Source organism: Pigmentiphaga sp. MLSB6-MA01, from assembly GCF_058793475.1.
The window spans coordinates 113,719-206,567 of record NZ_JBXAFV010000013.1; the positions used below are offsets into that span (position 1 = coordinate 113,719).

The window sequence follows — 92,849 nt, forward strand, 5'->3', positions numbered from 1 at the left end:
GTGCGGTTGCCATGGAGCACGCCCGGCGCGCCGCCGGCCAGCGAGGCCGCGTGGCGGCCCGTCTCCATGCCTTCCCCCGCCGCCTCCACCCCCACCAGCGCAACATCGTCGTAAGGGAGATAGGGATGGAAGATGCCCATGGCATTCGACCCACCGCCCACCGCCGCGATCACGACGTCGGGCTGGCGTCCGGTGGCCTTGGGCATCTGCACCAGGCACTCGTTGCCGATGACGGTCTGGAAGTCGCGCACCATCATCGGATACGGGTGCGGACCGGCCACGGTGCCGATGATGTAGAAGGTGTCCTCGACGTTCGTCACCCAATCGCGCATGGCTTCGTTCAGCGCGTCCTTGAGCGTGCGCGAACCCGAATCCACCGGCACGACCGTCGCGCCCAGCAGCTTCATCCGATAGACGTTGGCGGCCTGCCGCTTGACGTCTTCGCTGCCCATGTAGACCACGCACTCCATCCCGTAGCGGGCCGCCACCGTGGCGGTGGCCACGCCGTGCTGGCCGGCGCCGGTCTCGGCGATCACGCGGCGCTTGCCCATGCGGCGGGCCAGCAGCGCCTGCCCGATGCAGTTGTTCACCTTGTGCGCGCCGGTGTGGTTCAAATCTTCCCGCTTGAACCAGATCTGCGCGCCGCCCAGTTCCTCGGACCAGCGCCTGGCGTGGTAGACGGGGCTGGGACGGCCCACGAAGTGTTCGAGTTCGTAGTTGAACTCGGCGACGAAATCGGGATCGTGCTGGTAGCGCGCGTAGGTCTGGCGCAGTTCGTCCAGGGCGTGCATGAGCGTCTCGGCGACGAACACGCCGCCATACGGGCCGAAATGGCCCCTCGCATCGGGGAAATCGTAGGTTTTCACTGGGATGGTCCCGGCTATGAAGCCCGGCCCGCGCGCCTGGCGCGCGCCGGAGAGATTGGGGGATGCGGCGTCAGTTGCCGTCGGCCCGCCGTACCTGCGCCACGAACCGGGCGATCTTGTCGGCGGATTTGATGCCTGGCGACTCTTCCACGCCGCTGCTTACGTCGACAGCGAACGGGCGCACGGACTCAATGGCTGCCGCCACATTTCCGGCATGCAACCCACCAGATAAAACGACCGGACGCGCGCTTTCGCTGCTGACCAGAGACCAATCGAACACTCTCCCGCTGCCGCCGTAGCCGTCGGAATGGCTGTCGAACAGCCAACCCGCGGCGGAACCGAACTGTAGGCACGATTTTAGCAAAGCCTGCGACGTTTCCATCCCGGGCCCGCCCACCCTGAACGCGCGCAGGTAGCGGTGGCCATGGCGCTCGCACTGCGCCGGCGTCTCATCGCCATGGAACTGGAGCAGATCGGGCCGGACGACCTCCAGCACCTCCTGGACCTGCGCCTCGGAAGCGTTGACGAACAAGGCGACCACGTCGACGAAAGGCGGAACGAGGCGCCGCAGCTCGGCGGCGCGCGCCGGCGCCAGCGCGCGCCGGCTGGGGGGATAGAAGACCAGGCCGATGGCGTCGGCGCCCGCCTCGACGGCGGCGGCGACGTCTTCCTCGCGGGTCAGGCCGCAGATCTTGATACGGGTACGGGACATCCCGCCATCATACCGCCCCCGCGCTTGCCCCCTGTTTCCCCCCTTTTCCCCAACACGCTAGGTACAACCCCTAAATTGATGATTCATGCACAACTATTCATGATCGCACAACAAAAACAAGAACTATCATGCATAAAAATTCGTCTGCCTGCGGTTCCACCCTAAGAAAAACGGCAGCCCGGCTGCCCACCGAGGAGATCATCATGGCACGCCTGAAGCAGCATTCATCCCCCCTCCCTCGTCCGCTTGCCAGCCTGCCGCCGCGCGCCTGGGCCGCGGGCCTGCTGGCCGCGCTGAGCGCCTGTGGCGGCAGCGACGATCCACCCGCCCCGCCCCCGCCGTCGGCCACGCTCAGTTGCGATGACAGCATGAAGACGGCTTTCAAACCGGACGCGAACACCCAGGTCGTCCTCGCCCGGGCCTTCAAGCAGGGCGACGCGCTGGCCCTGGCGGGTACGCCGGCCTCGCCCGCGCCCGCCAAGGCCACCCAGGACATGTGCCTGGTCAAAATCGTGGTCGGCCCGGGCAATCCAGGCACGGCGGATGCGCCGTCCACCTCGCCCGGCATCGGCATCGAGGTCTGGCTGCCCACGCCCGCCAACTGGAACCAGCGCATCCGCAACCTGGGCGGTGGCGGCTGGGCCGGCGGCAACCAGGCCTCGGCCACCCAGATCGGCAACGCAAGCGCCGCCGCCACCGCGGCGCTGGGCTATGCGGTCGGCAGCACCGACACCGGCCATGCCATCGCGGGCAACGGGTCGTTCGCGATGAAGGAAGACGGCACGATCAACAGCGCGCTGTGGGGGGATTTCGCCGAACGCAGCCTGCATGAACTCGCGGTCAAGACCAAGGCGCTGGTCGAGGCCTACTACGGCAAGCCGCAGCAATACGCGTACTGGGAAGGCTGCTCCACCGGCGGACGCCAGGGCTACAAGATCGCCCAGGAACATCCCGACGACTACGATGGCTATCTGAACGGCGCCCCCGCCTTCAACTGGACCCGCTTCATCACCAACGAGCTGTATCCGCAGGTGGCGATGCAGCGCGACCTGGGCGGCCCGATCGCCGCCGACAAGCTGCGCCGCGTCAGCGCCGCCGCGGTCAGCGCCTGCGACACCGTGGGCGGCCAGCACCTGGGCTTCATTCCCGACACCAGCCAGTGCCGCTACGACCCGACGCGCGACGCGGCCGCTCTGTGCGCGGGCGTCGCGGGCAACGGCGTGGTCGGCGCCAGCACCGACGCCGCCTGCGTCTCGCTGGCCGAGGCCCGGACCATCAACAAGATCTGGTACGGCCAGACCGCCGACGGCAGCGCCCCCGATCCGCAGGTGGACAATGCCAGCGCCACCACGCTGGCCAGCAAGCAGCTCTGGTGGGGTCTGAGGCGCGGCACGGATCTCAGCGGGCTGGCCGGCTCCTCCGGCACGCCCCCGGTCGCCCGCCCGTTCGCCATCGCCACTGACATGGTCGCCCTGGAGTTGCAGAATCCAACCTACGCGACCCCGTCCTTCACCAACGCGACCGGCAATGGCGCGGACAAGTGGAAGGACATGGGCTACGCCGACCTGGCCAACGCCCATGACCGCGGCATCGCGCTGCAGGCGGCCTTCGGCCACATCAACACCGACAACCCCGACCTGACCCGGCTGCGCGACGGCGGCGGCAAGGTCATCAGCTATCACGGGCTGGCCGACCAGTTGATCACGCCCGCCGGTTCGCTGAACTACCTGGCCCGCGTGGCCGACAAGATGGGCGGCATGGGCGCGGTCCAGGCCTTCAACCGGCTGTACCTGGTCCCGGGCATGGGCCACTGCGCCGGCGTGGGCACCGTCAGCGGCAGCGCGGGGCCGGCCGCCACCGCCAATACCGTGCCGCTGCCCGCGGCCAACCAGTTCTTCGACGCCCTGGTCGCCTGGGTCGAGAAAGGCACGCAGCCGGGCCCGTTGATGTTGAAGTCGGCCGACGCCAGTGTCAGCATGCCGATTTGCGTCCATCCGCAAAAGGCCACCTACCAGGGCAGCGGCTCCATCACCGATGGCGCGAACTACAGTTGCCGCTAGGAAGCCGGCCAGGCGGCCGACGGATCAGCGCGCCAGCCGGATCTCGTCGGTCGCGTCGGTGGACGGCAGGCCGTAGTCGCCCGGATAGCCCACGGCGGTCAGGTAGAGGCCGTCGGGCGAGAAGGTGGGCGCGGCCTTGGTCCGGTTGCGCTCGGCCAGCAACGCGGGCATCCAGTCGGCGGGCTGCCTGCCCTGCCCCACGTACACCAGCGCCCCCACGATATTGCGCACCATGTGATGCAGGAAGGCATTGGCGCGCAGGGTGAAGACCACCAGCCGGCCGCGCCGTTCGATGCCCAGTTCGTGCATCGTGCGCACGGGCGACGCTGCCTGGCACTGGGACGACCGGAAACTGCTGAAGTCGTGCTCGCCCAGCAGATGGGCCGCCCCCGCCCGCATCGCCTCCAGGTCCAGGGGCCGGAAGCTCCAGCCCGCGCGGCCCGTCCACAGCGGCGAGCGCACGGGATCGTCCAGCAGCAGATAGACGTAGGAACGCGAACGCGCGGAGAAACGGGCGTGAAAGCCGGCGGGCACCTCGCGCGCCCAGCGCACCGCGATGCTGGGCGGCAGATGCGCGTTCACGCCACGCACCCAGGCCTGTTCGGGACGCAGCGCCTCGGTATCCAGGTGCACGATCTGCTGGGCGGCATGAACGCCGGTATCGGTGCGGCCTGCGCAGATGGTGGCCACCGGCTGGCCGACGAAGGCAGCCAGGGCCGACTCCAGCCTGTCCTGCACGGTTCGCCGGTGCGGTTGGGTCTGCCATCCCAGCCAGGGGGCGCCGTCGTAGCTCACCCCCAGGGCGATGCGCGGCATGCCGGACGGTCCTACCAGGACGCGAGCAGCGCCCGCGCCCGTTCGCGCTGGTCCGCGTCCCCATCGCGCAGGACTTCTTCCAGCAATTCGCGCGCGCCGTTGCGATCGCCCATGTCGGCACAGGCCTTGGCGAGGTCCAGCTTGGCGTCCGGATCGACCGGCGCGTCCAGATTCGTATCCAGGTCGATGCCGGCCACGACGGAGGGCTTCGCCTTGTCCTGGGCGGGCGCGGCGGCGTCCAGGTTCAAGTCCAGCCCGAAGGCCGCCGCGGCAGCCGGTGGAACGGCCGCGGGGCGGCCGGCATCCCCTGGTTCGTCGTCGTCCGGATAATCATCGGGCTCACCGTCAGCGCGGGGCGGCGGGGTATCGGGCAGGGGGAACGGCGGAATATCGTCCCAGTCCCGCAGGTGGTTGACCGGGCCGCCCTCGGCCGGCGCCAGCGCGTCGGCCTCTTCGTCGGCATTTCCGGCCTCGATACGCGCGGCCTCGCGCGCCTCTTCCTCTTCCGCGCGGGCAGAGCGGCGGCGCAGCACGAAGGCGCCGAGCAACGCCGCCAGCACGGCGACGACAGCGCCCAGCACTGCCACGCTGTGGTCGCGAACCTTATCGGCCACCGAGGCGGCCAGGGAAGGCCGTCCCTCGGCATTGCCAGCGGACGGAGTTTCGGCGGCGCCCGCGGCTGCGGCCGGCGCGGCGGAGGAAGCCGCGGGCGGCTCGGCCGCCGTGGCCGGTGGCTCCGCCGGAGCGGCCGGGTCCGGCCTGGACGCCGCCGTGGCCGGCTGGCCACCCGCGGCGTCGGCCGCGCGATCGCGGGCCTGTTGCTCCATCTTCGCCAGGGTTTCGTTCTGCGCTTCGAGCAGGCCGCGCATGGCCTCGACATTGCCCTGCAACGCCTCCACCCGCTCCTGCGCTTCGCGCATGGCCTTGGCGGTGGCGTCGCGCTCTTCTTCCAGGCGGTCGCGCGTGGTCTGCTCCCCCCCGGCGGCCGTTTCCCGGCCGCCGCTGGAGAGCTTGAGGGCATCTTCCCCCCGTGCGCCGGACTCCGCCTGCGGTGCGGGCGAGGCCGCGATATCGCCCTTCGCCTCGGCGCCGCCTGCGCCCGTTCCCGCAGGCCCCGGTTTCGCGCCGCCCGCCACGCGCTGGCGATAGGCTTCGAAGGCTTCAGCCTGGCTGGCAAACAAGGCCGCCGCCTGCGCCGCGTCGATCGCGCCGACTTCTTCCGCGCCGGGCACGGACAGCGACGCACCGGCGCGCAGCCGGTTCATATTGCCGTCGACAAACGCCTGGGGATTCGCGCGCAGCAGCGCCGCCAGGGTCTGGTGGATCGAGGCGCCCTCGGGCTTGAGCCGGCCCGCGATGCCAAACAGGGTGTCGCCAGGCTTGACCTCCAGGGCGGCGGGCATGGGCCGCGTCTCGGCCGCCTGCGCCTTGGGCGCCGGCACATCCAGGATGAACGTGTATTGGCGGATGAAGCGGCCCATGTTCCAGGTCAGCTCCACCAGCAGGTCCAGTACATGGACGTCCAGCGGCGCCGCCGACGCGATACTGACCACCTTGCGCCCATCCGGACGGTCTTCGATGCGCAGCGCCAGGTTGGCCAGCGCCTCACTGTATTCCAGCTGGGTTTGACGGTAGACGTCGCGCGGCGCGATGGCCGCCTTCAGTGTGCCGGCTTCCTGGGGCGTCGCGGCATTGACGGCGATCTCGGCGCGCAGGGGTTCGCCGGATGCAGACAAGACTCTCAACGTTCCCAGGTCCGCGGCCTGCGCCGCCGATACGGCCCCAGCCGCCAACCCCAGCGCCAGCAGCCCCACCGATGGACCGCCCGCGCGCGGACGCTTGTGTATCAAGGCCGGACGGCCTGCCTCTCGATCGGAAAGTCCGTTCATCCTAATCCCATGCGCAAAAGCCCCCGCGAATAGCCCGGCGGTTGGTGACCCCGGCAGGTCGGCGCCCGCCGGGCCTCCTTGTAGCATCAGAGACTTACCGTCGCAAGCTCAGGTACGTTCTGATGCAAGCCCGAGGATCAGAGTTCGCCCAGGGCGATGCGCAGCATGCGGCGCAGCGGCTCGGCCGCGCCCCACAGCAACTGGTCGCCCACGGTAAAGGCGCTCAGGTACTCCGGGCCCATCGCCAGCTTGCGCATGCGGCCGACCGGAATGTCCAGGGTACCCGTGACGGCCACGGGCGTGAGCGACTGCATCGACGCCTCGCGCGTGTTCGGAACGACCTTGGCCCATTGGTTGTTCTCGCGCAGCATGCCCTCGATCTCGTCCAGGGGCACGTTCTTCTTGAGCTTGATGGTCAGCGCCTGGCTGTGGCAGCGCATCGCGCCGATGCGCACGCACAAGCCATCGATGGGGATGGGCGACGAGCCGAAGCCCTCGCCACGGCCCAGGATCTTGTTGGTCTCGGCGCCGCCCTTCCATTCCTCGCGCGAGGTGCCGTTGCCCAGGTCCTTGTCGATCCACGGGATCAGGTTGCCCGCCAGCGGCACGCCGAAGTGTTCCTGCGGCAGCGTGCCGTCCTGCTGCCTCGCCAGCACCGTGCGGTCGATTTCCAGGATGGCCGAAGCCGGATCCGCCAGGAGGCCGGACACCGTGGCGTTGAGCAGGCCGAACTGGGTCAGCAGCTCGCGCATGTGCTGCGCGCCGCCGCCCGAGGCGGCCTGGTAGGTCATGCTGGTCATCCAGTCGATCAGGTCGTGCTCGAACAGGCCGCCCAGGCCCATCAACATGCAGCTGACGGTGCAGTTGCCGCCGATGTAGTTCTTGACGCCCTTCTTCAGCGCCTCGTCGATCACGCTGCGGTTGACCGGGTCGAGCACGATGATGGCATCGTCCTTCATCCGCAGCGTGCTGGCGGCGTCGATCCAGATGCCATCCCAGCCGGCGGCGCGCAGCTTGGGATACACCTCGGTGGTGTAGTCGCCGCCCTGCGCCGTGACGATGATGGGCAGCTTCTTGAGCGCCTCGATGTCGAACGCGCTCTGCAACGGGCCCGCGCCCTGCGCCCACGAGGGCGCCGCGCCGCCGGCGTTGCTGGTGGAGAAAAACACCGGCTCGATCAGCGAGAAATCGTTTTCGTCGCGCATGCGCTGCATGAGCACGGAACCGACCATGCCGCGCCAGCCGACCAGACCAACTGCTTTCATTTACACACCCCTAACAAGTAGTCCAGATTGAAACTGTTTGCCGGGCGCATCACACCCGGGGGGCGCGACACGCAGGCTGGTTACAGAGCTTTGATCACGGCACTGCCCATCTCGGCAGTGCCGACCTTAGTCGTGCCGTCTTCGTAGATGTCGGCCGTGCGCAAGCCCTGCTCCAGCACTTTCTTGACGGCTGCCTCGATCCGGTCGGCCTGGGCCGCCTTGTCGAGCGAATAGCGCAGCATCATCGCCGCCGAGAGGATGGTCGCCAGCGGATTGGCGATGTCCTTGCCCGCGATGTCGGGTGCCGAGCCATGGCTGGGCTCGTACAGGCCCTTGCCGGTCTCGTTCAACGAGGCGGACGGCAGCATGCCGATGGAGCCCGTCAGCATCGATGCCTGGTCGGAAAGAATGTCGCCGAACATGTTGCCGGTCACGATCACGTCGAATTGCTTGGGCGCGCGCACCAGTTGCATGGCGGCGTTGTCCACGTACATGTGGCTGAGTTCCACATCAGGATACTCCTTGCCGACCTCGGTGACGATGTCCTTCCAGAACTGGAAGGTCTCGAGCACGTTGGATTTGTCGACGCTGCACAACTTTCCGCGGCGCTTGCGGGCGGTCTGGAAGGCCACGTGCGCGATGCGGCGGATTTCCGGCTCGGCGTAGCGCATCGTGTCGAAGCCCTCGCGCTGGCCCGCGAACGCGCCATCGGGCGCCGTGCGCACGCCGCGCGGCTGGCCGAAATAGATGTCGCCGGTCAATTCGCGGATGATCAGGATGTCCAGCCCCGACACCACCTCGGGCTTGAGCGACGAGGCATTGGCCAGTTCGGGATACAGGATGGCCGGGCGCAGGTTGGCGAACAGGCCCAGGTTCTTGCGCAGCCCCAGGATGGCCTGCTCGGGACGCAGCGCGCGCTCGAGCTTGTCGTATTTCCAGTCGCCCACCGAGCCGAACAGCACCGCATCGGCCTTCCTGGCCAGGTCCAGCGTGGCCGGCGGCAGCGGATGGCCCGCCGCCTCGTACGCAGCGCCGCCCACCGGCTGGGTGTCGAGCGTGAACGACTCGCCCAGCGCGGTCAGCACGCGCACGGCTTGTTCGACGATTTCGGGACCGATGCCGTCTCCCGGCAGCACTGCGATATGTTGTGTCATTCTGGCTCTTGATTCAGGGTCGGGGCCGGCCCGTGGAGGCCGGCGGAATTACGGTGTCAGCGGCTGGCCTGGCTGCCGCGCAGCGCAGGAACATCCAGCCAGGGTTGGGTCGCGAGCCGCTTCTGTTCGAAGGCCTTGATCTTGTCCGCATGGCGCAGCGTCAGGCCGATCTCGTCCAGGCCGTTCAGCATGCAGTACTTGCGGAAGCTGTCGACGCTGAACGACAGCTCGCGGCCGGACGGCGTCGCCACGACCTGGCGGTCCAGGTCGATGGTCAGGCGGTAGCCTTCCTTGCCCTCCACTTCCTGGAACAGGCTGTCCACGTCGGCTTCCGACAGCACGATGGGCAGCACGCCGTTCTTGAAGCAGTTGTTGAAGAAGATGTCGGCGAACGACGGCGCGATCACCGCGCGGAAACCGTACTGGTCCAGCGCCCACGGCGCGTGCTCGCGGCTCGATCCGCAGCCGAAGTTCTTACGCGACAGCAGGATGGAGGCACCCTGGTAGCGCGGCTGGTTCAGCACGAAGTCCGGGTTCAGCGGCCGCTTGCTGTTGTCCATGCCGGGCTGGCCTTCGTCCAGGTAGCGCCAGGCGTCGAACAGGTTGGGGCCGAAGCCGCTGCGATGGATGGACTTCAGGAACTGCTTGGGGATGATCTGGTCCGTATCGACGTTCTCGCGGTCCAGCGGCGCCACCAGGCCTTCATGAGTGGTGAATGCTTGCATGATGCTCTACCTCAGTTGACCTTGCGGACGTCGACGAAATGACCGGCCACGGCGGCGGCCGCCGCCATCGCGGGACTCACCAGGTGGGTGCGGCCGCCCGCGCCCTGCCTGCCCTCGAAATTGCGGTTCGAGGTCGAGGCGCAACGCTCGCCCGGTTCCAGGCGATCGTCGTTCATGGCCAGGCACATCGAGCAGCCGGGATCGCGCCACTCGAAGCCGGCCTCGATGAAGACCTTGTCCAGGCCTTCCTGCTCGGCCTGCGTCTTGACCAGGCCCGAACCGGGTACGGCCAGCGCCAGCTTGACGTTGGACGCCACGCGCTTGCCGCGCAGCACCGCCGCGGCGGCACGGAAATCCTCGATGCGCGAGTTGGTGCAGGAACCGATGAAGACCTTGTCGATCTTGATGTCGGTGATCGGCATGTTGGCCGTCAGGCCCATGTACTCCAGCGCGCGCGCCACGCCCGAACGGCGGGTCTCGTCCGTCTCGCTGGCCGGATCCGGCACGTTGGCGCCCACCGGCAGCACCATCTCGGGCGAGGTGCCCCAGGTGACCTGCGGCTGGATCTCGGCCGCGTCGATCTCGACCACGCGGTCGAAATGCGCGCCCTCGTCCGAATGCAGCGTGTTCCAGTACGCCACCGCCTGGTCCCAGGCCTCGCCCTTGGGCCCGTAGGGACGATCACGGAAATACTCGATGGTCTTCTCGTCCACCGCCACCAGCCCGACGCGCGCGCCGGCCTCGATAGCCATGTTGCAGATGGTCATGCGGCCTTCGACCGACAGGTCGCGGATCGTGCTGCCGGCGAACTCGATGGCATGACCCGTGCCGCCCGCCGTGCCGATCTTGCCGATCACGTGCAGGACCAGGTCCTTGGCGGTGCAGCCGGCGGGCAGCTTGCCCTCGACCCGCACCTGCATGTTCTTGTTCTTCTTGACCAGCAGCGTCTGCGTGGCCAGCGCGTGCTCGACCTCGGACGTGCCGATGCCGAAGGCCATGGCGGCCACGGCGCCGTGCGTGCTGGTGTGCGAATCGCCGCAGACCACCGTCATGCCCGGCAACGTCGCGCCCTGCTCGGGCCCGATCACATGCACGATACCCTGGCGGCGGTCGCCCATGTCGAACTCGACGATGCCGTAGTCCTGGCAATTGGCGTCCAGCGTATCCACCTGCAGCCGCGAGATCGGATCGGCGATGCCCTGGTCGCGGTTGTGCGTGGGAACGTTATGGTCGGCCACCGCCAGGTTGGCGCTGATGCGCCAGACCGGGCGACCGGCCAGCTTCAGCCCCTCGAACGCCTGCGGGCTGGTCACTTCGTGGACCAGGTGGCGATCGATGTAGATCAGACAGGTACCGTCTTCTTCCTGATGGACGACGTGGGCGTCCCACAGCTTGTCGTAAAGGGTCTGAGACATGAGATTCCGGCCAAAAAGTGAACGGGCTCATGAACAGCCGCACGGCTCGGCGCCTCTCGGCGTCGCTCAGGCGCGAGGACCAGCCTCGACGGACCCGCTCAGGGATAGGGAACTCTTGATTGTATATTAAGCCCCCCCTACGCGCTTGCGCGCGCCCCCAGGGGCGATGCGGGAGGACCGGCAGAGCCGGATCCTCCGCATCCTGGGTAGCCACAAGGGGCTGGCGGGGGGCGGGGTTCCTGGTACTTGCCACAGCAGCCCATGCCAGCGCCGCCGCCTCCCGCCACGGCCGGATCAAGAACCCTACTTCCGCGCCAGATACAACGGCAGCACCTTCTCGGAGGCCTGTTTCAGGTCCGCGATGCGGGATTCGGCCGACGGGTGGGTGGACAGGATCTCCGGCGGCGCGGAACCGCCGACCTGCCCCATCTTCGTCCACAACGTCACCGCCGCCCGCGGGTCATACCCCGCCCGGGCCGCCAGTTCCACCCCCATCCGGTCCGCTTCCGTCTCATGCAACCGGCTGTTCGGCAGCCCGAACATCACATTGGCCAGCGCCCCGCCCAGGTCCGAACTCGCCTGCGATCCCGTAATCGCCGCCAGCACGCTCAGGCCCATGCTCGTCGCCATCTGCTCGGACGCCCGCTCGCGCGCGTGTTCGCGCAGCGCATGCGCGATCTCGTGGCCCAACACCGCCGCCAGCTCGTCGTCCGTCGGCTTCACCGTATTGATCAACCCGGTATAGACCGCGATCTTGCCGCCCGGCATGCACCAGGCGTTCACTTCCTTGTCGTCGATGACGTTGACTTCCCACTTCCACTTCGTCGCATCGGGCCGGAACACCCCCACCTGCGCGATCAACCGCTGGGAAATCGTCCGCACCCGGGCGAGCTGGGCGGCATTCGTGTTGAGCTGCCCCTTGCCGCGCGCCCCCGACAGCGTCTGCTGGTAGAGCTGGACGGCCTGCTGGTCGAGCTGCTGCTCGGACACCAGGCTGGACATGCGCTGCGTGCGGTCGATGCCTATCGTGCCGCCCTGGGTGGTATTGACTGACTCGCAGCCGGCCGCGGCCACCAGCGCCAGGGCCGCCGCGGCCATCGCGGCGCGGCGGAAGATAGGAGAACGCTTGGTCTTTTTCATGCTGCCCCCGAGACAAGAACGCCAAGGCGGCAATTTTGCCCCAAAACCCCTGTTACTTTCCTTATCCGCGCGCCAGGCCCAGGCGCGGCGTCTCGACCGACACGTCGGCGCATTGCGCGCGATGGCGCAGTGCGTGGTCGGCCAGCACCAGGGCCAGCAGCGCTTCGGCGATGGGCGTGGCGCGGATGCCCACGCAAGGGTCGTGGCGCCCGTGAGTCTCGACCACGGTCGGCGCGCCCTGCTTGTCGATGGACCGGCGAGGACTGCGGATGCTGGACGTGGGCTTGATGCCGAGCGACACCGTGATCGGCTGCCCGGTGGCGATACCGCCCAGGATGCCGCCGGCATTGTTCGACAGGAAGCCTTCCGGCGTCAGTTCGTCGCCATGTTCGGTGCCGCGCTGCTCCACGCTGTGGAAACCAGCCCCGATCTCCACCGCCTTCACCGCGTTCAGGCCCATCATGGCGTAAGCGATATCGGCGTCCAGGCGGCCGTACACCGGCTCGCCCAGGCCCACCGGCACGTTCTCGGCCACGACCTCGATGCGCGCGCCCACCGAATCGCCGTCGCGGCGCAACTGGTCCATGTAGGCTTCGAGCTCGGCCACGCGACTGTTGCCGGCGGCGTAGAAGGGGTTGGTATGGACGGCGTCCCAGTCTTCGAACGGGATCTCGATATCGCCCAGCTGGCTCATGTAGCCGCGCACGCGCACGCCATAGCGCTCGGCCAGCCACTTCTTGGCCACGGCGCCGGCGGCCACCGTGGGCGCCGTCAGCCGGGCCGACGAACGGCCGCCGCCACGCGGGTCGCGGATGCCGAACTTGTGCCAGTAGGTGTAGTCGGCGTGGCCGGGGCGGAAGGTCTCCGCGATGTTGCTGTAATCCTTGCTGCGCGCGTCCTGGTTGCGGATCAAGAGCGCGATCGGCGTGCCCGTGGTCTTGCCCTCGTAGACGCCTGAAAGAATTTCGACCTGGTCGGGCTCTTGCCGCTGGGTGACATGGCGCGACGTGCCGGGACGCCGGCGGTCGAGTTCGACCTGGATATCGGCCTCGGTCAACGCCATTCCGGGGGGGCAGCCGTCGATCACACAGCCGACGGCCGGTCCGTGGGACTCACCGAAATTGGTGACGCAGAAGAGTTCTCCGAGGGTGCTGCCTGGCATGGAATCTGGGCTCCGGTAGGGATGAGCCATTGTACCCCCCTACGCGCCGACGCCCCCCAGGGGGCGATGCGGGCGGACCGGCGGAGCCGGATCCACCGCATCCTGGGTCTGTACCTGTTTCTTGGGGTGTGGCGGCGGTGCTTCGCTGGCCGCCAGCGGTAGCAACGGTGAATCAATCCAAGAGACCGGTACTAGACCCAGGAAACCGCGGATCTGGCTTTGCCAGTCCGCCGGTTTCGCCCCCTGGGGGGCGCGCGTCAGCGCGTAGGGGGGGGACTCTACCTACAGCGTCCCTTCGGCTTCGCGCTGCTCGCCCGGCCAGTCGCGGATGTAGGCCTTGAGCATGCGGTTCTCGAAGCCTTGGGCCTCGAGCACGGCCTTGGCCACGTCGTAGAACGAAATCACCCCCAGCAGCATGCGGCCGTCCATGACGGGGATGTAGCGGGCGTGCTTGTCGAGCATGAGCCGCCGCACCTCATTGACCTCCGTGTTGGGCGATACCGTGACCGGCGCGTCGTCCATGATCGACCGGATGGTGGTCGTGCCCAGGGAACCGCCGTTGGCCTGCAGGTGCCGGATGATTTCGCGGAAGGTGAGCATGCCCACCAGTTCGCCGAATTCCATGATGACCAGCGAGCCGATGTCTTGCAGGGCCATCGTATCGACGACCTGCCCGACGGGGGCATCGGGGCTGGCGGTATAAAGCGCGTCGCCCTTGACGCGCAGGATTTCACTGACTTTGATCATGACGGCCTCCTCGGCCACGCACGCCGGTTCTGTTTATGGGGTCGGAACTGGGATATATCGGCTCGTACATGGCCATGTAGCTATCCTAGCGCGCTTGGAAAAGCGCTTCAACTCGCCGCCGCCACCGCGCCCGCATCCAGCGCCACCAGGATGTTTCGAGCTGTTCGTTCGATGTGCTCGGCCAGGATTTCCGCGGCCAGGTCTTCCTTGCGGTCCAGTGTCGCGTCCACCAGCGAACTGTGTTCCCGGGCAACGTCGCGATCGAAGGGCTTGTAGGCCAGGAACAGGCGCCGGTAGCGCGCGCTGAAATGCTGGAGCGAATCGCACACCATCAGGGCCAGCGGCATGCGGCACGCCGCGAGCAGCGCCAGGTGGAAGCCGCGGTGATGCGCCTCCCATTCGTCGACGCCCCCGCCGTCCTTCTGTTCCGGACGCTCGTAGCGCGTGAGCCGGTGGTGGGTCAGGACGATGCCGTCCTCCCAATTGCGGTCGCCGTGGCGGATGGACTCGCGCAGGGCCATGGGCTCGAGCGTGGACTGCAGTTTCGCGATCTCGAGCAGGTTCTCGCGCGACACCGGCGCGACCTTGAACCCTTTCTTGTCTTCGTTGACCACGAAACCCTCGGTGGCCAGCCTGGCCAGGGCTTCGCGCAACGGGGAAAGGCTGACGCCGAAATCCCCCTTGAGTTCTTCGATGGAAAGCCTGGCGCCTGGGGGACGTCTGCCGGAGACGATGTCGGTGCGCAACCGGGTCGCAATCGTGCTCGCGAAATTCTGCCCCGTGCTCGGAGCCGGCTGTCCAGCCGGCAACGCCGATGCCAGTTTCATCATGCCCCTCGTCTTTTCATCAATCGTAACACGCAGCCCAGATCAACTATCTATTGACAGATAATCGATTATTACTAAAAATACGCCAAAAATCGAAAATAGAAAAATCATCGATTATGGAGAAGGAATTGAAAGCCGACGCCTATCGCGATTTATCGGATGCGCAGCCCCTCCTTTCCCTGGCGGCCCGGGTGGACGTTGCCCACACGGCCGTGCTGATGATCGATATGCAGAACGATTTCTGCGCCCCCGGCGGCTATGTCGAGCGTGTCATCGGCAAGGACATCGCGGCGTGCGGCGCCATCGTGCCCCGGCTCCAGTCCCTGCTCGATTCCGCGCGCGGACATGGCGTTCCCGTCTTCTGGCTGCGCGCCTGCTACCGGCCCGACCTGCTGCCCGCGTCCATGCGCACCAAGCTGGCCGAGCAAGGCATCGTCGACGTCTGCTGCGACCGCGGCACGTGGGGCTACGACTGGTACGGCGTCCAGCCCCTGGCCGGCGAACCGGTGCTGGAGAAAAACAGCTACGACGGCTTCGTCGGCACCCCTCTCGAACACGAACTGCGCACCCGCGGCATCCGCACCCTGGTCTTCGCCGGCGTCCAGACCAACATCTGCGTCGAAGCCACGCTGCGCCACGCGAACGCGCTGGGCTTTCACTGCGTCGTGCCCGAGGATTGCGTGGCGTCGCACACGCAGCCCGCGCACGACGCCACGCTGAACAACGTCCGCTTCCTGCTGGGCGACGTGACCCGGCTGGACACGCTCGCGTCCCATTGGCAGGCCTCGCCCCGGCGGGTCTACCTGGACTACACGCAGGAAGAACTGGATCGCGCCTACGACCAGCGCGCCTGGGCCGACAACCGGGACGCCCTGCTGGCCTGGTACGCGCAGGCCAGCGCCAGCGCCCGCGAGGAATACCCGCATCACCGGCACGTTCCCTATGGCCCCGGCCCCCACGAGACGCTGGATATCTTTCCGGCTCAGCGACCAGGCGCGCCCATCCACGTGCACGTGCATGGCGGCGGCTGGCGCAATCTCAGCAAGGATGACGAGTCCTTCCTGGCGCGCACGCTGGTCCCCGCGGGCGGCGTATTGGTGGTGCTGGATTTTTCGCTGATCCCGGAGGTGCGCCTGCCCGACATGATCGCCCAGACACGCCGTGCGATGGCCTGGATCCGCGCCAAGGCCTCCCGCTTCGGCGGCGACCCCGAGCGCATCCACCTGTCGGGCCACTCGTCGGGCGCCCACATGGCCGCGGTCCTGGCGACCACGGACTGGGAGTCCCTGCACCTGCCCGCCGACCTGATCAAGAGCGCGCTGCTGGTCAGCGGCATGTACGACCTGCATCCGGTCATGCTCAGCGCCCGCAGCGACTACGTGAAGCTCCAGCCGGACGAGATCGAGCGCTACAGCCCGATCCGGCACCTGTCCCGTCTGCGGTGCCCGGCCGTGGTCGCGATCGGCGACCGGGAAAGCCCGGAATTCCAGCGGCAGGCGCGCGACTTCGCCCGCGCCGCGCAGGAACAGGACAGGCAGGTTGACCTGATGCTGCTGCCCGCCACGAATCACTACGAAATCGTGACCCGGTTGAACGACCCCGACTCCGCCCTGTCCCGGGCCGCGCTGCGGCTGATGGGCCTGCGGGATTGAATATTGCATTCAGAAGGAGGACCTTGCCCGCCCACTGACTCAGTAGCCTGCTGCTTTCCCCCTCATCAATTACGTGAAAGGACTGACATGCTTGAAGGATTCAAGATTTATGACGCAGATGCCCACGTTCTAATGACACCGGAAATGTGGGAAACCCTACCCAAACAGTACTGGCTGCGACGCCCGCGGCCGGTCAAGTTCGGGGACGGCCATGAACTCGGCAACTGGGGCACCGGGTGGCTGGTGGACGGCCGCATCGAGCCCCATCCGTTCGGACCCGGCACCCACGCCGCCAACACCCCCGGCATGGTGCTGGAGGAGTACGGCGCCAACCGCGCGCGGGCTGGCGACTTCACCGCCTTCTCCCTGCCCGTCGGCTGTGTCACGATGGGCGACGTTGCCGACCGGCTCACCGCCATGGACAAGCTGGGCATCGACGTCCAGGTCCTGTTTCCCAGCACCATCTACGCGACCATCGCCGCGGACGCCACGCTGGAAGGCGAACTCTTCCGCGCCTACAACCGCTACATCGGCACGCGCTGCCGGGACGCGGCCAAGCGCCTGCGCTGGGTGGGCCTGCTGCCCATGCGGGACGCCGAGCAGGCCCGGCTGGCCATGAAAGAAATGGTCGACATGGGCGCGGCCGCCGCCGTGGTGTTCGGGACCGTGGGCGACCGCATGCTGTCGCACCCGAGCTTCGAGCCGATCTGGAACGAGTTCACGCGCACCGGGCTGCCCCTGTGCGTGCACATGGCCATGAGCTTCCCGCCGCTGGCCCAACTGTGCGAGTCGATCCAGGACGCCAACATGATCGGCAAGGCCATGCCCGCGCAATTGGCCTTCATGGCCATGGCCGGCCACGGCATGCTGGACAAGTATCCCAGCCTGAAGGTCGCGTTCCTGGAGTTCGGCGGCGAATGGATCTTCTATTCGGTCGGGCGCATGAAGCAGTACGCCGAGGTCAACAAGGGCCGGATGGCCGACCCGAGCATGCTGCCCAAGAGCGAAGTGGACGACCTGGTGAAGTCGGGACGCATCTACCTGGGCCCCGAATCCAGCGACGCCATGCTGGCGCACGAGCTCAAGCTGCTGGGCGATGGCCAGCTTCTTTATTCCTCGGATTTTCCCCATGGCGAAGGGCGGGACAACGCCGCGATGGAGATCATCGAGCGCCAGGACCTCACCAAGGAACAGAAGCGCAAGTTCCTCTACGACAACGCGGCCAACTTCTACGGCGAGCCCTGATACACGGGGCGAAAGGCGCGGCGCGCCGCCGGCATCGGGCCGGTGGTGCGCCCACCGGTAAGGAGAAACGTCACTCCAGGAGAGATTCCATGAAGCCGTTCTACCATTGCCTTGCCAGATATTCCCTCGTGCTGCTGCCCCTTGCCGTCCATGGCGCAGCCTGTGCCCAAAGCGGCGCCTACCCTTCCCGGCCCATACGGATCGTCAATCCATACGGGGCCGGAGGACTGGGAGACGTCAGCTTCCGCCTGATCGCGCCGCTGATGGAGAAACAGCTCGGGCAGCCGCTGGTCATCGAGAACAAGCCCGGAGCCTCCGGCAACCTCGGCGCCGCGGACGTGGCGCGCGCGGCCCCCGACGGCTATACGCTGCTGCTGGGAGCGGTGAACAATTTCGCGACCAACCAGTATCTCTATCGGGACATGACCTTCGACCCGCTGACGGCGTTCGATCCCATCGCGCTGATCAGCAACGCGCCGACGATCGTGGTCGTCAATCCCGCCGTGCCGGCCCGCAGCCTGCGCGAGCTGGCCGCGTACGCGAAGGAGCGTCCGGGCAAGGTGAACTTCGGCTCGCCCGGCATGGGAACTCCGCCCCATCTGGCGGCCGAGTTCTTCGCCACGCTGGCCAACGTCTCGATGACCCACGTCCCGTTCAACGGCTCGCCCCCCGTCGTGCTGGCCCTGCTGCGCAACGACGTGAACGTGGCGTTCTACACCGCGGGTCCGATCGCCGGTCCGCTCAAGGCCGGCACCATCCAGCCCATCGCGGTCGCTGCCAACCAGCGGCTCGACATCCTGCCCAACGTGCCCACTACCGCGGAGGCGGGCTTCGGTGCCTTGCAGACCGGCAGTTGGATAGGCCTGGCCGCTCCCAAGGGAACGGACCCGGCCGTGCTGGACAAGCTCAACGCCGCCGCGCGGCAGGCGCTGGCCGATCCGGAAGTGCGCAAGCGCTATGCGGACATGGGCATGCTGACCGGCAACACCAGCCGCGCGCAGTTCTCGTCGCTGATCGACGCCGAGGCAACCCGGTGGAGGAAAGTGATCGCCGACGCGGGGATCGCGAAATGATCCTGGCCGCGCTCCGACCATGCTGACGCTGACGCTTGCCTGCGCCGCCTATGACCGGACACGGCCGCTGATCGACGGGCGGGTTGCCATCGAAGGCGTCGACCTGCGGGCGACGACGCTGCACCCCGAGGCCGCCTTCGCCCGTGCGAAGGCGGCCGAGTTCGACCTGACCGAGCTGTCCCTGAGCGGCCACCTGCGGTCGCTGGACGCGGGCAACCCGGCCTATGCCGCGCTACCGGTCTTCCCGTCGCGCGCCTTCCGGCACAGCGGCATCTACGTGCATGCTGGCAAGGGCATCCGGTCTCCTTCCGACCTGCGTGGCAGGATCATCGGAACGCCGGACTACAAGACCACGGCCAATGTCTGGATCCGGGCGTTCCTGGCCCACGACCACGGTATCCAGCCTCACGAGATGCAGTGGGTGGAAGCCGCCATGGAGGCCGGCGAACCCGGTCCGGCTTCCGCCACCGCCGTACCAGGGGTCCCCCTGCTCGCCCTGCCGGATAAAGACTTGGCCGGCATGCTGGCTCGGGGGGACATCGACGCGGTCATCGGCGCCAAGGTACCTTCCTGCTTCGGAGCCGGGCAGGACACCGTGGCCAGATTGTTCCCGGACCACCAGCGAATCGAGCAGGACTACTACCGGCGCACCGGCTTCTTTCCCATCATGCATGTGCTGGGGCTGCGGCGCGAGCTGCACGAACGCCATCCTTGGCTGGCCCGAGCCGTCTGCCAAGGTTTCGAAGCCGCCCGGCGCGTGGCGCTGCAGGACATCCGGGACGTCTGCCAACTGGCTGCCACCCTGCCCTGGGTCGCGGCGGAGTATCAGCGCACCGTGGACCTGATGGGCGAGGACTACTGGCCGTATGGCCTGGCCGCAAACCAGGATGTGCTGCAGGCCTTCGCCATGTACCATTTCCAGCAGGGACTGTCCCGCCGGCCGCGCGATCCGGCGGCCTGGCTCGTCCCGGCGGGAGACTTTTTTTCGCAACGGGAGTGTTGATCATGGGAATCCGGGACACCGACAAGACCCTGCCCTCGAACCGCATGGTGTTCGAGCTGCGGCGCGACGCGCAAAAGCACCTCGCCTTCAAGCAGGACCTGGAAGGCACCATGGCCGCCTACGGCCTGGACGAGAAGGAAAAGCGCGCCTGGCGCGACATGGACATCGAGGCCCTCGGCGCGATGGGCGTGCACCCCTATTTCCTTCCGCAGATATCGCGCCTGTTCAAGGGCGGCGCGCGCAACCACAACGACAGCGATGCCGCCCGGCTCTATGCCGAGAAGATGGGCATCGCCTCCAAGGACTGAAGCGGAGACCCCCATGGCAAAGATCGTCGCAACCCTGGGCGTGGCGCACGCCCCCGGCGTCACCGGCTGGATAGACAAGGCGCCCAGGCACGAGCAGGACGGCGTGCTGGACGGCTACGCGCAGTTCCAGAAATTGATGGACGAAGTGCGGCCCGACGTGGTCATCGGCGTCGCCAACGACCATCTGCTGAACTTCTCGTTGGACAACATTCCGGACTTCTGCGTGGGCATAGGCGAACAATGGGCCGGGCCGGCGCCGTGGTTCCGCGACTGGCTGAACGTGCCGGACTATACGGTGCGCGGCCATCGCGACCTGGGCCGCGCGCTGGTGCGCGAATCGGCCAGGGCAGGCATCAACCACGCATTCGCCGACAAGCTGCTGTTCGACGACAACTGGTCGGTGCCCCTGAAATTCCTGTTCCCGCGCTATGACGTGCGCTTCATCCCCATCCACATGAACCCCGTCGTGCCGCCGGTGCCGACCGCTGCGCACTGCCATGCGGTGGGCGAGACGATCGCGCGCATCGTCCAGGCCTTCCCGTCCGACGAACGGGTGGTCATCATGGGCACGGGCGGCCTGTCGCACGATCCTGGCGGCAAGGACTATTTCACCGTGCACGAGGAGTTCGACCGCTGGTTCCTCGCCTTGATGGAGGAAGGCAACGCCGAACGGGTCAAGCGCGAACTGACCTTCGAGAAACTGCTGACCGGCGGCGATGGCGGCGCGGCGGAATTGCTGGCCTGGGTGGTGGCCATGGGCGCTGCCGGGGTCTGCGGCAACGCGCGGGCGGAAACGGTGTTCTACGTGCCTTCGGTGCCCATGCGCTGCGGCATGGGCGGCGTGTACTGGCGACTGGAATGACGGCGCGGCCGGCGTGGGCCGCGCCGGGTCACGAGGCGCGCAGGCGGCGCAGCCGCTCCTCCTGAATGCCCTCGGCCGTTTCTTCCTCGGCCTCGGCTTCCTGCTCCCGGTCCGGCTCCAATTCCAGCTCGCGGTCGAGCGCCAGTTCCGCCTCGACGTCCTCGGGCCGCTGTTTCAGGGCCTCCGCGATGGTGACCGAACCGCTTTCCCAGGCGGCGTTCACCGCGTGCAACAACATGGGGTCGTCGGCCAGCGGCGCCCGGTCCAGCAGCAGCCGGTCCACCACGGGCGCCAGGGTGGCCACCGTGGGATCGCACACCATGGCCCAACGCTCGCGGGCGGCGCCGGCATCGCCGATACGGGCGATGTAGCCGATGCTGGACAGGGTGTCGAGCACCACCATCAGTTCGTCGTGATGCAGGTTCAGCCGGCTGCGCAGCGACAGCGTGCTCAGGCCCGGCGGATTGCGGTCGCGCACGGCAGACAGCGCGCGCAGGATGGACAGGGCATCGACGAACGGCCGTCCCGGCCGCCGCACGGTTTCCCAGCGCCCCATGCGGATCAACGGCAGGCTGGCCGCCAGCGTGGCGCCGAACAGCGTCACCAGCCACGACATGTAGATCCACATCAGGAAGATCGGCAGCGTGGCGAACGCGCCGTACAGCACGGTGTAGGTGGGAAAGCGCGTCAGGTAGAACGCGAAGCCGGACTTCATGATTTCCAGCACGATGGCCGCCGCGAAACCGCCCGTCATCGCGTCGCGCGCCTCGACGTGCCGGTTGGGCACCACCATGAACAACGCGCCGAAGGCCAGGCCTGTCAGGATCAGCGGGATGAAGGACAGCAGCACGCCGATGGGCGCGGGGACGTCCCCCACCAGGCCCATGGACTCGCGGGCCAGGAAGGACGTGGCCCACAGGCTGGCGCCGATCAGCACCGGTCCCAGCGTGAGCGTGGCCCAGTAGATCAGCACCCGCTGCGGCAGGGGCCGGCCCTTGCGCACGTGCCAGATCTCGTTCAATGCCTTGTCGATGGTCAGCATCAGCGACACGGCCGTGATCATCAGGAAGATGCCGCCCACCGCGGTCAACCGGCTCGCCTTCTGCGCGAACTGGTTCAGATACTCCATGATGTTGTCCGCCACCGACGGCGGCATCAGGTTGGAGATCAGGAATTCCTCCAGCGCCCCCTGGAATTCGCGGAACAAGGGAAAGGCGGTGAACAGCGCCAGCGCCACCGCCAGCAGCGGCACCATCGACAGCACCGAGGTGAACGTCAGGCTGGAGGCGACCTGGGTGATGCGTTCGTCGGCCGCGCGCTGCAGCGCGAACCGCAGGAGCCGTCCCACGCGCACGGGCCAGGACTCGTTGGCGAGCAGGCTGCGGCGCAGCGCGACCGCCCGCGCCTGGATGGAAGCGGCGCCCGAAGGCGGCGGCGCGGAAGAAGAAGTGTCAGGCTCGGGAGCTTTCTGGACCATGTCGAGGGATAATACGGGCCTATGGATATTCTGATCTTGTACTACAGCCGGCACGGCGCGACACGCCAATTGGCCGAGCACATCGCGCTGGGCGTGGAACGCGTACCCGGCGCGCGGGCGCGGCTGCGCACGGTTCCGCCGGTCTCGGCGGTGTGCGAGGCCACGGCGCCTGCCATTCCCGACAGCGGGCCGCCCTACGTCGAACCGGCGGACCTGGAGGAATGCGCGGGCCTGGCGCTGGGATCCCCCACCCGCTTCGGCAACATGGCCGCGCCCATGAAGCACTTCATCGACCATACCACCCAGCAGTGGCTGGCGGGAAGCCTGGCGGGCAAGCCGGCGGCGGTGTTCACCTCCACCGGGTCCATGCACGGCGGCCAGGAAAGCACGCTGCTCAGCATGATGTTGCCGCTGCTCCATCACGGCATGTTGCTGGTGGGCCTGCCCTTCACCGAACCCGCGCTGATGGCCACGCGCCACGGCGGCACGCCCTACGGCGCCTCGCACGTGGCCGGCGTGGACAACAGCCTGCCCATGCAGCGCGACGAAACCCAGCTGGCCGAGGCCCTCGGCGCCCGCCTGGCCCGCACCGCCCTCGAACTCCACACCGGCCGGCAGGCCCCTGCCCGATGAACGCCCCCTCCGTCGATCTCAATCCGCGGCTGCGCCTGGTCGCCTCGGTCTCGCTGCTGGCCCTGATCGTGCTGTGCGTCGCCTGGGAAACCGTGCTGGCGCCGCTGCGGCCCGGCTCCATGCTGGCGCTCAAGGCGCTGCCGCTGCTGCTGCCGCTGCGCGGCGTGCTGCGCGGCAACCTGTACACCTACCAATGGGCCTCGATGCTGATCCTGCTCTATTTCATGGAAGGCGTGGTGCGCGGGACCACCGATCCGGCGCCGTCCCTATACGTGGCCTGGGCCGAGATCGCGCTGACCACGGTCTTCTTCTGGTGCGCCATCCTGTACGTGCGGCCAGCCAAGCGCGCCGCGCAAGCCGCGCGCAAGGCCGCCAAGGCGGCGGGCAGGCAGGCGGGCTGACCGCCTCGGCCAAGGAGAAACGGACATGGACCTGCCGACCGAACTCGCGAACCTGCTGGGGGCCGGCCAGGTGCTGACCGGCCAGGATGCCGCGCCCTACCTGACCGACTGGCGCGGCCGCTACACCGGCGCGGCGCTGGCCGTGGTCCGTCCCGGCACCACCGAGGAGGTCGCGCGCGTCGTGCGCCTGTGCCGCCGGCACGGTGTCCCCATCGTGCCGCAAGGCGGCAACACGGGCCTCGCGGGCGGCGCCACGCCCGACGCCAGCGGCCGCGCGGTGGTCGTATCGACGCAGCGACTGGACCGGCTGCGCGCCCTCGACACCGACGACGATACGATCACCGTCGAGGCTGGCTGCGTGCTCCAGTCCGTACAGGGCTGGGCGCGCGAGGCCGGCCGGCTCTATCCGCTCAGCCTGGCCTCGGAAGGCAGTTGCACCGTGGGCGGCAACCTCGCCACCAATGCCGGCGGCACCCAGGTCCTGCGCTACGGCAACGCGCGCGAACTGGCGCTGGGGCTGGAGGTCGTCACCGCCGAAGGCGAGATCTGGGACGGTTTGCGCGGCCTGCGCAAGGACAACACCGGCTACGACCTGCGCGACCTGTACATAGGCAGCGAAGGCACGCTGGGCATCATCACCGCCGCCACGCTGCGGCTCTATCCGCTGCCGGTGGCGCAATACACCGCCCTGGCCGCCCTGCCCTCGCTGGAAACCGCCGTCGCGCTGCTGGGCCTGGCCCGTTCGGGCTTCGGCGCGGCATTGACCGGATTCGAGGTCATGTCGCATGCCAGCCTGGACGTGGTGACCCGCGCCTTCCCCGACCAGAAACTGCCGCTGGGCCCCACGCCCTGGTACGCGCTGCTGGAAGTGTCCGACAGCGAAAGCGCGGCGCACGCCCAGGAACGTTTCCACGAGGTCCTGCAACAGGCGCTGGAACAAGGGCTGGCCGAAGACGCCGCGGTCGCCGCCAGCCTGGCGCAGAGCCGCGCGCTGTGGCACCTGCGCGAAAGCATCTCCGCCGCCCAGTCCTGGGAAGGCAAGAACATCAAGCACGACATCTCGGTCCCGGCCTCGCGCATCCCCGCCTTCGTGGCCGCGACCGACGCCCTGCTGCAGGCCGCCATGCCCGGCGTGCGCCACATCACCTTCGGCCACCTGGGCGACGGCAACCTGCACTACAACGTCAGCCGGCCGCCGGCCATCGCCGAAGCCGATTTCCTGCTGCGCCAGGACGAGGTCTACCGCCTGGTGCACGACAGCGTACACGCGCACGGCGGATCGATCAGCGCGGAACACGGCATCGGCCAGCTCAAGCGCGGCGAACTGGCCCGCTACAAGAGCCCGGTGGCCCTGGATCTCATGCGGCGGATCAAGCAGGCGCTGGACCCCGACGGCTTGATGAACCCGGGCAAGGTCCTGCCCGGCTAGCGTGCGGTCCCGGAGATACGTCCGCCTGACGAAATCCCCGGGACAGCGCACCGGGATCCGGCCACGTTCAGTGCCGCGCCCAGGGCGGCAGCGGCGTGAACTCGTCCCTGAGCCAGGACAGCAGGGCCTGCACCCGGCCCAGGTGGGTCCGGCTGTGGGGCACCAGGGCCCGGATCCAATATTCGGGAATGGCGAAGTCCTCCAGCACCCGGACCAGTTCGCCCCGGCCCAGCGCGCCATCGACGATATAGGCCGACAGGATCGTGATGCCATTGCCCCGCAGCACCGAATTCAGCAACACGTGCCCGTCGTTGGTGCTCAGGCGCGGCGCCACCTCGACCGCGATCGGCCCGTTCGGCCCCTGGAAGGTCCAGACCGGCCCCGTGGGCTGGAAATTCAACAGCGCGTGCCGCGCCAGATCCGTGGGATGCGCGGGATGGCCGCGCGCGGCCAGATAGGACGGCGCCGCCACCGCCATGCGCGGCAACGGGCACAGCCCGGCCTCGAGCACGCCGTCGTACGAGGCCGGCAGCATGCCGACCACGATGTCGAAACCTTCCTGGATCGGGTTCACGGGCCGGTCGATCACCACCACGTCCATGCTGACCTTGGGATGGACCTCCAGGAAACGCCCCAGCGCATCGCCCAGGCAGGTGGCGGTCAGCGACGTCGGCACCTTGATGCGCAGGTGCCCCTCCAGTTCGTGCGCATGGCCCAGCGCGCTGCCGAACGCGTCCTCGACGTCGTGGACGATGCGCCGCGCCGCGGGCAGCAGGCGCCGGCCCTCGTCGGTCAGGGCCAGGCGGCGGGTGCTGCGTTCGAACAGCCGGGCGCGAGCGCGCCATTCGAGCTGGTCGATGCGCTTGGTCACCACGGACGCGGCGATGCCCAGTTGGCGCGCCGCCTTGGAAAAGCTGCCGGCCTGCGCCACGGCGATGAAGGTCCGGAAATTGGCGATCGTGTCCATGACCTCTCTGTTTTCGCGAACAATGTTCGCGCTTTTTTGTGGATTCTATATAAATAGAATGAGGATTAATGTGGCGGCACGTCAAGAACTTTTCCGGAGACCCCGCCATGCCGCTTGCCTTGCGCCCCCTCCACCCCGACGTGGGTGTGGAAATCCTGGGTTGCGACCTCAGCCAACCCCTGGACGACGAACAGTTCCAGTCGCTGCTGGACGCCTATCACCGCCATTCCGTCGTCGTCGTACGCGGGCAATCGCTGGCCGCGCCCGCGCAGGCCGCGCTGCTGCGCCGCTTCGGCACGCCCAAGATCTCGCAGCGCAAGGAGTTCCACGTGCCGGGCACGCCCGAGATCGGCCGCGTGGGCAACACCCGGCATCCCGACGGCACGCCGTCGGCCTTCCTGGACCGCTACGGCAACCTGTGGCACAGCGACACGGCCAGCGACCAGCACGTCGACGGGGTCACGATGCTGTACTGCGTGATGACGCCGCAAGTCGGCGGCGACACCCTGTTCGCCAGCATGGGCAGGGCCTATGAGACGCTGCCGGCGGAGCTGAAGGCCCGCATCGACGGCAGGACCGTGGTCCACAACTTCAACCAGCACAACGACTACCTGCTGGCCCGCAACCCCGGCTCGGCCAGGCCCCTGTCGGAAGCCGACCGCGCCAGGTGGCCCGACCGGGAACACGAACTGGTGCAGAGCCATCCGGTGACCGGCCGGCCGCTGTATTTCATCAGCCCGACCCTGGTCCGGGGCATCAGCGGCTATTCCGGCGAAGCAGCGCAGCGGCTGTCCGCCGAACTGGTCGCCCACGCGACCCGCCCCGAGGCGGTCTACCGCCACAAATGGCAGGTCGGCGACCTGGTCTTCTGGGACAACCGCGCCTCGCTGCACTCGGCCTCGCCCGCGGACTACCAGGGCGGCCAGCGGCTGATGCATCGCGGCTATGCCTACGTCCACTATGCGTGAGGCCGGCCTGCGCGTCGGGCATTTCCAGTCGGTGCCCTGGATTCCGTTCTACGTCGGCAGCGAGGACTGGCCCGTGCGGCGCGTGCCCTGCGTGTCCAGCACGGTCCTGGCCATGGCGGATACCGGCCTGCTGGACGCCACGCCCATGGCCACCGTGGACTGGCTGGCGCGCGGCGACCAGTGGCCGCGCCTGGGCGGGCTGGGCCTAGCCTACCGCCAGCGCGCGGGCAGCGTGCTGCTGTTCTCGCCGCGCCCCATCCATGAACTGGACGGCGCGGACATCGCGATCTGCGACGAGACCGCCACGTCGCTGCGGGTGCTGCATGCCATCCTGGCGGACAAGTACGGGCTGCGCATCGGCCGCTGGCGGCGCGGCCTGCCCGCCGACCCGGCCATGCCCCGGCTGCTGATCCAGGACCAGGCGGTCGAGGAGGCGGCGCGTGGACGTTTCCCGCACGTCCACGACCTGGGGCGGGAATGGTGGGAATGGCAAGGCACCCCGGTGGTCTCGGCGGTGTGGGTCCACCGCCGGGATCTGGCGGACGACGCGCTGGAGCCGCTGCGCGCCGGCCTGGCGGCCTCCTTGTCCCGGTACGCCGGCCAGCCGGACCTGGCCATCGAACAACATTGCGCGCGCCACGGCGTGGCCTCGGCGCCCACGGCGCTGCGGGCGCTGCTCGGCAATTTCGAATTCGAACTGGGCGAGGCCGCCGAAGCGGGCATACGGCGCATGGCCCAGGTCCTGCCCACCGCCGTGGCGCTGCAAACGTGACGTCCCCGCCCGTCCTTCATCCATCCAAAAACAGGAGACATCCATGCCCTGCCTTTCGCTACGTTCCGCGCCGCGCCGGCGCACGCTGTTCGCCTTCGCTGTCCTGTCGGGCGGCCTGCTCGCCACCGGAATGGCCCGCGGCGCCGACACCCCCTGGCCCACCCAGCCGGTCAAGCTCATCGTGGGCTTCCCCGCCGGCACCTCGCCCGACACGGTGGCCCGGCTGATCGCCGAACCGCTGTCACAGAAACTGGGCAAGCCGGTCATCGTCGAGAACAAGCCCGGCGCCGCCGGCAATATCGGCGTCGACCTGGTGGCGCGCGCCACCGACGGCCATACCTTCGGCGTCACCGCCCACGGTCCGCTGACCACCTCGGCCCTGCTCTACCCCAACCTGCCCTACGACGTCGCGAGGGATCTGCAACCGCTGTCCCTGGCCGCGGTCAGCCCGCAGATCCTGGTCGTCGACCCCAGGCTCCCCTATGCCACGCTGGGCGACCTGCTGGCCGATGCGCGCGCCAACGGGAAGGAAATCTCGTACGGGTCGGTGGGCGTGGGCTCGGGCTCGCACCTGACGGGCGAGATGTTCGCGCAAGAAGCCGGCATCCGGATGATGCACGTGCCCTACCAGGGCTTCCCGCAGGTCACCATGGCCGTGATGAGCGGCCAGATCCAGGCGGGTTTCATGGCGCCGTCCGGAGCCATCGAACAGGCCAGGGCCGGCAAGGTACGGGTGCTGGGTGTCACGTCGGCGCAGCCCTCGCCGCTGGCGCCGGGAGTGCCAACCATCGCGCAGGCCGCGGGCCTGCCGGGCTTCAGCGCCGAGCTGTGGATAGGCGCCTACGCGCCGCGCGCCACGCCCGCACCGGTGGCCGCCATGCTGGCGAAGGAGATCAACGCCATCCTGCGGTCAGCCCCGGTTCGGGCCAAGCTGGCGGCGCAAGGCTGGGACGCGACGGGCGGCACGCCCGCCGAGATGGCCGCGCGCATCGACGCCGACACGCGCCGCTGGGGCGATGTCATCAAGCGACTGGGACTCAAGCTGGAATAACGGCGCGACGGCGCCGCCAGGCGCCGCTTACCTCGCGCTCGCTCGCCAGGCGCCGCTCTCCTGCTTGCAGAACCAGAATCCCCAGTTCTCCTTCGCGGTCCCCTGGGCCACGTCGGCAGCCAGGAAACGGCAGGTCTGGCCCTTGCTGGTACGCGTCGTGTTCCGGGGCGCGAACGTGACGCTGACCGGCACCTGGCGCGCCCGCTCGGGCTTGCTGCTCCAGGTGGCGGTCTGGCCGTCGGCCACATCGTTCAGCACGCGCCCCACCTCGGCCGAGAACTGGGGGACCTGGGCCTTGGGAATGCGCACCAGGATGGATTCGTTCAGGAAACTGAGATTGGCGGCATGGGCGGAGCCCAACGAGGCGGCCAGCATCAGCGTGGCGGCGAGGAATTGCTTGCGCATGAAGAATATCTCCGGATCGAAACGTAGCGGCAATGATATCGGTTAAGCCGCATGGCGGGTTATGATTGCGGCATTATGCTTTCAAATCAACGACTTGGCGGCTGGGAACTGTGTGTCGCGCCCATGATCGATTGGACCGACCGCCACTGCCGCTTCTTCCATCGGCTGCTGTCCCCGCATGCCCGCCTTTATACCGAGATGATCGCCACCGGCGCGATCCTCTACGGCGACGCCGCCCGGCACCTCGATTTCGATCGCGCCGAGCATCCGGTCGCGCTGCAACTGGGCGGCAACGAGCCGGATGCCCTCGCGCGCGCGGCCCGGGCCGGCCAGGATCGGGGCTATGACGAAATCAACCTGAACTGCGGCTGTCCGTCGGACCGGGTGCAGAAAGGCGCGTTCGGCGCCTGCCTGATGTCCACGCCCGCGCTTGTGGCTGACTGCGTGAAGGCCATGCGCGACGCGGTCGGCGTCCCGGTCACGGTCAAGCATCGTATCGGCCTGGACTACGACGAATCCTACGGATTCGTGCGCGACTTCGTCGGCACCGTGCACGCGGCGGGATGCGACGTTTTCATCGTCCACGCCCGCAACGCCGTGCTCAAAGGCCTGTCGCCCAAGGAGAACCGCGAGATCCCGCCACTGCGCTACGACGTGGCGCGCCAGCTCAAGCGCGATTTCCCGCAGGCACTCATCGTGCTCAACGGCGGGCTCGCGGACGCGCGCGACGCCCTCGCGCACATCGGCCACGGCGGAGGCGACCTGGACGGCGTCATGCTCGGGCGCGAGGCCTATCACCGGCCCCGCGTGCTGTCGGAGCTTTCCCGCCAATTGTGGCCGGATGCGCCCATCCCCGATGACGAGACCGTGGTCCGGGCCATGATGGACTATGCCGGCGACCAGGTGGCGCGTGGCGTACCGCTGCGCGCGGTGGCCCGTCACATGCTGGGCCTCTTCAACACCCAGGGCGGCGCGCGCCGCTGGCGCCAGATGCTGTCCGACAGCCGCCTGCTGGCCGCCAACGATCCCGCCCTGATCAATACGGCCTGGCAGGTCGTGGCCGGCGCGGCCGAACGCCGCGCCGCCTGACGCCCGAGCCCCGGCCCGACCCCCGCGGGGCCGAACAATCGGGGCTATTCCCCGCTATTCGCGCTTTCGGCCCGGCCGGGCAGCGGCCATACTGCCAGGCGGGTACGGCCAGCGCCCGAGCCCGCCCGCGCGCCCTATGGCGGCGCGGAACGCGAGCCCCGGCGCCGGACCGGGCCACGCGGCGCGCTCGGGGGAAGTCATGGCCCAGATCGTATGTGTGCTGGGAAACAAGGGAGGTACCGGCAAGACCACGTTGTCGCACATGATCTCGCATGGGATGGCGCTGCTGGGCAAGCGCGTGGTGTGCGTGCTGACCGATCTCGAACGCGAGCGCCTTTCCAAGGACAATCGTCTCTACCTGCCCTTCGACGCCCGCGACGCCGGCAATCTGGCCAAGGTCGTCGCCACGCTGAACGGCGTGGGCGACTGGTTCGGCGTCATCGACGGTGGCGGCAACCGCTCGGATACCGACAGCCATCTCGCCAACCTGGCCGATCTGGTCCTGCTCCCGTTCCGCGATTCCCACGAAGACATGCGCACCGTGCAGCGCGACCTTGAATGGATGCCCCGTGCCTGGGGCCTCCCCTCGCAATGGCCGGCGGATCCGCCGGGCCGCCGCATGGCCCGGGCCTCGCTGAATACGCAACTGGGTGCCTTCGGCCAGCGGCTGCTGGACCCCATTCCACACCTGCCGGCAACGAAGCTGCTGTTGCAGGACCGCATTCCCGCCGAGCTTCCCTGGCAACTTACCAATGCATGCGTGGCACTGGCCATGCAGGTGTGCGAACTACTGGACGTCCAGTACGAAAGCGCCAAGGCCTTCGCGGCGCCGCGCCAGGCGCCGGGCAAACCCGCTACATGAGCGGACAGGCCCTGCCCCCCTCGAACGCGCGGCAATCGCCAACGGCCCGCCCGGATCAGCGCGCGCTGCCGAACATGGTCATCAGCGCATCGAAGCTGCTAGCGCCGCGCGTCGAGAAGACGAAGCACTCGCCGTCCCGGTAATCCGCGGCGCGCATGCTTTCTGCCAGGCGCTCGGCGTCCTCGATGGCCTCGTTCCACGTACCGCGTATCAGGGAGCAGTACTTGAGCCGGCTGTCCAGCATGTCCTTGCCGGAGCGGGCCTTCACCTCGACATAGCCCCGGAATTGCCCCTCGGGCAGATCATGCACCCGGGACTTCAGGAAATACTGAACGGCGACATGTTCGACGACCTGGTTCATGGCTGGCCTCCAAGAGTCCGTCTCTCGACCCTAGCCTATTGGAGTGCAGGATTTACGAAGAGGTCCGCGGCGCTAGCAAAAATTTACATTCGCGCCATTCTTGTAGCGGCCGGCGCCACACCGGCGACAAATCCAGGGCTGCGCCGCGCGGCGGCCGGTATGATGGAGGTTTCGTCGTCCGTATTGCTCGCGCACGTCCCATGAGGTCCCGCCATGCCGTTTTCGCCCTGCTGCTTGCGGCGGGCAGTGCCTGCGCGGCGGACCCGGCGGACGGCACGCAGGCAACCGTCGATACGCAATGGGCGGCCAGCTTCGCCGCGTTCGACCAGGCAGACCGCCTGCATGCGCCGGCCCCGGGCGGCATCCTGTTCATAGGCAGTTCGTCCATACGCCTGTGGAACGACCTCGAAACCCGGTTCAAGGATCTTCCCGTCCTCAAGCGCGGCTTCGGCGGTTCGCGCATGATCGACTGCGCCCGCCATCTCAGCCGGCTGGTCGTCCCCTACAAGCCCCGTATCGTCCTCGTCTACGCCGGCGACAACGACCTGGCCGAAGGCCGCACGCCCCGCGAGATCCTGGACAGCTTCACCCTGTTCGTGGAGGGCGTGCGCCATGCCTTGCCCGACACCCGTATCGCCTACATCTCGATCAAACCGAGCCCGGCGCGCTATTCGCTGATCCTCCAGGCCCGCGCCACCAACGCGCTGATCAAGGCCTACACGGAAAGTGTGCCCAACGCCGACTACATCGACGTCTTCACTCCCATGCTGGCGGCCGATGGCATGCCCAGGGCCGAGCTGTTCCGGGACGATGCGCTGCACCTGAGCGACGCCGGCTACGCGCTCTGGACCTCGATCATCTCAAGCCACGTCCGCTAGCCCGGCCGCGTACCGACGCCCAGCGCCGGCCCGGCGGCGGCGCCGCGCCCCGCCGCTCGCCGGACCTGCCCCGGCCCCGGTCCGGAGCCGAACATGCGCACCAGCCGGGCCACGACATACATCGCCGCGACGCTGAGCCCGAACATCAGCGGGTCGAACCACGGCGGCCTGCCCGGGTGGCTTTCTCCCACCACCGCCAGCGCGACCAGGACAATGACCAGATGGGCGCAAAAGACCGGCAGCGATGCGGCGCCCAGCGTCTCCAGCAGCCGCACGCGGGGTAGACGGCGGGTCAGCCAGTCGCCGTAGTGCAGCAGCAACACGACCAACGCCAGGAAATCGAGCAGCCGCAGCGGCCCCACGTGCCATTTGTCGAACCACAGGTTGAGCGGATCGCCCTGGGCGAAAGGCTCCAGCCCCGTCAGGTGGCGCCAGACGAAAAAGAGTATCGCCATGCCCAGCGCGGCCTTGACCAGCCAGGACGGAAACACGATGCGGCGGTCGCGCGGCACCCGTGCGTGATAAGCCCCCAGGCACAGGCCCAGCACCCACAGCAACTGCCAGGCGAATGTCTCGAAGGAGCCGGTCTCGCGGAACGGCACCGGCAGCCCGGTCATCGCCACCAGGCCGTCGTAGAGCACGCGCGACAGGCCGAACTGGGCGGCCGCCCACACGGCAAGGCTGGTCCACATCACCCCTTTCCATCCGCGCAGCAGGACATGGCTCAGGATCCACGGGCTCGCCAGCATGAAGACGATGTAGACCGGCAGGATATCCAGCAGCGGCGGGTTGTAGATCATCAGCAGCCCCGTCCACAGGCCGGTCAGCGGCGCATGCAGATAGAACGACATGAGATTGTTGGCGGCCGGCTGGTGGAACTTCATGCCCAGCGCGGCGATGACCGTGAACAGGAAAAGCAGGCACGCCGCCTGGCAGGCATAGATGACCAGGGCGCGCCGCAGGAACGCGCGGCGCATCGCGGGAATGCCGTCGCGCACGGCGCGCTGGGTGTACACCAGCCCAGCCATGTAGGCCGACAGGAAGACGAAGCCTTCCGCCGCCGAGACGAAACCGAAGGGCTGGCCCGCGGGTACCGCGAACCAGGTGGGCAGATGCGTGGACGTCATCAGCACCAGCATCAGTCCGCGCAAGGCGTCCAGTTCCCAGCGGCGGGACGAGGCGGGCGGCGGAGCGGGAGCAAAGGTGGAAACGGTGGACACGGGCTTGGCGGGCGCAATTCAGGTGGAGTCAGCATGGACAACATGGAATGCGAACAATTCGTGGTTGTTGCAATCCGATACGGTTAGGCCACGATCGTGCGCGGCACGCATCAGTGGCCCTCCGACGCGATCGGGGTCCATGCGGCTTCGCGCCGCCAGCACCGGCTATTCCAGCGACAGCCACTGCCGCCCGTCGCGGGCCAGCAGCACGTCCGCCTGCGCCGGTCCCTGGCTGCCGGCACGATAGGAATGGATCTCGCCGCCCTCTTCCCAGGCGTCCAGGAACGGCATCACCGCCTCCCAGCCCAGCTCGATGTCGGCCGCCCGCTGGAACAGCGTCGCGTCGCCCACCATGCAGTCGTAGATCAGGGTCTCGTAGCCTGAACTGTGCCCGGTCATGAAATGGTCCGCGTAGCGGAAATCCATGCTGACGGGCGCGATACGGATCTTCGAGCCCGGCACCTTGGCCTTCATGTGGAAGAACAGCCCCTCGTCGGGCTGGATCTGCAGTACCAGGGAGTTGGCGGGGGGCTTTTCCTGCGCGCCCTGGCGGAACAGCGCATGGCCGGCATCCTTGAAGGCAATGACGATCTGCGTCTGGCGCCGCGCCAGCGCCTTGCCGGTACGCAAGTAGAACGGCACGCCTCCCCAGCGCCAGTTGTCGATGCCCAGCTTGAGGGCCACATAGGTCTCGGTCCGGCTGTCCGGCGCCACGCCCTCCTCCTCGCGGTAGCCGCGCATGGGATGGCCGCCGACCAGGCCCGCGCGGTATTGGCCGCGCACGCTGTTCTGCAACGCCTCCGCCGGCGTCTGGATGCGGATGGCATCCAGCAGCTTTTCCTTCTCGGTGCGTACCGCATCGGCATCGAAGGAGTTCGGCGGCTCCATCGCCACCATGGCCAGCAGTTGGAACAGGTGGTTGGGCACCATGTCCCGCAGCGCCCCCGTCTGCTCGTAGAACTGCGACCGGCGCTCCACCCCGATCGCCTCGGCCGCCGTGATCTGGACGTGATCGATGTACAGCCGGTTCCAGTTGCTTTCGAGCACGCTGTTGGCGAAGCGGGACACCAGGATGTTCTGCACCGTTTCCTTGCCCAGGAAATGGTCGATGCGGAAGATCTGGTTTTCGTGCACGACCCGCGTCAGTTGCTTGTTCAACTCGCGCGCGGATGGCAGGTCCCGGCCGAACGGCTTCTCGATCACCACGCGCCGCCAGCGGCCATGGCTCTGTTTCAGCAGCCCCGCATCGTGCAGGTGGCGGGCGATGGACTGAAAGAAAGCGGGCGCGGTGGCGAAATAGAAAATGACGCCGCCCGGCTCGGGCGCCAGCAGGCTCGCGAGCTGGGCATAGGTCTGCTCGCCCTCGAAGTCTCCCATCAGGAAGGACGTGCGGCCCATCAGCCAGTCCCAGGCCCGGACATCGAAACTGGCGGCGGCACCGCCCCGCCCGGCGACGACCTGGTCCATGGAAGCCTTCAGTCCGCGCCGGAACTCGTCGTCGTCCAGCTTGCGGTGGCCGACGCCGACGACGCGGAAATCGGCATGCAGCGAATTGAAGCGCGCCAGGTTGTACAACGCCGGCATCAGCAGCCGGCCAGTCATGTCGCCCGTGGCGCCGAAGATGACCAGGGTACAACGCGGGGCGGGCTGCAGCGCCACGGGCGGCGCCTGCCTGTTCATCGGGGAATCCATCGCTTGCCGTCTCCAGGACATGGCTTGATTATGGCGGCGGCGATGCGGCGTCGCAACACGGCGGCGGCGCTCGCTCACATCTGGTCACGCCCTGCTGCGGGCCTCATCGCGCTGCGCGTCCCCGGCCAGGATGCCGCCCTGGATACGCTTGCGTATCAGGTCGATGGTGGCCTGGGCCAGGCGCGTCAGCGGCCGCTGCGACACGGTCGCGATCACCAGTTGGCTGGTCAGCGACGGCGAGACGATGCGGGCCGCGCGCAGATGCGGGCGATGCGCGCGGCCGTAGATGGCATTGCGCGACAACACCGCATACCCCATTCCCCGGTCCACCAGGTCCAGCAGGGACTCGATCGCGTCGACTTCCAGCTCGACCGACAAGGGCACGCCCAGGCGGGCGCACTGCACCTCCAGCAGATTGCGGATGGCGTTGGGCTGCCCCGGCGTGATCAACGGGTAGTTGGCCAGCTCGCGCATCTTGACGCTGGCCGGCATGGGCTTGCCCTTCAACCCCCGGCTGCCGATCAGATACAGGTCCTCGGACCAGACATGCTCGTAGGCCGCCTGCTGCGTGACCGGCGGGTTGTAGAGCAGCGCGAAGTCCAGGCGCCCCAGCAGCAGCCACTCGTACATGGACACGGTCAGGGCCTCCACCACGCCCAGCGAGGCACGTGGGAACTCGGCCCGGAAATCGCTGACCAGATCCACCGTCAACGACTTGCCGACGCTGGGCGGCATGCCCACCACCACCTTGCCGGCTGGAGAACCGCGCAGGTCTTCGATTTCCTGCCTGGCCAGGCGCACCTGGTGCAGGATGCCGCGCCCACGCTCCAGCAGCCGCTTGCCGGCGTCGGTGGGAATGACGCCCCGGCCATTGCGTTCGAGCAGGTGTTCCTTGAGCTCGACCTCGAGCTGGCGCACGTGGCGGCTGACCACGGGTTGCGATAGATTGAGGGTGATCGCGGCCCGGGTGACACTGCCGAACTCGACGACTCGCACGAAGCATTCGAGTTGTTTCAAGTCCATGGAAAGCCCCGATTCATGTTTTTTAAGCATAACAGCTAGTTCCGATTTGCGGCTTCCAATGGGGGTTTCCGGGTCAAAATGCAAGTCTGACGGCATGGTGTCCATGGGCTCCATGCATGACCAGAAGGCGGGCAGGCGACCCGTCGCCACCCCTTCCAACGATTTGAGGACGACAATGATCCGTACCCTGCTCGCGCGCCTGTGCATCGGCGCCACCGCCACCCTGGCCGCCACCGGCGTCCATGCCCAGGATTTCCCCACCAAGCCGCTGCGCCTGATCGTGCCCTTCGGGCCCGGCGGCGTTGCCGACGTCACCGCCCGCATCGTCGCCCAGGGCCTGGCCGAGAAGTTCGGCAAGCCGGTCGTGGTCGAGAACATGCCCAGCGCCGGCGGCATCACCGGCGCCGTCACCGTGACGCGCGCGACGCCCGACGGCCACACGCTCTTCCTGGTCAGCAACCAGCAGGCCGTCAGCCCGTCGCTGTTCAAGTCGCTGCCCTACGATCCGGTCAAGCAGCTCGCGATGGTCTCCATGGTCGGTTCGTTCGACATCGTCATGGCCGTGGACCAGAACAGCCCGCTGCACACCGTCGCCGACGCCATCGCCGCGGCCAAGAAAGACCCGCAGCACTTCAACCTCGGCACCATCGGCGTCGGCAGCACCCAGCATCTGTCGGCCGAGATGTTCCGCTCCATGGCGGGCCTGGACGTGCCCACCATTCCGTTCAAGTCCAGCGGCGAAGTCCTGAGCGCCGTCAAGGGCAAGAGCGTGCAGGTCATGTTCGAGACCGTGCCGGCCGTCATCGGCAACATCAAGGGCGGCAGCCTGCGCGTGCTGGGCGTGGGCTCGGTCAAGCGCGGCCAGCTGTTCCCCGACACCCCCACCATCGCCGAGACCGTGCCGGGCTACACGGCCGTCTCGTGGAACGGCTTCGCCGCGCCCGCCGGCACGCCGGCCGCCATCGTCGACAAGCTGAACGCCGCCGTGCGCGAAGTGGTCAAGGATCCGGCCATCAACAAGAAGCTGGTCGACGTCGGCATGATTCCGCAGACCAACACGCCCAAGGAGTTCCAGGACTTCCTGGTGGCCGAGATCGCGAAGTGGAGCAAGGTGATCGACACCGCCAAGATAGAGAAGCAGTAACCCCCCCTACGCGCTTACGCGCGCCCCCCCAGGGGGGCGGCACTGGCGGACCGGCGGAGCCGGATCCGCTGTGCCCTGGGGTACTACCAGGCTGACGGAGAACGGCGTTTTGTACGCCGTAGTCGATTGGGTCTGGTGGTGGATGATGCGACGTGTTGCTTAACGGTTGGAGAAAAGAATGTTGGGTGTAGTCGTACGAAAGAAGCCGGCGCTGCCCGAGGGCGCGGCCGAGAAGCTGGCCGCGCAGGGCGTGGCCACGGTGCATGAGGCGCAGGGACGCAGCGTCGGCCTGATGCGGCCTTATATGCGTCCCATCTACGCGGGCGCGTCGATCGCCGGGCCGGCGGTGACGGTGCTGGCGCAGCCGGGCGACAACTGGATGCTGCACGTCGCGGTCGAACAGTGCTCGCCGGGCGACATCCTGGTCGTGGCCTGCACCACGGAGAACGCCGACGGCATGTTCGGCGACCTGCTCGCCACTTCGCTCAAGGCGCGCGGCGTGCGCGGCCTGGTGATCGACGCCGGCGTGCGCGACGTGGCCACCCTGACCGCGATGGGCTTTCCCGTCTGGTCCAAGGCCATCAATGCCCGCGGCACCGTCAAGGCGACCATCGGCTCGGTCAACGTGCCCATCGTCTGCGGCGGCGCGCTGGTCAACCCCGGCGATGCCATCGTGGCCGACGACGACGGCGTGGCCATCGTCCCCAATGCCCAGGTCGCCACCGTCGTCCAGAAAGCCGACAAGCGCGTGCAGGAAGAAGAAGGCAAGCGCGCCCGCCTGGCTTCCGGCGACCTCGGCCTGGACATCTACAACATGCGTCCCAGGCTGGCCGAAGCCGGCCTGCGCTACGTCGATTCGCTGGACGAACTGAACGGCTGAGACCGCCCCCGGGGGAGACCCGTCCCCACCGGACCCCGCCGCGGCTTGCCGCGGCAGTCCCCGAACCTGAAGCTGAACCATGAAAACCTGCGCCGCACCCGATCCGAATCCCGTCAAACCACGCGAGGCCCTGCCGGCCGGCGCGTGCGATGCCCACTGCCACGTCTTCGGCCCCGCCGACAAGTTCCCCTACGCGCCCGACCGCAGCTACACCCCGCCGGATGCTCCCTTCGAGCGCCTGCGCCAGCTGCATGACTTCCTGGGCCTGGACCGCGCCGTGATCGTGCAGGCCAGTTGCCACGGCGACGACAACACCGCCATGCTCGACGCCATCGCCCGCAGCGAAGGCCGCTACCTGGGCGTGGCCATCGTCAACGGCTCCGAGACCGACGAGCAACTGGCCGACATGGATGCCGGCGGCGTGCGCGCGGTGCGTTTCAACTTCGTGCAGCATCTGGGCGGCGCCCCCGACCTCGAAGTCTTCGACAAGACCATCGAGCGCCTGGACGGCCTGGGCTGGCACGTCGTGCTGCACCTGGACGCGCAGGACATCCTGACCTACAGCGACCGCATCAACCGCATCAACGTGCCGTTCGTGATCGACCACATGGGCCGCGTACAGGCCGCCAAGGGCCTGGACCAGGAACCCTTCCGCGCGCTGCTGGAACTGATGAAGAATCCGCTGGCCTGGGTCAAGGTCTGCGGCGGCGAACGCGTGTCCGTGGGCAAGCGTCCCTTCGCCGACGCCGCGCCCTTCGCCGCCAGGCTGATCGAAGCCGCGCCGGACCGCGTGCTGTGGGGCACCGACTGGCCGCATCCGAACATCTCGAAGGACATGCCCAACGACGGCGAGCTGGTCGACCTGATGCTGGACTTCTGCCCGGACCCCGCCCTGCGCCGCAAGCTGCTGGTCGAGAACCCCGAGAAGCTGTACCGCTTCAAGCCGCTGGCCTGAACGCCGCGCACTGACTGACGACGCTTTACCCTCGGCCCCGGACGTGCGGACTTCGCGCCCCGGGGCCATTCATTTGGCGCTGCCCGCCGACATCAGCGCCCTTCCGCCGGACGCTCACCAGAGGACGATCTGCGAACAGCGGAACAGCGACAGCCGCCGCCCCTTCGCATCGACAACCGTGGCCGACCACACCTGGCTCGTCCGCCCCAGGTGCTCGGCCACGGCCTCGACGCTCAGGACGCCCTCGGTCGCGGTGCCGAGGAAATTCGATTTCAGTTCCAGCGTGGTGAATCCTTTCGCGCCTTCCGGCAGGTGCGCAAGGGTCGCATAACCCGCGCAGGTATCGGCCAGCATCACCTGCGTGGCGGCGTGCAGGAATCCGTTGGGCGCCATCATCCACGGAGCGATGGTCATTTCCATGGCCATGCGCCCTTCCGCGACCGCCAGCGGCCGCACACCGAAAGTGTCGGGCAGCGTCCCGCGCTGGCGTTCGAAAAGGCTCTCGATGGTGACTGTCGTGCGAAGCATGCGCGTTCCCATATAAGCGTCGGATGAGGGGGACCATTATCCCCGGCGCCGGCACCAGCCGCCGGGCGGTCAATGCACCGGCGCGCCCGCCAGGAACCAGCGCGCCAGCAGCGTGCGCTCCGCCTCGGTCATGCCGGTGGCGTTGTTCAGCGGCATGGTCTTCTGCACGGCGGCCTGCTGATAGACCATCTGCGCGTGCGACTGCAGCAGCTCGGGCGTCTGCAGCTGTATGCCCTTGTTCGCCAGTTGGGCGTTATGGCACATCACGCATCGCTGCGCCACCACCTGCCTGACCTGTTCGACGTCTTGCGCGCCCAGCGGCGCCGCGGGCACGGCGGCCGTGCCCAGGCCGGGCGGCGCGATGGCGACGGCCACCGCCAGCAAAAGCGCGACGCCCGCGGCCGGATACCAGGGATTGGTGATGCCCTTGTGCCGCAGCACGAAGAACTGGCGGATCAGCGCCCCCGCCAGCATGAGGGCGATCAGCACCACCCAGTTGCGGGGAGCGGAATAGACCATGCTGTAGTGATTCGACAGCATGGCGAACAGCACCGGCAGGGTGAAGTAGGTATTGTGCACGCTGCGCTGCTTGCCCAGCTTGCCATGGATGGGATCGACCGGCTCGCCCGCGCGCATGGCCGCGACGACCTGGCGCTGCCCCGGGATGATGACCATGAGCACGTTGGCGCTCATGATGGTGGCGATCATGGCCCCCACGATCAGGAAGGCCGCGCGCCCCGCGAACAGATGACAGGCCAGCCAGGCGGCCGCGGCCACGAACAGCGCCACCGCGATGCCGACCTTGCGGTCCGCGCGCTCGTCGGTGCCGGCGACGCGGCAAATGATGTCGTACACCAGCCAGCCCACCACCAGGAAGCACAGCACCGCCACCACCGCGGCCGCGGGTCCCCAGTCGAACACGTTGCGGTCGATGAGATAGGTCCGGGCGTTGAACAGGTACAGCACCACCAGCAGCGCGAAGCCCGACATCCAGGTGGAATAGCTTTCCCAGTAGAACCAATGCAGGTGCTCGGGCAAGCGCTTGGGGGCGACGAGGTACTTCTGCGGGTTGTAGAAACCGCCCCCGTGCACGGCCCAGAGTTCCCCCGAGACGCCCTTCTCGATCAGCTCGGGATCCTGCGGTTTCGTCAGGCTGTTGTCGAGCCAGACGAAGTAGAACGAAGATCCGATCCAGGCGATGCCGGTGATGATGTGCAGCCAACGCAGCAGCAGATTGGCCCAATCAAGAATGTAGGCTTCCATGCCCTTCCCGCCAGAGACCAATGCTCACCACTGCGGGCGCTGTGAGCAGGACGGGTCGCGCCAGATGCGAAGCGCCGCGGCGACCGTACAATCAACGGGGGCCTGGTGGCCCCCGCTTGTTACGGTTTGCATCTTCCCCCGACGCGCCCGCGCTTGTCAATATCGCCCGCCGGTGCCTCACGGCCCCTGGGAATGGATCTTGCGGCCTTCGCGCGTCAGGCTTGCACAGGAGGTACGCGATCATGTCCGTCTCCCGCCTTGGGCGGTTCGCCGCATGCGCGGCCGCGGCCGGCGCCCTGGCCGCCGGCTGTGCCCCTCCCAACGATCCGCTGGCCTATACCCGCAACGAATTCGCGCGCACCGACACCTACTCGCGCGCCTACCCCAAGACGCCGGAGCGGGTGTGCGAGGCGGGCAAGCGTTCGCTGCTGAGCCAGGGATACACGCTGGCCGATGCCGGCGCGCGTTCGCTCGAGGGGCACAAGCAGTTCCAGAGCGGCGACAACTACAAGGAAATCACCTTCCACCTGGTGTGCGAACCCGATCACACCGGGACCAACCAGTCCATCGCCTTCGTGAACGCGGTCGAATCGACCTTCGCGCTGAAGAAGACCAACAACTCGGCCAGCGTCGGCGTCGGACTCCTGGGGTCGGTGTCCATGCCCTTCACCTCGTCCGACGACTCCATGGTCAAGACCGGCAGCGAGACGATCGCCTCGGGCGACTTCTACAGCCGCTTCTTCGCGCTGCTCGAACAATACATGCCGTCCGCTTCGCCCGCGGCCCAGGGCGACGCCACGCCCCCCTCGCCCAAGGCGCCCGAGGGGCCGACCAAGGCTCCTTAGGGACGCACGCCCATCCGCTAGAATGGTCGCGATGCTCCAGAACGGAGCCCCACGCCCGGAGACGTGTCCATGGATCGCCCTGTCGCCCCGCCCCAACTGGCGGACTCCCGTCTTTTCAGAAACCAGGCCTACCTAGGCGGCGCATGGGTGGATGCCCGGGACGGCGCCACGTTCGCGGTCGACAATCCCGCCGACGGCACGGCGCTGGCCCGCGTCGCCAACCTGGACGCCTCCCAGACCGAGGAAGCCATCGCCGCGGCCCAGGCCGCCTTCGGTCCGTGGCGGGCCCGCACGGCCAAGGACCGGGCCGCCATCCTGCGGCGCTGGTTCGAACTGATACAGGCCCATGCCGACGACCTGGCCGCGCTGATGACGTTGGAGCAAGGCAAGCCGCTGGCCGAAGCCAAGGGCGAAGTGGCCTATGCCGCCTCGTTCGTCGAATGGTTCGCCGAGCAGGGCAAGCGCATCGCCGGCGATACGCTGGCACCCGTGGCCGCGGGCACGCGGATGCTGGTGCTGCGCGAGCCCATAGGCGTATGCGCGGCCATCACGCCGTGGAACTTCCCGCTGGCCATGATCACCCGCAAGGCCGGCCCGGCGCTGGCCGCCGGTTGCACCATGGTGCTCAAGCCCGCCGAACAGACGCCGCTGTCCGCGCTGGCGCTGGCGGAACTGGCGCACCGCGCCGGCCTGCCCGCCGGGGTGCTCAACATCGTCACCGCCGACAGCGAACGGTCCATCGCCGCCGGCAAGGCGCTGTGCGCGAGCCCGGTGGTGCGCAAGCTCACCTTCACCGGCTCCACGCCGGTGGGCCGCATCCTGATGCAGCAGAGCGCCCCCACCATCAAGAAACTGTCGCTGGAGCTGGGCGGCCTGGCTCCCTTCATCGTCTTCGAGGATGCCGACCTCGACGCCGCCGTCGACGGCGCGATCGCGTCCAAATACCGCAACGCCGGCCAGACCTGCGTCTGCACCAACCGCTTCTACGTGCACGAGAGCATCTACGATGCCTTCGTCCGGAAGCTGGCCGAACGCAGCGGCGGCCTGAAGGTGGGCAGCGGTTTCGACGCCGGCGTCGCGCAGGGCCCGCTGATCGACGACGACGCCATCGCCAAGGTCGATCAGCACGTCCAGGATGCCGTGAGCAAGGGCGCCCGGATCCTGGCGGGCGGCAAGCGGCATGCGCTGGGCGGCCGCTTCTACGAACCCACGGTGCTGGCCGACGTCTCCGAGGACATGCTGTGCATGCGCGAGGAGACATTCGGCCCGGTTGCCCCCGTGGTCCGCTTCCGCGACGAGGCCGACGTCATCCGCCTGGCCAACGACACCGAGTTCGGCCTCGCCTCGTACTTCTACAGCCGCGACATCGGCCGCATCTTCCGCGTGGCCGAGGCGCTGGAATACGGCATGGTCGGCGTCAACACCGGCCTGATCTCGAACGAGGTCGCTCCCTTCGGCGGCGTCAAGCAGTCGGGGCTGGGACGCGAAGGCTCCGTCCACGGCATCGACGACTATCTCGAGATGAAGTACGTGTGCCTGGGAGGAATATGAGCCAGGAAGGCGCATCCACGCACGCTGGCGTGAGGCCGGCACGGCCGGAGGACGTCGCCGCCATCCTGGCCTTGATGCGCGGGCTGGCGGAGTACGAAAACCTCACCCATCTGTTCCTGGCCCGGGACGAGGACCTGCGCGACGCGCTGTTCGGCCCGGCTCCGGCCGCCGAATGCCTGGTGGCCGAAGCGGCAGGCGCGGTGGCGGGCTACGCCCTCTTCTTCCACAACTACTCCACCTTCCTCGGCCGCCGGGGCCTGTACCTGGAGGACCTCTACGTACACCCCGGCCAGCGGGGCCGGGGATTGGGCAAGAGCCTGCTGCGCGCCCTGGCCGCCCTGGCGGTGGAGCGCCGCTGCGGCCGTTTCGAGTGGAGCGTACTGGACTGGAACCAGCCCGCCATCGATTTCTACCAGGCCATGGGCGCCGACGTGCTGCCCGACTGGCGCATCGTGCGCGTCACGGGCGATGCCTTGGCACGGCTGGGATCGGCGGCGGAGCAGGCCGGGGCCCGCGGACGCTAGACCCGGAACGCCCCCACGATCCGGTCCAGCCGCTCGGCCATCTCGCGCATTTCCTCGACCGACCGTGCCGTCTCGCCCATGGCGGCCGTGGTTTCCTCGACCATCTGGGCGATGCTCTCCACCTGCTGGGCGATCGAGGTGCTGGCCGCCGATTGCTCCTTGGTCGCGTGCGCCACTTCCCGCACGCGTTCGAGCGAGGTGTCCGCGCTGCTGCTGATCTCGCGCAGCGACACCGCCACCTCGTCGGCCAGGCTGGTACCCTCGGCCACCATGGGCAGGATGTGCTCCATCGTGACGGTGGACTCGGCCGTCTCGCGCTGGACGGCATTGACCATCTCTTCGATCTCGACGGTAGCCGACGACGTGCGCTCGGCCAGCTTGCGGACTTCGTCCGCCACTACGCTGAACCCGCGGCCCTGCTCCCCCGCCCTGGCGGCCTCGATGGCCGCGTTCAGGGCCAGCAGGTTGGTCTGTCCGGCGATTTCCTTGATGGACGCGGCGATGGAGTTGATCTGCACCGCCCTTTCCTCCAGGCCCCGGATCTTGTGCGACGCCTCGCCCACCGCGGTGGCGATGCGCTTCATGCTTTCGGCGGCGCTCATCACACGGGTCTCGCCATTGCGGCATTTCTCGGCCACGCCTTCTGAGTTGTGCTGGGTCTGGCTGGCGGCGTCGGAGATATGGGCCACCGACACCGTCAGTTCCTCGACCGCCGCGGCCATGGAGGACGTCGCGTCGCTCTGCTGGACCGCCGCGCTGGAGACCTGATTCACCGACTCGGCGATGCGATGGGCATCGCGTTTCATGGTGGCCGCTTCCTCGCGGACCCGGGCGATCAGGTTGCGCACCGACTCCGACATCCTGGCGAAACCGTCCAGCAGGCTGCCCGGCTCGGCGGCCGGCAGCCTCTGGCTGAGATCGCCGCCGGCGGCGCGCCGCATGATGTCGAGCACCGCGCGCGGGTCGCCGCCGATCTGGCGAATGACGCCGCGGGCGATGAGGCCGCTGGCCAGCAGCAGGACCACGGCCAGCACGAGCGCCGTCGCGATGCCGGTGACGAGCTGGCGCGAGATGACCGCGTCCAGGTCATCGATGTACACGCCGGTGCCGATCACCCAGTTCCAGGGCTGGAAATGCTTGTAGATGTTCAGCTTGGGCACCGGTTCCGTCTGGCCGGGCCGGGCGAACAGAATGCGCATGGTGCTTTGCCCGCCGCCCTCGCGCATGGCGCTCAGGCGCTCCTGCATGACCAGGCCGGGATCCCGCTTGTCGCCCGAACGGGTGATCGCGTTGGAGCCAGCCAGCGAGGGATTGCCCCCGTTCATCACGATCAGGCCCTGCTCGTCGGTCACGAAGATGTACTCGGCCTTGCCGTTATCCCCTCCATAACGGAAGCCCTGCAGGGCCGCCTTGGCGGCCTCCTGGGCCTGCTGCTGGGTCAACTGCCCCTTCTGTTGTTGTTCGTGGTAGTGGCTGGCGATGCCCCAGGCGCCCTGGGCGACGGCCAGTATCTCCGCTTTCTTGGCATCGAGCAGCAATTGCCGCTCGCTGTAGACGGACCAAGCCTGGACCGCCAGCAGCAGCAGCACCGCCAGGGCCACCAGGGCCGTCAGCCTGCCCTTCAGCGACGACCGGGCCGTCAAGGCCACCGGGACAGGACGTGTCTCGCCGCCGGAGAAACCACTCGTATCTTGCATTACCGCGCTCATTCGATCCCCTTGCACGCCCCCCGCCGGGGCATGGCGCACCGGCGCTGCGACGAAAGCTCACTCACGCCATTAACGGCATCCCAGGCGGGATCTGTATGGTGGAACGCGGGACCGGCCAGCCGGCAAGCATGAAAAAAGGGGGGCTTTCGCCCCCCTTTTCACCCTGCGTGCCATCGCCCTCAGGCGGCGTCGCGGCTGGCTCGCTTGCGGTCGTGCTCTTTCAGGTGCAGCTTGCGCAGCCGGATGTTCTTGGGCGTGATCTCGACCAGCTCGTCATCGGCGATGAACTCCACCGCGTACTCCAGCGTGAGCTGGATGGGCGGGACCAGTCGCACGGCTTCGTCCGTACCCGAGGCGCGGACGTTGGTGAGCTGCTTGCCCTTGATCGGGTTGACCACCAGATCGTTGTCGCGGCTGTGGATGCCGATGATCATGCCCTCGTACAGCGCCTCGCCGGGCGAGACGAACATGCGGCCGCGGTCCTGCAGCTTCCACAGGGCGTAGGCCACGGCATCGCCATCTTCCTGGCTGATCAGCACGCCGTTGTGCCGCTCGCCCAGGGTGCCGTCGCGCACCGGGGCGTATTCATCGAACACGTGGCTGATCAACCCGACACCGCGTGTCAGCGTCATGAACTCGCCCTGGAAACCGATCAGGCCCCGAGCCGGGATACGGTACTCCAGGCGCGTACGGCCCTTGCCGTCCGACGCCATGTCCAGCAGCTCGCCCTTGCGGCGCCCCAGCTCCTCCATCACGGAACCCTGGTGGCCGTCCTCGACATCCACCGTCAACAACTCGAACGGTTCGCACCTGGCGCCGTCGATCTCCTTGAAGACCACGCGCGGGCGCGATACCGCCAGCTCATAGCCCTCCCGGCGCATATTCTCGAGCAGGATGGTCAGGTGCAGTTCGCCGCGTCCCGACACCTCGAAAATCGTGTCGTCGCCCGTCTCGCGCACACGCAGCGCCACATTGGACTTGAGCTCGCGGTCCAGGCGGTCGCGCAGTTGGCGGCTGGTCACGAACTTGCCTTCGCGACCGGCCAGCGGCGAGGTATTCACGCAGAAATTCATGGTCAGGGTCGGTTCATCGACCTTGATCATGGGCAGGGCTTCGGGCGCATCCGGCGCGCACACCGTGCAGCCGATACCCAGTTCATCGATACCGTTGATCAGGACGATATCGCCGGCCTGCGCTTCGGGAACGACCTCGCGCTCCAGGCCGCGGAACTTCAGGACCTGGTTGACGCGCCCCTTGATGGGGTTGCTCTCGGGGCCGAACTTGATCACCACGTCCTGCAACGGACGCACCCGGCCGCGGGTGATGCGGCCCACGCCGATCTTGCCCACGTAGCTGGAATAGTCCAGCGACACGATCTGCAGTTGCAAGGGACCGTCGGCATCGTCGTTGCGCACCGGCACCTTGTCCAGGATCACGTCGAACAGCGGCTTCATGTCGCCGCTGCGCACCTCTTCGGTCAGGCCCGCGTAGCCGTTCAGGCCCGAGGCGTAGACGACCGGGAAGTCGAGCTGTTCCTCGCTCGCGCCGAGCTTGTCGAACAGATCGAAGGTCTGGTTGATCACCCAGTCGGGGCGGGCGCCCGGACGGTCGATCTTGTTGATCACCACGATGGGCTTCAGGCCCTGGGCCAGCGCCTTGCGGGTCACGAAGCGGGTCTGGGGCATCGGGCCCTCGACCGCGTCGACCAGCAGCAGCACGCCGTCCACCATGGACAGCACCCGTTCGACTTCGCCGCCGAAGTCGGCGTGCCCCGGGGTGTCCACGATGTTGATGTGCGTGCCCTCGTACTCGACCGCGCAGTTCTTGGCCAGGATCGTGATGCCACGTTCCTTTTCAATGTCGTTCGAGTCCATGACCCGCTCGGCCACCTGCTCGTTGTCGCGGAAGGTGCCGGCCTGCCGCAGCAGCTGGTCCACCAGGGTCGTCTTGCCATGGTCCACGTGCGCGATGATCGCCACGTTGCGCAATGCGCGTGTCATGTCGTTTCCTTGAATGAAATCAATCTGTCGGGCTGCAGCCAGCCGTCCTCGCAGCGAGCCGTTCCCAGAAATCCACCGTCCGGCCCGGCAACCCGGACCTTGCCTGCACCTGTCTCGGCGGCCACCGTGCCGGTTGTATCGCCGGCGGCCATTCTTTCCTTGCGTCCCTGCATGAAGCGCTGGGCCGCCGCGGCGTCCAGCCGCACGACCGGCAGGTCGGCCAGCAGCGATTCCATCGGCAACAGCGCGCCGACCGGATCGGCCTGCGTCTCCAGCCGTTCCAGCGTCCACGCCTGGGCAAGATCGAACCCCGCGGTGCTCGTGCGCCGCAGCGCCGTCAGGTGCGCGCCGCAACCCAGCGCCCGGCCGACGTCCTGCGCCAGCGTGCGGACGTAGGTGCCTTTGCTGCACGCGACGTCTATCGTTGCCGACCGCCCGGACAGCGACAGCAACCGCAGTCCGTGGATCGTGACCTGCCTCGGCTCCCGCTCCAGTTCGATGCCCTCGCGCGCATACTCGTACAAGGGCTTGCCATCGCGCTTGAGCGCCGAATGCATGGGCGGCACCTGCGAAATCCTGCCGACGAAGCGTGACAGCACGTCGAGCATCCGCGCCTCGTCCACGGCCACCGCGGGATCCTGGCCGGGAAACCCCACCGGGATGCCCGTGCGATCGCCGCTGTCCGTTTCCTCGCCCAGCGACAGCGTCGCGGTGTAACTCTTGTCGGCGTCGAACATCCCGCCGGAGAACTTGGTCGCCTCGCCGAAGCACAACACCATCAAACCGGTCGCGAAAGGATCCAGCGTCCCGGTATGCCCCGCCTTGCGCGCATCCAGGATGCGGCGCGCGCGCTGCAAGGCATGGTTGCTGGACAAGCCCTCGGGTTTGTCCAGCAACAACACACCATCCAGCGCACGCCCGCGTCGGGAAGCCATCGCAATCGTCGGAAAAAAGGACGCGGCGCGGCTTACGCGCGGTCGTCGTCAGGGGCGGACGGCTCTGCCGGCGCGATGCTCTCGCGCGCGTCCTGGCCAGCCTGGCCGGATTCGGCCAGTTCGTCGGCCAGGACGCCCGGTGTGTTGGCCTGGGCGATCAGCCGGTTCATTTCCATGCCACGCGACATCTGGCGGTCGTGGAAGAAATGCAGCGTGGGAACGGTATGGATATGCAGGCGCTTGAACAACAGCGAATGCAGCCAGCCCGCTTTTTCGTTCAGCGCGGTTTCCGCCGCGGACGGCTCCGCGCCCATGACGGTGAAATACACCTTGGCATGGGCGTAGTCGGGCGTCAGGTCCACGCCCGTGAGCGTGACCAGCCCCGCGCGGGCCACATCGACCTCGCGCTGGATCATTTCGGCCAGATCCTTCTGGATCTGGTCGGCGAGCCGCAAGGTGCGGCCGCCGGGTAGCTTCTTCTGCCTGTGACGACTCATCTGCCCGCACGTACCCCTTTACAGGGTACGCGCCACTTCCTTCACCTCGAACACCTCGAGCTGGTCGCCGATCTCGATGTCGTTGTTGTTGCGCAGCGTGATGCCGCAATCGAAGCCGGACTTGACCTCGCGCACGTCGTCCTTGAAGCGGCGCAGCGAATCGACCTCGCCCGTCCACTGGACCACGTTGTTGCGCAGCAGGCGGACCTGCGAATTGCGGCGGACCACGCCATCGAGCACCATGCAACCCGCGATGTTGCCGATGCGGGACACGTTGTAGACCTCGCGGATCTCGACCAGGCCGATGACCTCTTCGCGCTTTTCGGGCGCCAGCATGCCCGACATGGCCGATTTCACGTCATCCACGGCGTCGTAGATGATGTTGTAGTAGCGCACGTCGATGCCGTTGTTCTCGGCCAGCTTCTTGGCGCTGGCATCGGCCCGCACGTTGAAGCCGATGACGACCGCCTTCGAGGCGATGGCCAGGTTGATGTCGCTTTCCGACACGCCGCCGACCGCCGCGTGCACGACCTGCACGCGCACTTCGTCGGTGGACAGCTTGGTCAAGGCCTGGACCAGTGCTTCCTGCGAACCCTGGACGTCGGTCTTGACGATGAGCGCCAGCGTCTGCACGCCTTCGCCCATGTTGTCGAACAGCGACTCCAGCTTCGCGGCCTGCTGGCGGGCCAGCTTGACGTCGCGGAACTTGCCCTGGCGGAACAGGGCGATCTCACGCGCCTTGCGCTCGTCGCTCAGCACCATCAGTTCGTCGCCCGCGGCCGGGACCTCGGTCAGGCCCTGGATCTCGACCGGAATCGACGGACCGGCCTCGGCGATCGGCTTGCCCACTTCGTCCAGCATCGCGCGCACCCGGCCAAAGCTCGCGCCGGCAAGCACGGCGTCGCCGCGCTTGAGCGTACCGCTCTGGACCAGGATGGTCGCGACCGGGCCGCGGCCCTTGTCCAGCTTGGCTTCGATGACCAGGCCCTTGGCCGGCGCATCGACCGGCGCCTTCAACTCCAGGACTTCGGCCTGCAGCAGCACCTGTTCGAGCAGTTCATCGATGCCGGCGCCGGTCTTGGCCGACACGGGCACGAAGGGCGAATCGCCGCCGTACTCTTCCGGCACGACTTCCTCGGCCACCAGTTCCTGCTTGACGCGGTCGGGATTGCTCTCGGGCTTGTCGATCTTGTTGATCGCCACCACGATGGGCACGCCTGCCGCCTTGGCATGGTGGATCGCTTCCTTGGTCTGGGGCATGACGCCGTCATCGGCCGCCACCACCAGGATCACGATATCCGTGGCCTGGGCGCCACGCGCCCGCATGGCCGTGAACGCTTCGTGGCCCGGGGTATCCAGGAAGGTCACCACGCCGCGCTCGGTTTCCACGTGGTAGGCACCGATATGCTGCGTGATCCCGCCCGCTTCGCCCGAGGCGACCTTGGCGCGGCGGATGTAGTCCAGCAGCGAGGTCTTGCCGTGGTCGACGTGGCCCATGACGGTCACGACCGGCGCACGCGGCATTTCCACGGCGTCGGTGGTCGGCGCCTGGTCGAGGAAGGCCTCGGGATCGTCCAGCTTGGCCGCGATCGCGGTATGGCCGAGTTCCTCGACCACGATCATCGCCGTTTCCTGGTCCAGCACCTGGTTGATGGTGACCATCTGGCCCATCTTCATGAGGACCTTGATGGCCTCGGCCGCCTTGACCGCCATCTTGTGGGCCAGATCCGCGACCGAAATGGTCTCGGGCACGTGCACTTCGCGCACGATGTTCTCGACCACCTGCTGCGCCTTCTGGTCCTGATGCCGGTTCCGGCCACCACGGCCACCGCCGCGCCAGCCATCGCGGCTTGCGCCGGCGGTCGCATCGCCGCGGGTCTTCAGGCCCTTCTTGCGCGAGGCGTCGTCGGACCAGGTCGAAGCGACTGCCCCGGCCTTCAGGACCTTCTTGCCCGGCGCGGCCTTGTTGTCGTCCTTCTTGGCTGCCGGCGCGGCGGCAGCCTTGTTGTCCTGCCCGGCGGCCTTGGCGGCCGGTTTGTGCAACGTGCCGGCGATCGGCGCCGTCGGGGCGGCAGCCGGCGCGGGCGCCGGTTGCGGGGCATGGAGGACCTTGTTGCGCGGACGGCTCAGCATCTCGCGCAGCGCGGCGGCCTCGGCCTCGGCGGCGCGGCGCGCCTTGTCGCGCGCCTCCGCGGCCTTGGCATCGGCCTTGCGCATTTCATCCGCCTTCTTGCGGGCTTCTTCGGCCTTGACTCGCGCCGTCTCGGCGCTCGACGCAGCCTGGTTCGCTACGACATCGCTCACTGCAGCCCCTCCCTCGGGCACGGCAGGGTGGGTAGATTGGGCAGCGGCCGCCTCGACGGCGGCACGCTTGGCTTTCTCGGCTTCAGCCGCGGCTTCCTCGGCCTCCCTGGCCGCGCGTTCGGCGGCCAGACGGGCTTGTTCTTCGGCCTCACGCAGGCGCGCCTCGGCCTCGCGGCGTTCGCGTTCCTCGGCTTCGGCGCGCTCGCGCGCCTGCGCCTCCTGCTGCTCGCGTTCGAGACGTTCGGCTTCCTGGGCCTCGGTTTCCACCTGGCCGACGCGCACGTCGTCCTCGGGGCGAGCCTGGCCGGCTTCCAGCTCGGCGCCGTCGCCGGCATCGCGCTTGATGAAGACGCGCTTCTTGCGCACCTCGACCTGGATCGTGCGGGCCTTGCCGGTGGCGTCGGCCTGCTTGATCTCGGAGGTCTGCTTGCGGGTGACCGTGATCTTCTTGCGGTCCTCGGAGGCACCATGGGCACGGCGCAACGATTCGAGCAGTTGTGCCTTGTCGCTTTCGGTGACGGTATCGTCGACCGACTTGATGCTTACTCCCGCGGCGCGCAGCTGCTCCAGCAGTACGTTGGCGGGCAATTTCAGCTCGGTTGCGAACTGGGCGACAGTGTTACTCGACATTCGTTTCTCTTCCCCTGTGTGGCTGATCGACGGTATGGGCAAACTCAAGCCTGCTCGAACCAGTGCGCGCGCGCACGGACGATGAGCTGCTTGGCCTGTTCTTCATCGATGCCGGTCAACTCGATCAGTTCGTCGACGGACAGGTCTGCCAGGTCGTCGCGCGTGAGCACCTGACCCTCAGCCAGCTTGGCGGCCAGCTCGGGCGTCACGCCTTCCAGACTCATCAGATCCTGCGCCGTCTCGACCCGCTCTTCCTGCGCAATGGCCTCGGTCAGCAAGGCGTTGCGGGCACGATTGCGCAGCTCGTTGATCGTGTCCTCGTCGAAGGCTTCGATCTCCAGCAGTTCCTGGATCGGCACGTAGGCGATTTCTTCCAGGCCCGTGAAGCCTTCCTCGATCAGGATGTCGGCCACTTCCTGGTCGACGTCCAGCTTGGTCATGAAGGTTTCCCGCAGGGAACTGTGCTCCTGCTCCTGCTTGGCCTGGCTTTCGTCCGGCGTCATGATGTTGATCTGCCAGCCGGTCAGCTCGGACGCCAGGCGCACGTTCTGGCCGCTGCGGCCGATGGCGATCGCCAGGTTGTCCTCGTCGACCACCACATCCATGGCATGGCGGTCTTCGTCGACCACGATGGACTGGACGTTGGCCGGCGCCAGCGCACCGATCACGAACTGCGCGGGATCCTCGGACCATAGCACGATATCGACCTGCTCGCCGCCCAGCTCGTTGCGCACCGCCTGCACGCGCGAGCCGCGCATGCCGACGCAGGTGCCGATCGGGTCGATGCGGCGGTCGTGGGCGATCACGGCGATCTTGGCGCGCACGCCCGGATCCCGGGCCGCGCCCTTGAGTTCGAGCAGGCCCTGCTCGATCTCGGGTACTTCGTTCTCGAACAGCTGGGCGATGAACAGCGGCGTGGCGCGCGACAGGATGATCTGCTGGCCGCGGGCCTGGCGATCGATACCCTTCAGGTAGGCGCGCACGCGGTCGCCCACGCGCAGGTTTTCCTTCGGGATCATTTCCGAACGCGGCAGGCGTGCCTCGACCTTGCCGATCTCGATGATGGCGTCGCCCTTGTCCATGCGCTTGATCGTGCCGGACACGATGGATTCGCCACGCTCCAGGAAATCGCTCAGCAACTGTTCGCGCTCGGCGTCGCGGATCTTCTGCAGGATGACCTGCTTGGCGGCCTGGGCGCCGATACGGCCGAACTCGATCGGCTCGAGCGGCTCCTCGACATAGTCGTCCAGTTCGATATTGGGCACGACCTCGCGCGCTTCCGACAGCAGCGTCTGCTGGTCGGGCATCTGCAGGCCGGCCTCGTCGGGCACGACCAGCCAACGGCGGAACGCCTCGTGGTCGCCCGTCTCGCGGTCGATCGCGACACGAATGTCGACATCCTCTTTGTAGAGCTTCTTCATGGCGGAGGCCAGCGCGCTTTCGAGAGCACCGAACACCACGTCGCGCGTGACGTTCTTCTCGCGCGCCAGCGCGTCCACCAACAACAGAATCTCGCGGCTCATCGCTTTTTGCCCCTGAAATTCAGAACCGGATCCAGCTTTGCCCGCTCGACCTCGTCAAGCGTGAACCGCAATACCTGGATATCCCCTTCCTTTGCTTCGAATTCGATGCCGAACGTCTCGGGTTCGGCGCCCTTGTCGACCCCATCCGCCTGTGCGGCCGGATCGGCTTCCGGAACGACCAGCGTGCCGGAGAAAACCTTGCGTCCTTCGAACGGCAGGCGCAGCTTGATCTGTGCGCGCTCGCCAGCGAACCGGGTGAAGTCCCTGGCGGTCCGCAGCGGCCTGTCGGTACCCGGAGACCCGACTTCCAGGCGCGAATAGTCGATGTTCTCGACTTCGTAGACACGCGACAACTGCCGGGAAACCGCTTCGCAGTCCTCGATGCGCACACCGCCTTCGCGATCTATCGTGACACGCAGCAGCCCCTGCCCGGCGCGTTCCACGTCGACCAGTTCAACCCCCAGGCCCGCCAGGGATTGTTCGGTAAGCTGAAAAAGATCTGCCATGCCTCGTTATGCGCCCTCGTTCGTGAACGGCATGCCTGGCATGCCGCCGTGTATCGGCCGTGGCCCATCGCCCGGCCTCGGGCCAGGATCCGACGAACACAAACCGGAAAACCAAAAAAAAATGGGCTGCACGGCCCAGCCCATTTTGCGACATCGCTCCGACCGCGCGCTTACGCGCCGCAAGATCCGAACGACCGCCTGTTCTGTTGTCGGAGGACTCGACCGGGAAACCAGCCTTTGGGCACGGATGCCGAAAGCCGCCTTTCAACCGGAAAACCCTCCCGCCATACACACCGGCCACTCCGCGCGTCCATCTGAACGCCGGAAACGGCCCCATCGCGCAAGGTGGATGAAACCGGTTCGAAAAGTGCCCTGTTCGCGCACTGAACCCTAAACGCGGTGCCTAGCCTGTAGATGTTAAGCCAAATCGGCCTTCTTTTCAAGCCAGCGCTCACCGCGCCTCGCGGACCGGTTTATCCGCGACCCCGGCGGGCCCGTCCGTTCGCCCCTCCCAGGAACCCCAGGTGGGACTCATGGGCCGAGGCGCCGCGGGGCTGGCGATCCTCGCCGGTACCGCGACCAGGCCCCTTGCCCGCCTTGGCGCCATTGCCGCCCTTGGCCGGCCGGCCCCGCTGGGCACGGCCACCAGCAGCCGCCCCCGCCTCGGCCTTGCGGCCCTCGGGCCGGCCACCAGCCGGACGGCCCTGACCCGGGCCCTGGCCTTGCCCCGGGCTTTTCTTGCCGCGCTTTCGCTCGGGAGCGCCGGCACGCTCGGCGGCCCTGTGCGGATGCCCGTTGGGCAAACCTCCCGCGAAGCTCTGGCCCGTACCATACGGATCGGAGGGAAAACTCTGCCCCACCCCCGGCGCGGCGGACTTGCCACCCTGGATACGGCCCTTGCGGCCGACTCGGGCGCCATGCATGCCGTTCTGCTCCAGCGTGCCGAAACCCGGCGGCAGCGCGGCCTCGTGCGAGGCGGGCTGCGTGCTGCGCCGTCCCCGGCGCCCATCTTCTTCGTCATCCGCGCGCACCAGGCCCAATTGGACCTGCAACGCGGTCACCAGCGCGGAATCGAGTTCCTCCCAGCGCCCGCGGCGCAGGTTGCGCGGCAGGGAAATGTCGCCGAAGCGGGTGCGCAACAGCCGGCTCACCACCACGCCCTGCGATTCGAACATGCGCCGCACTTCGCGGTTGCGGCCTTCCTGCAACGTGACGCGATACCAGCGATTGCTGCCATCCCCCCCCAGGTAGTCCAGGGTGCCGAAAGCAGCCATGCCGTCATCCAGCTGGACGCCCTCGACCAGCACCCTGCGCTGGTCCTCGGTCATCTCGCCCAGCACGCGCACCGCGTATTCGCGCTCCTGCCCGTAGCGGGGATGCATCAGGCGGTTGGCAAGATCGCCGGACGTCGTGAAGATCAGCAGGCCCTCGGTGTTCAGATCCAGGCGGCCGATGGATAGCCATTTACCGTTCTTGATCTTGGGCAACCGCGAAAACACCGTGGCGCGCCCCTCCGGGTCATCCTGGGTGACGATCTCGCCCGCCGGCTTGTGATACAGCACGACCCGCGGCGGACGCGAGGTATGCCGGCGCTGGACCAGCTTCCCGTTCACGCGCACCTGGTCATTGGCCGCCACGCGTTGGCCGATGTGGGCCGGCTCGCCGTTGACCGATACGCGGCCGGCGACGATGAGTTCTTCCATTTCCCGACGCGACCCGATGCCGGCGTCGGCCAGCACCTTGTGCAGCTTGGGCATCACGGCCTCGCTGGACAGGTACTTGCCCAGGCGGCGCTTGAGATCGGGAGCCTTGTCGAGGTAAGACAGCGCCTGGTCGGCCTCTTTCTCGGCCGCGCGCAGTTCCTCGGGACTCAGTTCAGGCAGATCCAGCCCGGCGCTTTCGGCATCGGCCTGGACGCCCACCTCGCGGCGCTTCTGGCCCGCGCGCCGCTGCTGCGGCGGCTTTGCAGTCTTGGCACCCCGGGCGCCCTTGGCGTCCTTGGCATCCTGGGGATTCTTCGCTTCACGCGGCTTGCGGCGCTGCGGCCTGGCTTCGTCGGGGAACAGGGACGCCTGCCCGCCTTCGGCGGCGGGCGCCTCGGCCGGGGCGCCTGCCTCCGGCGCTGCTTCATCTGCCGGACGGCGACGACGGAAAGGCGTACGCAAATTCCGCCGGCCCCGGGCCTTTTCCTGCGCGGGCGCACCTGCCTCCAACGGAGCGGACGCCTCCACGCTCTCGGCGGGGGGCATATCGTGCGTAGTTTCGTTCATGTATGGTCTTGGTTGCTTGTCTTCGTAACCGAGGACTCATCGTCCTCGACGCTCGGCGCCGGCTCGGCGTCGGGCACTTGCATATCGGTTTCCAGGCGGCCTTCGGGCTCGTAGGCAACCGCCTCGGCGGCCTGGGTTTCGGCCGGGACTTCATCCACCCCGGCGCCATGGAGGCCACCTTCCCCGGCGGCCACGCCTCCGGCGACGGCCGCTTCTTCAACGACGGCCATTTCTTCTGCGGTGGCCACTTCTTCTGCGATGGCCACTTCTTCCACAACGGCCACGCCCTCGATGCCGCCGAGCTCGGCAGCGGCCTCAAGGACATCGGCGGCCGCCTCGTCATTGGCCGCCTCGCCCTCGTCCGGGATATCCTGTCCGCCCCCTTCCACCGCCAGGGACAGATCCCCGGACCCGTCCAGCCCGCTCAACGCGGCCACGGACTCGGCGGACTCCAGCGGCGGCAATTCGTCCAGCGCCTTCAGCCCCAGGTCATCCAGAAAATGACGCGTCGTGCCGAACAGCGCCGGGCGACCGGGCGCGTCGCGATGGCCGATCACCTCGATCCAGCCGCGGTCCTCGAGGGTCTTGACGACCTGCGAGGACACCGTCACTCCACGGATTTCCTCGATGTCGCCGCGCGTGACGGGCTGCCTGTAGGCCACGATGGCCAGCGTTTCCATGACGGCGCGCGAATACTTCGGCGGCCGCTCGGGGTTGAGCCGCTCCAGGTAGGGCCGCATGGCGGACCGGCTCTGGAAGCGCCAACCGCTGGCCAGCGCGACGAGTTCGATACCGCGCTCGGCCCATGACTGGTGAATGTCCTGCAACAGGCCGCGTATCGTATCGTTGCCGACTTCGTCGGCGAACAGCTTGCGCAGTTCCGACAATTGCAACGGTTCCTGCGCGCACAAGAGCGCAGTCTCCAGCACGAGCCTTGCCTCGCTGGTGTTCATGAGCGTGTGATCAAACGGGCGTAATCCGTATGGTTCCCAATACGGGTTCTGATTCTTAGAGCATGCGGCCTGGACGACCGGCTCGACCTTCCGGGCGAGCTGGCGGAGTTCTACGTTATGCTGAACCGGCCTGTGATGATGCGGGAGCGTTTTGGGTGCCGGGTTCGTGACCACCGGCAAGACCGGGCCGCGCCTTGTCGGCGCGGGCGCAAGCCCCTGCAGCGGTTCTTAGTGTAGCGTCTGCACGCGCTTGTCACAAGCCTCCCGGACAAACCTCCCCCTCGCCATCAATCAGGGCACCTCTTTCATTGCCTCCATGCCTGCCTCCCGACTCTGGAACTCCGCCTACTTTCTTCTCGTCACCACCGTGCTGCTCTGGTCGGGCAATTTCATCGTGGGGCGCGCGGCCGGCGGCACCGTCCCGCCCATCGCGCTCGCCTTCTGGCGCTGGGCCGGCGGCACGCTGATCCTGCTGCTGCTGGCGCGCCGGCATTGGCGAGCCGACCTGCCGGTCATCCGGCGGCACGTGCCGATACTGCTCCTGCTGTCGCTGCTGGGCATCGCCGGCTTCAACACGCTGATCTACATCGGACTGAGGCAGACGACCGCGGTCAACGCCCTGCTGATGCAGTCCGCCATCCCGATGGTGACGCTGCTGTTCTCGTTCCTGCTGCTGGGCCAGCGCGCGTCGCTGCCGCAGATCGCCGGCGTGGCGATATCCCTGGCGGGCATCGCCGCCATCGCCACCCGCGGCCGCCCGCAAGACCTCCTCGCACTCGCGCTCAATCCCGGGGACGCGTGGATCGTCGCCGCGGTCGCGGTCTGGGGCATGTACACCACCCTCCTGACCCGGCGCCCCGCCATCCATCCGCTCAGTCTCCTGACCGCCACGTTCCTGATGGGCACGTTGATGCTGCTGCCGCTTTACCTGTACGACTACGCACAAGGCACGCGCATCGAGGCCGGCCTGCCGGCCGTGCTGGCCATCGCCTACGTGATCCTGCTGCCCGGCATCGTCGCCAACTTCTTCTACAACCGCGGCGTGGAACTGATCGGCGCGGGCCCCGCGAGCCTCTTCATCCACCTGATGCCGGTGTTCGGCACGCTGCTCGCGGTCGCCTTCCTGGACGAGCGGATCCACCTCTTCCACCTGGCCGGCATCGGCCTGATCGCGACCGGCATCGCGCTGGCGACCACCGCTCGACGGCGCGCCGCGGCACGGCCATCGCCATGACAGGGAAGCGCCGGCGCCTGGCCGGCGCGCGGCTATGCGCGGAAGTCGCCGGTCCCGAGCTGGACGATTCCACTGGTGGGCGTGCCAGCCGTTTCCGCCGCCGCGGTCAGGATCTCGTGCCGGCCCCGGTGGAACGCGGCCAGCAAGGCATCGGCGGACATGTCCAGAGCGCCGAAATGCTCGCACAGCACATCGGCTGAAATTTCGAACTCCTGGGATTTGCGGCCCTCGAACCGGGCGGTGAAACGAACGGCGCCGTCCAGCACGGCGGGCCGGACTTCCCTGGCAAGCTCCGTGGTCATAAGCCTGTCTCCGATAGTCTGAACCAGCGGCCGTCCCTGGCGACGGCCGCTTCGCGCATCGCGATCCCTGACTCTAGGCCCAATGGCCGCCTGCGTCCACTCCACGCTGGAAACACGATGCGTAAGCCTCACCCTTGCCCGGCTTGCGCCGGCGCAACGTTTCATTGCATGTACCGCGCGCGCCCGGCACAATCGCGGCTTTGCCGCATCGGCATCTCGCGCTTGTCAAGGAAATCCGCATGGCCATGCTGGGTCTGAGGGGTAAATCGCTGCTGGCCCTGCTGTTCGCCTGCGCCGTGGCACTGGTGCCGGCGGCGCTGCTGGCCTGGCAGGGCATCAACGCCGTCAGGGAATATTTCGGCGTCGCCTACGCCCGCAATCACACCCTGCTGAGCGAACAGAAACTGCTGGCCCCCGTCATGCGCGAACTGGCGCTGGCCCAGCGCATGGCCAGTTCGACGCTGACCCTGGACTGGATGCGCGACCCGACGGATCCCGAAAAACGCCGCCGCTTCTTCCGGGAAGCCCAAGGCTACCAGCGCGACTTCCGCGACCATTCCTATTTCGTCATCGACGGCACGCCTTCGTACTATTACAACGACGACAGGGGCCCCACGGTCGAAACACCGCGCTACACACTGAAACGTTCGGACCCCAAGGACGCCTGGTTCTTCTCCACCATGCAGGACAGCGCGCCCTATGACCTGCAGATCGACGTCAACCCCGTCCTGGGCTTGACCAAGTTCTGGTTCAACGTACAGGTGCGCGACGGCGGGGAGCGCCTGGGCATGATAGGCACGGGCCTGGACCTGACCACCTTCCTCAAGGGCTTCATGGAAGGCCTGGAGCCCGGCGTCACCTCCATCATCTTCGACCGCCAGGGCAACATCCAGGTCCACCCCGACCCCACGCGCATCGCCTACAAATCCATGACTCCCGAGGAAACCGCCCAGCGCACGGTCCAGGGACTCGTGCCCCGGGACGCCGAGCGCGCCCAGCTGCGGCAGGCCATGGCCGACGCCCTGGCCAGGCCCGGCGATGCCATCCCACTGTTCGCCACGCTCAATGGCGCGAAATCGGCCGTCGCGCTGGTCTACCTGCCCGAACTGCGGTGGTACGTCATGACGTCGGTGGACCTGGGCATCACACGCATCGTCAACTACCAGTGGCTGGTGCCGGCCCTGCTGGCGCTGGCCGCCGTCCTGTTCCTGCTGCTCCTGGGCTTCGGCTACGCGGTCGACCGGCTGATGCTGGCTCCCCTGCGGCGGCTGCAGCATACGGCCCAGGCGATATCGGCCGGCCGCTACGACGTCACCCTGCCCGTGGGCGGCAGCGACGAGATCGGCGAACTGAGCCGGGCCTTCGGCGTCATGGCCGAAAAAGTCCGCTCGCACACCGCGGAACTGGAGCAGCGGGTACGCGAGCGCACCCAGGCACTGGAAGAAGCCAACCAGCGCATGGCCGCCACCCACAAGACCATCGACGATTCCATCGACTACGCCAGCCTGATCCAGCGGGCGATCCTGCCCGACCGCCAGTTGGTGCAATCTCTCGGGCGGCACCATTTTGTGTTGTGGAAACCACGCGACGTGGTGGGCGGCGACTTCTACGTATTCCGGGCCGACGGCGACAACTGCCTGCTGGGCGTGGTCGATTGCGCCGGCCACGGCGTCGCGGGCGCGCTCATGACCATGCTGGCCCGCGCCGCCATCGACCACGCCATCGCCGAGGCCGGGCCGGGCGATCCGGCCGCCATCCTGACCCGCACGGACGCGGCCATGCGGGCCATGCTGAGCGACGCCGAACTGCCGCGCGCGCTGGCGACCAACATGGACGCGGCCCTGGTCTACGTCGACCGGCAAGCTGGACAGTTGCGCTTCGCCGGCGCGAAAATGACACTCTATGCCAGCAGCGGCACCGCCGTCGAGGAATACAAGGGCGCCCGCCGCGCCTTGGGTGAAAAGCGCGTCGGCGAATACGCCAATGTCACGCTACCCCTGGCCGACCGCACGTTCTACCTCGTCACCGATGGCCTGCTGGACCAATCCGGGGGAGAGCATGGCTTCAGCTTCGGGAATCGCCGCCTGGTCGACCTGCTGCAATCGGTGGCCGGGCTGCCGCTGGACCAGCAGGCCCGCGCCGTCACCCAGGCGTTGGTAGACTACCAGGGCCGCCAACCGCAGCGCGACGATATCACCGTCATGTCATTCAAATTCGAACAGGCCAACCTTAACGCGGAGTCATGATGGATTCGACCGACCTTTTCGCCATGCGCGAAAGCTTCACCCGCGACCGCATCATGCTGTGTTTCAACGGCCCCATTTCGCGCAGCCTGATCGAGGAAATCGGCAATGCGCTGCGCAACTACCTGCAGGCGGAGCAGGTGCAACCCTCGGCGGCCATGGATGTATTCGGCGCATACATCGAAATGACGCAGAATATCCGGCACTATGCCAGCGCCCAGGGCTATGCCGAGCACGAAGCCACGGCCACGGTCATCGTCGCCAACAAGGAAGATGGCCGCCATGTCGTGTCGGCCGGGAATGTGGTCGAAATCGCCGACGGCCACTCGCTGCTCGAACGGATCAACATCCTGGCCCACCAGGACAAGGCCCAGCTCAAGGCCGGCTACAAGGAACAATTGCGCAAGCCGCGCGAGGCGGGCGTCAGCAGCGGCTCGGGCCTGGGCCTGATCGACATCGCCCGCAAGGCCAGCGAGCCGCTCCGCGCCTCGCTGCGGGAAATCGACGCCGGCCGGGCGTTCTTCAGCCTGAGCGCCGTCATCTAGCAAACGAGTACCAGCATCATGAGCAACCTCTCCATTACAGGCAGCCAGTCCACCCCCGCCATTTCCGGCGACTGGAACGCCGGCATCCTGACCATGACCGGCGACTCCTACCCGGAAAACTCCTTCGACCTCTTCAACCAGGTCATCGACTGGGTCGAGCACTTCCTGGCCGACGGCAAACGCCCGTTGTCGCTGGAACTGCACCTGCTCTACCTGAACACCAGCAGCGTCCGCGCGATCATGGACGTGTTCGACCTGCTGGACGACGCCCATGCCGAGGGCCACCCGGTCTCGGTCAACTGGCATTACGATAGGCGAAACGAACGCGTGGCCGAACTGGCGGAGGAATTCAAGGAAGACTGCAGCTTTCCTTTCGCCATCGTCGCCCACGACTGAGCTGCACGACCATGAAACGCGACATCGAGGACCTCGGCCGGCGCATCGAGCAGTTGCTGGCCCAACCGGAGTATCGGGACCACCCGCTGCGCGAGGCCCTGGACGAAGTCTGGCGCGCCCTCCTCGACCAGACGACCCGCCTGGACCGGGTCACCCATATCTCCGACGGCTATCAGTCCCTGTCCAAGGAGCGCGAGAACGACCTGGACGAACGTTTCCAGAAGCAATTGCGCAAGCTGGAGAAGCTGGCCCGCATCTCGGACCACTACCAGCGCATGATGCAGGACCTGAACGTCGCGCTGAGCGATGCCTCCAACCGCGATGTGCTGACCGGCCTGGCCAACCGCCGGCACCTGATGCACCGGCTGAAGGAAGAAAGCGAGCGCGCCTCGCGCTCGGGCCTGCCGTATACGATCGCCATGCTGGACATCGACCATTTCAAGCGCATCAACGACACGCTGGGGCATGCCGCCGGCGACCGCGCCCTGATCGAAGTCGGCCGCATCCTGCAGAGCTCCCTGCGCGAATACGACCTGTGCGGACGCTGGGGCGGGGAAGAGTTCATGCTGATCATGCCCGGAACGACCCTGGTGTCGGCCCATGCCCTCGCACAGCGGGTGTGCAAGAGCATCCGCGAACAGGCCGGCGAGCCGCAAGCCGGCCAATCCATCAGCGCCAGCGTGGGCATCAGCGCCTACCGCCACGGCGAACACTACTCCGATGCCGTCGAACGCGCGGACGCAGCCCTGCTCGAGGCCAAGCGCCGGGGCCGCGACTGCATCATGCTGTCCGAGGCCTGAAGCCCCGCGCGACCGCCTGCGGGCACCGGAATACGACCACGAGGCGCGAGCCTCTATAATCGTGCCGCGGCCCGCCTGGACGGCGCCGCGAAGCCGGACACCACGATCCGGCAGAGCTGGAGGAGGCTCAGTTTCAACGGGCCATCGATGCACATCCAGCCTTTCCTCCTGTTTCCCGCTCTTCGCCACCCCGCCTCGCGCAGTTTCGCGCTGAGACTGGCGGCCGCCTCGATACTGGCGATGGCGACGGCGACCGCCTTCTCCATCGCCAACCCCTGGTGGGCGGCCATGGCCGTCTGGATGATAGGCCAGCCCACGCGCGGGCTGCTGCTCGAGCGCAGCCTGATGCAGTTGCTCGGCACCCTGGCCGGCGGCCTGGCGGCCGTCGGGCTGACCGCGCTGACGGGCGACGCCCCGGCCCTGTTGCTCACCGCGCTGTGCGTATGGATGGGCCTGTGCTGCGGCGCCAGCAACCTGCTGCGACACCAGCGCGCCTACGGCGCGGCCCTGTGCGGACTGACCACCGCCGTCATCGTCGTGTTGACAGCCGGCACGCCGCTCGACACCGCCGCCTTCGCGGCGGCGCGCGTGCTCGACAACATGATAGGCATCGCCGCATCGCTGCTCGTCATCGCGCTATGGAACCCGCCCTCTCCGGCGACCGCCCTGCTGGAGAAGACCCGCAGCCTGCTCTGCGCGACGGTGGGCCATGCCGCCCGCCTGCTCGGGCCGGGCCAAATACCGGATACCGCGCCAGGCGCTCGCAGGCTCGTGGCCGCGCTGGCCGAACTGGAAGCCACCGCCGAGGACGCCACGGCCGGATCCCTGTCCCAGCGCCGCCGGCTCAAGCCCATGCGCGGCCTGTTGGCGGGACTGCTCGACCTGATCGCCATCATGCCGGCGCTGCGCCAACACGCTCGGGCACTGGCCCCGAGCCACGCGGAAGACCTGGAGCAATTGCGGGCCAGCCTGGACGACCTGGCCGAGACCATCCAGGCGGGGCGCGGATCCTCGCTGGCCATCGTGCGTACCGCGACCCGCCGCCTGCGCGGCGCCGATCCGCTGTTCGATACCTGCCTGGACGAATTCGAACAGGCGCTGGCGACCATTGCCGCGAGCTACCGGAACATGGCGGCGACCCTGCCGGAACCCGCCCCGTCGCCCACCATCATCCATCCTGATATCGCCGGTATGCGCGTCGCCGCCTGGCGCGGCGTGGCCATCTCGGCGCTTGCGGCGGGGGCGTGGCTGGCATCCGGCTGGGAGCCCCTGCGCTACCTGATGCTGGGCGCGTGCATCTTCACCGCCCTCTTCGCCTCGGTCGACGAACCGGTGCCGCTCATGCGGCGCGTACTGGCCGGCGCGACCGCGGCCGCGGTCGCGGCCTTTGCGTGGCGCGTAGGCGTCGCTCCCGTCGTGCCCCATCCCTGGCTGTCACTGGCCCTGGCCTCGCCCCTCATCCTGGCCGCGGCCACGGCGCAGGCGCATCGCGGCACGGCCTTCATCGGCCTGGCCTTCAACATGCTGTTCGCGGTGCTGGCGCAGCCGGTCAATACCGAGCCGGCCGAACCCATGGCGCTGCTCACGGTCGAGCTCATGTTGCTGGCAGGCATCGCATGCAGCTACGCCGCCTACCGGTGGCTGATCCCGATGACCACCCTGCGCCGCCGCCGGCACCTCCATCACGCCATACGCGCCGAGATCGCCACCCTCGCGCAACGGGCCGACACGCCAGCGCGCGCGGCACGCCACCTCGCCCGCCTGCGCTTCCTGATCCTGGCACTGATCGCACGCTCCGGCACGGAAACCGCCACCGCCGACGGCGCGTTGGCGGCCCTGTCCCTGGGACACGCGCTCGCGCGCATGGGTCATCTGCTCGACCGGCGGCCCGATGCGCCGGAAGCACCGTGGATAGGACAGGCCCTGCACGCGATCAGCAAACCGCTGGCCGTGCCGCACGACGCCGGCGCAACGCTGCAGAACTACGCCAACCGGGCCCGCAAGGGGAACACCTCCGCCGCGGTGCCCGCCGCCCGCTGGCTGGAGGAAGCGGCGGAACACCTGACCGAGCACACGGCCTTCTTCCGCTCGCAGCCTGCGAGGGCATGGGCGCAGCGAGTCGAGGATCGCCCTTCCTCCCACGCACGGGACGGCAGGAAGCGCGTCTGAACGCACCTGCCCACGGTCCAGTTTGCATTGGGAAGATGACAGGGATATAATCTTTTTCTCAGACGCGGGGTGGAGCAGTCTGGCAGCTCGTCGGGCTCATAACCCGAAGGTCACAGGTTCAAATCCTGTCCCCGCAACCAGACAAATCAAGGGCTTATCGAACATCGATAAGCCCTTGTGCATTTGGCGCCAGCCAAGCGCAGCCAATCCGCGCGGCGTCCGCCGCAAGCCCTCCCCCTCGCGCACGCATCGTCCACACTCGGCGGAACGCCGACGCCCCGGAAGGGGCCGGTCACGCCTGCGCACGCTGCCCATCCACGGGCAGCGCGGCCCCGGCCATACTCAGCCTGCGTTCTCTACTGATACATTCGCGCAATCCGGTCTGTCCACGTTCTTTCCCTGACCAAGATGCCATTCTGTCGCAAGACCTTGGTGAAGGTGACGTGAAAATACGAAGCATCCGATTCGATCAGCGCCTTGGTGGAGAGATCTATTTCATTGCTCGCGATCTTGAACACGTTTCTGCGCTCGCCCTGGTAGCTGGCGTCGGCGGGCGTGGCGTCCTTGACGTCCCAACGGTACGATTCGCTGGAATAGTATTTGTTGCCTCGAATGGTCCAGGCAATGTCGCTGGAAGTCGAGAAGCTCGAAGTACCGGTCGTTTCGTCACGCTCACTGCTGAAAACCGGGCCGTTCTTTTCCAGCTCTTCGCCGAACGGCGCAACGTCGCTGGGCTCCGGCTCGGGTAGCACGCAGGTTTGATCCGCGCCGCTTGCCACCGGCACGGTCGGCAATTCGACCCATGTGTCATGGCCCAGCAAAAGGCTCGTGGTGCCGGGCGTGGGACTGGGCCAGATCATGGGAAATTGGGCGTTGGCGACCGCCAGACGGATACGATGCCCCGGGTTGAAGCGCCACGTCGTGAAGTGGATCGAGGTAGCCAGCGTGGTCGGTTCACCCGGTATCAGCGCCTCGGGCGCAAGCCGCGAGAACCGCTGCGATGGATTGATGGCCGCGCCACTGACCAGTGACACCTTGCCATCCGGGGCAACGTCTTCCAGGCGCACCGTCCACTGATAAAAAGGCGCATCCGCCGCCACGCGCAAGCGCACCTGCGGCATCCCCATGATGTCCACGGCTTCGGTCAAGGGGGCTGAATCGTAGACCAGGCTGTGGGCGTCGTCCGCCGCCATGTCTCCTGTCTGCTCGCCCCACCAGCCGCCAGCCCCCATCCCGGCCCCCGCGCGATAGAGCAAGCTCTGGATATCCCCCGGCATCGAAGGCGTCTTGGTCAATTGTTGTGCGGTATGCGGATAAAGACGCTGGGAACTGCTGCCATCCACCGGCCATTGCTTGTGACAGCGCCAAAACCCGGGGACGTTCTTCAGGTCGGTGGCTGGCGGGTGCCCGGTGCGCATGAACGTCGTCCAGCGGGGCTCATTCAGGACGCCATTGTCGATTCCCTTGAGCCAGTAATCCCACCAGCGCAGGGCTTTCTGCCGCCACTCGTAGTTGGGGCCGGGCACGCCGTATTCCGGCCAAGCGTGGTTCCATGGCCCGATCTCGGCGATGACGGGAGCCTTGGAAGTTCTGCTGACGTCCATGACGAAATCACGATAGCCGTCCAGCAAGCCGCCGATCAGATAAGCGGGAACTTCCAGCGGCGCCCTGAATTTTATGGACTCCTTGCGCCAGAAATCGCTGTCCTGTTGCTGACGCAGCCAGGTGAATATCCAGGGCTCCTGGTCGAATCGATCCCGGAAATACGCTTCGTCGATCCGATAGTCCGGACTCCGCGGCATGGCGTTATCGGTATCAATCTGATGCGCATAGGAGTCTATGTGCAATGCACCGTCGATGTAATGGACATCGTTGTAGAAAAGATCGGTCGAACCATGCGCGGCAATGATGGCCTTGAGCGCGGCGGGTTTCCTGTGAGCCGTCATCAGGGAATTGAACGCGCTCCACGAGAGGCCGTACATTCCCACGTTGCCATTGGACCAGCTTTTCCGGGACAGCTTCGCGATCAGTTCCTCGGCGTCGGAAATCTCCGCTTCGGAATATTCGCTGGCGGGGATGCCGCCCTCGCTTCCGCCGGTTCCGCGCACGTCCACCCTTGCAACGACATAACCACGCTTGGCGAAATAGGCACCATATTCATAATCCCCCAGAGCGAAGAAATCGTCCTTGCGATAGGGCAGCATCTCCATGATCACCGGGAAGGTTTCTCCAACCCTCTTGGCCGACGGGCGATAGTACGTCACGGCCAACCGCACGCCATCCCGCATTTCAAGCGTGTCGTTCTCCAGCGAAAATTCATAATCCCTGTTTTCCGCATCTCCGGAGCAGCCAATTGCTCCGCATATCAATAGAAAACAGATTGCCAGTTTTTTCATGGCTTGTGGACTCCCCATCCTCGGACGTGCTTGGCTGTTGGAATTATCAATTTCGATTGTCAATGCAACCACCGCGAACAGCGGCGCATTCAACGGCCTGCATTCTGACAGATTCAGGAGGTTTGTTCAGGTATATCCCGGGCCGGTCAGGACTGAAAATACAGCGCGCCTCGCGGCCATGCAGCCGGATTTTCTCTTCATGGAAAAACCCGGCCCGGTCGTCCCCATTGCCAGCGGATTTTTCCGCGGCAAAATAAAACGGCCCCGACGCGATGCGATCGGGGCCGTTTTATTTTTTACCTTTGTCCAGGGGCTGTCGCCATACGGTCGGAACCATCCCTACGACCTGGCGCTCAATGTCAGCCGAAAAACGCGGTCAATACGGCGCATCGGCATTGCCGTGCCGATGAAAACAGGCAACGTAAATGCAAATGGCCTCGACGCGTACGCGATCGAGGCCATTTCTGTTTGGTTGCGGGGACAGGATTTGAACCTGTGACCTTCGGGTTATGAGCCCGACGAGCTGCCAGACTGCTCCACCCCGCGTCTGAGAAAAAGATTATACACGTATTGGCGTGCCCATGCCGGGACCGCCTGACTCAATCGACTCACGCCGCCAGCGCCACCTTCTCCCTCCCCTTCAATCCCAGCATTTCGCGCGCCTCGTCCGGCGTCGCGATCCCGAAGCCGAAGGACTCCAGGATCCCGCGTATCTTGCCCACCTGCTGGGCATTGGAGGTGGCCATCTCGCCCGGTCCGATGGACAGCGAGTCCTCCAGCCCCACCCTCACGTTGCCGCCCATCAGCGCGGCCTGGGTGACCAGCGGCATCTGGTGGCGGCCGGCGGCCAGGACGGACCATTGGTAGCCGTCGCCGAACAGTTTGTCGGCGATGCGTTTCATGTGTACGAGGTTCTCGGGATCGGCGCCTATGCCGCCCAGCACGCCCAGCACGAATTGCAGGAAGATCGGCCCTTGCACCAGGCCCCGGTCGACGAAATGCTTGAGGTTGTACAGGTGGCCGACGTCATAGCACTCGAACTCGAAACGGGTGCCATGCGCCCCGCCCAACCGTTCGAAGATGGTCTCTATATCGCCGAAGGTGTTGCGGAAGATGGCGTTGCGGGTCTTCTCCAGGTGCTCGCGTTCCCAGGGGAAGTCGAAGTCCTTCATCTTGTCCAGCACGGGGAACAAGGCGAAGTTCATCGATCCCATGTTGCACGAGGCCATCTCCGCGGAGGCGTCGATGGCGCCGGCCAGGCGCTGTTCGAGCGTCATGGTGTGCGAGCCGCCGGTGGTGATGTTGATGACGGCGTCCGTCTGCGCATGGATGCGTGGCAGGAATTGGCGGTAGACCTCGGGTTCGAACGCCGGCTTGCCGTCGGCCGCGTGACGGGCGTGCAGGTGCAGGATGGCCGCGCCGGCGCGCGCCGCGTCCACCGCCTGTTCGGCGATCTGGTCGGGCGTGATGGGCAGGTGCGGCGACATGCTGGGGGTGTGTACCGACCCGGTGACGGCGCAAGTGATGATGACTTTTCTGGGCACGAAGAGGCTCCTGGACAAGCGTTACGCCGGCTCGGCGATGACGCGGTTTTCGATGTGGCCGATGCCGTCGATTTCGACACGCATCACGTCGCCGATCTTGAGGAAGGAAGGCGGATCCATGGCGGCGCCCACGCCCGAGGGCGTGCCGGTGGCCAGGATGTCGCCGGGCTCCAGCGTCATGACGGTGGACAGATAGGCGATCTGGTCGTAGATGCTGTAGATCATCTCGCCGGTCCGTGCCTCCTGCCGTACCTCGCCGTTGACCCGCATGCGCAGCGTCAGCGCCAACGGATCGGGCACCTCGTCGTCGGTGACGATCCACGGTCCGATGGGGCCGGTGGTGTTGAACGATTTGCCCAGGGTCATGGTGGCCGAACGCCGCTGCCAATCGCGCACCGACACGTCGTTGCAGACGAGGTAGCCGGCGATGACGTCCCTGGCCCGCTCGGCGGGCACGTGGCGGCAGCGGGTGCCGATCACCACGCCCAGCTCGGCCTCGTAGTCGAGCTTGTCGGAGACCCGCGGCATGTGCACGGGGTCATAGGGGCCATTGACGCAACTGACTTGTTTGTTGAACCAGACCTGGCTGTCGGGCACGTCGACGCCGGCGCGCCTGGCCTCGATCACGTGCTTGCCGTAGTTCATGCCGATGGCGAGATACTTGCCGGGATCGGGCACGGGCGCCTCCAGCCTGACGTCGGCCAGCGGGTAGCCCGGCGCCTGTCCGGGGTCGATATCGCGCGCCCGCCGCAGCAGCGCGCGGCCGCCGGCAAGCAGGCCCCGCATGGTACCGGGCAGCGCCGGATCGGCGGCGGCCAGATCGACCACCCGCGTACCCTCGACCTTGCCGATGGAAGTCCTGCCGCGGTGGGAGAAAGTGACGAGTTTCATGGGTTCCTTGTGGATACGTGCGAAGAAGAGGGTCCGGCCAAGGCCTGCGCCAGCGCGTCGGGCGGCAGGTGGCCCCAGTCGCTGATGCGGTCGTATTCGCGCACGTCGCTCCAATCCTCGCCCACGGTGCGGCCGGTGGCGCCGATCTCGACGCGCCAGCCATCGGGCCCCAGGCTATAGAAGCTGACCATGCCGTCGTTGGCGTGCTGGCCGAGCGTATTGGCCAGTTGCGCGCCGGCGCGCAGGGCGCGGTCGTAGGCCAGCCCCACGCTGCGCACGTGCGCCACCTCGAAATTGATGTGATGCAGGCGCTGCGGGACCTCGGGCCGGGGCAGATAGGCAATGGCCAGCGAGTGATGGCGCGGGTTGCAATGAAAGAAAGAGACGTGCATCTCGATATCGCCCATGGGCAGCCGCAGCCAGTCCGACAGGACCAGGCCCAGTCCGTCGATGGCGAAGCGGCGGGCAGCGTCGTATTCGTCGACGCTGCCCACGGCGAAGACGAAGTGGCCGAACCCCTGCCCCGTCGTGACGAAGCCTTCCGGAAAGTGCGGACTGGCGAAAGGCGTGGCGGCATCCTCCAGCCCCGCCACCAGTTCCAGCGGGATGCCCCAAGGGGTCTCGACCACGGTCAGATCCCGCACGCGCCGGGCCGCGCGCTCGGCCGCCGTGCCGGTCCGCATGGGCCAGCCCTGGGCCGACAGCCGTCCCAGCACGCGGTCGTACACCTGCGCACCGGCCGCTTCGAAGCCCATGCAGGCGGCATCGTTGCGCGCGCCCTCGCGCACCCATACCCGCTGGGCCTTGCCGTCGACACGCCAGGTGGCGGCCCCGTCGGCGGCGGCCTCGCCGGGCATCAGGCCCACGACCTCGGTCAGATAGCTTCCCAGCGCGGCCGGCGCCGTGCTGTCCAGGCCGATATAGGCCGCTTCCAGTCCTGTCCTCACTCCGGCCTCCTATTGCTGCACGGGCTGGGCATTCACGTCGCGCAGCACTTTTTCCCAGCGCGTGCGTTCGTCCCGCCAGTAGCTGCCGAATTCGTCCACCGACATGGGCTTGGGATAGACACCCAGGGTGTCGAGCTTGTCGACCACGTCGCGCTCGGCCAGCACGGTGGCCAGGTCCCGGTTGATGCGCTCGATCGCCGGCTTGCCCGTGCCTTGCGGCGCGACGACCGCGAACCAGCCGTTGATGACCAGCGAAGGATAGGTCTCGGATGCCGCGGGCAGGTCGGGACGATTGGGCACGCGTCCGTCGGAGAACATCACGACGGGCTTGAGCCGGCCGCCCTTGATCATGGGCTCGATGGGCGGAACGCCGTCGATCAGCATCTGCGCATCGCCACCGACCACGGCCGATATGCTCTGGGAACTGCTGGCGAAAGGCACGGCGCGCAGGGGTACGCCGGCTGCGCGCGACAGCATGTCCGCCGCCAGGTTGGGCACCGAATACAAGAAGGTGGTCGACACCACGAACTTGTCCGGCTGGCGGCGGGCCAGGGCCAGCACGTCGGCCAGCGTGTTGGCGGGCGAAGAAGCGCTGACCGCCGCCATCATCGGGCTGATGCCCACCAGGGCCACCGGCTGGAAGTCGCGGACGATGTCGACCTGCGAACTCTTGTACATGTAGGGCGTGAGTGTCAGCACCGAGGCGGGGGTGAACACGAACATGTGATCATCGCGCTCGGCCGATTTCACCGCGGCCAGTCCGACCAGGCCCCCGGCGCCGGGCTTGTTCTCGACGATGACCGGCTGGCCCCAGATCCTGGACAGCTTGTCGCCAAGCAGCCGGGCCATGATGTCGGGCGCCGTCCCGGCCGCCCCGGGCAGGACCAGCCGCACCGGGCGGGTCGGCCACGCGGCCGCGGTCTGGGCGGCCCCGATCAGGCATGCCGCCACGATCAAATGCAATATGCGCGTCATCTGTGTATGTCTCCTGTTGGTCATTGCTCTTTTTGGCAGGTACAGCCAAAGTCCATTCCCAGCAAGCGCGAGGCATTGCCGAAATAAAGCTTTCCTGCGTCCGCTTCGTCCAGTTCCAGGTCCTCGACCGAACGAATTCCTTCGCGAATGAACATGGGGCCGCCTTCCGGATCGAAGGGGCAGTCGCTCGCGAAAACAACGTGATCCGCGCCAAAGAAGTCGAGGCCGCAGCGCAGCGCGGCGCTCGATCCGCCAAGCACGGTATCGCCGTAGAAGGATTTGAAATAAGTCATGGGGGGTTTTGACAGCGTCCGCAGGACATCCGCCACCTTGGGATCTTCGCTGCGGGAGCCCAATTGAGCCCAGAGCGTTTCCGCGCGGCCCGCAAAATACGGAAGCATTCCGCCGCAGTGATGCGTGATGACGCGCAATTCGGGCAGCCGCTCGAGAAGCCCGGAAAAAACCATGCGCGCCATGGCGATGCTGGTCTCCACGGGGTACCCCAGGACCTGCCAGATTTCGTACTTCGACGTCGCCTCGCCCGGGTAGTCGGGGGTTGAGGCGCTGCTCGTCGGATGCATCCAGACAGGCATGCGATGTCCACGCGCGATCCGCTCAAAGATCGGGAACACCTGCGGATCGTCAAGCGGAATACCGTTGGCGCTGCTGAGCACCTGTATGCCGCGCGCGCCCAGTTTCTCGATGGCGTAATCCATCTCGACAAGCGCCGCCGAAGGATTGTTCATGGGCAACGAAGCGACGAATGCGGGAAACTTGTCGGGCCATTTCCGGCAGATCTCCGCCATTCCTTCGTTGGCGATTCGCGCGAAGGCTGGCGAATCACCTGGATCCCCGATCATTTCCGGCGAAGGCACCGAAAGAGTGATGATCTGCCGTACTTCCGGCCAGCTGTCGAGCATCCGCGCCCGGGCCTCCATGTCCCAGAGCATGCGCAGGGAGCTCACACGCTTGACCGATCCCGGGCTTTTCGAATGCTTTTTCACTAGCTCGAGATAGGCGGGCGGCATGACATGGTTGTAGATGTCGATCTTCAATTGCGTCATCAACAGTCTCCATTTCTCATTTTTTTCGTACCTAATCTTGTTCGATCCCGGCGGCGCTGGCCAATGCCTTCCAACGCGCGAGCATGTTCCCGATGAGCCCCTGGAGCTCCTCGGGAGGGCCAGTGCGCACCCGCAGCCCTTGCCGCTCCAGTTCAGCCACGACATCCGGGCTGGTCATCACTTCGGCGAAGTCTCGATTGAGCCTGCTCACCAGATCCTTCGGGGTTCCGGCCGGCGCCAGGACGGCATACCAGCCGGAGGCTTCTCCCACCCCTGGATACCCCTGCTCCTTGAAGGTCGGCACCGCGGGGAATTGCTCGCTGCGGCTATCGCCCGTCACTGCCAGCACCTTGAGCTTCCCGGCCTGCGCCTGGGTGCGGATCGACGGAATGCCCGCGATCATGGCCTGGACCTGCCCGCCGACCAGGTCAGTGATCGCCCCGGCGATTCCCTTGTAGGGCACATGGACAATGGACAGGCCCCCGGCGTTCTTGAGGAGCTCCATCGACATGTGATGCGGTGTACCGTTGCCCGGTGTCCCGTAGTTGAGTTCTCCCGGGCGCTGTTTGACGTATGCGACGAAGGACCGCAGGTCGCTCACTGGAAGCGAAGGATGCACCACCAGCGCGGAATTGACTTCGGCCAGTTTTCCGATCGGCACGAAGTCGCGTATCGGGTCGTAGGGAAGGTTCTTGTACAGCGCAGGGGTAATGGTGAACGTGTTGATGGCCATCAACAGCGTATGCCCATCGGGCGCCGAACGGGCGACATGCTGCGTTCCGATATTGCCGCTTGCCCCGGGCCGGTTGTCGACGACGACCGGCTGGCCCCAACGCGCCGAGAGCTTGGGCGCGATGACGCGGGAAATGGTGTCGCTACCGCTGCCGGCAGTGAATGGAACGACCAGCGTCACGAGCTTGGCGGGAAAGGGCTTTTCCGGATCCGCGCCGTGCGCCACTCGGTAAACCGCGAAAAGGGCACCCAACAGCACAAGACTGGCGGCCATCCCGTTGCGTCGTCCTAGGTTCATGAATCCGTCTCCGGTTTTACTCGTTGGGAAACAAGCCGGCTCAACCTCAGGCATGGACCGCCGCGCGCCCCGCCGCGAGCTCCAGCGCCGCGGCGCCTTCCCGCGGATCGCCGCCTCGCCACGCGACGTACTGGTCCGGCCGGATCAGCGCCAGGTCGGCGCCATACAGCTCGCGCAAGCCTTCGATCGGGGGCGCGATAACCGTCAGCGGAATGCCCGTGCCGGCCGCCTGCGCGGCCAGTTCCCGGGCCGCGTCCCGCGCGGCTGGACGGGTCGCGAGCAGCGTCAATCCGCGAAAGGCGAACTGGTCGAACAACGAGGCCCCCTGCCCGCGGCCCGGCGCGAGCCAGGCATGCGGCGCGCGGCAACCCGGGCGCGCGGTCTGCACATAGCGCGTCGAATCCCAGGGCTCGTCCGCGCCCTCCGGCTCGTGCGCCAGCACCGGAGACCGCTCGTAGCGGCTGCCCAGCACCACGCCCAGCGAATCGAACTCCTGGCGCTTGGACACGAGGATGGCCCGCTCGGCTTCCCGCCGCACGGCGTCCCCCGCCGGCCCGTCGTCCTCCAGGCCCGCGCGCCACAAGCTGCCGGAGCTGTGCGACAGGTTGTGCACGGCCTCGTCCACCACCCGGCGATGCACCTGGCGGCGCTCCGCCTCGTAGCTGTCCAGCAGCGCCTGGCCGCCCCAGCCGTCCAGCGCCGCCGCCAGCTTCCAGCCCAGGTCCACGGCGTCGCCGATGCCCATGTTCATGCCGTGGCCGCCGAAAGGCGGGTGCAGGTGGCAGGCGTCGCCAGCCAGGAACACCCTGCCGTCGCGGTAGCGCGTGGCGATCAGGCGATGCGCGGTCCATTCGTCGCGATGGCGGATGTCGATCGGGATGTCCAGGCCCAGCGCGGCGCGCATCAGGCCTTCGATGGCCGGCTCTGCGCCGTCGCGGCGGGCGTAGCCGAAGGTCCACATGTCGTTGCCGTCCAGCGGCGCGACGACCGCCGGCGCCTCCGGATTGACCAGCCAGTACATGACGGCCGGCCCCAGCCCATGCATGTCGGCCAGGCCCGGCGCATGGAAGATGATGTTGCGGTGATGCGAGAGCGGCGACAGGCCCTCCATCCGGATGTCCAGCCGGGCGCGCACGGTGCTGCGGGCGCCGTCCGCGCCGGCCATGTAGGCGGCCCGCACGCGCAGCGGTCCATCGGGCCCCGCCAGCACCGCTTCGATGCCCCGGTCCGACTGCGAGAAATCCTCCAGCCGTGTCGAGAAACGCAGTTGCACGCCCGGCAGGCTCTCGGCATGGTCGCGCAGCACCTCTTCCACCTTGTACTGGGGCACCCACTGCGCGTGCTCGGGAAAGCGGTCGTCGCGCTCCGGCGAGCAATAGAACGCATTGGTGAACCGCGCCAGTTCCCGGCCCGCCAGCCGTGTCGCGAACACGACGTTGGACGGATAGTCGACGCCGAAGGGCGCGACCCGCGCCAGCTTGCCGGCCACGCCCCAGCGCCGCATCAGTTCGCGCGAACGCACGTTGGTCGTCTTGGCGCGGGGCGCGAGTCCCACCCGGTCGTGCTGCTCCACCACCAGGCAGCGCCGGCCCTGCATGCCCAGTTCGATGGCCAGCGCGAGCCCCACGGGACCCGCTCCGACCACCAGCACATCGGTTTCCAGCAGCGTCTCGCCCACCATCCCGTCTCCTTGCCTGTTTTCTTGAATTGACAGCAGCTTAGGCATTCGGCGAAGCTCTGGAAAGATCATTACCTTGATATATGTTATGAATAATCCAGATAACCAAGACCCCCAGATCGCGGACCTGCGGGCCGTGCTGGCGCTGATCGAAGACGGTACCGTCACCCGCGCCGCCCGGCGGCTCGGCCTGACCCAGTCGGCGCTGAGCTACCATCTCGACCGCATGCGAAAACGCTTTGCCGACCCGCTGTTCGTGCGCGTGGGCAACCGGATGGCGCCCACGCCCTTCGCCCAGGGGCTGGCCGAACCGGCCGCGCGGGTGCTGCGCATCGTGGAAACCGAAATCGCGGGGCTGGCCCGCTTCGATCCCGCCCTGACGGACCGGGAATTCCGCATCGGCGTCAACGAGATCGGCGCCATCGTGCTGGTGCCCAAACTGATGAAGCGCCTGGCCGAGGTCGCCCCGCACGCCCGCCTCGCGCCCACGCAGGTGTCGGCCGATACCATGGCCGCGGCGCTGGAATCGGGGGAACTGGACATCGTCGCCGGGCACGTCCCGCGCCCGCACGACGCCCTGCTGCGTCAGCATCTCTACCGCCGCGCCTACGTCTGCGTGGCCCGCCGGGACCATCCGCGCATCGGCGACACCATGACCCTGCGCGAATTCGGCCGCACGCCCCAGGTGCAATCCTCGTCCGTGCCCATCACCTTCGCGTGGATCAACGATCAACTGCGCAAGCATGGCGGGCACAGCCTGGTGCGCCTCACCACCGAACACGTGGCGGCGATCCCCTTCATCGTGGCCGCGAGCGACCTGATCGCCATCATTCCCGACGAGGTCTACCACCTGTTCCGGCCCATCGCGTCCATCAAGAAGGTCCGCCTGCCGCTCCGGATCCCGGCCATCGACGTACACCAGTACTGGCACTCGCGCGTGGCCGGGGATCCCGCGAACCGGTTCTTCCGCTCGCTGGTCTATGCGGTGGGCTGCGAACGCCAGCCCGCCTCGCCCGGCGACCTCTCGTATACTTGACGCACCTCCCGGATCTCCGCAATCGCCGGGGCGCAGCGCCGCCTCCGCCCCCTGGACACGCCATGACCGCTTCCGAACGCGCCCTCACGTACTTCCCGGCTCCGCGCTCCCAGCGCTACTGCTCCCAATGCGGCAACCTGCTGGCCCGCCGCATTCCCGACGACGACAACCGCGAACGCGATCTCTGCGACCACTGCGGCGCGATCCACTACCAGAATCCCCGCATGGTGCTGGGGACCATTCCCGTGTGGGAAAAGCAGGTGCTGCTGTGCCGCCGGGCGATCGAGCCGCGCCACGGCTACTGGACCCTGCCCGCCGGCTTCATGGAGCTGGGCGAGACCACGTCCCAGGGCGCGGCCCGCGAGACCCAGGAAGAAGCCGGCGCCCGCATCGAAATGGGGCCGCTGTTCGCCGTGCTGGACATACCCCACGTGGACCAGGTCCACATCTTCTATCTGGCCCGCCTGACCGACCCCGAGTTCGAACCGGGCCCCGAAAGCCTGGAAGCGCGGCTGTTCGACGAGGACGAGATCCCGTGGGACGATCTGGCCTTCCGCTCGGTCTCGACCGCGCTGAAGCTGTTCTTCTCCGACCGCGCGCGCGGCGTCTTCCAGATCCACAGCGACACCTTGCTGCGCGGCCCCGAGCCGGTTCCCGCGGTCTCCCCGCCCGCCCCTTGAGCCCGCCGCGCCCGCGCATGCCGGCCCTGCTGGAGCCGGACACCCCTTTCCCGCCGCTCGACCATGCGCTGGAGGATCCCCCGGGCCTGCTGGCCGTGGGCGCCGACCTGTCCATCGAACGGCTGCGCGCCGCCTACGCGCATGGGGTCTTTCCGTGGTACCTGCCGGGCGAACCCATCCTGTGGTGGAGTCCGGACCCACGCATGGTGCTGTTCACCGACCGCTTCTCGCCGTCGCGCTCGCTGCGCAAGAAACTGCGGCAGGTCGAACGCGATCCCGCCGTCGAGATCAGGGTGGATACGGCCTTCGACGATGTCATGCGCGCCTGCGCGGCGCCTCGCAGCGACGAGCACCCCGCCACCTGGATCACGCCGCCCATGCAGCGGGCCTACCGGTCGTGGCACCGGCACGGCCAGGTCCACTCGGTAGAGACCTGGATCGACGGCGAACTGGCCGGCGGACTGTACGGCGTCGGCCTGGGCCGGATGTTCTATGGGGAATCCATGTTCACCCGGGTCGCCGACGGATCCAAGATCGCGCTGGCCTACCTGGTGCGCTTCCTGCGCCGCCACGGCGTGACGATGATCGACTGCCAACAGGACACGCGCCACCTGGCCTCGCTGGGGGGCGCCACGATTGCCCGCGCGGAATTCGAGCGCCTGATTGTAAAATCCACCCGGATGCCCGAGCTTCCGTGGCGATCGGGCAGGCTGCGCCACGACGGCGAGATCGTCGACCTGGACGCACCCCACGCTGCGGCCGATACCGGCTGAACCGCGCATGACGCACCTTCGAGAACTTCCCTTCGCCGCGCTGCAGTTCTATGCGACCGCCCCCTACCCGTGCAGCTACCTGGGGGATAGGCTGGCGCGTTCGCAGGTGGCCACGCCCAGCCACCTGATCAACGCCGACGTCTATTCCGAACTGGTGCGCATGGGCTTTCGCCGCAGCGGCGTATTCACTTACCGGCCGCATTGCGATGGCTGCCGCGCCTGTGTGCCGGTGCGGGTGCCGGTGGACCGCTTCCTGCCCAACCGCACCCAGGCCCGCACCTGGAAGCGCCATGCCGACCTGCAGGTCTTCGTGGCCGAGCTGGCTTATTCCGCCGAACACTACGCGCTCTACCAGCGCTATCAATCGACCCGCCACCGCGGCGGCGGCATGGACCAGGACAGCCGCGAGCAATATGCCCAATTCCTGCTCCAGAGCCGCGTCAATACCCGCCTGGTCGAGTTCCGCGACCGCCAGGGCTGCCTGCGCATGGTGTCCATCATGGACGTGCTGTCCGACGGCCTGTCGTCGGTCTACACCTTCTTCGATCCCGACCTGAAGGGCAGCCTGGGCACCTGGAACATTCTCTGGCAGCTGGAGCAATGCCGGCTGCTGGAACTGCCCCATCTCTACCTGGGGTACTGGATAGAACAAAGCCCGAAGATGACCTACAAGGTGAACTTCCGGCCGCTGGAAATGCTGGTCAACGGCGAATGGCGCGAATACACCGACCCGCCCGCCACCCAGCCCGCCGCGCCGGCCGTCATCGACACCAGCCGCCTGCATGCCTCCACCCGCCCCGGCCATCCCGACGATGCGCCGCCCTCCACCTCCTGATCCCCACCCGCCTGATGTCCGCGTTTTTTCAAGCCTATCCGCTGCTGCGTCCAGCCCTGTTCGCCCTGGAACCCGAAACCGCCCATGCCCTGACCCTGTCCACGCTGCAACGCGTACACGACCTGGGATGGACACGCCCCGCCCGCGTCCCGGACCGCCCCGTGACCCTCATGGGCCTGACGCTGCCCAATGCGGTGGGACTGGCCGCCGGACTCGACAAGAACGGCGCGCACATCGACGCGCTGGGCAGCCTGGGTTTCGGCTTCATGGAAATCGGCACGGTCACGCCCCGGCCGCAGCCAGGCAATCCGCTCCCCCGGCTGTTCCGCCTGCCCCGCGCCCAAGCGCTGATCAACCGCATGGGTTTCAACAACGACGGGCTGGACGTGTTCCTGGCCAATGTCCAGCGCAGCGGCTATCGCGCCCGTGGCGGCATCCTGGGGCTGAACATCGGCAAAAACGCCGATACGCCCATCGACAAGGCAGCCGACGACTATATGGCCGGACTGGCGGCGGTCTATCCGCACGCCGACTACGTCACCATCAACATTTCGTCGCCCAACACCCAGAACCTGCGCAGCCTGCAGGGCGCCGACGAGTTGTCCGGCCTGCTGCGCCAGCTCGACCAGGCGCGCGATGCCCTGGCGGCCGAACACGGACGCCGCGTGCCGCTGGCGGTCAAGATCGCCCCGGACCTGGACGAAAGCCAGGTCGATGCCATCGCCGACCTGCTGCCGCGCCACCGCATAGACGGCGTCATCGCCACCAACACCACGCTGTCGCGCGACGCCGTCCAGGGCCTGCCCCATGCGGGTGAGGCGGGCGGCCTGTCCGGCGCGCCGGTGCGGGAAATGTCGCTGCGGGTTGTCGAACGCCTGCGGCGCCAGGCCGGCGACGCGCTCGCCATCATCGGCGTGGGCGGCATCCTGGAAGGCCGCCATGCGGCCGAGAAGATCGCGGCGGGCGCGGACGCGGTCCAGCTCTATACCGGGCTCATCTATCGCGGCCCCGCGCTGGTCGGTGACTGCCTGTCGGCCGTCTCCCGGGCCCGGCGCTAGCGCCAGGCATCCCCGTCCGCCGGATAACTATGACAATGGGGAATGCTGCATTGCGGAAATTCATTGCATTGGCGTTATACTGATCCTATAAGAAATGGCCTGCTGCAACGCAGAAAGGCCACCCATCTGCGGTGTAATAAAGCTTATAGCATTTCACCATATGGGATAAACTAGCTTCATCGCGTAGAGACTCACCACGACAATGCCCAGAGTCACGACCCCCGACGCGGCCATGATCGCCCCGTCCGCCGCCCCCGTGCCGCAGATCGCCATCCAGGTGCTCGAGCGCACCATGCACCTGCTCGACGCCCTCGCGCAGCATCCCGATCCCGTCAGCCTGAAAGAACTGGCCCAGGCCACGCGCTTGCACCCCTCCACCGCCCACCGCATCCTGAATGATCTCGTCGCCGGCCGCTACGTCGACCGCGTCGACAGCGGCATGTACAGCCTGGGCATGCGGTTGCTGGAGCTGGGCCATCTGGTCAAGGGCCGCCTCAACGTCCGCGACGCCGCCATCACGCCCATGCGCATGCTGCATCGCCTGACCGGCCAGACCGTCAACCTCTCGGTGCGTCAGGGCGACGAGATCGTCTACATCGATCGCGCCTACAGCGAACGTTCGGGCATGCAGGTGGTGCGCGCCATCGGCGGACGCGCGCCGCTGCACCTGACCTCCACCGGCAAGCTCTTCCTGTCGGCCGACGATGCCCGCCTGATCCGCGCCTACGCGCTGCGCACCGGCCTGCAGGGCCATACCGCAAACAGCCTGACCGATCTGGCCAAGCTCGAACGCGAGCTGGAGCAGGTGCGCGCGAAAGGCTATGCCCGCGACAACGAGGAGCTGGAAATGGGAGTGCGCTGCATCGCGGCGGGCGTCCATGACGACACGGGCAAGCTGATCGCCGGCCTGTCTATCTCGGCACCGGCGGACCGGATGCAGGACGGCTGGATAGACGCGCTGGTGGATACCGCGGGCCAGATCTCCGACGCGCTGGGCTACGAGCCGTCGCACGCCATGTCGGCGGCGTGACGAATCCGGCGCGCAAGCAGGCTACAACGCGCCGATCTCGCGCTGGACCCACTGGCGGATGCGCTGGGCATCGGCCGTACGCGTGAGCGAGCCGACCGAATCCAGCAGCACGATGGCCATGTCGCGGCCACCTATGTTGGCCAGCATCACCAGGCAGCGTCCGGCTTCATTGATGAAGCCGGTCTTGGACACGATGATGTTCCAGTCGGAACGCGCCACCAGCCGATTCGTGTTGCGAAAGGTCTGCTGCCTGCCGGCAACGTCGACCGCATACTCGGTATCCGTCGTGTACTGGCGGATCAGCGGGCGCTGGGAACCTTCACGCATCAGGCGTACGAGATCGCGGGCGCTGGAGACATTCTCGCTCGACAGGCCGGTAGGCTCGACGTAGTGCGTATCCTGCATGCCCAAGGCCACCGCCTTTGCGTTCATGGCCTGCACGAACGCCGGCAGGCCGCCGGGATAGTTGCGGCCCAGCGCATTGGCGGCGCGGTTTTCGGACGACATCAGCGCCAGGTGCAGCATATCGGCGCGCGACAGGCGCGTACCCACCGACAGCCGTGAATGCGTGAACTTGTGCGTGTCGATGTCGTCGGTCGTGACCTCGATCATCTCGTCCAGCGGCTGGCCGGCGTCGACCACCACCAGCGCGGTCATCAACTTGGTGATGGAGGCGATGGGCGCCACGGCGCCTTCGTTCTTGGCGAACAGGACATCGGAGGAATTCAGGTCCTGCACGAAAGCCACGCTGGACCGCAGCGACAGATTGCCATCGGCATCCTCGAGCGCCGCGGAGGGAGCGTAGGAAGCGTGCCGGATGCCGGCGGCGGCGACCGCCTTCCTCGGGGCCGCCGGCTTGGCGGCGCGTTTCTTGGTGGGGGCGGCCTTGGCCTTGCCGGCGGTGGCTTTCTTCGCCGGCTTGGCCTTGGCGGCCTTCGCGCTCTTGGAGGTCGTGGTGGCCGCGTAGGCGACAGGCGTGGCCGCGGGCAGGACGAGCCCGGCGGTCAGCGCGCATAGCAATGAAACCGACAATATGCTCTTTCTGATGCGCGCCATGCTTCCTCCAGTAACAACTTGGCCCAGGCGCCGCAGCATATCAGATTTCTTGACGGAAATCTCCATTAAATGAACGACTTAGCGCGCATATTTTAAGTCGTTATTTAAATGCCACTGCAAAAATTACAAAAAAGGCAAAAAATGGGGCGGCGCCCCTTTCGGACGACCGCCCCTGGAGCCGTGAACGTCGGCCTCAGTCGGCGTAGACGCCAGCCTTCTTGATGACCGCACCCCATTTGGCGGTTTCGGCCTTCACCAGCGTGTCGAGGGCCGCCGGCGTGGCCTTGTCGTTCAGCACGATGGCACCCAGTTCGTTCATGCGCTGCTTGAACGCGGGATCATCCAGGCCGGCTTTCAGCGAGGCTTCGAGCTTGGCGACGATTTCGGGCGAGGTTCCCTTGGGCGCCCACAGGCCGTGCCAGATGCCCACCGAGAAGTCCTTCAGCCCGGACTCGTCCAGCGTGGGCAGGTCAGGCAGGCTGGGCACGCGGGTCTTGCTCGTGACCGCGTAGGCCTTGACCTTGTTGGCCTTGATCTGTCCGGTGGTATTGGTGGTCTGGTCGCACATGAAGTCCACCTGCTTGCCCAGCAGGTCGTTCATGGCCGGCGCGGTCCCCTTGTAGGGGATGGTCTGGAACTCGGAGCCTATCGTGCTCATGAACATCAGCCCGCACAGGTGCGACGCCGAACCGATGCCGGCATTGGCCATCGACAGCTTGCCGGCATTGGCCTTCACATAGGTCAGGAATTCCTTGATGTTGGCCGCCGGGAAGTTCTCCCGCGCGATCATCGTCATCGGCACGTCCACGGTCAGCCCGATGGGCTGGAAGTCGTGGGCCTGGTCGTAGCTCAGCTTGCGGTAGAGGGCAGGCGCGGTCGAAAAGCCGATGTGCATGAGCAGCACGGTATAGCCGTCGTTCGCCGCCTTCGCCACGCGGGCGGTGCCGATGGTGCCGCCCGCACCGCCGACGTTCTCGACCACCACGGTCTGCCCCAGCGACTTGCGCATGGACTCGGCCAGCGAGCGCGCCACCACGTCGGTGGGGCCGCCGGCGGCAAACGGAACGATCATGGTGACCGGGCGAGTGGGATAGCCCTGCGCCATCGCCTGCGTAGGCGCGAGGACGGCCGCGCTGGCCAGGGCCGTGGCCCCGATTGCCGCGGACACAGCTTTCTTGTGGATAGCCATTCTTGTATCTCCTGCCTCGTTAAATAGTTGCGCCGCGAGCTGACAACTCCCCCGGCGGTGAGAAGAGTGTAAGGGATGGAAACCGCGAAACCGTGACGGTTTCGCCTATCGTTTCCCCTGAGCCCAGGCCACCGCGAACGCCGAGAGCGCCATGCCCCCCACCATGGTCGCGGTCAGCGGCTCGCCGAAGGCCGCCCAGGCCATCAGCGCCGTCACCGCCGGGGTCAGGTACATCAGGCTCGCCACGCGCGTGGCGGCGCCGCGCCGTATCAGCAGGAACAGCAGGCAGATCGCGCCGATCGACAGGGCGAAGACCGACCACGCCCAGGCGCCCGCCAAGGCCCAGGTCCATTGCACCACCATGGTCTCGAACAGCCATGCCGCCGGCAGCACCACGGCCAGCGAGGCGCCGAACTGCAGCAGCAGCCCGGCCCGCAGGTCCACCCCGGGGCAGAAGCGCCGCTGGTAGACCGTGCCCGCGGTGATCGACAGCAGCGCCGCCACGGCGAAGGCCAGGGCCTGCCAGGTCAGGCCCTGCGTACCGATGCGGTTGCCCACCACCAGCGCCACGCCGACGAACCCCAGGACCAACCCCGCCCATTGCCGCCCGGAGGGAGGTTCGCCCATCCACCGCCCTGCCACGGCCGTCAGCAGCGGCTGCAACCCCACCACCAGCGCCGCCAGCCCCGCGGCCATGCCCAGGTGGATGGCGATCCAGACGCCCGCCAGGTATCCGGCCTGCAACAGCACGCCGGCCACCGCCATATGGAGACGCTGCCGCCAGCCCGGCCAGACGATACCGGCGGCGGCGGCGAACGGCGCCAGGACCACCAGCACGCCGGCAAAGCGCATCGAAAGAAAGGTCAAGGGCTCGGCATAGGGCAGGCCATAGCGGGCGACGACGAAACCGGTGCTCCAGATCAGCACGAAGAAAGGAGAAATCAGGCGGGATGGCGACAAAGAGCCCACGACGGCGGCCTTTCGGATCGGGTCAGGCGGAAAGTGTAGCCGCCGGGCCATTTTCCGCACCATGCGAAGGCGCGTGGCTCGCCCCACCCATGGCGCATCGCACCAAATAGATGTGGCGCGCTGCAACACGCCCCCAGTCCGGACGGCAATCGGCGCTTTGCCTCCCCCGGTTTCGGCCGCTGCGCGCCGCTGGCACGAAAACATGACTTCAATCAGTCACTTATTCGTTTCCCCAACATCGTGCATTTTTTTCCAAAGGCATCTTGACTTTCCCCCGTCCATCCTTAAAATACGTTTTGTGCATCGCAACAAATACGCTTACCGCGACACGATGCGTGCACCAGGATCGGGCTTTTTGGGGCGTACTCCCCTGGTTTCCCGGTCGCCTCATGTAGACAGCCCTCAAGGAGCCCCCTATGTTTGCCACCCCCGAACGCGCCCTGGCCACCCAAAAAGCCGCCTTCGACGCCCTGCTCGCCGCGCAGAACACCGCCTTCGCCGGCTTCGAGAAGCTGGTCGACCTGCACCTGAAGGTGACCAAAGCCACGTTCGAAGAAGCCTCGCTGAAGGCCCAGGAAGCCTTCTCCCTGAAGGACGGCCAGGAAGCCCTGGCGTTCGTCTCCGCGCTGGCCCAGCCGAACGCCGAAAAGGCGCTGGCCTACAGCAAGCACGTGTATGACATCGTCTCCGGCGTGCAGAACGAATTCGCCCGCCTGGGAGAAGCGCAGGTCGCCGAACAACAGCGCCAGCTGTCGGACGTCGTCGAACAACTGGCCAAGAACGCCCCGGCCGGCTCGGAAAGCGCCCTGGCCCTGCTGAAGTCCTCGCTGGCCACCGCCACCTCGGCCTACGATTCGGTGAACAAGGCCGCCAAGCAGGCTGCCGAGCTGGCCGAATCCAACCTGACCGCCGCCGCCAACGCGACGTTCAAGGCCGCCGCCGAAACCGGCAAGACCACGCGCGCTCGCAAGACCGCGGCCTGATAGGTCCGTCCCCCTCGCCCGGCATGGCAAGGCCCCGGAGCCGCTACGCGGCAGCCCTCAAAGAGGGCCGGGGCCCGGCGCCGGACCTCGTGGGGAAGCGGCGCTGACGGACCGGCAAAACCGGATCCTGGGTGCCCTGGGGTAAAAAAAGCGGAGAACGATACGTTCTCCGCTTTTTGTTTTCGTCTCCCTTCCCGCGGGTCAGGTCGCGGCGCCAAAGACGCCGCCCAGGCGGCGGGCCTCGTCCCGCAGCATCGCCAGGGCCTGCGCCGCGCTGTCGGGATCGCCCTTGACGCCCAGTTCGATGTGGCGCCGCTTGCCCTCGCCCATGCTGGGCAGGCTGAACACCTTCACGCCCGGCCAGCGCCGCTCGATGGCTTCCATCACGGGCGCGATGCTGGACTCGGCCAGTTCGAACACCATGAACGAGTGTTCCACATGCGGCACGGCGTGATGCAGCCCCGCATAGCGGTGGTCCAGCGTCCATTCGATCATCGGCCACGCCATCACCGGGAAACCCGGTACGAAGGTGTGGTCGCGGATGAAGAATCCCGGAATCTTGTTGTACGGATTGGGCACGATCTCGCTGCCTTCCGGAAACTCGCCCATCTGCAGGCGCCGGATGTTGTCCGGCGCCGTCATGTCGGCGGTGCCCGATCCCTGGGCGGCGGTTTCCGCGCAGCGCTGCGTGATCAGCTCGCGGGCCTCGTCATGCAGCGCCAGCGGCAGGTCCAGCGCGGCCGCGGCCGCCTGGCGCGTGTGGTCGTCGGGCGTCGCGCCGATGCCCCCGCACGAGAACACCACGTCGCCGCTGGCGAAGCTGCGCCGCAGGGCGGCGACCAGGGCGTCGCGGTCGTCGCCCAGGAACTCCGCCCACGACAGGCGCAGGCCGCGCGCGCCCAGCAGCTCCACGATCTTGGAGAAATGCTTGTCCTGGCGACGGCCCGACAGGATTTCGTCGCCGATGATGATGAGGCCGATGCGGCGCTGGGGAACAGGGGTATCGTTCATGACGTGGTTTCGCTGCGCAGACGGCGCAGCGCCTCGAGTGCGAAGTGCGAGAACAAGAGCGCGGAAAAAACCGGCAGGAGGAACCAGGCCGGCGGCAGCAGATTGAGCAGCGAGCAGATCAGCCCCAGCCCCCAGAAGCCGCGATTGTGCCGCGCCATCAGGATGCGCCGTTCTTCCGGCGAGGCGTGCTCGATCATGGCATCGAGCCGCAGCATGCGGGTGAACGCGAAGGCCCACCACGCGATCGGCAACAGGATCGCCAGTGGCGGCAGCAGCCACAGCGGCATGGTGAACAGCCACCCCAGCACGAACAGCGTGGTCACCCACACCGCGTTCCAGACGCTCGCCACCGTGGCATTGCGGCCGCGCCGCTGCAGGCCCGGGTAATCGTTCTCTTCCAGGTTGCGCAGCACCAGCGGCATGATCAGCACTGCCGCCACGACCAGCCCCAGGATGCCCGAGAGCGGCAGCAGGATCAGCGTCGCCACGACGGGAATCAGCCACAGCTTCAGCGACGCGATGCCGATCGCGACCAGCATGCCGTCGATCTGCCCCATGAGCGGCAGCGAGAACAGCGTTCCCTGCAGCCATTCGGTCAGCGGCGTCCAGAACAGCCAGATCAACACCACCGCGCCCACCAGCGCGACCACGAACGGCAGCAGCAGCGCAAGCAGCATGGGCCCGCGGAACTGCGAAACCACCGCGCGCCCAAAGGCCAGACCCACGCCTTGCAGGCCGGCGCTGACGTCACCGCGTTCGACAGGAGAGTAAGTCATCGGAGCTCCGGAAATTCAGCCACGGTTGCAAGTATGACGCATGGCACAGGCATAATGGCTGCCAGATCCCTACTTCCTCGCATCATGGCCGTCTATCTTCCCGACACCGGCGCCAGCGACCTCTCGCGGCGCCTCGACGATCCGCAGACCATACTGGTCGCATGCCTGTGCGCGGCGTGGTGCGGCACCTGCCGAGAATACCTGCCCAAATTCGAAGAACTGTCCGGCCGATTCAAAGACCACGTCTTCCTGTGGCTGGACGTCGAGGAACACACCGACCTCCTCGACGACCAGGACATCGAGGACTTCCCCACCCTCCTGGTCCAGAACGGCACCCAGACGCTGTTCTACGGCCCCATGCTGCCGCACATCGGCCACCTGGAGCGCCTGCTCGACAGCCTCCAGTCCGACAGCCCCCCGCCCAACCTGCCGGGGGCGCCGGAGTTGCGGCGCAGCCTGACCTGACCCCTTCGCCCGGCACACCCCGGACACGGCCGTCTCAAGGATCTTACCGGCTCAACGCCTCCCAACTTTTCTGCAACCGCTTCACCGAAACCGGCATGGGCGTGCGCAACTCCTGCGCGAACAACGCCACCCGCAGCTCCTCCAGCATCCACCGGAACTCGTCCAGCCTCCCGTCCGCGACTCCCTTGCGCGCCGCCCGAGCCCGCTGATACGGCACCAGCAACTGATTCAGATCCGCCAGCAACCTCGCATCACGCGCCGGATCCGCGCGCAGCTTGTCGATCCGCGCCTGGACCGCCTTGAAGTAGCGCGGGAAATGCGATAACTGCGAGAACGGCGTCTCGCGCACGAACCACTTCCCCATCAGCCCGCGCATCTGCTGCTCCATATCGGCATGGGCCGCCGCATGCGGCTTGGCCTGCGGCAGCTTGCGCTGCGCGGCGGCCCATTCCGTCAGCACGGCCGACACCAGGCGCGCGATCTCCTGCGCCAGCAGCCCCACCCTGCCCTTGCCCTCGGTACGCCGCTGCGCGAACGACTCCGCGTCGGCCGGCCAGGGATCGGCCAGGCAAGCCTGCCCCAGCGCCGCATCCACGATCTGGTCGCGCAAGTCCTCCTGGGATCCCAACGGCATGTAGAGCATGCTCATCTGCGTCATCCCGGTCAGATTCTTCTCCAGGAACTTGACCTGCTCCTTCAGTTGCAGACGGAACAGCCGCAACAGCCCCGCGCGGTGATGGCGCGCGGCCTCGTCGGGATCGTCGAACACGTCCAGATCGCAGTGCGTGACACGATCCACCAGCGCCGGATAGCCGATCACCGACAGGCCGCCGCGCTTGATCTCCATCAGCTCCGGCAAGGGCCCGAAGGTCCAGTCCGTCAGGTTCTCGTGCGCCAGCGCCTGCGCGACTTCCTTGTCGCGCGCGGCCACCTGCTGGAACGTGGCCTGCGCCTCGCGCCCCAGTTCTGCCTTCAGATGGGACAGATTGCGGCTCATGTCCAGCATGCGGCCGTGCTCGTCCACCACGCGGAAATTCATGGACAGGTGGGCCGGCAGCGTTTCCTGCTTGAAGTCGGACGGCGCCAGTTGCACGGTGGTCTGCCCACGCACGTCGGCGATCAGCGCGTCGACCAGTCCACGATCCGGCTTGTGCGCCTGCTCGAACCAGCGATCGTAGAAACCCGCCGCGTACTCGGGCAACGGCACGCAATGCCGCCGCAGCTTCTGGGGCAGCGACTTCAGCAGCAGATGGACCTTCTCCTTCAGCATGCCCGGCACCAGCCACTCGCAGCGCGCCGGATCGAGCTGGTTCAGCGCGAACAGCGGCACCGACAGCGTCACGCCGTCGCGCGGGGACCCCGGCTCGAAGTGATAGTCGAGCGCCATGTCGATGCCATGCAGCGACAGCTTCTTGGGAAACACCTCGGTCGTGACGCCCGCGGCCTCGTGCCGCATCAGTTCGTCGCGCGACAGGAACAGCAGCTTGTCGCCGCCGGGCTTGCGCGCCTCGTCCTGATACCACTTCTCCAGCGTCACGACGCGGTTCACGTCCTCCGGCACCTGCCGTTCGTAGAACGCGAAGATCAGGTCCTCGTCGACCAGGATGTCCGGACGGCGCGACTTGTGTTCGAGCTTCTCGATCTCGGCGACCAGTTTGCTATTGTGGGCGATGAAGGGCAGCCGGCTGTCGAGTTCGCCCGTCACCAGCGCCTCGCGGATGAACAGCTCGCGCGCCTGGCGGGCATCGATGCGTCCGTAGTCGACCCGCCGGCCGGCATAGACGGTCAACCCGTACAGGGTCGCCCGCTCGTTGGCGACCACCCTCCCTTCCTTCTTTTCCCATCGGGGATCGGACCAGTTCTTGCGCAACAGGTGGCCGCCCACGCGCTCCACCCACGTCGGATCGATGCGCGCGATGCAGCGCGCGAACAGGCGCGAGGTCTCGACCAGCTCGGCCGCCACGACCCACCGCCCCGCCTTCTTCGCCAGCCGGGAACCCGGATGGATGAAAAAGCGTATGCCGCGCGCGCCCAGGTACTGCGCTTCCTCGTCGGACTTGTAGCCGATGTTGCCCAGCAATCCGGACAGCAGCGCGAGATGGATCTGTTCCAGCGTGGCTTCGGTCTGGTTCAGGCGCCAGCCATGCTCGCCCACCACCGCGGCCAGTTGCGAATGCACGTCCCGCCATTCGCGCATGCGCACCGGCGACAGGAAGTTCTGGCGCAGGTTCTCCACCAGCTTGCGCTGCGACTGCTTGTGCTCGACCGCTTCGTTGAACCACTTCCACAGTTTCAGGAAGGCCATGAACTCCGACCGCTCGTCGGCGAACTTGGCATGGGCCTGGTCGGCCGCCTCCTGCGCGTCCATGGGCCGGTCGCGCGGGTCCTGCACCGACAGCGCGGCCGCGATGATCAGCACCTCGCTCAGGCAGGCCTGGTCGCGTGCCGCCAGGATCATGCGGCCGATGCGCGGATCCACCGGCAGCCGCGCCAGTTCCCGCCCCACCGACGTGAGGGCGTTGTCCTCGTCGATGGCCCCCAGCTCCTGCAGGAGGTGGTAGCCGTCGGCGACGGCCCGCCCCGGCGGTGCCTCGACGAACGGGAATTGCTCGATGTCGTCCAGCTTCAGGAACTTCATGCGCAGGATGACGCTGGCCAGCGAGGAACGCAGGATCTCCGGATCGGTGAAGGGCTGGCGCGCCGCGTAGTCGGTGTCCTCGTACAGGCGAATGCACACGCCGGGGCCGATACGGCCGCAGCGGCCGGCGCGCTGGTTGGCGGAAGCCTGGCTGACCGGCTCGATGCGCAGTTGTTCGACCTTGTTGCGCCAGGAGTAGCGCTTCATCCTGACCAGGCCGGTATCGACCACGAAGCGTATGCCGGGCACCGTCAACGAGGTTTCGGCCACGTTGGTGGCCAGTACCACGCGGCGGCCGCTGCCCTTGGGGTGGAACACGCGCTCCTGCTCGGCCTGCGACAGCCGCGCGAACAGCGGCAGCACCTCGGTGCCGGGCGGATGGTGCTTGCGCAGGGCCTCGGCGGCCTCGCGGATCTCGCGCTCGCCGGGCAGGAAGACCAGCACGTCGCCCGCGCCATGGCGGGCGCACTCGTCCACGGCGTCGACGATGGCGTCGATCAGGTCGCGTTCTTCGTCGCGGGACAGGTTTTCCTTGTCGCGCGTCCGCTCGGGCTTCCTGGCGGGCTGCTCGTCGGCGTCGCTGGCCTGCATGCCGCGGGTATCCACCGGCCGGTAGCGCACTTCGACCGGGTAGAGACGTCCCGAGACGTTGATGACGGGCACCTCGGGCTGGCCAGGCAGGCTGAAATGCCGGGCGAAACGCTCCGCGTCGATGGTTGCCGACGTAATGATCAGTTTCAAATCGGGCCGCCGGGCCAGCAACTGGCGCAGGTAGCCCAACAGGAAATCGATGTTCAGGCTGCGCTCGTGCGCCTCGTCGATGATGAGCGTGTCGTATGCGCGCAACCACGGATCGCGCTGCGACTCGGCCAGCAGGATGCCGTCGGTCATGAGCTTGACCGAGGCCCCCGGGGCCGTGCGGTCGTTGAAGCGGACCTGGTAGCCCACCACTTCGCCCAGCGGCGTGCCGATTTCCTCGGCGATCCGGCGCGCCACCGAGGTCGCCGCCAGGCGCCGCGGCTGGGTGTGGCCGATCATGCCGGCCACGCCGCGGCCGGCGTCCAGGCAGATCTTGGGCAACTGGGTGGTTTTGCCCGACCCGGTCTCGCCGCTTACGATGATGACCTGGTGCGCCGCCAGGGCGCGCGCGATCTCGCCGCGCCGGCCGCTGACGGGCAGGTCTTCGGGGTAGGTAATGGGCGGAACCGGGTTGCGCCGTCGTGCCAAAGGCACATTCTTGCGGGATTGTGCGACCATGAGAAGAACTTGGAGTAACCCATCATTATAATTTTGGGATGAACGCAGCCGCACAACCTCCCGATCCCGATCCTGCCCCCTCCGATCTGCACGCCCGGTTCGTGCAGTGGTTCCGCGAGGTGGCGCCCTATGTACACGCCTTCCGCGGCAAGATTTTCGTGGTGGCTTTCGGCGGCGAACTCGTCCAGGCCGGCTCCCTGAACGTCCTGATCCAGGACCTGTCGCTGCTCAGCGCCCTGGGCATACGCCTGGTGCTGGTCCACGGCTCACGCCCCCAGGTCAACGAGCAGCTCCGGCTCAAGGGTATCCCCTTCCAGTTCGGCCGCGGCCTGCAGATGACCGACGCGGCCGCCCTGGAGTGCGCCAAGGAGGCAGCCGGCGAAATCCGCCTGGACATCGAGGCGGCATTCAGCCAGGGCCTGCCCAACACCCCCATGTCCCACTCCCACATCCGGGTCATTTCGGGTAATTTCATCACCGCCCGCCCCGTCGGCGTCATCGACGGCGTCGACTACCGCCACACCGGCCAGGTGCGCAAGGTGGACGCCGAGGCCCTGAACATGGCGCTGGGCCAGGGATCCATCACGCTGCTGTCGCCGCTGGGCTTCTCGCCCACCGGCGAGGCCTTCAACCTTTCCATGGAAGACGTCGGCACCGCCGTGGCGGTCGCCCTGCGCGCCGAAAAACTGATCTTCCTGACCGACGCGCCCGTCATCCAGGACAAGGAAGGCAACGTCGATACCGAGCTGGCACGCGAGGATGCCGACGCCCTGATCTCCCAGGGCGACCTGGACGCGGGCACGGCCGTGGTGCTCAAACACGCCTCGCGGGCGGTCAAGCTGGGCGTGGCGCGCGCCCACCTCGTACCCTACGAGCTGGACGGCGGCGTGCTGCTGGAGGTCTTCACCCACGACGGCGTGGGCACCATGGTCGTGGAAGACACGCTGGACGACCTGCGCCCCGCCACCATCGACGACGTCGGCGCCATCCTGCACCTGATCGAGCCGGTGGAGGTGGATGGCACGCTGGTGCGCCGCGGCCGCGGCAGCATCGAACGCGACGTCGAGAAATTCTCGGTCAGCGAGCACGACGGCGTCATCTACGGCTGTGCGGCACTCTACACCTACCCCGATGAAAAGATGGCCGAGATGGCCGCCCTGACCGTCAATCCCCAATGGCAGGGCGCGGGCGAAGGCGACAAGCTCCTGCGCCACATCGAAAGCCGCGCCCGGGCGGCGGGCATCACGCGGCTGTTCGTGCTGACCACCCGCACCGCGCACTGGTTCATCAAGCGCGGCTTCGCCCAGGGCAGCGTGGCGGACCTGCCCAAGGACAAGCAGGCGCACTACGACCGCAGCCGCAACAGCCAGGTGTTCATCAAGCGGCTGTAAGCCGACCGCGCCAGCCGCCAGGCCGTCCGCATATGGCCGAGGGATCCGTTTCGGCCAATTTTCGACGGGTGGCGGCCATTTTCTGGGCAAGGCGCCCGCCATGCGCGCACGCGCGGCTATATTGCCGCCGCATACGCCGCTAAAGGAGCAGCCCATGAAGACCAAAGCCGCGATCGCCTGGAAGGCAGGCGCGCCCCTGACCATCGAAGAAGTGGACCTGGAAGGTCCGCGCGCCGGCGAGGTCTTGATCGAAATCAAGGCCACCGGCATCTGCCATACCGACTATTACACCTTGTCGGGCGCCGATCCCGAGGGCCTGTTC

Annotated in this window: 83 protein-coding genes, 2 tRNA genes and 1 pseudogene (1 of these 86 running past the window's edge); 40 read left to right on the top strand and 46 right to left on the bottom strand. The window is 67.3% G+C overall.

The features are described from left to right. Together trpB and AC1Q6E_RS20680 are read right to left on the bottom strand one after the other, a co-directional pair. Positions 1–866, bottom strand: partial view of a tryptophan synthase subunit beta gene (gene trpB, locus AC1Q6E_RS20675; protein WP_296558639.1) — the 5' portion only. Its footprint begins 334 nt before the window's first position; the window shows 866 of its 1,200 coding nt (coding positions 1–866); its start codon is at positions 864–866; its stop codon lies off the left edge, out of view. Positions 867–936: 70 nt separating this feature from the next. Next, entirely contained in the window at positions 937–1,578 is a 642-nt protein-coding gene (locus AC1Q6E_RS20680; RefSeq protein ID WP_492573433.1) for a phosphoribosylanthranilate isomerase, read from the bottom strand. A gap of 203 nt (positions 1,579–1,781) precedes the next feature. Here AC1Q6E_RS20680 and AC1Q6E_RS20685 point away from each other — a divergent pair, with 203 nt between their 5' ends. Continuing rightward, entirely contained in the window at positions 1,782–3,638 is a 1,857-nt protein-coding gene (locus AC1Q6E_RS20685) for a tannase/feruloyl esterase family alpha/beta hydrolase (RefSeq protein WP_492573435.1), read from the top strand. A gap of 24 nt (positions 3,639–3,662) precedes the next feature. On the opposite strand, the gene truA is transcribed toward AC1Q6E_RS20685, so the two are convergent. From truA to AC1Q6E_RS20735, 10 genes are all read right to left on the bottom strand, one after another. Further along, positions 3,663–4,454: a tRNA pseudouridine(38-40) synthase TruA gene (gene truA, locus AC1Q6E_RS20690; protein WP_492573436.1), complete on the bottom strand. Its 792-nt coding sequence runs from the start codon at positions 4,452–4,454 to the stop codon at positions 3,663–3,665. Between the two features lie 11 nt (positions 4,455–4,465). After that, the gene (locus tag AC1Q6E_RS20695) at positions 4,466–6,343 is read right to left on the bottom strand and encodes a type IV pilus assembly protein FimV (RefSeq protein WP_492573437.1); all 1,878 of its coding nucleotides are present in this window, start codon (positions 6,341–6,343) and stop codon (positions 4,466–4,468) included. A gap of 137 nt (positions 6,344–6,480) precedes the next feature. Continuing rightward, the gene (gene asd / locus AC1Q6E_RS20700) at positions 6,481–7,608 is read right to left on the bottom strand and encodes an aspartate-semialdehyde dehydrogenase (protein WP_152795742.1); all 1,128 of its coding nucleotides are present in this window, start codon (positions 7,606–7,608) and stop codon (positions 6,481–6,483) included. Between the two features lie 80 nt (positions 7,609–7,688). Then, positions 7,689–8,762, bottom strand: a complete 1,074-nt coding sequence (gene leuB, locus AC1Q6E_RS20705) for a 3-isopropylmalate dehydrogenase (RefSeq protein ID WP_152795744.1) — start codon at positions 8,760–8,762, stop codon at positions 7,689–7,691. A gap of 56 nt (positions 8,763–8,818) precedes the next feature. Beyond that, positions 8,819–9,487: a 3-isopropylmalate dehydratase small subunit gene (leuD, locus tag AC1Q6E_RS20710; protein WP_492573438.1), complete on the bottom strand. Its 669-nt coding sequence runs from the start codon at positions 9,485–9,487 to the stop codon at positions 8,819–8,821. An 11-nt stretch (positions 9,488–9,498) separates the two neighbouring features. Next, positions 9,499–10,902, bottom strand: coding sequence for a 3-isopropylmalate dehydratase large subunit (gene leuC / locus AC1Q6E_RS20715; protein WP_152795748.1), 1,404 nt, complete (start codon positions 10,900–10,902; stop codon positions 9,499–9,501). Positions 10,903–11,205: 303 nt separating this feature from the next. After that, positions 11,206–12,042 (bottom strand): M48 family metallopeptidase, encoded by an 837-nt coding sequence (locus tag AC1Q6E_RS20720; protein ID WP_152795750.1) that lies wholly within the window; start codon positions 12,040–12,042, stop codon positions 11,206–11,208. Positions 12,043–12,103: 61 nt separating this feature from the next. Beyond that, positions 12,104–13,204 carry a chorismate synthase gene (gene aroC / locus AC1Q6E_RS20725; protein WP_152795752.1) on the bottom strand — a complete coding sequence of 367 codons (1,101 nt, stop codon included), beginning with the start codon at positions 13,202–13,204 and terminating at the stop codon, positions 12,104–12,106. Between the two features lie 282 nt (positions 13,205–13,486). Beyond that, positions 13,487–13,951 carry a CBS domain-containing protein gene (locus AC1Q6E_RS20730; protein WP_152795754.1) on the bottom strand — a complete coding sequence of 155 codons (465 nt, stop codon included), beginning with the start codon at positions 13,949–13,951 and terminating at the stop codon, positions 13,487–13,489. Positions 13,952–14,058: 107 nt separating this feature from the next. Beyond that, a complete protein-coding gene (locus AC1Q6E_RS20735; protein ID WP_492573440.1) occupies positions 14,059–14,781 on the bottom strand; it encodes a GntR family transcriptional regulator in 723 nt (240 codons plus the stop codon). Between the two features lie 125 nt (positions 14,782–14,906). Between AC1Q6E_RS20735 and AC1Q6E_RS20740 the strand changes: the two genes are divergently transcribed. The 6 genes from AC1Q6E_RS20740 (at position 14,907) to AC1Q6E_RS20765 (ending at position 20,921) form a co-directional block, all read left to right on the top strand. After that, positions 14,907–16,430: an isochorismatase family protein gene (locus AC1Q6E_RS20740; protein ID WP_492573442.1), complete on the top strand. Its 1,524-nt coding sequence runs from the start codon at positions 14,907–14,909 to the stop codon at positions 16,428–16,430. A gap of 144 nt (positions 16,431–16,574) precedes the next feature. Then, a complete protein-coding gene (locus AC1Q6E_RS20745; protein WP_492573443.1) occupies positions 16,575–17,675 on the top strand; it encodes an amidohydrolase family protein in 1,101 nt (366 codons plus the stop codon). 89 nt (positions 17,676–17,764) lie between these two features. Then, positions 17,765–18,748 (top strand): tripartite tricarboxylate transporter substrate binding protein, encoded by a 984-nt coding sequence (locus AC1Q6E_RS20750; protein WP_152795762.1) that lies wholly within the window; start codon positions 17,765–17,767, stop codon positions 18,746–18,748. 19 nt (positions 18,749–18,767) lie between these two features. Beyond that, positions 18,768–19,751 carry a type 2 periplasmic-binding domain-containing protein gene (locus tag AC1Q6E_RS20755; protein ID WP_152795764.1) on the top strand — a complete coding sequence of 328 codons (984 nt, stop codon included), beginning with the start codon at positions 18,768–18,770 and terminating at the stop codon, positions 19,749–19,751. A gap of 2 nt (positions 19,752–19,753) precedes the next feature. Continuing rightward, the gene (locus tag AC1Q6E_RS20760; RefSeq protein ID WP_152795766.1) at positions 19,754–20,059 is read left to right on the top strand and encodes a hypothetical protein; all 306 of its coding nucleotides are present in this window, start codon (positions 19,754–19,756) and stop codon (positions 20,057–20,059) included. A 13-nt stretch (positions 20,060–20,072) separates the two neighbouring features. Beyond that, complete coding sequence (locus AC1Q6E_RS20765) at positions 20,073–20,921, top strand: DODA-type extradiol aromatic ring-opening family dioxygenase (protein WP_492573444.1); 849 nt, start codon at positions 20,073–20,075, stop codon at positions 20,919–20,921. A gap of 28 nt (positions 20,922–20,949) precedes the next feature. Here AC1Q6E_RS20765 and AC1Q6E_RS20770 read toward each other — a convergent pair whose 3' ends face one another. Continuing rightward, a complete protein-coding gene (locus AC1Q6E_RS20770) occupies positions 20,950–22,398 on the bottom strand; it encodes a YihY family inner membrane protein (protein ID WP_152795770.1) in 1,449 nt (482 codons plus the stop codon). A gap of 21 nt (positions 22,399–22,419) precedes the next feature. Between AC1Q6E_RS20770 and wrbA the strand changes: the two genes are divergently transcribed. Genes wrbA through AC1Q6E_RS20785 form a run of 3 tightly spaced genes read left to right on the top strand, consistent with a single transcriptional unit; the run spans position 22,420 to position 24,861 of the window. Next, positions 22,420–23,031 (top strand): NAD(P)H:quinone oxidoreductase, encoded by a 612-nt coding sequence (gene wrbA / locus AC1Q6E_RS20775; RefSeq protein WP_152795772.1) that lies wholly within the window; start codon positions 22,420–22,422, stop codon positions 23,029–23,031. Further along, positions 23,028–23,432 (top strand): DUF2069 domain-containing protein, encoded by a 405-nt coding sequence (locus AC1Q6E_RS20780; RefSeq protein ID WP_152795774.1) that lies wholly within the window; start codon positions 23,028–23,030, stop codon positions 23,430–23,432. Before wrbA ends, AC1Q6E_RS20780 begins: the two co-directional genes overlap by 4 nt. Before the next feature lie 25 nt (positions 23,433–23,457). Continuing rightward, positions 23,458–24,861, top strand: a complete 1,404-nt coding sequence (locus AC1Q6E_RS20785; protein WP_152795776.1) for an FAD-binding oxidoreductase — start codon at positions 23,458–23,460, stop codon at positions 24,859–24,861. A gap of 67 nt (positions 24,862–24,928) precedes the next feature. On the opposite strand, the gene AC1Q6E_RS20790 is transcribed toward AC1Q6E_RS20785, so the two are convergent. Then, positions 24,929–25,828 carry a LysR family transcriptional regulator gene (locus AC1Q6E_RS20790; protein ID WP_152795778.1) on the bottom strand — a complete coding sequence of 300 codons (900 nt, stop codon included), beginning with the start codon at positions 25,826–25,828 and terminating at the stop codon, positions 24,929–24,931. Positions 25,829–25,935: 107 nt separating this feature from the next. On the opposite strand from AC1Q6E_RS20790, the gene AC1Q6E_RS20795 reads away from it, so the two are divergent. From AC1Q6E_RS20795 to AC1Q6E_RS20805, 3 genes are read left to right on the top strand one after another with little or no spacing between them, the layout of a single operon-like run. Beyond that, entirely contained in the window at positions 25,936–26,796 is an 861-nt protein-coding gene (locus tag AC1Q6E_RS20795; protein ID WP_296557822.1) for a TauD/TfdA dioxygenase family protein, read from the top strand. Further along, positions 26,774–27,568: a menaquinone biosynthetic enzyme MqnA/MqnD family protein gene (locus AC1Q6E_RS20800; RefSeq protein ID WP_152795782.1), complete on the top strand. Its 795-nt coding sequence runs from the start codon at positions 26,774–26,776 to the stop codon at positions 27,566–27,568. The genes AC1Q6E_RS20795 and AC1Q6E_RS20800 overlap by 23 nt, the downstream gene beginning before the upstream one ends. Positions 27,569–27,611: 43 nt before the next feature. After that, positions 27,612–28,619: a Bug family tripartite tricarboxylate transporter substrate binding protein gene (locus AC1Q6E_RS20805; protein WP_492573446.1), complete on the top strand. Its 1,008-nt coding sequence runs from the start codon at positions 27,612–27,614 to the stop codon at positions 28,617–28,619. Positions 28,620–28,646: 27 nt separating this feature from the next. On the opposite strand, the gene AC1Q6E_RS20810 is transcribed toward AC1Q6E_RS20805, so the two are convergent. Continuing rightward, positions 28,647–29,024: a hypothetical protein gene (locus tag AC1Q6E_RS20810; RefSeq protein WP_152795786.1), complete on the bottom strand. Its 378-nt coding sequence runs from the start codon at positions 29,022–29,024 to the stop codon at positions 28,647–28,649. Positions 29,025–29,099: 75 nt separating this feature from the next. On the opposite strand from AC1Q6E_RS20810, the gene dusA reads away from it, so the two are divergent. Next, positions 29,100–30,113: a tRNA dihydrouridine(20/20a) synthase DusA gene (dusA, locus tag AC1Q6E_RS20815; RefSeq protein WP_152795788.1), complete on the top strand. Its 1,014-nt coding sequence runs from the start codon at positions 29,100–29,102 to the stop codon at positions 30,111–30,113. 199 nt (positions 30,114–30,312) lie between these two features. Further along, the gene (locus tag AC1Q6E_RS20820; RefSeq protein ID WP_492573447.1) at positions 30,313–30,975 is read left to right on the top strand and encodes a ParA family partition ATPase; all 663 of its coding nucleotides are present in this window, start codon (positions 30,313–30,315) and stop codon (positions 30,973–30,975) included. 55 nt (positions 30,976–31,030) lie between these two features. Here AC1Q6E_RS20820 and AC1Q6E_RS20825 read toward each other — a convergent pair whose 3' ends face one another. Beyond that, positions 31,031–31,336 carry a hypothetical protein gene (locus AC1Q6E_RS20825; RefSeq protein WP_296557812.1) on the bottom strand — a complete coding sequence of 102 codons (306 nt, stop codon included), beginning with the start codon at positions 31,334–31,336 and terminating at the stop codon, positions 31,031–31,033. Positions 31,337–31,536: 200 nt separating this feature from the next. Here AC1Q6E_RS20825 and AC1Q6E_RS20830 point away from each other — a divergent pair, with 200 nt between their 5' ends. Then, the gene (locus tag AC1Q6E_RS20830; protein ID WP_152795794.1) at positions 31,537–32,214 is read left to right on the top strand and encodes an SGNH/GDSL hydrolase family protein; all 678 of its coding nucleotides are present in this window, start codon (positions 31,537–31,539) and stop codon (positions 32,212–32,214) included. Here the strand turns inward: AC1Q6E_RS20830 and opgC are convergent. From opgC to AC1Q6E_RS20845, 3 genes are all read right to left on the bottom strand, one after another. Next, positions 32,211–33,434: an OpgC domain-containing protein gene (opgC, locus tag AC1Q6E_RS20835; RefSeq protein WP_492573448.1), complete on the bottom strand. Its 1,224-nt coding sequence runs from the start codon at positions 33,432–33,434 to the stop codon at positions 32,211–32,213. The genes AC1Q6E_RS20830 and opgC overlap by 4 nt on opposite strands. 165 nt (positions 33,435–33,599) lie before the next feature. Beyond that, positions 33,600–35,114 (bottom strand): glucose-6-phosphate dehydrogenase, encoded by a 1,515-nt coding sequence (gene zwf, locus AC1Q6E_RS20840; protein WP_152795796.1) that lies wholly within the window; start codon positions 35,112–35,114, stop codon positions 33,600–33,602. Between the two features lie 96 nt (positions 35,115–35,210). Continuing rightward, positions 35,211–36,149 carry a LysR family transcriptional regulator gene (locus AC1Q6E_RS20845; RefSeq protein ID WP_152795798.1) on the bottom strand — a complete coding sequence of 313 codons (939 nt, stop codon included), beginning with the start codon at positions 36,147–36,149 and terminating at the stop codon, positions 35,211–35,213. Positions 36,150–36,324: 175 nt separating this feature from the next. On the opposite strand from AC1Q6E_RS20845, the gene AC1Q6E_RS20850 reads away from it, so the two are divergent. The 3 genes from AC1Q6E_RS20850 to AC1Q6E_RS20860 all read left to right on the top strand — a co-directional run bounded on the left by AC1Q6E_RS20850 (position 36,325) and on the right by AC1Q6E_RS20860 (position 39,128). Next, a complete protein-coding gene (locus tag AC1Q6E_RS20850) occupies positions 36,325–37,293 on the top strand; it encodes a Bug family tripartite tricarboxylate transporter substrate binding protein (protein WP_296557806.1) in 969 nt (322 codons plus the stop codon). Between the two features lie 178 nt (positions 37,294–37,471). Next, complete coding sequence (locus AC1Q6E_RS20855; RefSeq protein WP_152795802.1) at positions 37,472–38,173, top strand: 4-carboxy-4-hydroxy-2-oxoadipate aldolase/oxaloacetate decarboxylase; 702 nt, start codon at positions 37,472–37,474, stop codon at positions 38,171–38,173. A 79-nt stretch (positions 38,174–38,252) separates the two neighbouring features. After that, positions 38,253–39,128 (top strand): amidohydrolase family protein, encoded by an 876-nt coding sequence (locus AC1Q6E_RS20860; RefSeq protein ID WP_152795804.1) that lies wholly within the window; start codon positions 38,253–38,255, stop codon positions 39,126–39,128. A 114-nt stretch (positions 39,129–39,242) separates the two neighbouring features. Here the strand turns inward: AC1Q6E_RS20860 and AC1Q6E_RS20865 are convergent, their stop codons facing one another. Both AC1Q6E_RS20865 and AC1Q6E_RS20870 read right to left on the bottom strand, forming a co-directional pair. Then, entirely contained in the window at positions 39,243–39,656 is a 414-nt protein-coding gene (locus tag AC1Q6E_RS20865; RefSeq protein WP_152795806.1) for a PaaI family thioesterase, read from the bottom strand. Positions 39,657–39,725: 69 nt separating this feature from the next. Next, the gene (locus tag AC1Q6E_RS20870) at positions 39,726–40,919 is read right to left on the bottom strand and encodes a urate hydroxylase PuuD (RefSeq protein ID WP_152795808.1); all 1,194 of its coding nucleotides are present in this window, start codon (positions 40,917–40,919) and stop codon (positions 39,726–39,728) included. Between the two features lie 242 nt (positions 40,920–41,161). Here AC1Q6E_RS20870 and AC1Q6E_RS20875 point away from each other — a divergent pair, with 242 nt between their 5' ends. The 3 genes from AC1Q6E_RS20875 (at position 41,162) to AC1Q6E_RS20885 (ending at position 43,839) form a co-directional block, all read left to right on the top strand. Beyond that, entirely contained in the window at positions 41,162–41,764 is a 603-nt protein-coding gene (locus AC1Q6E_RS20875; RefSeq protein WP_492573449.1) for a DUF2242 domain-containing protein, read from the top strand. A 69-nt stretch (positions 41,765–41,833) separates the two neighbouring features. Then, positions 41,834–43,315, top strand: coding sequence for an NAD-dependent succinate-semialdehyde dehydrogenase (locus AC1Q6E_RS20880; RefSeq protein ID WP_492573450.1), 1,482 nt, complete (start codon positions 41,834–41,836; stop codon positions 43,313–43,315). Beyond that, positions 43,312–43,839, top strand: coding sequence for a GNAT family N-acetyltransferase (locus AC1Q6E_RS20885; protein WP_152795814.1), 528 nt, complete (start codon positions 43,312–43,314; stop codon positions 43,837–43,839). The genes AC1Q6E_RS20880 and AC1Q6E_RS20885 overlap by 4 nt, the downstream gene beginning before the upstream one ends. Here AC1Q6E_RS20885 and AC1Q6E_RS20890 read toward each other — a convergent pair. The 9 genes from AC1Q6E_RS20890 to scpB all read right to left on the bottom strand — a co-directional run bounded on the left by AC1Q6E_RS20890 (position 43,836) and on the right by scpB (position 57,166). After that, positions 43,836–45,536: a methyl-accepting chemotaxis protein gene (locus AC1Q6E_RS20890; protein WP_492573451.1), complete on the bottom strand. Its 1,701-nt coding sequence runs from the start codon at positions 45,534–45,536 to the stop codon at positions 43,836–43,838. The genes AC1Q6E_RS20885 and AC1Q6E_RS20890 overlap by 4 nt on opposite strands. Before the next feature lie 191 nt (positions 45,537–45,727). Continuing rightward, positions 45,728–47,548, bottom strand: a complete 1,821-nt coding sequence (gene typA / locus AC1Q6E_RS20895; protein WP_152795818.1) for a translational GTPase TypA — start codon at positions 47,546–47,548, stop codon at positions 45,728–45,730. Next, positions 47,545–48,483: a tRNA pseudouridine(55) synthase TruB gene (gene truB / locus AC1Q6E_RS20900; RefSeq protein WP_152795820.1), complete on the bottom strand. Its 939-nt coding sequence runs from the start codon at positions 48,481–48,483 to the stop codon at positions 47,545–47,547. The genes typA and truB overlap by 4 nt, the downstream gene beginning before the upstream one ends. Before the next feature lie 32 nt (positions 48,484–48,515). After that, positions 48,516–48,980, bottom strand: coding sequence for a 30S ribosome-binding factor RbfA (gene rbfA / locus AC1Q6E_RS20905; protein WP_152795822.1), 465 nt, complete (start codon positions 48,978–48,980; stop codon positions 48,516–48,518). Between the two features lie 18 nt (positions 48,981–48,998). Next, entirely contained in the window at positions 48,999–51,914 is a 2,916-nt protein-coding gene (gene infB / locus AC1Q6E_RS20910; protein WP_152795824.1) for a translation initiation factor IF-2, read from the bottom strand. 44 nt (positions 51,915–51,958) lie between these two features. Next, positions 51,959–53,437: a transcription termination factor NusA gene (nusA, locus tag AC1Q6E_RS20915; RefSeq protein ID WP_152795826.1), complete on the bottom strand. Its 1,479-nt coding sequence runs from the start codon at positions 53,435–53,437 to the stop codon at positions 51,959–51,961. Then, positions 53,434–53,943, bottom strand: coding sequence for a ribosome maturation factor RimP (gene rimP, locus AC1Q6E_RS20920; protein ID WP_152795828.1), 510 nt, complete (start codon positions 53,941–53,943; stop codon positions 53,434–53,436). Before rimP ends, nusA begins: the two co-directional genes overlap by 4 nt. Positions 53,944–54,416: 473 nt before the next feature. Continuing rightward, the gene (rluB, locus tag AC1Q6E_RS20925) at positions 54,417–56,108 is read right to left on the bottom strand and encodes a 23S rRNA pseudouridine(2605) synthase RluB (protein WP_492573452.1); all 1,692 of its coding nucleotides are present in this window, start codon (positions 56,106–56,108) and stop codon (positions 54,417–54,419) included. A gap of 101 nt (positions 56,109–56,209) precedes the next feature. Continuing rightward, on the bottom strand, positions 56,210–57,166 hold the full coding sequence (scpB, locus tag AC1Q6E_RS20930; RefSeq protein ID WP_492573453.1) for an SMC-Scp complex subunit ScpB: 957 nt from the start codon (positions 57,164–57,166) through the stop codon (positions 56,210–56,212). Positions 57,167–57,482: 316 nt separating this feature from the next. On the opposite strand from scpB, the gene AC1Q6E_RS20935 reads away from it, so the two are divergent. Continuing rightward, complete coding sequence (locus AC1Q6E_RS20935) at positions 57,483–58,400, top strand: DMT family transporter (RefSeq protein WP_152795833.1); 918 nt, start codon at positions 57,483–57,485, stop codon at positions 58,398–58,400. Between the two features lie 32 nt (positions 58,401–58,432). Here AC1Q6E_RS20935 and AC1Q6E_RS20940 read toward each other — a convergent pair whose 3' ends face one another. Further along, positions 58,433–58,702 (bottom strand): DUF1488 family protein, encoded by a 270-nt coding sequence (locus AC1Q6E_RS20940; RefSeq protein WP_152795835.1) that lies wholly within the window; start codon positions 58,700–58,702, stop codon positions 58,433–58,435. A gap of 239 nt (positions 58,703–58,941) precedes the next feature. Here AC1Q6E_RS20940 and siaA point away from each other — a divergent pair, with 239 nt between their 5' ends. The 6 genes from siaA (at position 58,942) to AC1Q6E_RS20970 (ending at position 64,995) form a co-directional block, all read left to right on the top strand. Beyond that, on the top strand, positions 58,942–60,948 hold the full coding sequence (gene siaA, locus AC1Q6E_RS20945) for a biofilm regulation protein phosphatase SiaA (protein ID WP_152795836.1): 2,007 nt from the start codon (positions 58,942–58,944) through the stop codon (positions 60,946–60,948). Beyond that, positions 60,948–61,490 (top strand): biofilm regulation protein kinase SiaB, encoded by a 543-nt coding sequence (siaB, locus tag AC1Q6E_RS20950; protein WP_152797732.1) that lies wholly within the window; start codon positions 60,948–60,950, stop codon positions 61,488–61,490. The genes siaA and siaB overlap by 1 nt, the downstream gene beginning before the upstream one ends. An 18-nt stretch (positions 61,491–61,508) precedes the next feature. Next, on the top strand, positions 61,509–61,886 hold the full coding sequence (gene siaC, locus AC1Q6E_RS20955; protein WP_152795838.1) for a biofilm regulation phosphoprotein SiaC: 378 nt from the start codon (positions 61,509–61,511) through the stop codon (positions 61,884–61,886). An 11-nt stretch (positions 61,887–61,897) separates the two neighbouring features. After that, complete coding sequence (gene siaD, locus AC1Q6E_RS20960; RefSeq protein WP_152795840.1) at positions 61,898–62,686, top strand: biofilm regulation diguanylate cyclase SiaD; 789 nt, start codon at positions 61,898–61,900, stop codon at positions 62,684–62,686. Positions 62,687–62,833: 147 nt separating this feature from the next. Then, entirely contained in the window at positions 62,834–64,855 is a 2,022-nt protein-coding gene (locus AC1Q6E_RS20965) for an FUSC family protein (RefSeq protein WP_492573456.1), read from the top strand. 63 nt (positions 64,856–64,918) lie between these two features. After that, a tRNA-Met gene (locus AC1Q6E_RS20970) sits at positions 64,919–64,995 on the top strand. A 216-nt stretch (positions 64,996–65,211) separates the two neighbouring features. On the opposite strand, the gene AC1Q6E_RS20975 is transcribed toward AC1Q6E_RS20970, so the two are convergent. Next, on the bottom strand, positions 65,212–67,251 hold the full coding sequence (locus AC1Q6E_RS20975) for a CocE/NonD family hydrolase (RefSeq protein WP_492573457.1): 2,040 nt from the start codon (positions 67,249–67,251) through the stop codon (positions 65,212–65,214). Here AC1Q6E_RS20975 and AC1Q6E_RS20980 point away from each other — a divergent pair. Beyond that, complete coding sequence (locus AC1Q6E_RS20980) at positions 67,250–67,750, top strand: hypothetical protein (RefSeq protein ID WP_296559039.1); 501 nt, start codon at positions 67,250–67,252, stop codon at positions 67,748–67,750. The two genes, AC1Q6E_RS20975 and AC1Q6E_RS20980, sit on opposite strands and share 2 nt — an antisense overlap. Here AC1Q6E_RS20980 and AC1Q6E_RS20985 read toward each other — a convergent pair. From AC1Q6E_RS20985 to AC1Q6E_RS21020, 8 genes are all read right to left on the bottom strand, one after another. Then, a tRNA-Met gene (locus AC1Q6E_RS20985) sits at positions 67,721–67,797 on the bottom strand. The genes AC1Q6E_RS20980 and AC1Q6E_RS20985 overlap by 30 nt on opposite strands. 62 nt (positions 67,798–67,859) lie before the next feature. After that, on the bottom strand, positions 67,860–68,795 hold the full coding sequence (gene kce / locus AC1Q6E_RS20990; RefSeq protein WP_296559043.1) for a 3,5-dioxohexanoate:acetyl-CoA acetone transferase: 936 nt from the start codon (positions 68,793–68,795) through the stop codon (positions 67,860–67,862). A gap of 21 nt (positions 68,796–68,816) precedes the next feature. Next, on the bottom strand, positions 68,817–69,686 hold the full coding sequence (locus tag AC1Q6E_RS20995; protein WP_152795848.1) for a fumarylacetoacetate hydrolase family protein: 870 nt from the start codon (positions 69,684–69,686) through the stop codon (positions 68,817–68,819). Then, entirely contained in the window at positions 69,683–70,633 is a 951-nt protein-coding gene (locus AC1Q6E_RS21000) for a VOC family protein (protein ID WP_152795850.1), read from the bottom strand. The genes AC1Q6E_RS20995 and AC1Q6E_RS21000 overlap by 4 nt, the downstream gene beginning before the upstream one ends. Positions 70,634–70,642: 9 nt before the next feature. Next, positions 70,643–71,608, bottom strand: a complete 966-nt coding sequence (locus AC1Q6E_RS21005; protein ID WP_296559046.1) for a Bug family tripartite tricarboxylate transporter substrate binding protein — start codon at positions 71,606–71,608, stop codon at positions 70,643–70,645. Between the two features lie 20 nt (positions 71,609–71,628). Continuing rightward, positions 71,629–72,672: an amidohydrolase family protein gene (locus AC1Q6E_RS21010; RefSeq protein WP_152795854.1), complete on the bottom strand. Its 1,044-nt coding sequence runs from the start codon at positions 72,670–72,672 to the stop codon at positions 71,629–71,631. A 31-nt stretch (positions 72,673–72,703) separates the two neighbouring features. Then, a complete protein-coding gene (locus tag AC1Q6E_RS21015) occupies positions 72,704–73,702 on the bottom strand; it encodes a Bug family tripartite tricarboxylate transporter substrate binding protein (protein ID WP_492573459.1) in 999 nt (332 codons plus the stop codon). A 46-nt stretch (positions 73,703–73,748) separates the two neighbouring features. Then, on the bottom strand, positions 73,749–75,383 hold the full coding sequence (locus AC1Q6E_RS21020; RefSeq protein WP_492573460.1) for an FAD-dependent monooxygenase: 1,635 nt from the start codon (positions 75,381–75,383) through the stop codon (positions 73,749–73,751). Positions 75,384–75,468: 85 nt separating this feature from the next. On the opposite strand from AC1Q6E_RS21020, the gene AC1Q6E_RS21025 reads away from it, so the two are divergent. The 6 genes from AC1Q6E_RS21025 (at position 75,469) to AC1Q6E_RS21050 (ending at position 80,792) form a co-directional block, all read left to right on the top strand. After that, on the top strand, positions 75,469–76,416 hold the full coding sequence (locus tag AC1Q6E_RS21025; protein WP_152795860.1) for a LysR family transcriptional regulator: 948 nt from the start codon (positions 75,469–75,471) through the stop codon (positions 76,414–76,416). Positions 76,417–76,478: 62 nt separating this feature from the next. Beyond that, positions 76,479–77,096, top strand: coding sequence for an NUDIX hydrolase (locus tag AC1Q6E_RS21030; RefSeq protein WP_296559052.1), 618 nt, complete (start codon positions 76,479–76,481; stop codon positions 77,094–77,096). A gap of 17 nt (positions 77,097–77,113) precedes the next feature. Continuing rightward, positions 77,114–77,869 carry a leucyl/phenylalanyl-tRNA--protein transferase gene (gene aat, locus AC1Q6E_RS21035; protein WP_152794394.1) on the top strand — a complete coding sequence of 252 codons (756 nt, stop codon included), beginning with the start codon at positions 77,114–77,116 and terminating at the stop codon, positions 77,867–77,869. Positions 77,870–77,876: 7 nt separating this feature from the next. Further along, positions 77,877–78,704, top strand: coding sequence for an arginyltransferase (locus tag AC1Q6E_RS21040; RefSeq protein WP_296559055.1), 828 nt, complete (start codon positions 77,877–77,879; stop codon positions 78,702–78,704). Positions 78,705–78,718: 14 nt separating this feature from the next. Continuing rightward, positions 78,719–79,762 carry a quinone-dependent dihydroorotate dehydrogenase gene (locus tag AC1Q6E_RS21045; protein ID WP_296559057.1) on the top strand — a complete coding sequence of 348 codons (1,044 nt, stop codon included), beginning with the start codon at positions 78,719–78,721 and terminating at the stop codon, positions 79,760–79,762. 202 nt (positions 79,763–79,964) lie between these two features. Then, positions 79,965–80,792, top strand: coding sequence for an IclR family transcriptional regulator (locus tag AC1Q6E_RS21050; RefSeq protein WP_152796175.1), 828 nt, complete (start codon positions 79,965–79,967; stop codon positions 80,790–80,792). 21 nt (positions 80,793–80,813) lie between these two features. Here the strand turns inward: AC1Q6E_RS21050 and pbpG are convergent, their stop codons facing one another. The 3 genes from pbpG to AC1Q6E_RS21065 all read right to left on the bottom strand — a co-directional run bounded on the left by pbpG (position 80,814) and on the right by AC1Q6E_RS21065 (position 84,006). Further along, on the bottom strand, positions 80,814–81,848 hold the full coding sequence (pbpG, locus tag AC1Q6E_RS21055; protein ID WP_152796173.1) for a D-alanyl-D-alanine endopeptidase: 1,035 nt from the start codon (positions 81,846–81,848) through the stop codon (positions 80,814–80,816). A 193-nt stretch (positions 81,849–82,041) separates the two neighbouring features. Further along, entirely contained in the window at positions 82,042–83,037 is a 996-nt protein-coding gene (locus AC1Q6E_RS21060; protein WP_152796171.1) for a tripartite tricarboxylate transporter substrate binding protein BugD, read from the bottom strand. Positions 83,038–83,142: 105 nt separating this feature from the next. After that, positions 83,143–84,006 carry a DMT family transporter gene (locus tag AC1Q6E_RS21065; RefSeq protein WP_492573462.1) on the bottom strand — a complete coding sequence of 288 codons (864 nt, stop codon included), beginning with the start codon at positions 84,004–84,006 and terminating at the stop codon, positions 83,143–83,145. 416 nt (positions 84,007–84,422) lie between these two features. On the opposite strand from AC1Q6E_RS21065, the gene AC1Q6E_RS21070 reads away from it, so the two are divergent. Then, positions 84,423–84,989: a phasin family protein gene (locus AC1Q6E_RS21070; RefSeq protein WP_152796167.1), complete on the top strand. Its 567-nt coding sequence runs from the start codon at positions 84,423–84,425 to the stop codon at positions 84,987–84,989. A 201-nt stretch (positions 84,990–85,190) separates the two neighbouring features. Here the strand turns inward: AC1Q6E_RS21070 and AC1Q6E_RS21075 are convergent, their stop codons facing one another. Both AC1Q6E_RS21075 and AC1Q6E_RS21080 read right to left on the bottom strand, forming a co-directional pair. Further along, positions 85,191–86,000 carry a competence/damage-inducible protein A gene (locus AC1Q6E_RS21075; RefSeq protein WP_152796165.1) on the bottom strand — a complete coding sequence of 270 codons (810 nt, stop codon included), beginning with the start codon at positions 85,998–86,000 and terminating at the stop codon, positions 85,191–85,193. Beyond that, on the bottom strand, positions 85,997–86,776 hold the full coding sequence (locus AC1Q6E_RS21080) for an EI24 domain-containing protein (RefSeq protein ID WP_152796163.1): 780 nt from the start codon (positions 86,774–86,776) through the stop codon (positions 85,997–85,999). Before AC1Q6E_RS21080 ends, AC1Q6E_RS21075 begins: the two co-directional genes overlap by 4 nt. Positions 86,777–86,860: 84 nt before the next feature. Here AC1Q6E_RS21080 and AC1Q6E_RS21085 point away from each other — a divergent pair, with 84 nt between their 5' ends. Continuing rightward, a complete protein-coding gene (locus tag AC1Q6E_RS21085; RefSeq protein WP_152797753.1) occupies positions 86,861–87,241 on the top strand; it encodes a thioredoxin family protein in 381 nt (126 codons plus the stop codon). Positions 87,242–87,284: 43 nt separating this feature from the next. On the opposite strand, the gene hrpA is transcribed toward AC1Q6E_RS21085, so the two are convergent. Further along, entirely contained in the window at positions 87,285–91,190 is a 3,906-nt protein-coding gene (gene hrpA, locus AC1Q6E_RS21090) for an ATP-dependent RNA helicase HrpA (RefSeq protein WP_492573463.1), read from the bottom strand. On the opposite strand from hrpA, the gene argA reads away from it, so the two are divergent. Further along, positions 91,175–92,527 carry an amino-acid N-acetyltransferase gene (gene argA / locus AC1Q6E_RS21095; protein ID WP_152796161.1) on the top strand — a complete coding sequence of 451 codons (1,353 nt, stop codon included), beginning with the start codon at positions 91,175–91,177 and terminating at the stop codon, positions 92,525–92,527. The two genes, hrpA and argA, sit on opposite strands and share 16 nt — an antisense overlap. A gap of 154 nt (positions 92,528–92,681) precedes the next feature. Beyond that, positions 92,682–92,849: pseudogene (locus tag AC1Q6E_RS21100) on the top strand (S-(hydroxymethyl)glutathione dehydrogenase); the annotation flags it as partial.

Bases quoted from the DNA above. Each gene is read 5' to 3' on its own strand.
- AC1Q6E_RS20770 (WP_152795770.1), bottom strand. From the start codon at position 22,398: ATGGTCCAGAAAGCTCCCGAGCCTGACACTTCTTCTTCCGCGCCGCCG.
- AC1Q6E_RS20730 (WP_152795754.1), bottom strand. From the start codon at position 13,951: ATGATCAAAGTCAGTGAAATCCTGCGCGTCAAGGGCGACGCGCTTTAT.
- AC1Q6E_RS20760 (WP_152795766.1), top strand. From the start codon at position 19,754: ATGGGAATCCGGGACACCGACAAGACCCTGCCCTCGAACCGCATGGTG.
- AC1Q6E_RS20785 (WP_152795776.1), top strand. From the start codon at position 23,458: ATGGACCTGCCGACCGAACTCGCGAACCTGCTGGGGGCCGGCCAGGTG.
- leuD (WP_492573438.1), bottom strand. From the start codon at position 9,487: ATGCAAGCATTCACCACTCATGAAGGCCTGGTGGCGCCGCTGGACCGC.
- scpB (WP_492573453.1), bottom strand. From the start codon at position 57,166: ATGAACACCAGCGAGGCAAGGCTCGTGCTGGAGACTGCGCTCTTGTGC.
- leuC (WP_152795748.1), bottom strand. From the start codon at position 10,902: ATGTCTCAGACCCTTTACGACAAGCTGTGGGACGCCCACGTCGTCCAT.
- AC1Q6E_RS20755 (WP_152795764.1), top strand. From the start codon at position 18,768: ATGCTGACGCTGACGCTTGCCTGCGCCGCCTATGACCGGACACGGCCG.
- AC1Q6E_RS21075 (WP_152796165.1), bottom strand. From the start codon at position 86,000: ATGAACGATACCCCTGTTCCCCAGCGCCGCATCGGCCTCATCATCATC.
- AC1Q6E_RS20965 (WP_492573456.1), top strand. From the start codon at position 62,834: ATGCACATCCAGCCTTTCCTCCTGTTTCCCGCTCTTCGCCACCCCGCC.
- AC1Q6E_RS20825 (WP_296557812.1), bottom strand. From the start codon at position 31,336: ATGAACCAGGTCGTCGAACATGTCGCCGTTCAGTATTTCCTGAAGTCC.
- truB (WP_152795820.1), bottom strand. From the start codon at position 48,483: ATGGCTTCCCGACGCGGGCGTGCGCTGGATGGTGTGTTGTTGCTGGAC.
- dusA (WP_152795788.1), top strand. From the start codon at position 29,100: ATGCTTTCAAATCAACGACTTGGCGGCTGGGAACTGTGTGTCGCGCCC.
- nusA (WP_152795826.1), bottom strand. From the start codon at position 53,437: ATGAGCCGCGAGATTCTGTTGTTGGTGGACGCGCTGGCGCGCGAGAAG.
- AC1Q6E_RS21040 (WP_296559055.1), top strand. From the start codon at position 77,877: ATGACGCACCTTCGAGAACTTCCCTTCGCCGCGCTGCAGTTCTATGCG.
- AC1Q6E_RS21085 (WP_152797753.1), top strand. From the start codon at position 86,861: ATGGCCGTCTATCTTCCCGACACCGGCGCCAGCGACCTCTCGCGGCGC.
- AC1Q6E_RS20805 (WP_492573446.1), top strand. From the start codon at position 27,612: ATGCCCTGCCTTTCGCTACGTTCCGCGCCGCGCCGGCGCACGCTGTTC.
- AC1Q6E_RS20750 (WP_152795762.1), top strand. From the start codon at position 17,765: ATGAAGCCGTTCTACCATTGCCTTGCCAGATATTCCCTCGTGCTGCTG.
- AC1Q6E_RS20870 (WP_152795808.1), bottom strand. From the start codon at position 40,919: ATGGAAGCCTACATTCTTGATTGGGCCAATCTGCTGCTGCGTTGGCTG.
- aat (WP_152794394.1), top strand. From the start codon at position 77,114: ATGCCGGCCCTGCTGGAGCCGGACACCCCTTTCCCGCCGCTCGACCAT.
- argA (WP_152796161.1), top strand. From the start codon at position 91,175: ATGAACGCAGCCGCACAACCTCCCGATCCCGATCCTGCCCCCTCCGAT.
- AC1Q6E_RS21020 (WP_492573460.1), bottom strand. From the start codon at position 75,383: ATGGTGGGCGAGACGCTGCTGGAAACCGATGTGCTGGTGGTCGGAGCG.
- AC1Q6E_RS21080 (WP_152796163.1), bottom strand. From the start codon at position 86,776: ATGACTTACTCTCCTGTCGAACGCGGTGACGTCAGCGCCGGCCTGCAA.
- AC1Q6E_RS20790 (WP_152795778.1), bottom strand. From the start codon at position 25,828: ATGGACACGATCGCCAATTTCCGGACCTTCATCGCCGTGGCGCAGGCC.
- AC1Q6E_RS20795 (WP_296557822.1), top strand. From the start codon at position 25,936: ATGCCGCTTGCCTTGCGCCCCCTCCACCCCGACGTGGGTGTGGAAATC.
- AC1Q6E_RS20860 (WP_152795804.1), top strand. From the start codon at position 38,253: ATGAAAACCTGCGCCGCACCCGATCCGAATCCCGTCAAACCACGCGAG.
- AC1Q6E_RS21030 (WP_296559052.1), top strand. From the start codon at position 76,479: ATGACCGCTTCCGAACGCGCCCTCACGTACTTCCCGGCTCCGCGCTCC.
- aroC (WP_152795752.1), bottom strand. From the start codon at position 13,204: ATGCCAGGCAGCACCCTCGGAGAACTCTTCTGCGTCACCAATTTCGGT.
- AC1Q6E_RS20980 (WP_296559039.1), top strand. From the start codon at position 67,250: ATGGCTTGTGGACTCCCCATCCTCGGACGTGCTTGGCTGTTGGAATTA.
- AC1Q6E_RS20685 (WP_492573435.1), top strand. From the start codon at position 1,782: ATGGCACGCCTGAAGCAGCATTCATCCCCCCTCCCTCGTCCGCTTGCC.
- AC1Q6E_RS20745 (WP_492573443.1), top strand. From the start codon at position 16,575: ATGTGGGAAACCCTACCCAAACAGTACTGGCTGCGACGCCCGCGGCCG.
- AC1Q6E_RS20845 (WP_152795798.1), bottom strand. From the start codon at position 36,149: ATGGACTTGAAACAACTCGAATGCTTCGTGCGAGTCGTCGAGTTCGGC.
- rimP (WP_152795828.1), bottom strand. From the start codon at position 53,943: ATGGCAGATCTTTTTCAGCTTACCGAACAATCCCTGGCGGGCCTGGGG.
- zwf (WP_152795796.1), bottom strand. From the start codon at position 35,114: ATGAACAGGCAGGCGCCGCCCGTGGCGCTGCAGCCCGCCCCGCGTTGT.
- AC1Q6E_RS21010 (WP_152795854.1), bottom strand. From the start codon at position 72,672: ATGACGCAATTGAAGATCGACATCTACAACCATGTCATGCCGCCCGCC.
- AC1Q6E_RS20735 (WP_492573440.1), bottom strand. From the start codon at position 14,781: ATGATGAAACTGGCATCGGCGTTGCCGGCTGGACAGCCGGCTCCGAGC.
- AC1Q6E_RS20780 (WP_152795774.1), top strand. From the start codon at position 23,028: ATGAACGCCCCCTCCGTCGATCTCAATCCGCGGCTGCGCCTGGTCGCC.
- typA (WP_152795818.1), bottom strand. From the start codon at position 47,548: ATGACACGCGCATTGCGCAACGTGGCGATCATCGCGCACGTGGACCAT.
- AC1Q6E_RS20810 (WP_152795786.1), bottom strand. From the start codon at position 29,024: ATGCGCAAGCAATTCCTCGCCGCCACGCTGATGCTGGCCGCCTCGTTG.
- AC1Q6E_RS20880 (WP_492573450.1), top strand. From the start codon at position 41,834: ATGGATCGCCCTGTCGCCCCGCCCCAACTGGCGGACTCCCGTCTTTTC.
- pbpG (WP_152796173.1), bottom strand. From the start codon at position 81,848: ATGGCGCGCATCAGAAAGAGCATATTGTCGGTTTCATTGCTATGCGCG.
- AC1Q6E_RS21015 (WP_492573459.1), bottom strand. From the start codon at position 73,702: ATGAACCTAGGACGACGCAACGGGATGGCCGCCAGTCTTGTGCTGTTG.
- siaD (WP_152795840.1), top strand. From the start codon at position 61,898: ATGAAACGCGACATCGAGGACCTCGGCCGGCGCATCGAGCAGTTGCTG.
- truA (WP_492573436.1), bottom strand. From the start codon at position 4,454: ATGCCGCGCATCGCCCTGGGGGTGAGCTACGACGGCGCCCCCTGGCTG.
- AC1Q6E_RS20830 (WP_152795794.1), top strand. From the start codon at position 31,537: ATGAGGTCCCGCCATGCCGTTTTCGCCCTGCTGCTTGCGGCGGGCAGT.
- AC1Q6E_RS21070 (WP_152796167.1), top strand. From the start codon at position 84,423: ATGTTTGCCACCCCCGAACGCGCCCTGGCCACCCAAAAAGCCGCCTTC.
- AC1Q6E_RS20855 (WP_152795802.1), top strand. From the start codon at position 37,472: ATGTTGGGTGTAGTCGTACGAAAGAAGCCGGCGCTGCCCGAGGGCGCG.
- AC1Q6E_RS20940 (WP_152795835.1), bottom strand. From the start codon at position 58,702: ATGACCACGGAGCTTGCCAGGGAAGTCCGGCCCGCCGTGCTGGACGGC.
- AC1Q6E_RS20995 (WP_152795848.1), bottom strand. From the start codon at position 69,686: ATGAAACTCGTCACTTTCTCCCACCGCGGCAGGACTTCCATCGGCAAG.
- AC1Q6E_RS20875 (WP_492573449.1), top strand. From the start codon at position 41,162: ATGTCCGTCTCCCGCCTTGGGCGGTTCGCCGCATGCGCGGCCGCGGCC.
- leuB (WP_152795744.1), bottom strand. From the start codon at position 8,762: ATGACACAACATATCGCAGTGCTGCCGGGAGACGGCATCGGTCCCGAA.
- AC1Q6E_RS21045 (WP_296559057.1), top strand. From the start codon at position 78,719: ATGTCCGCGTTTTTTCAAGCCTATCCGCTGCTGCGTCCAGCCCTGTTC.
- AC1Q6E_RS20720 (WP_152795750.1), bottom strand. From the start codon at position 12,042: ATGAAAAAGACCAAGCGTTCTCCTATCTTCCGCCGCGCCGCGATGGCC.
- AC1Q6E_RS20820 (WP_492573447.1), top strand. From the start codon at position 30,313: ATGGCCCAGATCGTATGTGTGCTGGGAAACAAGGGAGGTACCGGCAAG.
- AC1Q6E_RS20890 (WP_492573451.1), bottom strand. From the start codon at position 45,536: ATGCAAGATACGAGTGGTTTCTCCGGCGGCGAGACACGTCCTGTCCCG.
- siaB (WP_152797732.1), top strand. From the start codon at position 60,948: ATGGATTCGACCGACCTTTTCGCCATGCGCGAAAGCTTCACCCGCGAC.
- AC1Q6E_RS21050 (WP_152796175.1), top strand. From the start codon at position 79,965: ATGCCCAGAGTCACGACCCCCGACGCGGCCATGATCGCCCCGTCCGCC.
- asd (WP_152795742.1), bottom strand. From the start codon at position 7,608: ATGAAAGCAGTTGGTCTGGTCGGCTGGCGCGGCATGGTCGGTTCCGTG.
- siaC (WP_152795838.1), top strand. From the start codon at position 61,509: ATGAGCAACCTCTCCATTACAGGCAGCCAGTCCACCCCCGCCATTTCC.
- AC1Q6E_RS21005 (WP_296559046.1), bottom strand. From the start codon at position 71,608: ATGACGCGCATATTGCATTTGATCGTGGCGGCATGCCTGATCGGGGCC.
- wrbA (WP_152795772.1), top strand. From the start codon at position 22,420: ATGGATATTCTGATCTTGTACTACAGCCGGCACGGCGCGACACGCCAA.
- AC1Q6E_RS20680 (WP_492573433.1), bottom strand. From the start codon at position 1,578: ATGTCCCGTACCCGTATCAAGATCTGCGGCCTGACCCGCGAGGAAGAC.
- AC1Q6E_RS20765 (WP_492573444.1), top strand. From the start codon at position 20,073: ATGGCAAAGATCGTCGCAACCCTGGGCGTGGCGCACGCCCCCGGCGTC.
- AC1Q6E_RS20850 (WP_296557806.1), top strand. From the start codon at position 36,325: ATGATCCGTACCCTGCTCGCGCGCCTGTGCATCGGCGCCACCGCCACC.
- infB (WP_152795824.1), bottom strand. From the start codon at position 51,914: ATGTCGAGTAACACTGTCGCCCAGTTCGCAACCGAGCTGAAATTGCCC.
- AC1Q6E_RS20935 (WP_152795833.1), top strand. From the start codon at position 57,483: ATGCCTGCCTCCCGACTCTGGAACTCCGCCTACTTTCTTCTCGTCACC.
- siaA (WP_152795836.1), top strand. From the start codon at position 58,942: ATGGCCATGCTGGGTCTGAGGGGTAAATCGCTGCTGGCCCTGCTGTTC.
- rbfA (WP_152795822.1), bottom strand. From the start codon at position 48,980: ATGAGTCGTCACAGGCAGAAGAAGCTACCCGGCGGCCGCACCTTGCGG.
- AC1Q6E_RS20975 (WP_492573457.1), bottom strand. From the start codon at position 67,251: ATGAAAAAACTGGCAATCTGTTTTCTATTGATATGCGGAGCAATTGGC.
- AC1Q6E_RS20865 (WP_152795806.1), bottom strand. From the start codon at position 39,656: ATGCTTCGCACGACAGTCACCATCGAGAGCCTTTTCGAACGCCAGCGC.
- AC1Q6E_RS21025 (WP_152795860.1), top strand. From the start codon at position 75,469: ATGAATAATCCAGATAACCAAGACCCCCAGATCGCGGACCTGCGGGCC.
- AC1Q6E_RS20695 (WP_492573437.1), bottom strand. From the start codon at position 6,343: ATGAACGGACTTTCCGATCGAGAGGCAGGCCGTCCGGCCTTGATACAC.
- AC1Q6E_RS20800 (WP_152795782.1), top strand. From the start codon at position 26,774: ATGCCTACGTCCACTATGCGTGAGGCCGGCCTGCGCGTCGGGCATTTC.
- AC1Q6E_RS21060 (WP_152796171.1), bottom strand. From the start codon at position 83,037: ATGGCTATCCACAAGAAAGCTGTGTCCGCGGCAATCGGGGCCACGGCC.
- AC1Q6E_RS20885 (WP_152795814.1), top strand. From the start codon at position 43,312: ATGAGCCAGGAAGGCGCATCCACGCACGCTGGCGTGAGGCCGGCACGG.